Here is a 112,407-nt window from a genome sequence, read left to right as displayed (position 1 = left end):
CGAGTCCCTGGGCGTCGGGCAGGTGCAGATCCAGCAGGACGCACTGCGGCGGTTCGGATCCGATCAGCGCCAGGGCGTCGGACAGCGACCGGGCCCGGCCCAGCCGGACCTCGATCCCGCTGTCCTCCACCAGCTCCTCGACCAGGACCGCGTCCCCCTCGTCGTCCTCGATGAGCAGGACGTACGGGGGCTTGCCGTTCCAGAGGGCGACGGAGGGGTCCGGGTCCTCGGCGGCCCGCACGGGGGCGGTCGGCGGCGCCGGCCGGGCCGGGCCGCGGCTGCCCGGATGCGGTGCGTTCAGATCGAGAGCGGTCCCGGTGCCCATGGCGTGGTCTTCCCTTCTCGCCACGGGACGACGAGACCCCACGGAGGACGCACGGTTGCGCCTGGGGGCCAGCTTAGGAGGATCATTTGCCGTTGGGCAATGTTTGAAGAAGTCAATTACTCTGCTCTGTCCGAAAGCGACGGCGGCGGACCGTCAGGCGCAGTCCGGCAGTACCGCGGGGGCGGGCGGATCGGGCCCGTCCGGATCGTCCCGGCCGGGCGCGCCGGATTCCGGCCGGGCCGCGAAACCGTGCGCCGCGGCCTGCCGGAACGCCGTCAGCCCCACCACCAGGGCCTCCACGGCCGAGGCGGGCATCCGGTCCAGCACCGCGGCCAGCTCGCGCAGCCGGATGGCCCGGTGCTCGTCGAGCAGCGCCCGCCCGCGCGGGGTCAGCCGGAGCCCGACCTCGCGCCGGCTGACGGGACTGGGCTCGCGCAGCAGCAGCCCGATCGCCTCCAGCCGGTCGCACAGCCTCGTCACCGAGGGGGGTCTGGAGCCGAGCACCGAGCCCAGGGTCCGCAGATTGATCCCCTCGGAGCCCTCCACGGCCAGCAGCGCCCGCATCTGGGACGGTGACACGGCCGGTGTCGGGGCGTCCTGGCCCCGGGCGCGCAGCACCTCCAGGAGCTCCGCGGCCGCGCTGATCTCCTCCGCGGGGCCCCCGGACGGACCGGCCGCACCCGCCGGGCCGGTGAGACCTGAGAGACGGGACGGGCCGGAGGGGCCGGGTGGACCAGGTGGACCGCCGGTACGGGTCATGCAGCCACTGTGCCACCGTCCGCCCCGAGATGTCGTGTCCGGCTCAGCGGCGGTCCCCGTCTACCGCCCGTCCCCGTCTACCGCCCGTCCCCGTCTCCCGGCCCGTTCCCCTCCCCGGTCTCCCGGGTCTCCCCGGTTCCGGCCGGCCGGCCGTGCCAGTCGAGGCAGACCACCATGGCGTCATCGGCGGCCTGCGCCTCCCCCCGGTGGCCGGACAGCTCCTCCAGGACGGCCCGGGGCACCTGGGACGGCGGCAGCAGCCGGGTGTTCATCACGGCCCGGGCCAGGGCGTGCAGGCTGTAGAGCTCCCCGGACGGGGAGGCGACGTCGTAGACCCCGTCGCTGAGGAAGAACAGCCGGTCCCCGGGCTCCACCCGGAACCGCTGGCAGGTGTAGACGGTGTCCTCGAACATGCCCAGCGGCAGCTGCGGCTCCAGCTCCACCGGCTCCACGACCCCCTGCCGGAGCCGCCAGATGCGCGGGGACCCGGCGTCGATGGCATCGACCTCGCCGGTCTCCAGATCGAACCGGAGCAGCAGCATCGCCAGGTGCTGGTGCCCCCGGTAGTGCCCGTACACGGCCTGGTCCGCCAGCGAGGCCTGGTCGATCAGACCCAGCCCGGACCGGCGGGCGTTGCGCAGCGCACAGACCGCCAGATTGGTCAGCAGGGCCGCCTCGACGCCCTCGCCCATGCCGTTGTTGACCGTCAGGGTCAGGTGGTCGGGCGAGGCCGACCAGTCGAAGCTGTCCCCGTAGATGGCGTACGCCGGTTCCAGCTGGCCGCCGAGGTCGTACTCGGGCCGGGAGCAGGACCGGCCGGGCAGCAGCTGCCACTGCATCTCGGCCGCCAGGGTGAGCCGGGTCGCCCGGCGCGCCCGCAGGAAGAGATCGGTGTCCCGTTCGGCGACCAGGATCTCGTGGGCCAACGCGTCCGCGATGTCCTGGAGTTCACCGAGGCGCTCCGGCGCCCGGGCCGCGTCGGGGAAGACCGCGCTCAGCACACCGACCCGGTCACCGCGCACGCTCACCGGCAGGTGCACGGTCAGCTCGCCGCTCCCCGGCACCACGTACGGCTCCTGGGAACCGAAGGCCCGGCCCGCCGGGGTGCCGTGCACCGACACCGGATCGGCGGTGAGGGGCAGTGCGATGACGGGCTGGAGCCGGGTCATGGCGTAGTCCGCCATCAGCAGTGTGGCCGAGCTCGCCCCGTAGCGAAGTTCCAGCACCTCGCGGACCTTGTCGAACAGCTCGTGCGGAGCCGCGTTCCGCAGAACGCGCTCCACTCCCTCGGGTCGTGACACCGGTCTGGCTCCTGCCTTTCCCGCAACTGCGAAAATGGGGGTGCACCATGGAGCCGCGCCTCCTCGGGGGAGGGCGGCCCGTGCATTCGGTAGGGAGTGTCACATGACTCGGGGACCAGTGGTCACCTCCGGGGACGCCGCTCCGGCGGTGGCGGAGATGAGTGGGCTGATCGAGCTGCTGGAGACCGTGTGGGAACGCGGCCGGGACACGGTCTGCGCCCCGCCCGTCTCCTCGGCCCAGGCCCGTGTCCTGTTCCACATCGAGGCGGACGGGGAGATGAACCTGCGCACCCTGGGACGGCTGGTCGGCGCCGCCCCGCCCTCCGTCACCCGGCTCTGCGACCGCCTCCAGGCCGTCGGATTCCTCGAACGCCATCCCTGGCCCGACGACCGCCGGGAGAGCCGGCTGGTGCTGACAGCCGCCGGCCGGGAGTACCTGAGGGGCCTGCGGGCCCGCCGGGAGGAGGTCCTGACGGAGGCGATGGCGGCCATGTCGGCCTCGTCCAGGGCCGCCCTGGCGGTCGGACTGGCCGATTTCTGCGCCGCCGTCGAGGCCCCGCTGCGGCTGTCCGCCGAGGCCGGGGGCCACCCGGCCCGGACGGCCCGGACCGCCCGAACGGCCTGACGGGAGGGGCCTTCCGCCCCGGTCCCGATCTTGTGGTGGACACCCGTGCGGAACGTCACGAATAGGGGTGACGGGGCCGCGTACGGGCCTGAGCGGGATTGCGCGGGCACCGGCCGATGGTGGATGGTTGCCGAAGGGAAACTGTTTTGCTGTCGAACGTGAAGAGGTGAGGGATTCGCACAGCGGGTCCTCGACCATGACCACTGCCCCAGGGCAATCCGTACAGACGCACCCGGCTCTCATGGGAGCGGTCTGGGCCGCTGCGCCCAGCCCCGTCATCGTCGTCGATCCCTACGGCCGGCTCTCCCTGGTCAACCGCGCGGCCGCCAGACTCTTCCCGTCCGCTCACGAGGGTGCCGAGCTCACCACGGCCGTGCCACGCTGGGTGGGCCGCGCCCACGCACACCTGCCCGCCACCGAGCCCGTCGCCATCCCGTCCCAGGCCGAGCCCGTCGCGACACCGGGCCGGGCCGAGCCGCACACCGGCCGGGACCGGGCCGGAAAGGCCGCGGCACAGCCTGCCGCGCAGCCGGAGGCGCCGGCCGGCTCCGCGCCCGGCGAGGCGGTCCGCGGCACCGTCGGCGACCGCACCTTCGCCGCGTACCCCACCCGGCTCGACGGCGGGAACACCGCCTGGTGGTTCATCGACGACACCGAGCACCTGGCCACCGCGGAGGCCCTCGCCGTGGAACGACGCCGGACCGAGTTCCTCGGCAGGGCCTCCAACGCCCTGCTCTCCTCCCTCAACGTCGACCGCTGCATGGCCGTCACCGCCCAGCTCGCCGCCGAACACCTCGCCGACGGAGCCCTGGTCATCGGACCGGCCGTCGGCCGCACCTACCCGGTGGTGTTCTGCGCCCGAGGCGGCGAGCCCCGCGCCACCCGGCTCGCCCTGCGTCCCGCCGAACTGCCCGGCCTCGCCGAAGCCCTCCAGGGATTCCCGCCGGTCCCCTCCCGCTGGGTCGACCCGGCGGCGGCCCCCTCCTGGGTCTTCCCGGAAGGCTTCGGCAGCGTCGGATCCATCGCCGTCACCCCACTGCCCGGCCCCGGGGTCCCCGCCGGAGCACTGGTCCTGCTGCGCCGCGAGGACCAAGCCGTCTTCGACGACCACGAGGAGGCCTTCGCCCGGCTGTTCGCCGCCCGCGCCGGAGCCGCGATGTCCGCCGCCCGTCTCTACACCGAGCAGAGCTCGATCACCGAGACCCTGATGCGCGACCTGCTGCCCCCGGTGCTCCACCACATCGACGGCATCGAGTTCGCCGGCGGCTACCGGCCCTCCGGCGACGGGGAACGCATCGGCGGCGACTTCTACGACGTCCACCCCGCGACGGCCCCGGCCACCGCGACGGCCACCGCGACGACAGCGACCGGCACCGCCACCGCCAGGGCCGCCGCCCCGATCCGGGCCCCGGCGGACACCCAGCCCCCGGAGCCCCCCGCGGCCACAGTCCCGGGCCCGGCCCCGTCCGCGGGCAACGGCGGCCGGCCCGCCGAACCCGGCCCCGGCGAGGTCTTCGTCGTCCTCGGCGACGTGTGCGGCAAGGGCCTCGACGCCGCCGTCCTCACCGGCAAGATCCGCAACACCCTCCAGGCGCTGCTCCCGATGGCCGCCGACCACCAGCGCGTCCTGCGGCTCCTCAACGGCGCACTCCTCAACTCCCACCACGCCCGCTTCGCCACCCTGGTGCTCGCCTCGGTGGCCCGCCGGGACGGCAAGGTCCGGCTCCGCCTCACCAGCGCCGGCCATCCGCCGCCCCTGATCGTCCGGGCCGACGGCCGGGTCGAGGAAGTCTCCACCCGCGGCACCCTGGTGGGCGCCCTCCCGGACGTCGAGGCCACCACCGTCACGGCCGAACTCGGCCCCGGCGAGACCTGCGTCCTGTTCACCGACGGGTTCACCGAGGCCAAGGGCGGACCGCTCGGCGACGAGCTCTACGGCGAACAGCGCCTCAAGCGCGCCCTGTCCGAATGCGCGGGTCTGCCCGCCGAGGCGATCGTGGAACGCCTGCACATGCTCGCGGCCCACTGGATCGGCAGCGGCCGGCACGACGACATGGCGGTCGTCGCCGTCACCGCGCCGCGCACCCACCATCTCAGCGCCGTCGGCGGACACGGCCCCGGAAGGTACACCTCGTGACCCACCGCGCGCCCCGTCGGGAGTACGGCCACCAGGCGACGACTCCCGGCCCGGAACCCGCGACCCCGCCCGCCGGGTCCCCGCCCGCAGGGGCCACGGTGGACGCGCCCGCCGGAGCCCCGACGGCCGCCTCCGACACCCGCGCCCCCGGGGCCGGACCGGCCGGGGTATGGGTCGACCGGCTCTGGTCCGCCGCCCTCGCCCAGGACGACGTGGCCGCCGGCGCGGCCGTGCTGGCCGCCGCGGACGCGGGCACCGGAGCCGAGAGCGTCCTCCTCGACGTCATCGGCGCGGTACAGCGCCGGGTCGGCGAGGAATGGGCGGCCAACCGGCTGACCGTCGCCCAGGAACACGCCGCCACCGCCATCAACGAACGCGCCGTCACCGCCCTCCTCGCCCACCCGGCCGCCCGCCCCCCGGCCCCGCCACGGCCCGCCCCCCTCACCGTCGCCTGCGTGGACGGCGAATGGCACGGCCTGCCCGCCCGACTGCTCTCCGAGGTGCTGCGCCTGCGGGGATGGCGGGTGGACCACCTCGGCACCCAGGTCTCCGCCCCCCGGCTGGTCGCCCACATCCACCGCACCGGGCCCGAAGCGGTCGCCCTGTCCAGCTCGCTCCCCACCCGGCTGCCCGCCGCCCACGCGACCATCGCCGCCTGCCAGGCGGCCGGCGTCCCCGTCCTCGTCGGCGGGGCCGCCTTCGGCCCGGACGGCCGCTACGCCCGGCTGCTGGGCGCGGACGGCTGGGCCCCCGACGCCCGGGCCGCCGCCGACCGGATGGCCGCCGGCCGGCTGCCCCGGCCGCCCCTCGAACACGACCCCACCGAGGACCTGCCCCATCTCCGTGACCAGGAGTACACCCTGGTCACCCGGTCCGCCCCACAGCTCGTCAAAGCCGTCATGGCCGGCCTCGGCGACCGCATCCCGGCCATGCGCCACTACACCGAGTGGCAGCTCCACCAGACGGCCGTCGACATCGCCCACATCGTCGAGTTCCTGGGCGCCGCGCTGTACGTCGACGACACCGAGCTCTTCACGGGCTTCCTGCACTGGACCGCGGACATCCTCGCCGCCCGCCGGGTACCCGCCGCCGTCCTGCTCCCCGCCCTGCACCTCCTCGGGGCCGAACTGGGCGACTTCCCCCGGGCCACCCGGCTGATCCGGCAGGCCGCCGAAGGCCTGGAAGGACGGGCCGCGGCCCGGGCCGCCCCGCCGCCGGCCCGGTCGCGGACCGCCCCCGGCGGTCCCGTCCAGGCCCCGCCGGCCCCCGTCCGGCCGGCCCCCGCCCAGTCCGCCCCCGCCCCGGAAGCGTAGTCATGACCTGTCCACCGCCCCTCCCACTGACCCTGACGCCCTCCGCTCCGGACCCGGACCGCCGGAGCATCGGCATCGCCATCGCCGGAGACCTCGACCACGAGACCGCCGGCCAACTCCTCTCCCTGGTGGAGCGGCAGCTCGGCGACCACCCGGGCGCACGGCACCTGCGGCTCGACTGCACGGACCTGCTGGTGTGCGACTCCATGGGCCTGTCCGCGCTGCTGATGGTCAGACGGCGGACCAGCGCGGCCGGGATCCGGCTGCACCTCGACGGCAGGCAGGCACGGCTGGAGCGGCTGCTCACCCTCACCGGCACGCTCGCCCACCTGACCGGCCCGCCGCCCGCCGCCGCCCACGAGAAACGCTTCGGCGAACACCACTGACCACCACGGACCACCGCCGACCCGGCTCGGTCCGCCGGCCGGTCGCTACAGCACGGCCACGGTGAACGCGTTGTCGACGTAGTTGCCGTTCAGGCCGTAGGTGTAGACGGTGACGGAGTTGGCCCCGCAGCGGGTGTTCGGCTCGGTGCTGAAGCTGCGCCGGTTCGAGTTGGGCAGTTCCACCTGCACCAGACTGAACGCGACGTTCACCCGGTCGCTGACGTTCACGCAGTACCGGCCGGTGTCGATGCGGCGCACCCAGCCGATGTTCTTCGCCCGGAGCAGGGTCCCGGAGGCGGAGACCTCCGCGGCGGCCTGGACGTACGGGGAGGTGATGGGGGTCGGGGGCGCGACGGCCGCGGGCACGGCGACGGCGGGCACGGCGAAGGATCCGGCCAGGGCGGCGGTGGCGAGCAGGATGGTCCCGGAACGGCGCATGGACGCTCTCTCCCTGTGAAGGCGGCCCACGGACGGGCCGCGCACGGCCCGACCACCCTCGCCGAGCCGGACGCCCGGCCGGCGCAGCACCCGGCCCGCTGTCGGCCGACCGTGACCCGACATCACCCGCCTGGCCCGCGCACCGACCGGCAGCCCACCGGCGCACCGCCGCTCGGGCAGCGCCGCCGGCGGGCGTGCGGAACTGGCCGATCCGGATGATCCGCGCCGGGTGTCCCCGGCACCGTGCGCCGGACCTTCCCTCAGGTCGGACGGCGCGGGACGGGGGCGGGGGAGCGTGCCGGAGCACCCGGGTTCGGCCATGTGCGCCCGCGCGCCTCCCCCCGCCACGTTCCGACCTCCCCATGGCGGGGCACCCGCTCAGAGCTGATCGACTGTCGTCGGAGGGGAACAAGATGACCAAGGTCCTGGTCCTGCACAGTGCGAGCCTCGTCAGGTCCGCCCTGGCCGCACTGCTGAGATCGGAAGGAGGCTTCGAGGTCACCTCGGCCGGATGGCGGGCCGCGCCACGCCAGGCGGAGTGTTTACGCCCCGACGTGGTCGTGGGGGACCTCGACTGTCCGAGGCTGGCCGCCGGACTGCTCGCCGACTCCGGCCCCGGAGCGCTCTTACCCGGCTCGCCCGCCGCCCTGCTGGTCCTGGCCCGCACCGACGCGCCCGGACCCCTGCAACGGGCCTTCCGCACCGGAGCCCTCGGCTACGTGGACAAGGACGGCTCCCCGGGCCGGCTGATCCGGGCCGTCGGCAAGGTCGCGGCCGGGGAGCGGTTCATCGACGCCAGCCTCGCCTCGGCCTTCATGGAAGCGGACCCGGTGCCGCTCAGTCCCCGCGAACTGAGCGTGCTGGTCCGGGCCGCCGAGGGCGACTCGATAGCCGAGATCGCGCACACCCTCCATCTCGCGAGCGGAACCGTCCGCAACTACATGGCCGCCGCGACCCGCAAGACCGGCGCCCGCAACCTCATCGACGCGATACGGATATCGCGTTCGGCCGGCTGGGTCTGAGCCGCCGCCCCGGGGATCGCCCCCGCCGCCCCGAGGATCGCTCCCACCGTCCCGAGGATCACTCCCACCACCCCACCAGCTCCCGGTACAGCGGGGAGACGGCGGGGAGTTCCGCGTGTGTGCCGCACACGGCCCGAGTGCCGTCGAGGACCAGGACCCGGTCCGCCCTGGCCGCCGAGGAGATCCGGTGCGCGACGACCACGAGGGTGCCGGGCCGGGCGGCCAGCGCCCGCTCGGCGCGCTCCTCGGTCCGGGGGTCCAGATGGCAGGTGGCCTCGTCGAGCAGCAGCAGGGGGGCGGGGGAGAGGTAGGCGGCGGCCAGTGCCAGATGCTGCCGCTCGCCCCGGGAGAGGCGGGCCGGATCGATCACCGCGTCCGGTCCGCCGAGCCGGGCCACCAGCCCGTCCGCCCCGAGGGCGGCCGTGGCGGCGGCCACCTCCGCCGCCGGCACCGGCCCGGGGCACAGATGGGTGAGGTTCTCGCGGACCGTGCCGGTGAAGACGTAGGCCTCCTGCGGCAGCAGCGTCCGCAACGGCACGGCACCGGGTGCGCTGCCGGCCCCGGCCCCGGCCCCGCCCCCGGCTCCGGCTGAGGTCGGTGGGCGGGCCGGCGCCCCGGCCACCCGTACGGTCCCCCGGTCGGGCGGCAGCAGGCCCGCGATCAGGGCGGCGAGCGTGGACTTGCCGATGCCGCTCGGACCCACCACGGCGAGATGCTCGCCCGGCGCCACCAGCAGGTCGAGACCGTCGATCACCGGGTGCGCCCGGGGCCCGTACGCGAACCGCACCCCCCGCAGCTCCACGGCGGGACCGGGCCCGGCCGCCGGAGGGGGCACGGGAGCGGCGGCCGGAGCCGTCGCCCCCGGTAAGGCCGCCGGGGGCGGGGGCGGGGGTTCGCAGAAGCGGTCCAGTACGACCAGCAGCCGGGTGCCGGCCGCGCCCAGCGCGGTCATCAGGGCGTCCAGGGCGGGCAGCAGCGACTGGAGCAGATAGGTCAGGGCCCCGGCCACCGCCCCGGTGCTGACCCCGCGGCCGAGCAGCCAGGGCGTACCGGCCAGCAGCGCCACCACCGGCAGCCGTCCCGCGACCCCCAGGGCCAGCGTCCGCCAGGCGCTCCAGCCCGCCAGCCGCCGGGTCAGCCGCTCCTGCGCCGCGATCAGCCGTTCCGCGGGCGCGCCCGCCTCCGCCGCGCCGCCGCAGGCCACCACGTCCCGGATGCCCGCCGCGAGCTCACCGGCGCGCGCGGACAGCGCCTCGTCGGCGTCCAGGGAGGCCCGCTGCACGCGTGCCATCGGCCGCAGGGTGGCCAGGAACCCGGCCGTGCCCAGCAGCAGCGCGGGCACCACCAGCACCAGCAGCTCCGGGGCCAGCGCGGCCAGTCCCAGCAGGGCGCCCAGGGCCGTGAAGACGAACGAGCGGGCCACCAGCACCAGTCCGGCGAAGGAGTCCCGGGCCATCTCCGTCTGCTGGGTCAGCCGGGCCACCGACTCCGCGCCCGCCGCCCCGCGCGGATCGGCCACGGCCCGGTCCACCGCCTGCCGCACGGAGCGGCGCACCAGCCCGTCCCGCATCGGCTCGACCAGATCGGCCAGCCCGCCGAACACCCCGCGCAGCGCGAGGGCGCCCAGCAGCGCCCCGGCCGCCGCCACGGCGAGCCAGCCGAGACCGGTACCGGTGCGGCCGGCCAGGAAGCCGTCGTCCAGGGCGCGGGCGACGGCGTAGCCGCCGAGGAAGGTGTGCGCGGACTCCAGCAGCGACCAGAGTGCCAGCCGCCGCAGGGCGCCGGTCCGGCCGCGCAGATAGCGCAGCCCCTCGGAGCCGACCCGGCGCCAGGTCCCGTACTCCCCGTGCCCGGCCGGGGCGGCGGGCTCGGCCCGTTCGGCCCGTCCGGCCCGGGCGCTCATCGGGCCTCCTCCCGGGCGGGTGGCTGCGCGATCGGTGGCTCCGCGACCGGGGGCCGTCCGCCGGGCGGTTCCGGGGCTCCGGCGAACACCGCGCGGTAGGCGGGGTCCCGCCACAGCAGCCCGTGCGGGCCGGTGGCCCGGACACGGCCCTCCTCCAGCCAGACGACCAGGTCGGCGCGGGCCGCCGTGGAGACCCGGTGGGTGACGATCAGCCGGGTGCCCGGACGCACCTCCCGGTCCAGGGCCCGCTCCACCTGACGGGCGGTGGCGGTGTCCAGGCTCGACAGCGCGTCGTCCAGCACCAGCAGCCGCCCGGCATGACAGAACGCCCTTGCCAGACCCAGTCGTTGGAGTTCCCCGCCGGACAGCGGGGCGTCCGCCAGCGGGGTGTCGTGGCCCTCGGGGAGCCGTCGGACGAAGTCCTCCGCCCCGGCCCGACGCACCGCCGCGCGCACGGCCTCGCGACCGGCCTCGCGTGCGTCCTCGCGACCGGTCCGGCCCCGGGTCGCCGGCTCCTCGGCAGCGTCTGCGGGGCCGGCCGGGGTTCCGCCGAAGGCGACGGCCTCCGCCACCGTCCGCCCGAACAGCGCCGGCCGGTCGAAGGCGTGGCCGACCTCCCGACGCAGCTCCGGCCCGGACAGTTCGTCCAGCGGCACCCCGTCGAGCAGCACCCGGCCCGTGTCGCAGTCCGTCAGCCGCCCCGCGACGGCCGCCAGCGTCGACTTCCCGGACCCGGAGAGCCCCACCACGGCCGCCGTCCTGCCGCCGGGGATCCGCAGGCTCACCCCGCGAAGGACGGACCTCCCGTCGCGCACCACCCCGACCCCGCGCAGTTCCAGTGTGCCGTTCCCGTCCTTAGGCAACTCGGCCTCTCCCTGGCGGAGTTCGGGGAGTTCGAAGAGGGCGGCGGTGCGCCGGGCGGCGGCCCGGCCGCGGACCACGGCCGCCAGTCGGCCGGTGACGGAGCCGACCCCGGCGGCCAGGCCCGCGTAGCGGACCGCCGCCAGGAGCCCGCCCACGCCGAGTGCCCCGGCGGCCAGCCGGGCCCCGCCGACGGCGAGGACCACGTACAGCAGCAGGGGCAGCAGGGCGCTGGTGCGCGCCATGGTGCTGCCGTAGATCCGCCAGGTCCGACGGCCCTCCTCGGCCAGCTCCGGCAACCGGGCCAGGACGCGGGCCCGCTCCCGCTCGGCGGTGCCCGCCGCCGCGATCGTGCGGGCCCCGGCGAGGGCTTCCACCAGGCGCCCGGCGATGACGAGTTGGATCTCCTGGTAGCGGCCGACGCTGGCCCCGGAGGTGCGGGCGAACGCGGTGAGCAGCAGGAAGAGGAGCGGGAGCCCGGCGAGGAAGGCCAGGGCGGTCCACACGTCCAGCAGGAAGAGGGCCAGCAGGCCCCCGATCGGCGGCAGCAGGGCCGTCGCCGCGGCGACCACGGCACCCGGGACGGCCCCGGCCGCGGTGGCGTGGGCGGTCATACGGGCGGCGGTCTCGCCGGGGGAGTGGCGGCCGGCATGGTGCGGAGCGGTCCGCAGCAGCCTGGCCAGACCCAGGCGACGCAGCCAGGCGGTGGAGCGGGCGTCGACGGTGCCGGTGAGTCGGGCGGTGGCGGCGTCCAGCAGGACTTCGGCGGCGATCACCGCCGCGCACCACAGGGTCCAGGTCCGGCCGGCCGGGTCCTGGCGGAGCAGCAGGTCGAGGGTGTGGCCGAGGACGGCCGGTTCGGCCAGGGCTGCCGCGGCGGCGCCCACCGAACAGCCGGCGGCACCGGCGGCGCGTCCGGCGCTGTGCCGGGCGGCCGCGCGCAGCGCCCGGTCGGCGCCGGGGGCGGCCGGGGCCCCGCCTGCGGGTTCGGGCGCGGTCATGTACGGCGGCTCCCAGGAGGGTGCGGGAACGGGAAATGGCGCAGGTCCGGGCGGTGCACCGCCCGGACCCGCACGCACCCGCCTAGTTACAGGTGGTGATGCTCAGGCTGCTGTCGCCGCAGAGGAGCAGGCTGGCGCGGCTGCCGCCGCCGCCGAGCATCGCGGCCTCGGTGGTCTCTTCCTTGGGGGTTTCCATCGACTGCAGGTCGAGAAGCGTCATGTCCTGTTTCCTCTTCACTGGGTGTTCCGATGGGATGGGTCACGGTCCCGCGAGCGGGACCGGCTCTGGGGGCGTCGCCGCGGTGCGCGGCGGCGCGAGGAACGGCAGTCCCGCGCGCCCGCCGGGCGCCGCGCTGCCGAGGGCGAGGAGAGCGCCGGCCGTGCCCGTGGACAGGTCCATGGACAGGCGCATCATCTGCTCGCCGGGGAAGGCCAGATGGCCTCGGTAGGGGACCGCGTGCCGGGCCAGCGCGTCGATCTGCCGCGCGATGTCCTCGGGTGCGGTGCCCGGACCGGGAGTGGTGGTCCGGGCCAGGTGCAGGATCATTCCGGCGGCTCCGCGGAACAGGCCGGGCTGGGCGTAGAAGGTGGCCTGGGCGGCCCGGACGATCTCCGGGCGGGCCTTGGCGAAGCGTTCGTCGGGGGCGTGCGCCAGCCAGTCGTCGAGGACCATGCCGATACCGACGCTGCCCGCTCCGAGGTAGGGCATGGTGCGCCATCCCTCGTTGACCTGGAGGGTGCCGAAGGCGCTCGTCACACAGTGGTCGAGGTCCCGGCCGAGGGCTTGGCGGGCCAGTTCCAGCAGCTCGGCCTCGCCGGTGCGTTCGTAGAGCCGCAGATGGAGCAGGGCGACACCGCTGTGACCGTGCAGGAGTCCGGCCCGGCCCCGGTCGGGCGCGGTCCGGGAGCCGGCCCCGGTCCCGGTTCCGGCCTCTGCCAGGAGCTCGGCGCAGCGCAGGGCTCCGTCATGGAACCCGCCCTCCCCGGTGGCCGTGCCGAGCGCGTCCAGGGCCAGGCCGATTCCGGCGAGACCGCTGTGCAGATCGGGGCCGACGGACTGCCAGGGCTGGCCCAGCAGTTGTTCGGCGAGGCCGATGGCGCGGTCGCGCCTGCCGAGCCGTTCCAGGGTCCAGGCGAGCCCGGCGAGTCCGTCGTAGAAGCCGAGGGGGGTGCCGGAGGCAGGGTCCTTGACCCGGTCCAGCAGCCACTCCTCCGCCTCGGGCCACGGCCCGGCCCCGGTCTCGGCGAGCGCGTACAGCACCCCGGCGGCCCCGTAGCCGAAGCAGGTCCCGCCCGACGGGGACGCGAACTGGGCCATGTCGCCGGGGAAGAGCCGGTCCTCGCGGTCGAAGCTGGCCGAGGCGCGCAGCGCCGCCGCCATCGAGGCACGGGCGGCCTCCCAGTCCCCCGGCCGGACCGGCAGATAGGAGTCCTCGGCCGGGCGGCCGGGCCCGCGGCGGTCTGCCCGGGGCTCCCGGTACGCGGCCCCGGCGTCGGTCCGGGCCTCGGCATCCGTATGGCCATGGGCTTCGGCATCGGCATCGGCATCGGCATCGGCGAGGATCTCGCGCACCGCCTCGTCCAGGAAGGTGCGGGGGACGGGGAACTGCTCGGCGATGATGTCCGCCAGATGCCGGGCCTTGGCCCGGTCCATGACCAGCAGGCTGGTCAGCGGCAGGAACAGGGCCAGCCGCAGACAGGCCAGGGCGTACCGGTCCACGGAGAACCCGCGGCGGTGGGCGGGAGCGACGAACGCCGGATTGGCGACCGTCTGGCGCAGTCCTTCGTCCACATGCGCGGCGGCCTCGAAGTCCAGCAGCGCCACCGACGGCTCGCCTGTCGACTCGTCCTCCGACACCATGATGTTGAAGAGATGCAGGTCGTTGAAGACGACGCCCCGCCCGTGCACCGCCTCGACCGCCTCCGTCACCTTCCGGTGGATGTCCAGCGCCCATTCCGTGTAGGAGGCCAGCTCCGCAGGATCCGGATCGGCCTCGATCAGCGGGTGCTTGCGGGCGAAGTAGGTGTTGAGGGGTTTGCCGTCCAGATGCTGCATGACCAGGAAGTGGTGGTCGCCGACGGTGAAGGTGCCGTGCAGCCGGGGCACGCAGTCCAGTCCGGCCAGCAGCTCCAGCGCCCGGCGCTCCCGGTCCAGCCGGGCGACGGCGTCCGCCCCGTCGGCGGCCAGCCCGGCGAACGGCCGGCCTTCCTTGAGGACGACCCGCTCGCCGGTCCGCACGTCCTGGCCGGCGTACACGCCGCCGCCGTTGGAGAAGTGCAGGGCCCGCTGCACCGTGTAGGGCACCCCTTCGAGGGTGAGGGCCGCACGGCGTTCCAGATGCGGTCGCAGGAACTCGGGCGTCCCGAGCCACTCCGGCGGGCTGAACACCGGACCGCGCGGGTCCGGTACGAGCCGGCCGTCCGGGTCCTCGATGGCGGGCACCAGCTCGCCGCGCCCGTCGTAGCAGTGCCGCAGGGTGAAGCTCCCGTACCGCAGGTACACCGGTCCGTCGTTCCACCGCAGGTCGCTCAGCACGTACGGACCGGGTTCCCCCGCCAGCAGCCCGTCGAGGTCCGAGGCGAGGCGCCGGCAGGCGTCCTCGTCCGCCGGGTAGACGGTGATGAACTTGCCGCTGGCCGCACGGTCGGCGTACTTGGCGTTGCGGAGGTGGAGCAGATAGCGGTTCGGTACGAACTTGAACGCGATCCGTCGCTCCACGCAGTAGGCGTACACCCGGTCCAGCACGGACTCGGCGTTGTCCAGACCGGCCGAGAGATGGATCTTCCAGCCCTGGGAGGGGAGTTGCGTGTCGAGGGGGCGCAGCGCGAGCCAGTCGCCGCTGCGGTGCGTCCGCCATCCCTGCGGGACGGGGGCGAGCGCGGCCGGGTAGTCCTTCTCGACCCGCCGGTACGGCGCGTCGTAGAACCAGCGGTCGGCGTCGCAGAACGCGGCGTACCCCTTGTTCACTCCAGCTCCCTCGGTCGGTGACGGGCTCCACGCTGTCACGCGCCGGGAGACCCCCGGAAGTCACGCCTGTCACCGACGACTTGTGCAATACCCACGAGTCACAAGGGCCGCCACAGGCCCGTCCCCACCCGGGTCGCGGGCCACTTTCCGCAGGTGGCGACCGTGCGAGGGCCGCGAGCGGGCCCGCAGGCCGCGCGGCCGCCGGGCTCGGCACCCGTATCTCCCGTGCCGGTGCACGATCGGGCGGGCGCCCCGGTCCTCCAGCGGGAATCCGGCAGCGGCACCCGCACCGTACGTCTCGGCACCTGGACGCGGCCGGTGATCCTCAGGCTCCGCCCGTTCCTCCAGGCCGGGGTGTCGGCTGCGGCCATCGGCCGCCGACCGGTACAACCGGGCTGTGATCCAGACGATGAGCGCTGTGAGGGCCGTTACGGCTGTGAGGGCTGTGAGGTCGATGAGGGCGGGGAGCGCAGGGAGAGCTGGGAGGCGGACGGTGGCGCGTGGCCGGTGCGTGCTCGCCGCGACTCTGGCCGCCGTGTTCTGCGTGCCCCTGGCCTCCGGCCCCGCCCGCGCCTCCGACGGCGTACCCCGTACCGGGTTCGAGGCGGCGTACGGGGCCCGTTGGACCGGCGAGTCCCAGGAGCGGGACCTTCTGCGCGCACTCGCCCGGCACGCCGGCGGCCCCGGCCGCACCACGGTCGGGACCATCGGGAGGACCGCGCAGGGCCGCCCGCTGCACCTGGTGGGCGTGGGCCGGGGCCCCGCCCGCATCCTGCTGGTGTGCAGCCAGCACGGGGACGAGCCGGCCGGCCGCGAGGCCTGCCTCAGCACCGTACGGGACCTCGCCCACGCCAGGGACGCGGCCACCCGCCGCCTCCTGGAGGCCGTCACCTTGCTGGTGGTCCCGAACGCCAACCCCGACGGCCGGGCCGCCGGCACCCGCACCAACGCACACGGCACCGACATCAACCGCGACCACCTCGCCCTGACCTCCGCCGAGGCGCGGGCCATGGCCGCGGTCCTGCGGGACCACCGGCCGCACCTGGTCTACGACCTGCACGAGTACCGGGCGACCCCCGGCAGTTACGACAAGGACCTCTTCGACCTCTGGCCGCGCAACCTCAACACCCACCCGGGGGTGTACGCGCAGTCCCGCGTGCTCTCCGACGCCTACGTACGCCCGGCGGCCCGGGCTGCCGGGTACACCACCGGCACGTACGGCATCCGGACCGACCCGGTCACCGGTGCCCCCACCGGCCAGTCGGCGGGCGACGGCCAGGAGCGCATCCTGCGCAACACGGCCGGTCTCAAACATGCCGTGACCCTGCTGATCGAAAGCCGCCTCGAACCGCCCGCCGGCCCCGCCGGTGCCGCGGAGCGGACCGACCCCGCCGTCAACCACCGCCGCCGGGTCCACTCCCAACTCGCCGCCCTGCAAGGCCTTTTCGCCTACGTCACCGAGCGCGCCCGCCCCCTGACGGAAGCCTCCGACACCGCCCGCGGAGCCGCCGCGCACACCGATGACCCGGTCCTGCTGGGTGGCGCGGACAACGCCCCCGCGACCGCCGCCGAAACCCTCGCGGACCCGCCCTGCGGCTACCGGCTGACCCGCGCCCAGTACGCCGGGACCGCCGACCTGCTCGCCCTGCACGGCGTACGCGCGCTGCCCGGACCGGACGGCAGCGCCTACGTCCCGCTCCACCAGCCCCTGCGCGCCCTCGCGGTCCTCCTCCTCGACGGCCGCGCCCCCCACCGGCTCACCACCGGCCGACCCGTCTCGCTCACGGGGTGCGCCGCGCCGCGATCGGTGGACTCCGGGGGTGACCGGGCCGCCGGTCAGGCCTGGTGGCGTTCCAGGTAGATGGCGGTGAAGACGGTGACCTTGGCGCGGAGGGCCCAGGGGTCGAAGGGCTTGCTGATGTAGTCCACGGCGCCGGCGGCGTAGCCCCGGGCCGAGTGCTCGGAGTCCACGCCCATCGCGGTGAGGAAGATGATGGGGATGTCCCGGTTCTTGGGGCGGCGCTTGATGTGCGCGCAGGTTTCGTACCCGTCCATGTCCGGCATCTGCACGTCCATGATGATGACGGCGAAGTCCTCGTGGTCGAGAAGCGCCTTCAGCGCTTCCCGGCCGGAGGAGACGGTGACGAGCTCCTGGTCGAGGGTCGACAGCACCGCGGTCATCGCGAGGAGGTTGTTGGGCTGGTCGTCGACGATGAGGATCCGGGGCAGGGTCTGCCCCGTCGACGACGCGGCGGGCGTCTCGACCACCTCGACCACCTCCACCACCTCGCCCACCTCGACGGCTTCGCCCGCCTCCGCCACCGCGACGGCTTCGACGGCCTCGACCGCGTCCAGCTGGCGTTCGAGGAGGGTGCAGCGGTCCTCCGCGTCCGCCCGCCGGTCCTGCGCCTCCCGGAGCTCCACTCCGAGCCGTCGGACCTCCCGCTGGAGCGAGTCCCGTTCCTGGAGCAGGTCGGAGACATCGGGGTGGGCGGCCGCGAGGGCGTCGGCCCGCCGCTGCTCCGCCGCCCGGTCCGCCTCCAACTGGTTGAGCCGGGTCTGCAGGTCGGCGATCCTCTGGGTACGGTCCAGCAGCGCGTCGCCCAGCACGTCGCCGCGGACGCTGGAGCGCCGGGAGATCCGGTCGGCGGCGGCGAGCTGCTGCTCCAGGATCTCCACCGCGTGCTTGGGGGAGGAGGAGGCGTCCACGGCCGATCCGTACAGTCCGCGCACGAACTCGATGGCCTCCGTCGTCACCGCGGTGCCGCGGTGTTCGGCGACATCGGCGAACAGGTCGCTGATCACCTGCCACGGAGGTAACCGGGTGCCGTTGAGGTAGCGGGAGAAGGTGCCCGGGTCGCGCTGGCGCCGGGCGGCGTACCGCCGGACGGACACGTGCAGACCCTCGAACAGCTCCCGCAGCGCCACCGCGAGCGCCCGGGAGGCGTCGTTCAGATCGCTGCCCAGGGGCCGCAACTCACCCATGGTTCCCGCCCTCCACCCCCGTCCGCGTGGACGGGCTCGTCGCCGCCCGGCGGATGCCGGGGGAGGACCCAGCATGGACGAGCCCGCGCACGTTGCAGCCCGCGATCGCAGAACAGGGCAACACCCGTTCCCGTTGCGGCTCCCCGCCCCGACGGCCCGTCCGGACGTCACGGCAGGTCAGCGCCCGAGGAGTCGCGAACGTTGCCAGAACGTTGCTCCGCAACACCCGCCAGATGAAGCAACGGTGCGCACCGCAGCCCGCAGCCCACCGCCCGCCGGCCTCTCGGGCAACACGCTTGGTCGCCACGCGGATTTCCGCGACGCACGCGTATGCGATGCCCAGGGAGAAGGCGACCATTGCGGCGCCGAAGAACGCTGGACGGCTATGGCCCCCTCTCCCAGCGACACGACACTCAATTACGAGTAACAGGTGTTCTTGGCCTTGATCGAGGCATTCACCGTGCCGTCGAGCCTACGCACCGGGCCACGGCCCCCTGCTCGTCGCCCCGAACCGTCCGGGCCTTCTCCGCCGAGTCGGTGGGATTCGGGTTCGAGGGCGCTGTCGGTGGTGATGATGGTCTCTGCGATTGCGGACAACAGGGGGACGGCGATGGATAGTTCGGGGCTGGCGGCGGGTGCCGTCAGGGGGTTCTTAGCGGATCTGGCCGTCGGGGGTGGGGGTACGGCTCTCGCGGCGCTGGTCCGTGGCGGGTTGGAGCGGAGCGGGCGGGGGCAGGCTGCGCTCGCCGCGCTCGAAGCCGCCCGCGAGGACCCCGGGGCACGAGCCGAGGCGGAGGCGGTGCTGGCCTGGGAGCTCTCCGGCGACCCGGACCTGCGCGGCCGGATCGCCGCCCTGCTGGACTCCTCGGCGAGCTCCTCCTACCGGGACACGGTGGTGATCACGGGCAGCCGGGTCTCTCACAGTCCCATCTCGCTGGGTCCCCTGACCATCAACAACACTGCCGGGGGCCGCGCCCTGGTCGGGCTCGCCGCCCTGCTGGCCGTCGCCGTGCTGGCCCTGGCCGTCTACGGGACCCGTCAGCTGGTCGTGTCGGACGAGGGGTCATCCTCAAACGGCAGCTCCCAGGGGCCCGTAATCGGCAACCCTGACCCGGGAGACGGCAACACGGGCGGGGACGGGGAAGGATCCCAGCTCACGCCCGCGCAGATCGAACTCGTAGCGCCCCGGCCGGAGGACCTGCCCGACAACTGGACCCTGTTCTCGCGCACCGAAACCAGATACCAGTCGGACGGCTGCGGCACCCACGGCACCGAGTACGAGGTGGACGGGGGCGTGGAGGGCAAGGACACCAAGGTCGTACGGTTCCTCGTCTACGCCTGCGCGTCGGAAGCGGCGGCCGAGGCAGCGCTTCCCGGTCTGCCGGTGCCTCGCCAGTACAACCCCGTCGACGAGCTGGACGAGACGCCCACGGACCTGCGGGTCCCGAAGCTCGGCGACGCGAGCACCGCCCGCGCCTACGACCAGGGCGTGTCGAGGACGATCGTCATCGCGATCCGTGAGGGCAATGCCATCGTGCAGCTCACCTACGAGCGCCTGAGCGATTCCGCGGCCGACGAGGACGAAGCGCTCAGCCGGGCGCGTATGGCCCTCGACAGGATGAAATCGGTACAGTCCGGATCCCTGAGGGCCTGAGGGGTTACGTACCTCCTGTGGGTGGCCTACGCGACGGCGCTCAACGCCGCCGTCTGGTGGTCGAACACCTGAGCCCCGGCGTGGGACTGGTGGGCCTAATGGGTGGTGTGAGGCCGGTGTGGGCCGATTGCCGTGTCCGTCCGCCGTGCCGGCGAGTTGGAGGGGTGCCTGCCCGACGGGGGCGGTCGGCCCGACCGAGGGCCGGCGCAGAGGTCACCGTTCGGGCCCGATATGCGAGAAGGAGTTCCAGTGAAGAAGACCACGGCAGTTCTGGCCGCCACCGGTGCGGTGCTGATCGGCGGGGCCGGTGCCGCGGCCGCGGACGCCGGCGCGGAGGGCGCGGCCGTCGGCTCGCCCGGTGTCCTGTCCGGCAACCTCCTGCAGGTGCCCGTCCACGTCCCCGTGAACGTGTGCGGCAACACCGCCCAGCTGGTCGGACTCCTCAACCCGTCCTTCGGCAACACCTGCGTCAACGACTGACCGACGCCGCTCCACACGGGCTCACACCCGTACGCGCGGGCGCGGCCCCCGGAATCCTCCCCGGGCGGCCGCGCCCGCGTCCCCGTTCTCCGCGGAGGAGGCCGTGGAGCGGCACCGTGGTCACCTTCTCCAAGCTGTACCCCGTGCCGGGACTGGAGACGTTCACCGTGAGTCCCGCGCGTGCCGAGCAGACGGAGATCAAGGACGGCGGCAGAGCGCTCGCGCGGCCCGACCGGCAGAAGTGCGGAGCGGCCATTCCTGCCGGTAGTCCTTCCTGGTCCAGGCCCCGCACCCGGTGATGGACTGGCGGTGCACCGGGGGAGGAGCGCGGGAGACGGGGTCGAGCCGCCGGTGCCGCGGCTGACCCGTCCCCATGACGGGCGCAACCGCGGTGACGGCCACCCCTGGCTCCACCCACACCCGTCTTCCGCGTTCCTCCACCGTCGTGCAGACCGACCGGCACCGCCGGTACGGCAGCCTCCCGCTCAAGCCCGGCCCGGTACAGGAGATCCATGTCCCACCCCCACGCCCCCGGTTCCCGCCCCGAACCGGGTCCGAGACCACGACGGCGCCTCCGCCTGCCGGCCACACTGGCCGCCGGCTGCATCGCCGCGGGCTCCCTGGTCTCCGCGACGGCCCCCGCCACCGCGGCCGGGTCCGTCAACGCCGACGCCTTCTACTCCCTGAAGAACGCCCCGCTCCAGCAGGACTGGATGAAGGGCCTCGACGGCGGCACCTCGCTGGCCCGGGTGTCCATGCCCGGCACCCACGACACGCTGTCCATCCACGGCGGCTACTTCGCGCAGACCCAGGAGGACCTCGGCGACAGCGCGGACACCCTGACCGCACAGCTGAACAAGGGCATCCGCGCCCTGGACCTGCGGGTCCGGGTCACCGAGAACGAGTTCTTCACGATCCACCACGGTGCGATCTACCAGAACGCCAACTTCGACGACGTACTGGGCAAGGCCAGGACCTTCCTCACCCAGCACCCGGGCGAGACGCTCGTGATGCGACTGAAGGCCGAGTGCCCGATCGGCGGCGGAGGCGCAGCCACCGACTGCAAGAACGACCCGTCCAACGTGTCCGCCGGACTGATCGCGGCGATCTTCGACCGGTACGCGAAGAAGTACGACGGCCTGTTCTACAAGCCGTCGATCACCCGCAACAGCCTGACCCAGACGCCCACCCTCGGCCAGGCCCGCGGCAAGATCGTCCTCGGTACCTTCGGCGTCTCGGACAGCACCTCCAGCGCCTCGTACGGCACGCTCGGCTTCCACGACCGGCTGGCGGACGACTGGAAGCCGCGGGACGCCGACAGCAAGTGGAACGGCGTCAAGGCGAACATCGACCGGGCCGCCGCGGACGCGGGCAACTCCTGGTACGTCACGTACACCTCCGCCACCTCCAACCTGGCCGAACCCAGCCCCGAGGACTACGCGGGCGGGTACATGGACAACTCCGGGGGCGTGGTCAGCTACGTCGCCGGCCAGAACCAGCTGCTCATGAACTACCTGAACAGCAACGCGACCCGGGGCCGCATCGGCATCGTGATGTCGGACTTCCCGGGCTGGGCCCTGATCCAGAACATCATCGACCGGAACAAGGACGTCGTGGTCAAGGGCAGCCACCCGGCTCTGTGGCTGGTGAACGACGCCAACAAGACCTATGTGAACACCAAGTACAGCAGCCGGTGCATGGTGCGCGGTCCCGAGTTCGACAGCTCCAAGACCGGCGGTCTGGTCACCCAGCGCGAATGCCAGTCGACCCCGCCGAGCAGCCACCAGTGGTCGGCCGAGATGCCGGCGAACAGCCAGGGCCACTTCTGGGTCAAGGCCGCCAACGGCAAGTGCCTGACCGTCCCGTACAACGACGGGAACCGGCCCGCCGCCGGTACCCAGCTGTTCTGGTGGGAGTGCGAGACCCGCTGGTTCTCGGGCAACCAGATGTGGAACATCGTCCCCACCAAGGTGGAGGTCTCCGGGGGCTCCCGCACGGCCTACGCCTTCATCAACAACTGGACCGGCCAGTGCCTGGCCGTCGACCCGGCCACCGCCTCCGTCGCGGGCGGCAAGGTCACCCAGGACGCCTGCCCGAAGTAGCGGGCGGGCCGTCCCGCTCCGACCGTCTCCGTCAGGCGGGTCCGTCCCTGGACGGGCCCGCCCGCCGGTTCCTGGTCCCCGGTCCGTGGGGCTGGTTCGGGGGGTCGCGGGTCTTGCGCTCCGGCGGTGGCGGTGGGTACACAGTGGAGGCATGTGACTGGCCGGTAGTTCAGGTGGGTAACCCAGGCGGGCCGCCGGGGGATTCCCGGATCGGCTGTTATGGCACAGATGGGGTCAATGGCGGCGTACTCACGCTATGGTCCCACGCATGTCAAACATGGACATGTCATTTCGGGGAGCCGGTCTCGGTGCGGCCCGGCGGTCCCTCTTCGTGCTGCTCCTTCTGCTGAGCCTCGTGGGGGCACCTGCCCTGGCGAGCGCCGCACCGCCCCCCACTCCCACCCCGACTCCCGCCACCATCACCGCCGCTGCTCGTGCCGCCGCAGCCGTGAACGCCTCCGCCGCCGCCCAGGCGCGCGCACGCTGGGGCGACCGGCGGCTCGACGAGGTGTCCTTCCTGGGCACCCACAACGCGTTCACCAACTACGAGGACTCCCGCTGGACTTCGGTCGCCCAGTCCGAGTCCCTGCGCCACCAGCTCGACAACGGGGTGCGCGGGCTGAGCCTGGACGCCCACTGGTACGAGAAGAGCAGGTGGCTCTGCGTCATCAGCTTCGGCAGCGACTGCTACCCGAGCGACGCCTACCTCTGCCACGGCGAGTGCAAGACCTTCGCCGGGGTCACGTACGCGCTGCCCCGACAGTCCCTGCACGGCAGTCTGCAGACCGTGGTCGACTTCCTCGCCGCCAACCCCCAGGAAGTCGTGACCCTCTTCCTGGAGGACTACCTCAGCGCCCAGCAGCTGGGCAGCTCGCTCGGCCGGGTACGCGGCCTCGACGCCATGCTCTTCCGGCCCGACGCGTGGAACGTACGCGGGCAGGGGTGGCCGAAGATGAACGACCTCGTCGCCTCCGGCAAGCGCCTGCTGATCTTCAGCGACGAGGGCGACCGCGAGCACCTGGGCGTCATGTACGACCGGGCCTGGACCGTCAGCAACTACTGGAGCCTCGGCGACCTCGGCAACGACGTCTCCTGTGTCACCCGGTGGCCCGACGTACCGCTGGACCGTCAGGAGCCGGGCTTCCGGCGGCTGTTCACCATGAGCCACCACCGCAACGTGCCCACCCTCATCAACGCCGCCCTCGACAACGGGAGCAAGCTGCGGGACCGGGTCAACCAGCAGTGCCGGCCCGCCGCGGGCGGTCGCGACCCGAACTTCGTCTCGGTCGACTTCCACCGGACCTCCGACAGCAGCGGCCACACTCCGGCCTCGATCGTCGCCGAGCTGAACGCCCGCGACTGACCGCCGGCGACCGACCGCCACCGCCCCGACGCCCGGGCTTCCCGGGAGTACGGGCTTGCCCCGCGTCCGGGCGCGGCCCGAGAATCGGCCGGGTGAGCCAGCCGTTTCCGGACGGTCGGGAGCGGGGGAGGGGAGGGAAGGGGCGCGGTGGGTGCGGAAGGGCTCGTACCGGCGGGTGGCGCGTTCGTCATGGTGGCCCTGGTGACGCTGTGGTGGGGTGCCGCCCGGTACCGCCTCCTGCGGGCCGGGACCGCGACCGCGGACCTTCGCCGATCGGTCCCGCCCACCGGCGATCCGACCGCGCTGTCCCTCTACGAGGTGGCGTACCTGTACGGCCGGCGGGTCCGGGTGGTGGAGACGGGCATGGCCGCGCTGTGGCTGTCGGGCCGTCTGTCGGTGACCGGACGGCACGGGGTGGCGATCGCCGAGGGAACCCGCCCCCGGGACCCGGTCCAGGCCGCCGTGGTCGCGGCCCGCGGCGGCGCGCGGGGTCGGGACGCCAGGCAGGTACGGGACGCGGCGATGCGGGCCGAGACCCTCCGCTGGACGGGCTCCAGGCTCCACCGGGAGGGGCTGTACCGGGGCGCGCCCCTGGGCGGCAGGGACTACCCAACCTGGGCGCGGGTCCACCTCGGCGCCCAGGTGCTGACCGGTCTGCTGGGGATCGTGTGGATCGTGGGGTCCGCCCGGCTGGGAGGCGTCTGGACGGCCGTCTCGGCGGCGGTGGTCGCGGCCGTCCTGGCCGCCGGGGTGATCATGGCCCGCCTGACGCCGGTGACCTCGTCGGCGTACGAGGTCACGGAGGAGGGGAGGCGTCTGCTGGCCGCCTTCGACCCGGCCGGACCGGAGACCCGCCGGGCCCTGGGGCGGGGCGCGGGGTTGTCCGGGGAGGATCTGCGGCTGTTGGCGGCGGTCGCGCGGCAGGGGCTGAGCGCACTGCCGGAATCGGCCGGCCTGGACCGTGCCGTGAACGGCGTGCGCCGGTAGATGGGCTCGTGGGCGCCCGCCCGCCCGGCGGCGGCCTTCGGTCGCGGGCCCGGGCCGCTCCGATACGGGGACCGTGCGCGCGGTGGACGCGCGTGCATCGCGATCCGGCTGCGGGTGCGGTCGCTGCGCGAACATGCTGATGCGCGCCGGTAGTTCGGGAGGGCCGCCACCGGTATCGGGTGCCGCGCCCTCCGCATCGGGCGTACGTGACCGGCGGCGGCCCCGGCCGGGCCGCGGTGAACGTGTGCCGGTCCCGCCTCAGGCCCGGGTGGGTCAGTAGGTCAGGCCCGCGCCGTGGGTGGCCGCGATGGTTCCGGAGGCGTATCCGTCGTGGATGTGGAGCGGGTTGCCGGAGAGGTTGCGGACCTTCAGGGTGGTGCGGACCTGGGTGCAGCCGCCGAGCTGGGCCGTCGTCAGACGGAGCGTGTTGGTGGCCGTCTGGTGGTGCTTGGCGTCGGTGATGTCCCACACCGCCACCGGGCCGCGGACCGGGGCCCCGCACACGGCTCCGTCCGCGTTCCGGGGCTGCGCCTCCACCCAGGTCTCGGCCTTCGAACCGCTGTGCGCCGAGGTGCCGCCCGGGCAGATCGAGGAGCCGGCCGCGCAGGTGGACAGGGCCGCGTCCTGGGTCAGGACGATCTCGCTGCCGCCCGACGGGGTGTAGGTGTAGCCGAGGGTGGTGGCGGTGGTGCCGGCCGGCACGTCGGTGCCGCTGCCGGCCTGGAGCGTCCAGCGGGCCGTCGAGGGGTAGACGGCCCGGGCCAGTTCCGCCCCGGCCGGCACCCGCATGGTGACCGTGCGGCCGCCGGTGATGACGGAGGAGTACGAGACGATCGACAGGCGGCAGGTGTAGCTGCCGTCCGCCGGGGCGGTGAACACCCAGCGCAGCCCGGCGGTCAGCGAGCGCTCACGCGGCGGGACCAGGTTCGCCGCCCAGTAGGAGCCGCCCTCGGTACCCTCCGGGAGGGCGGCTCCGCCCGCCGTGCGGCAGCGGATCGCGAAGGTGTTGCCGATGTTGTCCCCGGCGCCCAGGGTGTCGACCGGCTCGGCGGTGAAGTTGCGGGACCACAGGTAGGAGCGGTCCCCGGCGGACGCGTCGAAGGTGGTCTCGGTACCGGGCACGTCCTGGTAGGTGACGGCCTTGCGGGTCACCTCGTACGTGAAGTCCCCCGGCGCGGTGGCGGCGCCGGCCGGGGCCGCCGCGAGCAGCGAGCCCCCGAGGACCAGGGCGGCGACGGCCGCGACGGTCCCGGCCGCCCGGCCCGGCCTGCGGGCGGTGAATCGTTCGAGTATCCGGTGGTGCATGGCATCCCCCATGTGGTTCGGGCGCCGGCTCCACGGCACGGAGCGACGCGGCGCGGCGCGACCATGATCGTATCCGGGGGTTCGCGGGCGCACGGGTGGCCGGTCCGGCCCGCCGCGCACCCCTGGCCCGGCCGCCGGCCCGACCCTTGGTCGGGCCGGCGGTCAGCGGAGTTCGACGGTCACGCCGACACGGGCGAGGAGCCGGAGGACATCGTCGACGTACGGGGTCTCGCCCGCCGTGTCGACCGTCACCCCGGCGAGCGCGCGCCGCGAGACCTCGGAGTGGTGCCAGACCAGGGTGAACGGCTCGGGCGGCGTGTCCCCTCCGCACGGGCAGCCGCGCAAGGTCTGCCAGCACTGCCAGTAGTGGCCGCCGGGGCCGGCGACCGCCTCCCCGATCGCGCACACCAGCCCCGGCACGTCGGTGACCTGCCGGCCGTCGAGATGCCGCACCGGATCCGGCAGGCCCCGGCCGTCGCCGTCCCGGCGGGCGCGGGTGAAGGCGGCCCACTCGGCCCGCCCCTTCGACCCGAACGCGGCCCACCCGCCCGCCTCGGCAGGCGGCCCCTCGAACCAGGCCTCCCACACCGGCCGGACCGCCGGCACGGGACGGACGGCCGGACCCTCGCCCAGCCAGAGGTCCACCAGCGCACCGCCGAGCACGGACGGCCGGGAAGCCGTGACCCGCAACGTCATGTGGTGGAGGTGGCGCATCACGCGCCCGGTCCTGTCCACGGCGAGCCCTCCGGGTCGCGCCCGGGCACGGGGGAGTCCACGGTGAGCCCGAGCTCCCCGGGCCCGACCGGCTCGCCGGCCCGACGGGACACCGGCCCCCTCGGCCTCCGCGCGCCTGGTTCCCCCTCGTTCGTACGTCGCATCCGTCGTGTCCGCCCCCTTAGCCTGCCAGTTCGGGGCCCAGGGGAGGACGGCGGCCCCGCCTTGTGCCCGCCGGTCGCCGCTGGCCCCCGGCGTCACCACCGAAGGTGGGGGGAGTCGAGGTTGCGTTCGGGGGCCTCGGCGTCGATACCGGCCTCCCGCAGCGCCCGGGACAGGGCCGCGCCCCTTCCGATGTCCGGGTCGGTGGCTGCGGCGAGCAGGCCGTCGGCGAGGGCGGAGCAGCGGTGCTGTCCGAAGCTGAGACCGTGCTTTCCGGTGCGGGCATCGGCCGGTTCCCAGGCGTAGGAGACGCCCGGGACGAGGCGGGCGGCGAGCACGGAGGTGGCGCCGCCCGTGCCGGGCAGTCGGCCGAGGGCGGCACCCAGCGCGGGCACCGACCCCCAGGCGTCGTGGCCCAGGTACACGACGAGGGCGTCCATACGCGGATACAGCCAGGGAGCCGAGGCGATCTTCGCGCGGTACCGTACGCCGAATCCGGCGAGCAGCAGCAGGCACTCCCGCCATACCTCGGCCGCCGCGTCCGGGTCCGTCAGGTGGAGGTACAGGCGCAGCAGCGGGCCGGCCGGCGGACGCCCGCCGGGGCCGTCGGCGAGGTAGAAGCCGGGCGACAGGGCGGGCCGCGCCGCCGGCAGGCGGACCGTCACCGGATCACCGACCCGGGGGAGCGGCGGGAGGTCGACCTGCTCGGCGGCCAGCCTGATCCGCGGGGAGGGGAGATCCACCAGGATCTCGCCGGAACGGCCGTGAACCCCCGCGTACCGTCCGGTGCCCGTCGTGTGCCGGTGCGGGGTGGCCGCGGCGAGCCGCTCCTCGAAGGCCTGGTCGCGGAGGTGCCTGGCCCGCGGCTGCTGGGAGTCCCGGCCGCTGTGCAGCCGGTCGTACAGGGAGGCGCTGAGCTTGCCGCGGAACTGGTTGAGGTTCTCCGACCGGAATTCCGTGTCGCCGATACGAAACGCGAGAGAAGTTCCGGGGCCGCTCCAGGTGCCTGTGCCTGTGCCTGTGCCTGTGCGGGCTACTTCTACGTCGGTGAGCGCACGCCACACACGTTCCGCGATCGGAAGGGTTTCCACGGTCATGTCACCGGCTCCTTGCTGGAGAGGTCGGTTCCGAATCCGGCGAGCCGGAGGAACCGCCGGGGATCCAGGACGATGGTCCGGGCTACTCCTGCCTGGGCCTTCTGGAGGGCGGTGAGCCGATGGCGTTCCGAGCAGCCGGCCATCACCCGGTCGAGCAAGTGCCACCCGGCGAATCCTGCGGTCCGCAGCCTCAGCCCGGCATCGTCGGTGATCGGCGGCCGCTCGCAGACGTATCCGTTCCAGAAGGCGCGGATACAGGGCAGCACGCGGTCCAGTTCCCGTCCCCACGCCTGCATGAACATGAATCCGTCAGCGCCCGGTGTAGAACCGGCCGTCCCCGCGACCATGGCGCGGTGGATCCACTCCCCGATGAAGGATCCGAGGTCCTGGGCCGGGTCGGCGCAGCGGAACTCCTCCCAGTCGATCATGTGAAGTCCGTTTGGCGTGCACAGGAACTGGTCGAGCCGCAGGTCACCGTGCACGGGCGTACGTGGTGCCCGCCCCGAGCGGCGGCCCAGCAGTCCGACCGCCGTGGCCATGGCCGCATCGCGCTGGAGGATGCCCCAGAGCTCCAGCAGGGCCCCGCTGGCCCCGGCGTAGTCGGCGGCGCCGACCGCCTCCCAGCCACCGAACGGGTCCCATGCGCGCTGACCCGGTCCCGGACGCGGGTGCGGCTCGGCACCATCGGCCGGCGGGATGCTGTGCAGCCGCCCGACGACGGCTCCGGCCTCATTCGCCAGCTGCTCGGAGACGGCCCCCTCCTCGGCCAGCTCCGCCGCGCTGCGGCCTGCGGCGAGCAGCTCGTAGACGACAATCGCCGACGGCTCGTCCCAGCCGAGGCAGACGGGAGCGGGCACGGGCACCCGGCCCGTCCGGCGCACCCTCTCGAACGACACGGTGCGGTGGAAACGCTCCTGCGCCTTCGGGCCCTGGATCTTCTTGACGAACACCTGCGCACCGCTGGTGGTCCGACCCGACCAGTTGTCGTTCCGCCCGTGGAAGGAACGGACCGTTTCGGCGCGCAGGGCTCCCAGCCCGCACCGGGTGATGGCGCGTCCGACCTCAGGGACGCTGCCGAGATCGACCGGCCGTGGTGTCTGTCGTATGGCCATGGCGCCTTCCCTCCGCTCGCCCCTTCCCCCAGAGTGCCGCCCACTCCGGCCGTGCCGCCGTCCCCTGACCGGTGGACCGGAGGTCAGAGGTCCGGCTCCCCCGGGCGTTCCGTCGATCGTCGGATCACCCCCTGCGCGCCGGCGGGAGATACTGGGACCGCAGCGGTACCGCACTCCTGAGGACGGGAGGGGGATCGACTCATGGCCGCGCAGCTCCCCGCAGCCCCCGACCCGGCCCTCGCGGCCCGGGCGGAGAAGACCGTGGAGGAGCTCGCCTCGCGCCTGGCCCGCCCTGAGCACATCGAGTCCCTGGCCGCCCAGGCCGAAACCCGGATCGAAGCGGACCGAGGCTTCACGGCCTGGCACCCACTGAGCCTGGCCACGGGCCTTCCCGGCCCCGCACTCCTCTACGGCGAGCTGGCGCGCCGGGACCCGGCGTACCGGTCGCTCGCGCACCGCCACATCTCCCGTGCCGCGCTTGCCCTGCCCCGGTCGCCCGGCACGGGTCTCTGGCAGGGGCAGGCCCCGCTGCTCGCCGCCGCGCAGACCTGCGCCGGCCCGCAGGGCGACTACTCCTCCCTGCGTGCCGCACTGGCACAGCGCCTCGCCACGGCCCAGCTCCGCCGACTGGACTCCCTGCACGGCACGCCCGGCAACCCCGGCAACCCCGGCAACCCCGGCACCCTCGCATCGGCATCCGTCTACGACCTGGTCAGCGGGCTGTCGGGGACCACCCGGCTGCTGCTGGACAGCAGGGCGGATCCGGCCGAGAACACCCCCGAGGTCACCCGCTCGGTGACCCGGTCCCTCGCCTACCTGGTGGGCCTCACCCACCCGGTCACGGTGCAGGGCCGGCAGGTTCCCGGCTGGTGGCTTCCCACCGCCGACCTCTTCACCGAGCGGGACCGCGACCGCTACCCCGAGGGTTTCTTCGACCCGGGCATGGCCCACGGCATCACGGCGGTACTCGCCGTGCTGTGCACCGCACTCCGGTACGGCCGTGAGGTGCCCGGCCAACGCTCCGCCATCACCCGCGTCGCCGAGTGGCTCTCCCACTGGCTGCCGCAAGGCCCAGAGGACCGCTGGCCCGAACGCGTCGCCTTCCACGAGCAGGCCGGCGGCACCCTCGACGCCCGCACCGCCGTCCAGTCGGCCTGGTGCTACGGAACCCCCGCCGTGGCGGCGGCCCTGTACCGGGCCGGCGGCCTGCTCGGCGAACTCCGCTGGCGCGAAAGGGCGTTGGGCGCCCTGCGCCTCGACCTCGCACGCGAACAGTCCCAGTGGGGACTGGACGGGCCCACCCTGTGCCACGGGTACGCCGGGTTCCTCCAGTCGACCGCCCGGGTGGCCGCCGACTGCGGGGACCCCGAGCTACTGGACGGGTGCCGGCGCATCGCCGCCGCCGTACTGGCCGAAGCGGACGAAGAGGCACCCTTCCTGTTCCGCCATACCGTCCGCTGCGGGGATCCCGACCGGCCGACGAGGGAACAGGCCGACCGGGCGGGCCTGATGGAAGGCGCCGCAGGCGTGGCCTGTGCCCTTCTCGACTTCATCGGAAACCCCCTCTCCGATCCCGCACTCCGTCCCTGGGACCGCTGCGCCGGCCTCGCGTGAGCCGCTCGAACCCACCCAGCGGCAAAGGGGGGTTCACGCGGTGACGTTCACGCGGTGACGGCGGCCTGACGGGCCTGGAGCCGCGCCCGGACCCGTATGTCCACGAGCTGCGCCAGGGCGGCCGGCGCGCCCAGACCGGGGTGGGCTTCGAAGGAGCGGTCCGCGAGCTCGTAGCCCTTGCGCCAGACGGGATCGGGCACTTCGTGCCCGTCGGCCCGGAGCTGGCTGACGTTGCGCTGCAGGGCGGGCTTCCCCCACATCACGCGGTGCATGCTCGGAAGGAAGATCACCGGCTGGGGCGAGGCGAGGACGATGGCGGGGATCAGGTCGTGCGCGAGGCCGTGCGCGGAGGCGGAAAGGGTGGCGGCGGTGCACGGGAGCACCAGGATCAGATCCGCGTCCATGGCGAGCCGCATGTGTCCGGCGGCGAAGGCCTCGTCCGGGTTCGAGGCGTCGACGAGGTCGTCGGCGATGTGGCGCACGGCCTGAGGGGTGACGAAGCGGGCCGCGCCCGCACTCATGACCACGGTCAGATGGCATTCCGAGCGCTCCCGGATCGCGATGAGCACGTGCGGCAGGGAGAGGACGGAAGCGGCGCCGGTCGCACAGACGAGGATCCGCGGAGCCGGACCGGGACCGGGACCGGGTGTTTCGGGGGAGCTGGCGGTGATCGTCACGAGGGGCTCCTCGGGCGGTGGACGGCGGCGGAGCCGCGGTGTGCGGCTCCGCCGCCGGGGGCTCAGCAGATCTCTCGGGTCGCGAAGAGCGCGAAGTCGGCGTTCAGGTCCGCGTCTTCGACGTTCGCCTCGGCGTCGAGCTCTTCCTCACTCACGTGAATGTCGTATCCGGCGAAGATGTCGGCGGTGTTCATGGGCTTCTTCTTTCGTCGAGTGGTGCGTTGCGACGGGCGGGCCCTCCGGTGGTTCGGCCTGCGGCCCGACACATTCAGACTGGCCGAGGCGGCCCGCTCCGGCTGTCCGCCGGTCGGTGGACCGATCGGTGGACGCGCTCGCCCCCGGTCGTCCCTCCGCCGAACAGCCCGGCCCTTGCGGCTCCGGCCGCCGGTCGGCGAAAATCGCCCTTTCGGCAGTCGGGGGGCGTCGATGGGCGGGACCATCATGGTGTTGGTCGTCGGATTCTTCGTGTTCGCGTCCTCGGCGGGCTACTACTTCCATTCCAGACCACTGCTGAAGCGCGGTGTGCGGACGTCCGCGGTGTGCGTGGACATCGGTCAGGTGGCGCAGGGTTCCGTGCTCCTGCTGGAGTACACCCCGCAGGGCGGGCCGGCCCGCCGCCACAGCGTGGGCCCGTTCACGTTCGCTCCGGTCGCGGTCGGGGGGCGCCTCGATGTGATCTACGATCCCGAGCGCCCCCAGGAGGTCACGCTCCCCGAGCGCCTTCCCCGGGGCACACGCGGGGTGTTGATCACCATGCTCGTCTCCGGCGCGGTCGTGGTGGCGTGCGTGGGGCTCGTGGTGACCGCCGTCAGCTGAGAGCCGGGCCGGCGGAGGGCCGCCCCCGTCCCCCGATGCCCCGTGCTTCGGTCTCGGTGGTCGACATCGCCGCCGGTACGGTCACCGACCGCATCCCGGTCGGTGATCACCACCAGCCCCCGGACGGTCACGGACACTCTCGCCGTCGGCGAGCGGCCCTGTGCCGTCGCCGTCGACCCGGACGGATCACGCGTGTACCTCAGCGAGTTCGACTCGGACACGCTGTCCGTCATCAAGGTCCCGACCGGGCGGGCGGTCGGGACCGTGCTCGTCGCCGTCCAGGGCCTCCAGGCCCGACGGCCGCGATGCCGCCCCGCGTCTTCGTGTTCATTCGCCAGTGCTCCGCTTCAGAGGTCGTGGACCGTGTGCGTCCTCGGGACCCGGGACGATCCGATGCTGGGACACGGTGCCGGGGCCCGTCACCGGCAGCCTTCGGCGACTCGGCCGTTCGGCGGCACCCGGGTCCCGTCGGCCGCGCCGTCGGCGCCCCGCCCGCACCGCTCCTGGCACCCTGTCAGCATGTCCGAGCCGGCCGCCGCGACGCCCCGGGACGGGCTGGCCCCCCGCGATGTCACCGTCATGGTGGTCGGCATCGTCCTGGGCATCGGCATCTTCAGGACGCCCTCGCTCGTCGCCCAGTACTCCGCCGACGAGACCGTCTTCGTGTCGCTGTGGCTGCTCGGCGGCCTGATCACCCTGGCCGGGGCCCTCTGCTACGCGGAACTCGGCAGCGCGCACCCCGACTCCGGCGGCGAGTACGCCTTCCTGCGCGCGGCCTACGGGCCCCGGCTGGCCCTGCTGTTCGCCTGGGCCCGGTGCACGGTCATCCAGCCGGGCGCCATCGCCGCCGCGGCCTTCGTCGCGGGCGACTACGCGAACGTGCTCCTGCCGCTGGGCCGGCACGGCCCCGGCGTCTACGCCCTCGCCTCGATCCTCCTGTTCACCCTGGTCAACCGGGTGGGAACGGGGCCGGGGAAGACCACCCAGAACATCATCGGGGTGGCCGTGGTCCTCGCCGTCCTCGCCATCGTCGTCTCCGCGTTCCTCGCCACCGGCCCGACACCCCGTCACGGCACCCCGCAGGACACCACCTGGGCCGGGGTCGGCCTGGCCATGATGTTCATCCTGCTGACCTACGGGGGCTGGAACGAGGCCGCCTACCTCTCGGGCGAGCTCCAGGACGCCCGCCGCACCATGGCCCGCGCCCTGATCGCCGGGGTCCTCGTCGTCATCGCGGTGTCCCTCGCGATCAACTTCGCCTATCTGCGCGTGCTGGGCCTCGACGGCATCCGCGACACCGACGCCGTGGGCGCCGCGATGATGCGCGCCGTCGCCGGCGGCACCGGCGAGACCGTGACGAGCGTCATCGTCGTCCTGGGCGTGGCGGTCCTGCTGGCGGGCACCCCGCTGCTCCTCGTCCGGACCACCCGCTCGGACTAGGGTCGGACCAGGGTCCCGGGTCCGGGGCCGGGGGCGTGCCCGGGCCCAGCCGGTGCCGCCCGCCTCCGCCTACTACTCCGCCTCCTCCTCCGCGTCGGCGAACGCCTCCCTGCCGGGCAGGAAGGCCACCGCGACCGCCGCCGTGACCAGTACCGCCGCGCCCACGTAGAACGCGGCGGACACGGCCGTGGTGACCACGCCCTTGATGGCCGGCAGCAGCTCCGGCGGCAGCCCGGCGGGCAGCCGGGACCCTTCGGCCGTCGCGGCCACCGCCTTCCCGATCGACCGCTCGACCTCCTCGAAACGGGCGGCCGGGACCCGCTCGTCCCGGCTCAGCAACTCCGCCAGCCGTACCGCCTGAAGATGCGACACGACCGCGCCCATCACCGCCAGGCCCAATGCCGCGCCGACCTCCCGGGCGGTCTGCACCACTCCGGCCGCGTAGCCGCGCATCCGGGGTGCGGTGCCGCTGAGCGCGGCGACCCAGGCGGGGCTGACGGACAGGCCCATGCCGATGCCCATGGCGCAGTAGAAGGCGACCAGCCAGGCGTAGTCCCGCCGGTACAGCGCCGCGGCCGAGCCCAGCAGGGCCGCCACGCACAGCACCATGCCGATGCCCAGGGGCACCCGGGGTCCCAGCCGGTCGCAGAGCCTGCCGCCCAGCGGTGCGAACACCACGGTGGGAAGGGTGAGCGGCAGGACCGCCAGGCCGGCCTGGAAGGGGGACAGCCCGATCACGTCCTGGAGCCAGACCACGCCGAACACGGCGAACCCGACGAACGCGAACCGCACCGTCGAGATCACGGCCGTGCCCACCGCGAACTCCCGGCCGGCGAACAGTTCGAGGTGGAGCAGGGGTTCGGCGGTCCGCCGTTCCCGTACGACCAGCAGGGTCAGCAGCACGGCGCCGGTGGCGAGCAGCGAGATCACGGCGGCCGAGGACCACCCCCAGTGCCGGGCCTGCATGAGCGGCAGCACCACCGCGACCAGCCCGCCGATGAGGAGGGGCGCACCCGCCCAGTCGATCTTCTCCCGATGCCCCGGCTCGTTGGTCAGCAGGAGGCGGGCCAGCAGCACGGTGGCGATGCCCAGCGGCGGGTTGACGAAGAAGATGGCCCGCCAGGAGAACTCCGAGGTCAGCAGCCCGCCGAGGAAGGGCGCCATACCGTAGAAGAGGGTGGACACGCTGGACGAGATGCCCATGGCCTGGCCCCGCTGCCGGCTGCCGAACTCCTTGAAGATCAGCACCTGGGAGGCGGGCCGCAGGACGGCCGCGCCGACCCCCTGCACCGCGCGGGCGGCGATCAGCCAGGCCTCGGACTGGGCGAGGCCCGCCGCCATCGAGGCCGCGATGAACAGCAGGGTCCCGTAGCGGAAGGCGCGCTCGTGTCCCAGGACGTCCCCGAGACGGCCGCCGAGCGCGCTCATACAGGCGAAACCCAGCAGATAGGCCCCGATGATCCACTGGAGTCCGGTGGTGGACGCCCCCAGGTCCCGCTGGATGGTCGGGAGGGCGACCAGGACCACCAGGGCGTCGACGGCGATCATCGAGGAGGCGCAGGTCATCACGCCGAGGACGGACCAGCGGTGGTGCCTGCTCATGGGTCGCCGCCGTCTCGCGCGCTGTTCCGGGGGGCGGCACACGCTAGCAAGGCGGGCCGGTCGGGTAGGTGCGGACACTCGGGCGTGCGTCCGTACGGGTGCGAGGGCGCGAGCGCGCGATGTCGGGAGAGGGGGAGGCCGGGGGAGGGGGAGGCCGGGAGGCGGCGGTCTCAGTCCGCGGTCACGCCGTGCGGTACCCGCAAGGGGTAGGTGTCGACGGTCGAGGTGAGGGAGGGGTAGCGGACGTGGGCCGCGTCCGGGTCGCTGTGGTGCGCGGCCAGCGCGAGGAGGACGAAGGCGGCCAGGGCGACGAGGGTGACGAGGAAGCTGCTGAGGACGCGGTGCGTGGACATGGTCCGTCCCTCCGGGAGGCTGGGGGTCCGTCGGTGCCCTGCCCGGTGTCGGGCGGGCCCCTCGGCAAGCAGTCAACCCGTGATCGCCGCGACGGGGTGTCCCCTCGTCGGTGGACGCGTCGGGGGACCCTGCCTTGGACCGGAAGGCGCCTGGCGTCCGGCGCCTGGCGCCCGGGTCCAGAAACGCATCCAGGCCCTGCCGGAGGAGAGCAGGGCCTGGTCATGCGACGGCCGAGGTTCATGTGGGAGGCGTCACAGGAGAAAGTGTTGCACCGGGCGGAGAGCATCCGGTAGATGGCGTCAGGTATAGGTTCTGCCAAGCGCTGCCATCGAACGGCTTTGCCGGGCGCGGCTCGTGGACGCCGCTCAACGGCCGTGGAACCGGGCCCGTGCCACCTGTTCGCCGTCGTCCATGGCCCGGCCGGCCTCGGCGAACGCGCCGAGATCGGGGAACTCGCCCTCAGGGGTGAACACTTCGACCCGGGTCCCGGTGGATCGGAGCGCCTCCAGTTCCTCGCGCATCAGGGCCGGGACGGTCTCCGGGGTGAAGGCCCCCAGCCCGGCCGGGGCCAGCACCCACACGGTTCCGGCGCCACGGGCGAGATCCGAGTTGAGGAGGGATCCGTAGCCGCCGTCGATGAACTGCCGTCCGCCGACGGCGACGGGGCCGGTGCGTCCGGCGGACGCCGAGGACCCGGCCACGGCGAGGTGCAGCGGCACCCCGCCACGGAAGACCTCCCTGACTCCCGTCTCCACTTCCCGCGCCACCACGGTCAGTTCGCCCGCCGGCCATACCTCGCCCACCATCTGACGGACCTGCTCCACATGTGCGCCGCCGTCGGAGTGCCCGCCCATCAGCCTCCCCAGGACGCTGACGGCGCCCGGGCCGCCGGTGTACGAGTCGGCCGCCGCCCGTCGCAGTCCGGGATCCGGAACCGGGGCCGGCCCGGCCGCCGGACCGCCGCCCGGGGGCGGCGGGGCGGCGGCCTGCCGGGCGGCTGCGCGCAGCGCGCCCGTGACGGCCTGCCTGCGCTCGGGGCCGAGCAGCAGCAGGGCCCCCGCCATGGCGCCGGCCGAAGTCCCGATCACCGGCACCTTCCCGGTCTCCAGCGGCACCGCCGCCCTCGTGGCCTCGGCCAGCCAGCCCAGCTGCCAGGCCAGACCCACCGGCCCTCCGGCGCCGAGAACCAGCAGGTCGGGAGGCGAAGCCCGTTCGGGTGCGGCGGGTGAGGACTGGGCGTCGGGCGCGGTTTCCACGCGGGTACTCCACATTGCGGGGCGGTGGGCTGCGGGCTGCGGGCTGCGGGACGGCAGGGCCGGGGGGCAATGGGGGATCGGGGATTACGGCGCTGAGCCCCCGTGACCGGGCAGTGGGGGACCGCTCAGCCGGGCCAGCAGGCTGGACAGTTCGCCGATGTCCTCGGCGCTCCACCGGGGGGCCTGGAAGATCTCCGCGGCCACCTGCTCGGCCGTGGCGAGCAGGTCCGCGAGGCGTTCGCGGCCGGTCTCGGTGAGGGCCGCGTACGCCACCCGGGCGTCCCTGGCGTCCGTCTCCCGCGTGACGAGACCGATCCGCTCCAGCGGCGCCAGCCCCCGGGTCACGCCCGATGCGGTCAGGCCCAGTGCCTCCGCCAGATCCACTCGCCGCATCCGCCCGCCGGGCGCCTGCCCGAGCCGCAGCAGTGCCGTGAAATCGGACAGGCTGACACCGTGCAGTCCGCCCAGGGCGGAGTCGAAACGCTTCACCAGGGCCAGCTGCGCCCGGCTGAGCCGCAGCACGGCGTCCAGCGGGCTCTGTGGGTGTGCGGGATCGTTCATTGCGACCTCCTTGACTCCTCAAGTATCCAGATCGATGCTTGAGGAGTCAAGGATTCTGATCAGGCTGAGGCTCAGGCTCCCGAGCCCGCGCCCGTGCCCGCGAGGACCGGGGCCTCGGCCGGGGCGGTGGCGCACAGCTCGGTCACCGGGGCGTACGGGTCCTCGGCCAGGGCGGCCATCACCCGGGCGGCGCCTGCCACCTCCTCCTCGGTGACGTCGTCGACGAACACGGTCCGGCCGATGGCGCGCAGCAGCGTCAGGTACTGGTGCCCGTCGCGGTGCCGCATGGTGTCGGCCAGGGCGCGCAGCATGGTGGCGGGGTCGCCGAACATCGGGTGGGAGGGGGCGAGGCCGATCCGGTTGACCGTGTCGACGATGCGTACGAGGTCGGCCGCGGGCAGCAGCCCCCGGCGGGTCGCCAGGACGGCGCTGAAGACGCAGTCCATGGCCACGGCCTCGCCGTGGTGCAGTTCGGGCAGCGCGCCCATCTCCACGATGGGGGAGAAGGTGTGCCCGTAGTCCACGATCCGGCGCAGATCGGTCTCCCAGAGGTTCTTCCGGAGCTCCTCGGCCATCCCGGAGATGGCACGGTGGATCACCGTCTCGCCGGGCCCTTCCTCCCCGGGGTGGCCGCCGGTGTCCTGAAGCCGCTCGGCCACGAGCCGGTCCCCGTGGGCCTCCAGCACCTCGAACAGTGCGGGGTCCTTGATCAGGGCCATCTTGAGGGCCTCGCCGAGCCCGCTGCGGACCTGGCGGGCGGGCAGCGTGGCCAGCAGCGAGGGGTCTATCAGGGTGCGGGGCGGCGGGGCGAAGGTGCCCAGCCGGTTGCGGCAGCCCTCGTAGTTGACGCCCGTCTTGGCGGACACGCTGCCGTCGATCTGGCCGAGCAGGGTGGTGGGCACGCGGACGTAGGGGATGCCGCGCCGGTAGAGGCTGGCGGCCATGCCCACGATGTCCTGGACCACTCCGCCGCCGATCACGATGGGCGGGGTGCCGACCCGGTCGGTGCCGATCTCGGTCAGCCGGGAGGCCACCCGCAGCATCTGGTCGAAGGTCTTGTGGTCGTCACCGCCCTGGAGGGTCAGGTACTCGACGGAGGTGTTCGTCCGGTCGAAATAGGCGCGGATGCGCTCGCCGAAGATCTCCTCCACCGTCTCGTCCATGACCACCAGCCGGGTGCCGTGGCACCGGCGGCCGTCCGGGAGGCGGCTCAGCTCCGGGTTCGAGGGGTCGAAGAGGTCGGTCGTCTCGACGATCTCGTACGTGATCTCCTTGACGGCGTTCATGGTCCACTGGGTGGTCGTGGTCATGGTTCCAGTCGCCTTCCCTGCTGATGGGTCTGCTCGGAGGGGTGCGGGCCGTGGGGGCCGTGTCTCCACTGTGTTCCGGGCCCGCCGTGCCGGGGTGTCCACCGACCGGGCCACGGACCGGTGGATACGGCCTCCGCCGTTCCCCGTGCCGGGCCCCGGAGGGTCGGCTCCCGGGCCGCCGGGGCGCGCTTCCCGCGCGGGAGCGGGATCCTGGATGCGTGGACGAGACGGACGGCAGGTACCGCGTGCTGGTGGCGGACGACCACCCGGTCTACCGGGACGGCATCGTCCGGGCCCTCACCCTGAGCGGCCGCGTCGAGGTGGTCGCCGAGGCGGAGAACGGCGAGCAGGCCCTGGAGCTGATCCGCTCGCAAGAGCCCGACGTCGCCCTCATGGACTACCACCTCGGCGGCGGTCTGGACGGCATCGGGGTGGTGCACGCCGTCGTCCGCGACCACCTCCCCACCCGGGTGCTGATGCTCTCCGCCACCACCGACAGCGCGGTGGTGTTCAAGGCGCTGGAGGAGGGCGCGGCCGGCTACCTGCCGAAGGACGCCGACCGGGCCACGGTCGTCGACGCCGTCCTGGCCGTGGCCCGCGGGCGCACCGTGGTCCCCTCCGAGCTGGCCGGGGAACTGGTCGGCGAGATCCGGATGCGGGCCGACCGGGACGCCCCGGTGCTCTCCGAGCGGGAGACCCAGGTCCTCCAGGCCTTCGCCCGCGGCCTGAGCATCCCGCAGATCGCCGGGGAGCTGTTCATCGGGGCCAGTACGGTCAAGACCCACACCCAGCGCCTGTACGAGAAGCTCGGGGTCTCCGACCGGGCCGCGGCGGTCGCCGAGGCGATGCGCCGCGGACTGCTGGAATGACCTGCTGGAATGTCCTGCCTGAACGTTCCTGCCCCGCTGCCCGCGCGGTCAGCTGTCCGGCTCGCCGCCCCGGGGCAGGGTGACCCGTACCGCCGTACCGCACCGGACCGGCAGGTAGACCAGCAGGCCGCCGGCCGCCTCCACCCGGGCGCGCAGCGAGGCCACGCCGATGTGGCCCTCGGCCAGTCGGGCGGGCAGCACGGAGGGGTCGAAGCCGCTCCCGTCGTCCGTGACCTCCAGGACCACCTCCGCCGATGAGACCACCAGCCCCAGGTGCAGGTGTGCGGCGCCGGAGTGCTTGACGGCGTTGGCCACCAGCTCCCGAGCCACGGTGAACAGCAGCCTGTCGTGTCCGGTCGGGCGCTCGTCGCGGTCCCAGGCCACGGCTATCCCGTCGCGTTCCCGTACCGAACGCAGCAGCCGGTCCAGGGCGGTGGCGAGCCCGGCGGACTCCAGGACGTCCGGATGCATCTCGGAGGTCATCCGGCGCAGTGCCTTCGTGACGTCCTGGAGGGTCCGGTCGGTGCGCCGGAAGTCCTCCTCGGCGCCCGAGAGGCCGTACTCCTGGAGGTCCTGCCGGGCCGCGAGGAGGGTCTGGAGGGCCTCGTCGTGCAGTCTCTCGGCCAGCGTCCGGCGCTGGTCGTCCTCGGCCGTCATCACCTGGCGCAGCAGCAGCGAGCGGCTGTCGAGGAGTTCGCCGATCCGGTAGGTACGGGACCGCTGCATGGCCGTGATGGCGAGCACCAGCAGGCACAGCGCGAGATGGGACAGGACCAGCACCACGCGGTTGGCGACCGGCACGGTCAGGGTGAGGGCCGGATCGGTCACCACGGCGATGGTGAAGGCCACGGCGTTGGAGGCCAGGGGCACGACCGTGTTCGGGCGGCGCAGGTTGAAGGCGGCGAACACCGGGAGGATGAACAGGAGCAGCAGCAGGAGGTAGGCGCCGTCGGTGAACTGGAGCAGCAGGAAGGTGGCCAGGACGTCGATGACCCCGCCCAGGGTGGCCACGAGCACCGAGTGGCGCACCGGCGGCCGCCGGACCCACAGCAGCAGACCGCCCGCGCCGATCAGCACGTACGCGCCGACCACGCCCAGCAGGGGCGGCCACTGGGCCCGGGGGACGTCCACGCACACGGCCACCGCCAGGAGGCCCGCGTAGACCAGCCGCAGGATGTTTCGCAGCCGCTGGATCCGGTCGGAATAGCCGGTCAGGACCTTTTCGGTGATGGAGAGCGCCATGGGTGACCTCCCGTCCATTGTCCGGTCCGCCCCGGGACCCGGCAAGCAGGCCCGGACGGGGCCGTCGGCCGGGAGGAGGAGCGGGACGGGGGACGACCGGAGGGCACGGTCGGAGGACATCGGGGTCCGCCCGCGGCTCCCGCGTCCGGTGGATGCCCTGCGGTGCCGGCGACCGGCAGTGTGGACATCACCCGCCAGGTACCGGCGGACAACCGAAGACGAACGCGGACCGTCCCTCACAGGAGGAGCCTGGAGGGCCGGCAAGCTTCCAGGCGCGCTCCGGTCATGGCCGGCGGTAACCAATCCGAGCGCCGGCCTTGCCGGCAACAGCCGCAGCCGGAACCGGTGACCCACCCGCCTCGGGCCCACGGACCCAGGACTCGGCTCACAGCCCGAGGACGGTGGTGGTGAAGCGGTTGGCGAACTTGTGGGAGGGATCGTAGGAGTCCAGCAGCTCCAGGAACTCCCGTCGGCGCGGATGGAGGTCGCGCAGCTCGGCGGGGCTCGTACCGAACACCTTGCCCCAGTGCGGGCGGGCGGCGAAGGGCCCGAGGGCCTCCTCCACCCGTCGTACGGCGGGGAGGACGGCCCGGGTGTCGTCGGTCCAGGTGAAGTGGACGGCGAGGCTGGGGCGCCGGTGGGCCGGGCTGAGCCAGCAGTCGTCGGCGGCCACCGTGCGGAGTTCGGAGACCTGGAGGGCGTCCCGGATCGCCGGCCGGATCCGCTGGACGGCCGCCACGGCCTCCGCCCCCCGGGCCCGGTCCACGAAGTACTCGGACTGCAGCTCCGCCCCCGTGCTCGGTCGGAACTCGCGGCGGAAGTGCGGGAGCCGCTCGTTCCAGCTGCCGGCCGCGCCCAGCTGGGGGGTGCAGTGGGCGGCGGGCATGCCGTGGGCCGGGTGCAGGTCCTCGGTGGCGGGGCGCACGCCCAGGTGCCGGAGGTCGTGGAAGGGCTCGCCGAGGTGCCGCTTGGCCCAGATCCGGTTGTCGTCCGCCCAGTCGGTGAAGACGCTGACGCTGTAGGCGCTCGCGAAGACCTCGTCCAGGCCGGTGACCAGCCCGGTGCGGTCCAGGCCCAGGAGGACGTGCTGGGCCATGTCGTAGCTGGGGAGCAGGTCCAGGGTCAGCTCGGTGAGGATCCCGAGGCTGCCCAGGGACAGGACGGCGCCGGGGAAGGCGGGATCCCCGCGCGAGAGCGTCTCGGTCCGGCCGTCGGCGGTGACGAGCTCCACCGACCGGACGGCGGCCGCCAGGACCGGGTTGCGGTCGCCGGAGCCGTGGGTGCCGGTGGCGCAGGCGCCGGCGACCGAGATGTGCGGCAGCGAGCCCAGGTTCCCCAGCGCGAGACCCTGCTCCTGGACGGCCCCGGCGAGGTCCCCGTACGGGGTCGCTGCGCTCACCCGCACCACCGCCCGGCGAGTGTCGACCTCCAGGACGCGCGGCATCCGCTCCAGTGAGACGAGGACTCCGGGGGTGTCGGCGATGTCGTTGAAGGAGTGCCGGGTGCCGAGCGCGCGGACCTGTCCGCTGCCGGCGACGATCGCGGCCAGCTCCTCGACGGAGGCGGGGGCGGCCAGCCGGGCGGGCCGGAAGGTGATGTTTCCCGCCCAGTTCCTCAGGAGGTCCACGGGTGCGGGTCTCCCATGCCGGGGATCGGGGACCCGCCGTTCAGGACCCTGACCATCGCGGCGGCGGCGCCGGCGATCTCCTCGGCCGTCACGTCGTCCACGAAGGTGGTGACCCCGATGTCCTTCAGCAGGGTGAGGTACTGGTGGTTGTCTCGGTGGCGCACGGTGTCCGCCAGCGCGGTGTTCAGGAACTCAGGGTCGCCGAAGAGGGGGTGGGAGGGCTGGAGGCCGATGCTCCGGGTGGTTCTGATGATCCGGTCGAGCTGCCCGTAGCGCAGCAGTCCGCGGCGTGCGGAGAGGACCGCGCAGAAGGTGCAGCCCATGGCGACGGCCTCGCCGTGCAGGATCTCCGGCAGGGCGTGCATCTCGACGGCGGGGGAGAAGGTGTGCCCGTAGTCCACGATCCGTTTCAGGTCGGTCTCCCACAGGTTCTTCCTCAGTTCCTCCGCCATGCCCGCGATGGCCCGGTGCATGCACTCGCGGCCGATCCGCCGCTCCTTCGTGGACGGTCCGGTGTCCTGGAGGTTCTCGGCCAGCATCGCGGGACCGTGGGCCTCCAGCAGCTCGAACAGCCGGGGGTCCTTGATGAGGGCCATCTTCAGCATCTCGCCCATACCGCTGCTGATCTGCCGCTTGGGCAGGGTGGCGATCAGCGTCCGGTCGATCAGGGTGCGGGGCGGCGGCGCGAAGGTGCCCAGCCGGTTGCGGCAGCCCTCGAAGTTCACGCCGTTCTTCGCGGAGACGCTCCCGTCGACCTGGCCGAGCAGGGTGGTCGGGACGCGGACGTACGGGATGCCCCGGCGGTAGAGGGAGGCGGCCATGCCCACCACGTCCTGGACCACCCCGCCGCCGAACGCGATCGGCGGGGTGCCGACCCGCCGGGTGCCGATCGCGTTGAGGCGGGAGGCCACCCGCACCACCTGGTCCAGGGTCTTGTGCTCGTCCCCGCCCGGCACTGTCAGGAAGTCCATCGGGACGTCCCGGCGGGCGAAGTAGTTCCGGATCCCCGCACCCAGGATCCCCTCCACGCCCTCGTCGACGACGACCAGGCGCTTCCCGCCGCCCGGCTCCGATCCCCTCGGCAGAGCGGCCAGATCCGGATTCGCGGGGTCCAGGATGTCGAAGGACTCGACGATCTCGTATTCGACCTGCCGCGTCGCGGTCATGTTCCAGCGGGCGGCGATCAGCTTGTCCATGACGGCCTCGCGTCATCTCGGAGTCATCCCGGAGCGCCCCGACGGGCGCACGGCCCGGGCCGGCGGCCGCAGCATCCGCCGTTCGATCCTATGACCGGTGGACGGCCCGTGCGAGCCGGGCCCCGGGACGGTCCGGCGGGCGGCATCCGTCCCGCACCGCCTAGCATGGGGAGAGCCCGACCGACCGTCCGCGAGGGATCGGGGCCCGGCGGCCCGACGAAGGCGACGCCGACGTGGAGACCTACCGAGCCGATGTGCTGATCGTGGGATCCGGCCCGCTGGGCGCGGTGTTCGCCCGCAAGGCCGTCGCCGCCGGCCGGCGGGTGCTGATGGTCGAAGCCGGGGAGCAGTTGTCCGCCCGCCCCGGCGAGAACCTCAAGAACGCCTACATCTACCAGCGCGACCCCAACCTGTTCGCCCCGGTGATCCGCGGCCACCTCCACCTGCTGTCGGTGCCCTCCAGCGCCCGGCCCGAGCTGGCCGTGGACCCGTCGGCGGTCCCCGAGTACGGCACGAACCGCAGCAGCGCCCGCAACGCCGAGAACCCCGACCAGGACCCCTACCGCAACATCCCGGCGGCGGCGGCCTGTTACGCGGTCGGCGGGATGGCCACCCACTGGACGTGCGCCTGCCCCCGGCACCATCCGACGGTGGAACGCTACCGGGGGATCGGCGAAGCGGACTGGGACCGCTACTACGGGGAGGGCGAGGAGATCCTCGGGGTCAGCCGGCACGAGTTCGACGCCTCCGTCCGCCAGCGCCTCATCGTCGACACCCTCCGACGGGAGTTCTCCGAACTCCCCGAGGGGTACGGGGTCCAGGGCCTGCCGCTGGCGGTGAGACGGCGTACGGACAATCCGCGGATGGTGCGCTGGGCGGGCGCCGACACCGTCTTCGGAGATCTCGCCGACGGCGCCCACGAGGACCTGTTCACCCTGCTCCCGCACCACCTGTGCGTCCGTCTGCTCCAGGACTCCACCGGCTCGCGCGTCGAAGGGGCCCTGGTGCGCGACCTGGCACGGACCAGGGAGGTCCGGGTGGAAGCCGGGACGTACGTGGTCGCGGCCGGGGCGGTGCTCACCCCGCAACTGCTGTGGGCCTCCGGGATCCGCCCCCCGGCCCTGGGCCGCTACCTCACCGAACACCCCACCACCTTCTGCCAGGTGACGCTCCTTCAGGAACTGATCGACCTGGCCGGCAACGGAATGATGTTCCGCGACGCGGTCGCCGCCCACCGGGATCGCTACCCCGAGGACGAGCTGCCCATCCCGGTGGACGATCCGGATCCGAACGTGTGGATCCCCGTCACCGAGGGACGGCCCTGGCACGCCCAGATCAACCGGGACTCCTTCCACTACGGGGACATCCCGCCGCACGTGGACGGCCGGCTGATCGTGGACCTGAGGTGGTTCGGGCTGGTCGACCCCCGGCCGGAGAACCGGGTGCTCTTCTCGGACACCCACACCGATGTGCACGACATGCCGCAGCCGACGTTCGAGTTCGCGTACGGGGCCGCCGACGACGCCCGGCTCCACCTGATGATGGCCGAGATGATCCGCGGCGCACTGGCCATCGGCGGCTTCCTGCCGGGCGCGGAGCCGCGGTTCCCGACCCCCGGGCTGCCCCTGCACATCTCGGGCACGGTGCGGATGGGGGAGGACCCGGAGACCAGCGTGGTCGACACCGGCTCCCGGGTGTGGGGGTTCGAGAACCTCTACCTCGCGGGCAACGGCGTCATCCCGACCGCCACGGCCAGCAACCCCACCCTCACCAGCCTGGCACTGGCCCTCAAGGCGGCCGACGGGCTGCTGGGCGGCGGGTAGCGGCCCCACCCCACGAGGAGAGCCATGTCCCGTACCAGCGCGAGCACGGTCCGCCGCGTCCTGATCACCGGATCGACCTCCGGCATCGGCGAGGCCACCGCCGAGGCCTTCGCCGCCGACGGCCACACCGTCTACGTCAACGGCCGCGACGAGCGGCGCACCGCCGCCGCCGCGGAACGGGTCCGCGAGGCCGCCGGCCCGGCCGCCGGCCAGGTGCTGCCCGCCGTCGGGGACGTGGCCACCGAGGAAGGGGCCGCGGCCCTCTTCGAGGCCGTCCCCGAGGCGGACGTCCTGGTCAACAACGCCGGCATCTACGGCGAGGCCCCGGCCTTCGAGATCAGCGACGAGGAATGGCGCCGGCTGTTCGAGGTCAACGTCCTCAGCGGAATCCGGCTCACCCGGCACTACGCCCCGGCGATGATGGAGCGCCGATGGGGCCGGGTGGTGTTCATCAGCAGCGAATCCGCCCTCTTCATCCCCAAGGAGATGATCCACTACGGGATGACCAAGGCGGCCCAGCTGGCCGTCTCCCGGGGCTTCGCCCTCTGGACGGCCGGCAGCCCCGTCACCGTCAACACCGTCCTCCCCGGGCCCACGCGCACCGCCGGAGCCGAGGAGTTCATCGCGAACTCCTACCCCGGGCTCTCCTTCGAGCAGGCCGAACGCGAGTTCTTCGCCGCCTACCGGCCGACCTCCCTCATCCAGCGCCTCGCCCTGCCCTCCGAGGTCGCCGCCATGATCCGCTACGTCTGCTCCGACGAGGCCTCCGCGACTACCGGGGCGGCCCTGCGGGTCGACGGCGGGGTCGTCCCGACGATCCCCTGACCCGCAGCTCCTCCTGTACCTCGGCCAGCGGACGGTCCTTCGTCTCCGGCACGAACCGCCGCAGCAGCACCAGGAACACCACACTGACCACGGCGAAGAACAGGAACACCGCACCCACCCGCTCCGGAACCCCCGGCGTGCCCACCACCAGCGGGAACAACAGCGCGACCAGCAGGTTCGCCGCCCAGTTCAACGCCAGCGCCGAACCCGCCACCCGGGCCCCGGCCTCCTCCGGCAGCACCTCCGCCATCAGCACCCACGCCAGCGGGCCCGCAGAGAACGCGAAGCACGACACGTACACCAGCATCGCCGCGACCGTCACCCAGCCCGCCCCCGAACCGCCGACCCCCATCAGACTCCAGGCCGCCACGCACAACGCCACCGCCATCCCCGCCAGACCCGCGCCGAGCAGCGGCCGGCGCCCGTACCGGCGGATCAGACCGAGGGCGGCCACCGTCACCGCCATGTTCGTCAACCCCACCGACAGGCTCGCCGCCTCCGCCCCCGAGGACCCGCCCACCCCCGCCGAGGCGAACACCAGCGTGGAGTAGTACACCACCGCACCGATCCCGACCATGGCGTTCCCCAGCGCCGCCGCCAGCGCGATCGCCGTCGCCAGCCGGCGCCCCGGATCCCGCAGACTGCGCACCACCCCCACCCGGGGCAGCCCGCGGGCCCGCACCAGCCGCGCGTACTCCACCCCGGCCTCCGGCTCCTCCCGGGTGGCCGACAGCACCGCACGCGCCTCCCCGTCCCGGCCCCGCACCAGCAGGTCCTCCGGGGCCTGCGGGACCAGGCAGGCGGCCACCGCCAGCAGCAGCGCCGGGATCCCGTTGGCGGCCAGGGACCACCGCCACTCACCGGCCCCCCGGGTCACCAGCCCGCAGGCCAGCGCAGCCACCACACCCACGGTGATCGCCAGCTGGTACGAAGTGATCACCGGGCCCCGGAAACGCGCCGAGGACAGCTCGGCCAGCAGCACCGGAGCCACCGCCGAGGTGGCACCCACACACATGCCGGTCAGGAACCGCCCCACCACCAGCGTCAGCTCGTCGGGCGCCAGAGCGCAGACCGCCACCGCGGCCGTCGCCACCGCACCGCACCCGGCCAGGACGCTCCGCCGGCCCACCCGGTCGGTGACCCGGCCCACCAGCAGACAGCCGGCCAGCGCACCCACCACCAGCGCGCTCACCACGATCCCCTGGTGCAGCCCGGTCAACGAGAACTCCCGCCCCACCTCGTCGATGACCTGGTTCATGGCGGAGATCGAGAACCCGAAGAACGCGCCGCAGGCCGCCGCCAGCAGCACCAGCCGCGCCCTGGCCCCCCGGCCGACCGGACCCGCGCCCGGGCCCGCGCTCGTACCCGCTCGTCCCCTCACGCGCCGCTACCCGACAGCACGACCTTCACCACGTCCCCGCCCAGGTCCTCCAGCGCCGCACCGGCCTCCTCCAGCGGCCGGCTCCGGGAGATCAGCGACTCGAACGGCATCGTCCCGGCGGACAGCATGGCCATCCCCTCCGTGTAGGACCGGGGCGGATTGAAACTCACCCCCAGCACGCGCAGCCCCCGCTGGCACAGGTCCCCGGCCGGATCCAGCGGCACCGTACTGCCGTCGGAGACGATGTTCCCGACCTCCACCACCGTGCCCAGCCGCCGGGCCATCCCCAGCGCCTCCGCGAACGCGGCCGGCCGGTTCGTCGCGTCCACCACCAGGTCCGCACCACGCCCGCGCGTCAGATCCAGCACCCTGCGACGTCGGTCCCCGACACCGTGCTCCGCCGTGTCCAGCACCACGTCCACACCCAGCGCCCGGGCCGCCGCCAGCCGCGAGGGGCGCGAACCCGTCCCCACCACCGTCCCGACCCCGCACCGCCGCAGGATCCCGGCGGTCAGCAGACCCACCGTTCCCAGACCCAGGACCACGGCCGTCGAATCCGCGGTGAGCACCTCGTCCCACACCCCGGTGGCCGTACGCGTCACGTCCACCGTCCGCACCGCCACCGCCAGCGGATCCAGCAGCGAGGCGACCTCATCCGGCAGGGACTCCGGAACCCGCCACAGATAGGTGCCGGGACGGACCTCCACATGCCCGCCGAACCCGCCCGTCAGACCGGGACCGGAGCCCCCGTCCGCGGCCGGCGCCGGCGGATCCAGCCCGATGGCCTCCGGCGGGATGCCGTACACGAAGGCGTCGGAACAGGTGGTGGCACCCGGCCCGAACCGGTGGCAGCCCCAGCAGCGGCGACACGGCAGCCACGGGAACAGGGCGACACGGTCGCCCTCCGCCAGCGGCACCCCGTCGGCGTCATGACGCTCATGGCCGGGACCGAACCCGACGATCCGGCCCACGATCTCGTGCCCCAGCACGAACGGCGTCGAAGGCTCACCCGACAGGAAGTGCAGGTCCGTACCGCAGATGCCGTTCGCCGTCATCGCCAGCAGCAGACCACCGCCGGACGGCTCCGGCACCGCCAGGGACATCGGCTCCAGCCGGTTCGCCCCCACCCACACCTGCGCCCGGGTCCGCCCCTGCGCTCGCGTCGACTCCACGGAGATCACCGCCCGGTACTCCCGGCCCGCCGCCCGAATGCGGCGGGCGGACCTTCACCCCCGCCCCTCCGGCGGCCACAGGCCGGGGAAACCGCGCTCGTCACGGTAGGCGGGACGCCCGTCGTCCATCACGATCGGCTGCGGCACCGGGCTGACGAACTCCAGCCGGATGCCGTACAGATCCTGCTTCTCGGTGAACCACAGCAGGATCCTCCCGTCCTCGTCCAGGGCCATGCCGTCACAGTGCATGCCCTGCGCGGCGAGCTCCTCCTTGCGCCCCTCGACGGCGGGATGGTCCATGAAACCGAGGTGGTGGATCCCCTCGCCCTGCCGCGCCGAATGCGTGCCCTCCCCGTGGAACTCCATCAGCTCGATGAACGGCGGGCCCTCCTTCGAGAAGCAGATCCGCGCGTCGTGATGGTGCGGCCGCTCGTCGCTGTGGTCCACGTAGTGGTCGGTCACATAGCGGCCGACCTCGCTGAACGTGTAACCGGTGGCCAGGGACCAGCGCGCCACCGCCTCGTCCAGATCGGCGACGAGGAGACCGATGTGATGGATCCGTTCGGTGCCAGACATGCGCCCTTACCTGCGCCCTTCCAGCTCGGCCCGGGACCGCGACCGGTCCCCGTCATCCCACGCTACGCCGCGCCCCGGCACCCCGCCCGGCACGCCCCGGCCACCCGCGGCGCCCCCGCTCCGGTGGCCCGGCCGCCGACTCCTCCTTAGGCTGAACGGGTCGTGCCGCGCGAGGCCGGCACCCCCGGGCAGGCCCCGGCGGGTGCCCGTGGATCCCCCGGCACCTCCCACCCGTCTGCTCTCCCCCTGCGACCGGAGGTCGCGCCATGAACCCCCTCACCCCCCTCACCCGCCGACGCGGCGGTGGTCTCGGCTTCGCCGCGCTCATGGCCACCGGCCTGCTCCTGGGCGGCGGCACCCTCGCCCCCGCCGCCACGGCCGCCGCGGCGCCCGCCGCGATCAGCCCGAGCGAGCAGCAGTCCATGCTCGCCGAGACCAACTCGGTCCGTCAGCAGGCCGGCCAGTCGCCCCTCACCTGGGACGGCGGCCTCGCGACCGAGTCCCAGGCCTGGGCCGACAACCCGGCATCCACCGCCGGCGGACTCCAGCACGAGGACATCAACCACGCCGCCGAGAACATCTCCAGCGCCGGTCCGAGCGCGGCCGTGGGCCAGTGGGCATCGGAGCAGGGCGCCTACGACGCCGACCCCAACCACAGCACCGACAGCCCCGGTTACGACACCTGGGGCCACTACTACAACATGATCCAGCCCAACTACACCAAGATGGGCTGCGGAGCGCGCACGGACGGGGGCACGATCACCGTCTGCCGCTACATGTGACCGGGCCACGGGTGACCGACCGGACGTACGGCACCGGCGGGCGCGGTGGCGCCCGCCGGTGGAGCGGGGGCTCAGGCGCCGGTGGTGTCCGCGGCCCCGGCGCCCTTCTCCGGCTGCGCCTCCGCCACCGGGGCGGAAGCCGCCGCGGCCGACGACCAGGTGTAGAACACCGTGCCCTGCCGGCTGTCCTTCTCCAGTTCGCCCTTGGTCGCGAGCCTGAGCAGCGCGTTGCGGACGGCGGTGTCGGAGACACTGCCGCGCCCGGGGTGGGCCTCGTTCAGCTCGGCCCTGATCTCGCTGAACTTCTTCGGCTCACCGGGCTGCCGGCGAAGCAGCTCCGCCAGCAGCACCCCGAGAGTGGGGGTCGGGGCTGCGGTCGGGGCCGGAGCCGTGGCCGGAGTCGCGGCCGGGGTGGGCTCCGCGGGCTGCTCGGACGCGGCGGTCTTCTTCGCCGACTTCGGGGCCTTCAGGGTCTTCGGAGCCTTGGGGGCCTTGGCGGACGGGGCCGTCCCGGCCCCCGAAGCCCTCTTGCGAGGAACCGGGGACTTGCGGACCGGGGTCCGGCGCGCCGGGGTCCGCTCGACCGGGGCGGTGCCACTCCCGGAACCCGCGCGCGGCTTCGGAACGGCCTTGTCCTCCACCTCACCGCGCGGGGCGGTGACGGGCGCCGCCGTGGCAGGAACCGGAGCCGGGGCGAATCGCGGGCCGGCGGGCACCAGTTCGGCCTCGGCCGACGGCATGGTTTCCAGGGTGGCCGCGAGCCACTTCTCCTCCGTCCGCAACTGGTCGAGGCGTGCGCTCAGGGTTGCCTGTTCGGCTTGGTTGGCGGCCAGGTCGGCGGCCAGCTGCTCCGCGTACTTGGTGTGGATGGGGGGTGTGACCGATTCGGGGCTCACGGGAAGTCCACGCTCCTTCATGGTTCGTGCGTTGCTGCGGGATGCTACTCGCCGCAGGCCGCGGGCGGTTGGGATGCGCCAGACCGGGTCCACACCGACGGCCCGCTCCGGAACCTCCGGACGCCCTGTTCAGCCCGGGCCGGCGGTCTCGGCGCCCTCGCACAGGTCCGTCAGGGTGGCCGCCAGCACCTCCCGCGCCAGCACGATCCGGTACGCGGCGCAGGGCCCGGCGCGGGCCGCCGACAACTCCTCCGCCGCGGCCGCCGCGCACCGGTCGGCGGTGGCCGGCCCGCCGAGCAGGGCCGCCTCCGCCCGGCGCGCCCGCCACGGGGTGGTCGCCACACCGCCCAGGGCGACCCGTACGTCCCGGATCCGGCCGCCGTCCTCCAGGTCCAGGGCGGCGGCGACCGACACGAGCGCGAAGGAGAAGGAGGCCCGGTCCCCGACCTTGCGGAACACCGAACGGGCCGCCGCCGGCAGCGGTGGCAACTCCACCGCGGTCACGAGTTCGCCGTGGTCGAGCACCGTGTCCCGCTCCGGACTGGCCCCGGGCGCACGGTAGAACGAGCCGACGCCGATCCGGCGACCACCGGAGGGACCCTCGACGCACACCACCGCGTCCACGGCGCACAGCGCGACCGCCGGATCCGAGGGATGCACCGCCGCACACCGCTCCGAGGCACCCAGAACCGCCCGGCGTTCGCCCCCGCCCTCCAGGAGCGAGCAACCCGAGCCCGGCTCCCGCTTGTTGCACCGGGTGCCGGGGTCCTGGAACGAGGCGCACCGGGTGCGTTGCAGCAGGCTGCCACCGAGCACGGCCATGTTCCGCAGCTGCGGAGAACCGCCCGCCAGCAGCGCCTGCGCCACCAGCGGCCAGCGCGCCCGCAGGAGGGGATGCGCGGCCAGCTCGGCCACCCGGACCACCGCACCCACCCGCAGCCCGCCACCGGGCAGTTCCTCGATGCCGTCCAACGGCAGACCGGTCACGTCCACGAGCAGCGTCGGCCGCACGATCCCCAGCTTGAGGTGGTCGAAGACATTGGTCCCGCCCGCCACGAACAGCGCCCCCGGGTCCCCCGACACCAGGGCGACGGCCTCGGCGACGGTGGCGGGACGCAGATAGCGGAACGGCCTCATCCCGCCGCTCCCCGGGCCGCGGCCTCGCGCAGCCGGCGGGGGCCCAGCGGCAGGTCGCGGACCCGGATCCCGGTCGCGTGCCGGACCGCGTTGGCCACCGCCGCCGCCGTGCCCACGATCCCGATCTCGCCGACCCCCTTGGCACCCATCGGGCTCGCGTCGAAGTCGGCCTCCTCGACCCACAGGGCCTCGATGTCCTCCGGCAGGTCCGCGAAGGTCGCGATCCGGTAGCTGCCCAGGTCCCGGGTGGTGAACTGCCCGTACGTCCCGTCGATCAGGCCCTCCTCCGACAGGGCCATGGACACGCCCATGGTCATACCGCCGAGCAGCTGCGACCGCACGGTCACCGGATTGATCACCCGACCCACCGCGAACACCCCGAGCAGCCGTGTCACCCGCACCTCCCAGCTGACCGTGTCCACACTGACCTGCGCGAACTGCGCGCCGAAGGCGTGCTGCGAATGCGGGCGCGGCGGGGCCAGCTCCGCCGCGGTGTCCGCGAAGGCCTCCAGCCCGCCGGCCGGCACCCGCCCGCCCCGCCGTACGATCTCGGCCCGCAGCGCCTCGCAGGCGCGCACCACCGCCGTTCCCCAGGAGGTCGTGCCGCTGGACCGGCCGGCCCAGCTGGCCGCCGGCTGACCGCTGTCCCCGACCTCCACGGCCACCCGCTCCAGCGGGACCCCGAGGGTGTCCGCGGCGATCTGCGCCAGGACGGTCCGCGCCCCCGTCCCGATGTCGGCGGCGGCGATCCGCACCGTACGGCGGCCGTCCGCCTCGGCCCGCGCGCTCGCCCGCGACGGGAACCGGTACTGCGGGATCGTGCACGCGGCCACCCCCGCCCCCACCCTCAGACGCCCTCCCGCGTGCTCCGCGCGCAGCCGGTCCCGGTCGGCCCAGCCGAACCGGCGGGCGCCCACGCGCAGACAGGCCGCCAGGTTGCGGGTGCTGAACGGCAGCCCGCTGTGCGGGTCGTGGGCGGTGTCGTTCCGCAGCCGCAGCTCGACCGGGTCGATGCCGCAGGCCAGGGCCAGCTCGTCCATGGCCGACTCCACCGCGAACATCCCCGGGCACTCACCCGGCGCCCGCATCCAGGTCGGCGAGGGCACGTGCAGCCTCATCCGCCAGTGCCGGGTCTCGCGGTTCGGCGCCGCGTACATGGTGCGGGTGGGGGCGGCCGCGTACTCGGTGTGCTCGCCGGACATCGACGTCTGCTCGTACGACACGTGGGAGACGGCCCGGAGACGGCCGTCGGTCCCCGCGCCCAGCCGGATCCGCTGCACGGTCGGCGACCGGTACCCGACCACGGCCGTCAGCTCCTCACGGGAGAGGGCCGTCCGGACCGGCCGCCCCACCACCAGGGCCGCCATACAGGCGAGCACGAGCTGGGCCCGGGGCGCCGCCTTCGAACCGAACCCGCCGCCCACGTGCGGGGAGAGGACCCGGACCCGGTCCGGGGCGATGCCGAACAGCTGGGCCAGGATGTCCCGCGTCCCGGAGGGCCCCTGGGTCGCGTCGTGGACCGTCAGCCGGCCCTCCTCGTCCCAGTACGCGAGGGAGGTGTGCGGTTCCAGCGGATGGTGGTGGTGGACGGGGGTGGTGTAGACGGCGTCGATCCGGACGGGCGAGCCGGCGAGGGCCCCCTCCACGTCCCCGTGCGAGCAGTCGGCGGGGAAGTACGGCACATGCCCGGGCGGCCGGTGCAGCCCCTCACCGGCCGGATCCAGGGCGACCCGGTGGGGAGCGGCCGCGTACTCGACCCGGACCGCCCGGGCCGCCTCCCGGGCGCTGCGCGGGGTGTCGGCGACGGCCGCGGCGACGAACTGGCCCCGGAAGCCGATGTGCGCGGACTGGAGGACGGCGAGGTCGTCGTCCCCGGTTCGCCGGAGGGCCGGCCGGTCGCCGGGATGGAGCACGGCCAGGACGCCGGGCACGGCGAGGGCGGGCCCGGTACGGACCGCCGTGACGCTGCCGTGGGCGATCGCGGCCGGAACCACCGCGACGTACACGGTGTCCGGGAGCCTCATGTCCCCGGTGTAGCGGGCGGCACCGGTGACCTTCTCCTCGGCCTCACGGCGGGGGACGGGGGCGCCGATCGCGGGAGGGGCGGGGGAGGCCCGGACCTCGCCGGGAGTGCGGGGACGCGTGCGGGTGCCGGTCATGGGCCCACGGCCAGGATGGCCTCCACGATGCCCCGGTAGGCCCCGCAGCGGCACAGGTTCCCGCTCATCCGCTCCCGCACCTCCGCAGCGGTCAGCCCGGGCGGGGCCCGCAACCCTCCGCCGGCGGGGCTGGGCCAGCCCCGGCCGAACTCGTCGAGCATCCCGACGGCGGAACACAGCTGGCCGGGGGTGCAGAACCCGCACTGGAGCCCGTCGTGCTCGACGAACGCCCGCTGGAGCGGATGAAGCCGCCCCGCCGGACCGGGACCAGAATCCGGGAGTCCCGCCAGTCCTTCCACGGTGGTGATCCGGGCCCCGTCGCAGGCCGCGGCGAACACCAGACAGCCGTACACCCGCCGCCCGTCCAGAAGCACGGTGCAGCACCCGCACTGACCGCGCCCGCACCCCTCCTTGGCCCCGGTGAGGCCGAGCAGGTCCCGCAGGAGGTCCAGGAGCGACATCCGGGTGTCGACGGTGAGCCGGTGGTCCCGCCCGTTCACGCACACGGACACGTCCACGTCGAACGGGGCCCCCGAGACCGGCGCCGCTGCTCCCGTCATGGGGCGGACCCCCGTTCACATGAGTCGGTGCCCCCGGATCCCAGTCTAGTTGCGCTCAGCGCAGTTGCTCGGCGAGCCCGACGATGATGCCCTCCGGGCCCCGGAGGTAACACAGCAGATGGCTGTCCCCGAACCGGGCGATCCCGCCGAGGAGTTCCGCACCGTGCGGACGCAGCCGGGAGACCGTGTCCTCGATGTCGTCCACGGCGAACATGACCCGGTGCGTGCCCAGGATGTTGTGCGGCCGGTCGCGCGCCCCGGGGTCGACGGCCTCGGGGCTGCGGTACCTCGCCAGTTCGAGCCGGCTCAGGCCGTCCGGCGTCCGCACCATCGCGATGTCGCAGCGGACCCCGTCGAGACCGGTGCACCGGTCCGCGAACTCGCCCTCGACCGTCGCCGTGCCCTCCAGCTCCAGACCGAGTTCCTGGAAGAACGCGATGGCGGCCTCCAGGTCCTCGACGACGATCCCGACATTGTCCAACCGCTGAACCGCCATGCGGACCTCTCCCTCTGCACCGTGCCGCCCCACCGCCCGGCCGGGCGGCTCCTGGAGAAGGGTCCTACCATGAAAGGCATACGGTGACGTGCGCGTGCACGCGTGCCGTCGTCGCACGTTCGAGACCGAGGAATGGTCATGGGCCTCAGCGACATCATCCGCACGCCCCTGGGTTTCGGCACCGGTCCTCTGGGAAATCTGTTCCGCGCGATATCGGACGAAGAAGCCCAGGACACCCTGCGGACCGCATGGGACTCGGGAATCCGCTACTACGACACGGCCCCCTTCTACGGAGCCGGGCTCGCCGAGCTCCGCCTCGGTGAAGCGCTCGCGAACCGCCCCCGCGAGGCCTTCGTGCTGTCCACCAAGGTCGGACGGGTCGTCCTGGACGAAGAGGTACCGGCGGAACTCCGCCGAGGACGCCCCTACGAGCACGGCCATCCCAACAAGGTCGTCGACGACTGCACGGCCGACGCCACGAGACGCTCGCTGGAGGACAGCCTCCGGCGGCTGGGCGTCGACCGCGTCGACGTGGTCTGGGTCCACGACATCGCCCGGGACGCCCACGGCGACCTGTGGCTCCAGCGACTGGAAGAGGCCCGCACCGGAGCCTTCCGGGTCCTCGACGGGATGCGCGACGAGGGCGTGATCGGGGCGTGGGGGCTCGGCGTCAACCTCACCGAACCCATCGAGATCGTCCTCGGACTGGACGAGCCCCGCCCCGACGGTTTCCTCCTGGGCGGCTGCTACACCCTCCTCGACCACACCCACGCCCTCCAGCGGCTGCTCCCCATGGCCGAGGAACGAGGGCTGGGCATGGTGGTCGGCGCCCCCTACAACTCGGGGATCCTCGCGGGCGGCACCAACTTCCAGTACCGGGAGGCCACGGCGGAGGTCCTCGCCAGGGTGGAGCGGATCCGGGCGGTTACGGACCGGTACGGAGTGAGCCTGAAGGCGGTGGCCCTCCAGTTCCCGCTCGCCCACCCGGCGGCCGTCACCGCGATCCCCGGAGCCTCCCGCCCCGAACGCATCACCGAGGACACAGCGGCCCTCCACGAACGGATCCCCCCACAACTCTGGCAGGACCTCAGGTCCACCGGCCTCATCGACCCGTCCGCCCCCACCCCCAGCGGCCCCGACACCGCCCCCTGACCCCGCACCCCCGTCACCGGGTGGCGGCGGGGATGCCGGTGGAGGCTGCCCTGCGGGCCGGCCAGAGGGAGGCGAGGAGGGCGGCGGCCAGGGCGAGCAGGACGCCCAGGGCGAGCCGGCCCCAGGGGATGACCAGGGCGTATCCGGCGACGCTCTCCTGAAGGGTGTTGCCGAGGGCCCAGCCGGTGAAGACGCCCATCACGGTGCCGACGGTCGCGCCGAGGGCGCCGACGAGCAGGGCCTCGATGCGGATCATGCGGGCGACTCCGGCCCGGTCCAGGCCGAGGGCGCGCAGAGTGCCGATCTCCTTGCGGCGTTCGAGAACGGACATGGCGAGGGTGTTGGCGATGCCGAGGGCGGCGATCACCAGGGCCATGCTGAGCATGGCGTAGAACATGTCGAGCTGGTCGCCGATGCCGCTGGTGTCCTCGGCGCGGACGGCCTCCTTGTCGAGGACCGACAGGGCGGGGTTGTCGCCGAGCGCCCGGACGATGCCCGCCCGTTGGGCGCGGCCGGGCCCGCCCGCGGTGGCCACGACGATCGAGTCGGTGTACGGGGCGGGGTCGAAGCGGGCGACCAGGGAGTCGGGTGCGGTGATGCTGGGCAGCACCTTGCTCTGCTCGTCCGCGTGGTAGATCGCCCCGATGGTGATCTCGCCCTGCTTGCCCAGCCGCTTCACGGGCAGCCTCTGGCCGACCTTCCAGCCGTTGGCCGCGGCCTTGTAGTCGGCGACGGCGACCTGGCCCCGGCCGAGGCGGTCCAGGGAGCCCGCGGTCACCTCGTAGCGCAGCAGACGGCCGATGGTGGCGGGGTCGACGCCGGTCAGGACGGAGCGGACACCGCCGATCTCGTATTCGGTGGACTGGTTGAGCGGGCTGTACGTGGCTCCGGCCAGCTTCCCGAGGGGTTCGGCGGTGGCGGGGGTCATCCGCGGTCCGCCCGAGGGGGCCTGCACCAGGTAGTCGGCGGTGATGTCCCGGGTGGTCGCGCCGTCCAGGTACTGGGCGGCGGAGGCGCCGAGGACCGAGAGGCCCGAGGCGAGCGTGAGGGCGATGGCGAGCGCCGAGGCGGTGGCACCGGTACGCCGGGGATCGCGCACGGTGTTGCGGGCGGCGAGGTCGCCGTGCACCGGGCTGAAGCGGATCAGCAGCGGCCGGAGCAGGGCGGTGAACGGCTGGGACAGCAGCGGGATGAGGGTCATGGCGCCGGTCAGGGTGAGGGCCGCGCCGAGGCCGATGACCGGCCTGGCGTCGCCGTCGGCGGCCAGCGCCCCGTACAGGGTCGCGGCCGCCCCGGTGAGCAGCAGCGCGGAGCCGAGCCCGGTGCGCGGGGAGCCGGCGCGCGCCGGGGCGGCGGGCTCGGCGGCGCCGAGTGCGGCGACCGGCGGGATGGCCATGGCCCGGCGGACCGGCAGCCAGGCGGCGGCCACCGGCAGGGCGGTGCCGACCAGCAGCGCGATCAGCACCGTGGAGGGCAGCAGGGTCAGCGGGGCGTCCGGGCTGCCGGCGGATGTGAAGAGGCCCTGGAGCAGGGCGGCGACCCCGGTGCCGGCCAGCAGCCCGGCCACGGAGGCCAGTACGCCGACGAGCGCGGACTCGGTGAGCAGGATCCGCCGGACCTGCCTGCGGGTGGCGCCGACGGCCCGCATCAGGGCCAGTTCCCGGGTGCGGCGGGAGATGAGCATGGTGAAGGTGTTGGAGATCAGGAAGGTGGCCACGAACAGGGCGACCGCGGCGAAACCCACCATGATCTGACTCATGGTGTCGCTGTCACTGGAGGCCGTGTTCGCCTGGAGGCGGGCGAGTTGGGCGCCGGTGACGGCCGTGGAGTTCTTGGGGACGACCGCTTCGACCCGGCTGAGGAGCTCGATTGCGTCGGTGCCCGGTGTGGCCGTGATCTCGATGTCGGTGTACTGCCCCGGCCGGAGGAACAGCTTCTGGGCGGTGGTGTCGGCGAACAGCACCAGACTGCCGCCGGGGGACAGCTTGGAGGCGTCGGTCCGGAAGGTGCCGCTGAGCCGGTAGGAGCGGGCGCCGGTGCCCGTGCCGACGCGGACGGTGTCGCCGACGCGGTACCCGCCCCTGGCGGCGGAGGCCTCGTCGAGGGCCACGGACGTGCCGTCGACCGGACCGGATCCCGCCGTGAAGGAGTAGGCGGGGTCCCTGCCATCCTCGGCCGGGGCGAAGTTGCCGCCCCGACGGAAGTCGGCGCTGCCCAGCAGCCGGCCCTCGGGGTCGGCGATCGCGGCGAAGCCGTTGACCCGGCCCGCCGCGGCGGCGACCCCGGGAACCCGGGCCAGGGAGGCCGCGGTTCGGGCGTCCAGGGTGCCGGGCGGGCCGCCGGGCACGGTGTCGGGCGCGACGTTCAGGCAGACGCGGTCGTAGCCGGCGCTCGCCCGGTCGACGGCGGCCTGCTTCTGGCTGTCGCCGTAGACGAGGCTGCCGGTGACGAAGGTGACCCCGAGCATGACCGCGAACACGGTCATCAGCAGACGGGCCTTGTGCGCGAGTACGTTGCGCAGGGCGGTACGGAACATGGGATGCGGATCCTGGAGGAGCGGGCCCGGGGGAGCGGGCGGGGGAGTGGAGGGGAGGGACGGCAGGGGCTCGGCTCGTGCGGGTGTCAGCTCGTGCGGGCGTGCGCGTCGAAGGCCTTCATCCGGTCCAGGACCCGGTCCGCGGTGGGCTGCCGCATCTCGTCGACGAGACGGCCGTCGGAGAGGAAGACCACGCGGTCGGCGTAGCCGGCGGCGACCGGGTCGTGGGTGACCATGACCACGGTCTGACCCAGCTCGCGCACCGAGTCGCGGAGGAACCCGAGGACCTCGGCCCCCGCCCGGGAGTCGAGGTTTCCGGTGGGTTCGTCGCCGAAGATGATCGAGGGCCGGCCGACCAGGGCCCGGGCCACCGCCACGCGCTGCTGCTGCCCGCCGGAGAGCTGCCCGGGACGGTGGCCGAGGCGGTCGGAGAGCCCGGTCATCGTCACCACGTGGTCCAGCCACCGGGGGTCGGGCTTCCGGCCCGCGATGGTCAGCGGCAGCGTGATGTTCTCCAGCGCGGTCAGCGTCGGCATCAGGTTGAAGGCCTGGAAGACGAAGCCGATCCGGTCGCGGCGCAGCCGGGTGAGCTGCTCGTCGTCGAGGGAGCCCAGCTCGGTGGTGCCGATGCGGACGGAGCCGGAGGTGAAGGAGTCGAGTCCGGCGGCGCAGTGCATCAGGGTGGACTTGCCGCAGCCCGAGGGGCCCATGATCGCGGTGAACTCGCCCTCGGCGAAGGAGATGTCGACCCCGTCGAGGGCGACGACCCGGGTGTCGCCGCTGCCGTAGACCTTCGTGAGGCCGGTGGTGGAGGCCGCGGCACCGGTCGGCGCGTACGCCGGGCGCGGATGCGGTTGCGGTTGCGGTTGCGGGGCAAGGGGGGTGGTCACGGGGACTCCTCTTCGAGAGCGGGAAGCTGCGCTTCGAAGGGTGTCGGGGGGAGGTATCGGAGCCTGGACTGCGGTGTAGCGGCGGCCACTCCGCTGTGTATCGGTTGCGTAGGTGACGGGTGCGGCTGTGTCAGTCCGGCAGGCGCAGGGTGGCGACGGCGCCGCCGTCCGGGGCGTTGGTGAAGCGGAGTTCGGCGCCGAGCACCCGGGCCTGGCCCACGGCGATGGTCAGGCCCAGGCCGTGGCCGGTACCCCGCTCGCTCGCACCCGTCCGGAACCGGTGCGGGCCGTTGGCCAGCAGGTCGGCGGGGAACCCGGGCCCGTGGTCGCGTACGACGACGGTGGAGCCCTGGACGGTGACCCGGACCGGGCTCCGCCCGTGCCGGTGGGCGTTGACCACGAGGTTGCCGACGATCCGTTCGAGGCGGCGCGGGTCGGTCTCCACGCCGCGGGCGGCCCCGGCCCCGGCGCCATCCCCGGTACTGGCGCCGTCGAGCTCGATCTCGGTGGCGAGGCCGGTGCGCGCCACGGCCTCGGCGACGACCTCGCCGAGCGGGACCCGGGCGTGGACCGCCCGTTCGGCGCCCGCGTCGAGCCGGGAGATCTCCAGCAGGTCCTCGACGAGGCCGCGCAGATCGCGGACGCGGGCGCGGAGCAGGTCCTCGGTCTCCCCGGGCGGCAGCAGGTCCGCGGTGGCCAGCAGGCCGCCGACGGGCGTCCGCAGCTCGTGGGCCACGTCCGCGGTGAACCGGCGCTCGTCGCGCAGCCGCCGGCCGAGGGTGTCGGCCATGCGGTCGACGGTGGCGGCGATGTCGTCCAGCTCGTCGCGGCTCCCGGTGATCCCGGTCCGGGCGTCGAGGTCCCCGGCGGAGATCCGGCTCGCGGTCTCCGAGACCCGCCGGAGCCGGCGGGAGAGCAGCCCGGCCCCGTACGCCGCCACGGGTGTGGCCACCGCGAGGACGAGCAGCGAGGCGACCACCATGGTCGTGTCGAGCCGGCGCAGTCCGTAGAGCCCCGCGTTCATGCTGACCCGCAGGGCGAGCACGGGGCTGCCCGGGCCGCTGACCCGCTGGGCGCCCCAGACGCCCGGCGGCATCGACCCGTCGATGCCGTCGTAGTACGCCGTGTGCCGGGAGCCGTCCGCGAGGTTCCGCAGGGAGGCGGGCAGCTCCGGGGGATCGAGCTCGGCGCCGTCCGAGAGCGTTCCGGTGCGCCGGTAGGTCTCCATGGCCGAGTAGATGTTGTTGGAGGCGTGCATCTCCGCCTGTGACCGGATGTCCGCGGCGGTCCAGACGTGCACCAGGACTCCGACGGAGACGGCGACCAGGCATCCGGTGGCCGCGGCCAGCGCGGCGATCTTCCAGCGCAGGGGCACGCGGCGCGGCCCGGGACGGCGGAACGTACGCATCGCGCTCAGCGCCTGAGCTTGTAGCCGAAACCGCGGACCGTCTCGATCCGGTCCCGGCCGAGCTTGCCGCGCAGCCGCTGCACACACAGGTCCACGACCCGGCTGTCGCCGTCCCAGCCGTAGTCCCAGACGTTCCGCAGCAGGGTGTGGCGCTCCAGCACGATCCCCGGATGCGCGGCGAACTCCAGCAGCAGCTTCAGCTCGGTCGGGGTCAGCGCCACCGGGGTGCCGGCGACGGCCACGTCCAGGCCGCCGGTGTGGATGGTCAGGTCGCCGAAGGCCAGCAGATCGCCCTCGTCCGGTCCGGTGTCCCGGTCGGGGACCGGCCCGGCCGCCGGGGCGGGGGAGGGGGCAGGCGAGGGGGCGTACGTGGCGCGCCGCAGCAGGGAGCGGATCCGGGCCACGAGCACGTTGGTGTCCACGGGCTTGACCACGTAGTCGTCCGCCCCGGCCTCCAGACCGGCGACGATGTCCAGCCCGTCGCCGCGCGCCGACATCATCAGGACCGGGACCAGGCTGGTCTCCCGGACCTTGCGGCACAGGCTGATCCCGTCCAGGCCGGGGAGCATCACGTCGAGGATCAGCAGGTCGAATTCCTCCTCGCGGAAGGTTTCGAGGCCGCCGAGTCCGTCGGCGGCGGCCCGCACGGTGTACCCGTAGCGCTCCAGGGAGACGGCGAACGAGCGGCGCATCAGCTCGTCGTCCTCCACCAGCAGCACACGAACGGGTCGCGGCGCGGCGGGAGCCGGGGTGGGGGAGGACACGGGGGGACGGCTCCTGTTCGGTGGCGGGCGGGTACCCATCAGGAACGATAGGCCCCCGGAAGCTCTGGTTCCGCCTGCCACGGCCCCGCAGGCCGATCAGATGAAGAACCGAGCGCCCGCTGATACCCGCCCGATACGAAGAGCGGTCGCGTCGGACGGCCTGCGGGCGGCGTCGGGCCTGTGGCAAGGTGGCAGCCAGCGCACGATCTGGGGGGATCGCCACACATGATCATCAGCATCGCCGGGACCGGGGCGACCACCACCGACCTCGCGCCCGCGGCCACCGAGGGTGAACTGCGCTCGCTCGGCCAGTGGCTGCGGGACGACAGCCGGGTGCGACGCCACGCCGAGATCACCCTGGGCGGCGCCGAACCCGCCCCCGGCTCGATGGGATCGCCGCTCGAATACGTCCAGCTCGCCCTCGACACCGGATTCGACCTCGCCAATCTGGCCGTCGCCTGGTTCACCTGGCGCGCCACCCGGCCGCACCCCCCGGCCGTCACCTTCGAGCACGAGGGGGTCACGGTGACCCTGTCCGGCGAGCACCCGGAAACGGCCGCCCGGCTGCTCGAAGCCCTCGCCCGCCGCGACGGATGACCGACCCCTCCGCCTCCGCCGTCCCCGCCAGATCCAGCGCGGTCCTCATCGGCGTCAGCGCCTACACCCACCTCCCCGACCTCCCCGCCGTCCGGGCCAACCTCACCGATCTCGCACGGTAGTTGCAGGACCCCGGCGTATGGGGCCTGCCCGCCGACCGCTGTCATGTCGCGGCCGAACCCGCCACCTCCACGGCAGCCCTCGCCCCCCTGCGGACCGCGGTGGAAGAGGCCCGCGACACCCTGGTCGTCTACTACGCGGGCCACGGACTGATCGACCCCGACGGCGGCGGCCTCTGGCTGACCCTGCCCAGCTCCCGCGCGGGCGAAGCCGACACCGCCATGCCCTACGACTGGCTGCGCCGACTGCTGCTCCGCAGCCGCGCCGAGCGCACCATCGTCATCCTCGACTGCTGCTACAGCGGCCGGGCCCTGGGCATGATGGGGGCCGCCGAGGGCACCGACGCGCTGGCCAGCGGGGCGGTGGTCGAAGGCACGTACCTCATCGCCTCCGCCAGCGAGTCCAGCCAGGCACTCGCACCGCCCGACGCCCGGCACACCGCCTTCACCGGCGAACTCGTCAGGCTCCTGGAACGCGGTCTGCCCGACGGACCCGAACTGTTCCGCCTCGACGCCCTCCACGGCCTGCTCGCCACCGGACTGCGGGCACGCGCCTGCCCCGAGCCGCAAACCAGGGTGCGCAACACGGCGGGCGAGCTCCCGCTGTTCCGCAACCGGGCCTACGTACCGCCGAGTTCACGCACCACGCTGCTGGACGGACGCTACGAACTGACCGGTTTCGCGGCGGTGCCGACGGACGAGGAGACGGACAACTACCGGGGCCGCGACACCCTCCTCGAACGCGAGGTCGGCATCCGGGTCATGCGCCCGGCCGCGGCCGGCGACCACCACCAGCGGCAGGCCTTCGCCCAGCGGATGCGCGCCCGCGCCCGACTCGGGCACCCGGGACTCGCCGTCGTGCTCGACCTCGGCGAAGTCCCGCGCGACGGGATCCGCTGCCCGTACGTCGTCACCGAGGACTTCGCCGGCGGCAGCACCCTCGCCGACCGCCTCGGCCACCCGCCGGACCTCCCGTGGCTGCTGCGCGCGGCCGACGAGATCCTCGACGCCCTCGACCACGCCCACCAGCACCAGGTGACGGGCTGGCACCTCGACCCCGCACGGGTCCGGGTCACCGTCACCGGCCGCGTCAAGCTCGCCGACAGCAAGGGCGGCCCTTGGGGGACCGCGCAGAGCAACGACCTGCTGGCTCTGGGCGACCTGCTGCTCCGCCTGCTGGGCCTCGACCGGGTGGACCCCCAGGGACGCCCGCACTTCCCGCCGGAGGTCCCGCACGAGCTCGCGGAGGCCGTCCACAGGATCCGCGTGGCGCGATACCGGAACGCGGGCGAGGTGCGGACGTTGCTGCGGGAATTCGGGAGCCGCGCCCCGACCGCGGTGGCGCGGTACTCCGCGGTACCGCGGTACGAGGCGCCCCTCGTCATCCCGCCGCAGCCGACCGAGCCGCCGGGCCCCTCGCTCACCCTGCGGTTCCTCGCCGGATCGCACAAGGGCATGATCCCCGAGCGGAACGAGGACTCCGGATTCGCCGGCCCGCGCCTCCTCGCCGTCGCCGACGGCATGGGCAGCCAGGTCTTCGGCGAGGTCGCCAGCTCCGAGGTGATCTCCACCATCGTCCCGCTCGACGAGGACGTCCCCGGTCCCGACCTCCTCACCGTCCTCGCGACGGCCGTGCAGCGGGCCGACGAGAACCTGCGCGTGATGGCCGCGGAGGCCCCCGAGCTGGCCGGCATGGGCAGCACCTGCACAGCGCTGCTGTGGACGGGCCGGCGCCTCGGTATGGTGCACGTCGGCGACAGCCGCGCGTACCTGCTGCGGGACGGCGTGCTCACGCAGTTCACCGAGGACCACACCGTGGCGCGACGCCTCCTCTCCGAGGGCCGGATCACCGAGGAGGAAGCGGCCACCCACCCGCAGCGGGGTGTCCTGACGCGCGCCCTGGGGCAAGGCCCGCCCGTCGAACCCGATCTCTCGATCCGCGAGGTCCGGGCCGGCGACCGCTATCTGCTCTGCACCGACGGACTCTCCGACCTGGTCTCCCACCAGACCCTGGAAAAGGTGCTGGTCGCCAACCCGGAACGGCAGCGCGCCGTGCACGAACTGATCGAACGGGCCCTGCGCGGCGGCGGCACGGGCAACATCACCTGCATCGTCGCCGATGTCCAGGATGCCGCCGCCGACGGCACCCCGCACGCACACTCCGAGGACATCCCGATCGTGGTCGGCGCCGTCGCCGAGAACCAGCAGCAGCACCTTCCCCCGCCAGGCCGCCCGCCAGGCAGGTGCATGCTGGGGGCGGCCGTGGCAGCAGGTGCCGCGGGCTCGGCGTCGGGGGAGTCATGAAACAGCGATCACTCGGACGGGCAACAGCGGCTCTGGTGCTCGTGCTCGGTATCGGGATCACGGTGGGGGACGGCCCGCCCCCGGGGCTTCGGCCGCAGAGCGGCCCGTTGGAGATGCGGCAGCTGATGGCGGTCCTGCCCAGGGGCGGGGACATCCCCGGCTACCGGGCCGCCTTCGAGAGGGCCTCCGTGCACGACGTCTACCGCGAGGTCGAACTGTGCATGCCGGTCGCCCGAGCACTGTGGAACGAACGGCGGGACCCGGTCGCAGCCACCACCGTCCTTCTGGTGCCCCGCTCGCGCGAGCCCCGCATCGTGGCCTCCTCCTACAGCTACCCGCCCCGGGAAGCGGCACGGGTGATGGCCGAACTCCGCACGGCGATACCGCGCTGCGCCCACTACACCGTCCCCACCTGGTCCTCCGAAGAATCCCGCCACCAGGGCCTGCGCCCCGTGCCGACGGCGGCGTTCCCGGGCGACGAGTCGGTGACCTACCAGGTGATGCGCGCCCCGGAAAGCGAAGTGGGGCCCACGGAGCCGCACTCCCTTCCCCTTGCGGATGAGATGATCACCTACGTGCGCGCCGGCGGCGTCGTCACCCAGTTCATCGCGCTCGGCGGCGACACAGCCGTCCACGAGGACGTCGTCGCCGAGTTCCACCGCCGTCTGACGAGGGCACGGCAACGACCGGCATAGTGGGAGCGCCCGGCACCGCGGGTGCGACCCGTCAGTCCGCCGACAGGCCGACCGCCAGGGTCAGTTCCAGGACCCGCTGCGGCGATGCCAGATCCGGGAACAGCTCCCGCAGCTGCGCCATCCGGTAGCGGACGGTCTGCGGGTGGACGAACAGCGCGGCCGCCACCTCGTCCCGCCGGCCCTGGTGCAGCAACCAGGCCCGCAAGGTCCCCTCCAGGCGGTGCGCGGTCGCGGGCGGCAGGGCGCTCAGCGGTGCCAGGGCCCTGGCCCGCAGGTCCGCGAAGGCGTCCGGATCGGCGCTCAGCACCAGCTCGGGCAGATGGTCCTCGGTGTCGCGGATCCCGGAGGACAGCGTGCGCGCGCGGACCGCCCGCAGATACGAGGCGGAGGCCCGCGTCCACGGCCGGGCCGGGCCGACCACCGCGATCCCCTCCGGCAGCTGCCTCAGCAGGTGCGCACGGTCGGCGTCGGGCACCAGCAGCACCCCGCAGTCCTCCGGCAGGTCGTCGAGGACCAGGGTGCCCGGATCCAGGGACCGGTACGCGGGCCGGGCCTGGGCGGCCGGGAGCAGCACCGCGGTCAGCGTGGCCGGCGGCTGCCACATGGCCCGGCCGGCGGCGTCGAGGAGCGCGTCCGGGCCCGCACCGGCGAGGAGGTCCCGGGCCAGCTGCTCCAGGTGCCGCTCGTGCGCCCGGCCCCGCGCCGCCAGCTCGTCGGCGTGGCCCGCGGCGCTCGCGGCGGACAGCTCGTCGATGTACGCGAAGGTCAACTCGGCGAACTTGGCGACCTCGGCGGCGGGCAGCCCGGCCGGGACGGCTCCGGCGGCCAGCCCCCGCCAGGCCACCCGGGCGCCGACCCGGTAGGCGCTGAGCAGGGCGTCCATCGACCGCCCGTCGCGGACCTCGCCGCGGCCCAGCTCGTAGGCCGCGGCCCCGGCGTCACCGCCCGTGCCGTGGCCGCTCGCCAGGTCCAGATAGAGGCCCAGGGCGGTGCGGACGGCCCGGCGGATGGTGACGCCCATGCGCCCCGACAGCGCGTGGGAGTAGGGCGGGACCTCGTCGATGATCGCCTGGACGACCTCGTCGGCGGTGGTCCCCAGCGCGGCCCGAAGGGCCGTGACCGTCGTCTCGTCCAGGACCAGCTCCTTGGCCCTCCGCACTGAATGACTCATGTTTTTTGTTCCCTGCGCACAACCGGACTGATCAGATTCACATCCTGCGGACAGGACTTTACCCTTCGGGGCGCATCAAGCTGGGGTCATGACGAGTACAGCGCTCCGCAGCAGGGCGTGGAAACTGCTGGAGATGGTCACGACACCGCTGCTGCCGTCGGACTACCTCGACCTGGTCAGCCCGCTGCGCGCGGGCGCCGACCTGCGGGGGCGCATCGAGGCCGTCCATCCGGAGACGGACGACGCCGCGACCGTCGTGATCAGACCGGGGCGGGGCTGGCTCGGCCACACCGCCGGCCAGTACGTGCGGATCGGCGTCGACGTGGACGGGGTGCGCCTGTGGCGCGCCTACTCGGTCACCTCGCCGACCGACCGCCGGGACGGCCGTATCGCGATCACCGTGAAGGCGATCCCGGACGGCAAGGTCAGCAACCACCTGGTCCGCAGGGCCCGGCCGGGCACGCTGATCCAGCTGGACCAGGCCACCGGGGACTTCGTCCTTCCGGCGGCCAAGCCCGCCAAGGTGCTGTTCCTGTCGGCCGGCAGCGGCATCACCCCGGTGATGGGCATGCTGCGCGACACCGCCCTCGACGACGCCGTGATGATCCACTCCGCGCCCCGGCCCGAGGACGTGATCTTCCGCGAGGAGCTGCACGCCCTGGTCGTGGCCGGGAAGCTGCGGCTCGTCGAGGTGCACACCGACACGGACGGCCTGCTCGGCCTCGACCGTCTGAAGGAGCTCGTACCGGACTGGGACGAGCGCGAGACCTGGGCCTGCGGACCCGCCGGCCTGCTCGACGCGGCCGAGGACCACTGGAGCGGGCACGGCCTCGCCGAGCGTCTGCACACCGAACGCTTCCGGGCCGGGGTGGTCGTCACCGGTGACGGTGGCGAGGTCACCTTCGCCACCACCGCCAGGACCGTCGAGGCGGACGGTGCCACACCGCTGCTGGACGTCGGCGAGGCGGCCGGCGTGCTCATGCCGTCCGGCTGTCGGATGGGCATCTGCTTCGGCTGCGTCTCGCCGCTCACCTCGGGAGCCGTCCGCGACCTGCGCACTGGCGAGATCACCGAAGCCGGGCCGGGCGTCCTCATCCAGACCTGTGTGTCCGCCGCGGCGGGCCCCTGCGACATCGAACGGTAGGAGCACCTTGACCGCCATCGACCCCACCGCCCACCTCACCGCGGAGCAGATCGAGGAGCTCGGCCGCGAGCTGGACGCGATCCGCGACGAGGTGATCGCCGGCCGCGGCGAGAAGGACGCCGCCTACATCCGGAAGGTCATCTCGGCGCAGCGCAAGCTGGAGCTGGCCAGCCGGGGCGTCCTGCTGTTCTCCCTGTTCCCGCCCGCGTGGCTGATCGGCACCGCCGGCCTGTCCGTGGCCAAGATCATGGAGAACATGGAGATCGGCCACAACGTGCTGCACGGCCAGTGGGACTGGATGCGGGACCCGAAGATCCACTCCACCACCTGGGACTGGGACCACGTCTCGCCGGCCGACCAGTGGAAGCACTCCCACAACGAGCTGCACCACACGTACACCAACGTGCTCGGCAAGGACAACGACCTCGGCTACGGCATCATGCGGGTCGACGAGGACCAGAAGTGGCACCCGTTCCACCTCGGGCAGCCGCTGTGGAACTTCCTCAACGCCTGCTTCTTCGAGTACGGCATCGCCGCCTACGACCTGGAACTCGGCCGGAACCTGAGCAAGCACCGCCGCAAGAACCCGGAGTTCCGGGCCCGGGCCAAGGCCGTGGGACGCAAGATCCGCAAGCAGGTGCTCAAGGACTACGTGGTCCACCCGCTCCTGTCGGGCCCCTCCTTCCTCCCCACGCTCGCCGCCACCTTCACCGCGAACATGGTCCGCAACCTGTGGACCCACTCGGTGATCATGTGCGGGCACTTCCCCGAGGGCGTCCAGGTCTTCGAGCGCCGCTCGATCGTCGGCGAGACGCGCGGCCAGTGGTACCTGCGCCAGATGATGGGCTCCGCGAACATCAGCGGCGGCAAGGCCATGCACTTCATGACCGGCAACCTGTCGCACCAGATCGAGCACCACCTCTTCCCGGACCTGCCCAGCAACCGCTACGCCGAGGTCGCGGTGAAGGTGCGCGCCCTGTTCGAGAAGTACGAGCTCGACTACGTCACCGGCCCGCTCCCCAAGCAGGTGTTCTCGGCCTGGCGCAAGGTCTTCCGGCTCTCCCTGCCGAACAGCAAGCCCAGGCCGAAGCCGAAGTCCAAGACCCCGGACCGCGAGCCGGACCTCGTGGCGGCCTGACCCGACGGGTAGCCCGTCAGTCGCTGTCGGCGGACGCGGACGTGTAGCGCGCCCGCGTCCACAGGGGCAGGACGAACCAGCAGGTCAGGTACCAGACCAGCACTCCGGCGACCAGCCACGGAACGAGGTGGTTGTGGGTCGCCACCCGCAGGACGAGGAACAGCGCGGTCGTGCAGGTGGCCAGCAGCAGGCACAGCCCGGTGAAGGTCAGCCGCGAGGCCCACACCACCGCCTGGTGCTTGATCCGGCGGCCGGAGACGATCCGGTGGAAGGACACCGGCCCTATCAGCGCTCCCGCCGCCAGAGCCCCCAGCACCACGGTGACGATGTAGAGGTTCTTGTCGGCCTGCTCCAGACCGTGGAACAGCGGGGTGAACACCACCGTCAGCAGGAACCCGAAGAGGATCTGCACGCCCGTCTGGGCCACCCGGATCTCCTGGATGAGCTCCTGCCACTGCCGGTCGGCCCGCTCGGCCTCGCTCTCACCACGTCCGTCGCCGGCTCTCTCCACCGCCATCGGTACCCCCCTGTTCGACGTTGTTCGACTCCGTCGCTGACGCATGCCCGCTCATCGCCGTGTCACGCACGGCCCGGTGGGGGAGCTGGTGCGGCTCAGAGGGTGATGTGGGCGCAGGCCTCCGTGGAGGAGTCGCCCAGTGCGCCGGGGTAGGTGCAGGTACGGACGGCGAGGTCGACCTCGTACCGGGCGACACCGGCGCTCCAGCCCGCAACCTCGATCCGGGCGAATAGGGTCGCGAAGCCCGGGCATCGGCGTTTCGAGCGGGCAAGGAAAACTCACGTCTGGAGGAATTTCGCATGACGGAGAACATGTGGGTCTATCAGCCGAACACCAGCCGTCTGCCGACCACCGATATCACCGGTTTCAAGGTCGAAGCACTCGACGGCAGCATCGGCAAGGTCGACAAGCACTCCGACGAGGTCGACGCCTCCTACCTGGTGGTCGACACCGGAGTGTGGATCTTCGGCAAGGAGGTCCTGCTGCCGGCGCGCACCGTGACCCGGATCGACGAGGCCGAGCAGAAGATCTACGTCGACCGGACCAAGGACCAGATCAAGGACGCGCCCGAGTTCCACCGCGAAAAGCACCTTGAGGACCCCAGCTACCGCAGTGAACTGGGCGCCTACTACGGCGCCGACGGCCGCGGCCACATCTGATACCCGGACCACCGCGAGGTCCCCGGTCCCACCCCAAGGGGCGGCACCGGGGACCGCCTCATGCCCGACCCCCGAGCAGCGAGCCCGATAATCCGTTGGGCCCCTGCACGACGTCCTGTTAGCCTCGGCGCGTTCGTTCCGCATCGTTCCGGGCCCGTGCGCCCCGGGGAGAAGAAGGGGTGTTTCATGACCCGGCCCGCGCCGAGTGCGCCTCGCCACACCGTGTGATCTGACGAGGCCATTCGGCCTGCTCTTGCTGCTTCGACCATTCCCCAGCAAGGAGCACCCGGGTGTCCAACCCCACCACCGGCATCACCAGCACCACCGACACTCTCCGCCCCGCCGTCTTCGCCTGCGCGTGGTGCGGTCTGACCGCGTCCGCGTACGCCGCCGACGGCGCGCCGCGCAACCACTGCCCGTCCTGTCTGCACTCCCGGCACGTCCTCGACCATGTGGAGGGCGGCCCGAGCGACTGCGAGAGCCGGATGTCGCCGATCGCCGTCGCCGTGCTCCGTAGCGGTGACTGGACGGTGATCCACCGCTGTACCCGTTGCGACGAGCTGACCTCCAGCCCGGTCTGCGAGGACGACAACCAGCTCGTCCTGATGCGCATGGCCGTCCGCCCACTGGCCCAACCACCTTTCCCCCTCGAAGCGTTCGGAACCCTCTGACCGCGCGAAGGAAAGGAGCCACAGCCATGTCACGCAACAACCGCGGCAACAGCGGTTTCGGCGGCAAGGGCGGTAACGGCGGTAAGGGCGGCAACCGCGGGCGACGCCGTCCGCAACGGCACAAGGGCGTCCTGCACACCCGGGGCGGCCACCGGGCGGAGGACTTCCGGTGCGTCTCCTGCCGGCTGGACGTCTCCGTGCTCGCACCGGGCACCGCACACCGCAACCACTGCCCCAACTGCCTGGCCAGCCTGCACGTCGACCGCAAGATCCCCGGCGACCGCGCCGCGGACTGCCGCGGCCGGATGGAGGCCCTGGGCATGGCCGTCCGTGCCGACGGCGAGTGGATGATCATCCACCAGTGCGCCACCTGCGGCGAGCTCTCCGCCAACCGGATCGCAGGCGACGACAACCCCCTCGCCCTGATCCGCCTGGCCCTCAGACCCCTCACCGACCCCAGGGCCGCCCGCCGGGCCCTGCTCACCCTGTGACGGGCAGCCCCTCCCCAGGACGCCGGATCCCCGCCCCCGCATCGCGCGGGAGCGGGAATCGGCGTGCTGGTCCGCCCCGGTTCAGCAGGCGCCGGAGATCGGGGTGTGGCCGACGTATGTGACCCCATTGCCGTTGATGTCGACGGTCTCACCGGGGTGATCCTTGGTGTGGCTGGCCCAGGCGACCTGGCCGGAGGGGGTGTAGACGACGAAGTTGCCGTCGTGCTGGTAGACCGCCCAGTTGCCGGAGGACCCGGTGTAGGTGTTGGACGCCCAGCAGACACGGCTGCCGTAGCGGTTCATCTTGTACTCCACCAGGTTGCCGTCCGTCTGCATGATCAGACGCCAGACGATGTAGTTGCCGAGGACATCCATGCCGCTGCGCTGGATGGACTCGCCCGGCGAGAGGCTCTCGCCCCGCTGGAGCCGGTCGCCGAACTGGTGCTGGGCGGATGCGGCCCCGGCGCCGGAGAGCAGCAGACCCGCGACGAGGGTGGCCAGAGCCACGGCTCCCGTGGTGGTGCGACGCAGTGTGGTGAACAAGTCGATTCCCTCCCGATTCCGGTGAGGCCCCTTCGGCCTCCGGGAGTGATGTTCGTCCAGGTCACGACACCGGCGCGATGCTTTCGGCCCTCGCCGAAAGGTGCCTCGGCCGGGTCGACGGGCCCGGCTGGGGTGCGGGTGGCGATGGTTCGCGGACCAGGGTGGCGAGCGACTGGGGCCCGCACCGGAGGGGGAAGCCGGCGTCGGGGGTGGGGGCTCCGGAGGCGAAGCCTTCGTGGACCTGTTGGGGGGGTCCGTTGGCGGGGCGGGAGGCCTGGTGGATTCCGTACGGGCCGCCGGGCTGCCGGCGCGGACCGGCCCGGTGGGGCTGATCCCGCAGCCGGCGGCGCTGAGGACGAGTGCCAGCGCCGTGACCGCCGTGACCGCCGCGACGCACGCGGAGCCCGCCCCCGGGACGACCCGGGGGCGGGCTCCGTGTGCGGCCGTCCGATCAGCAGTGCTTGGTGGCCCCGCGGGTGCCGTCGGCGTTCTGGGTGAGGTTGGCGTCGGAGATCCAGCCCTCGGTGCTGGTGCCGGAGATCCGCGCCCACGTCCAGGTGTTGCCGTAGTCGTTGCTGACGTAGCAGTGGTAGTAGAGGTAGGTCCCGTTGTACGTCTGCCCGTTGTTCGAGCAGGCGGCGTACGGGCCGGCCTTCAGTGCGTAGGTGCCGGTGGAGTAGCCGGACCCGCTGTCCTTGTTGCTGTGGCCCCAGCCGCTGCAACTCACGGCCGCCGCGGCGCTGCCGGGAGTCGCCGCTCCGAGGGTCGCGGCCGCCGACAGGCCGATCGCGGCGAGGGAGACGCCCAGGGTCCGACGTGCCTTGAGGGAAAGGGGCGAGACTGTCATCAGGGATTCTCCTGAGAAGGCCGGGGAGCCGATCTCCCCGCTCGTCGGCCATCCTGTACGGCAGGACGCTGCGGGTCGTTAGCACTCAGTGCCAACTGCTGCGCCCTGAGCGCCCGTTGTCGCCGTGAGGAGAGCGACGGCCCGGTATTCGCTCGGCGGAATCCCGTAGACCGAGCGGAAGGAGCGGGTGAAGTCGGCGGGCCGCCGGAACCCCCATCGTGCGGCTATCGAGTGGATGGTGCGGGAGGCGAGTGCCGGGTCCCGTAACTCCTGACAACAGCGCTCCAGGCGCCGGAGCCGGACGAAGGCGGCGACGGAGAGGTTCTGTTGGGCGAAGAGGCGGTGCAGCTGGCGCAGCGAGATCTGGTGGGCGGCGGCGATGACGGCGGGGCTGAGATCCGGGAGGGCCAGGTTCGCCTCGATGAAGGCCCGGATGCCGAGAAGCAGGGTTTGCTGTCGGTCCTCCGGTGGAATGGCGGAGGCTTCGTCCAGATGGTGCGCCAGGAAGCTCGTGACCAGTTCCCGGGTGACCGATTCGAGGCGGATCCCTTCGCGCGGCTGCAGTACGGAAGCCTGCGCGGCCAACTGCACCAGGAATCCGGAGAGGAGCGCCCCGGTGCCGGTCGCGGCCGGCAACGGGGTCGCCAGGAGCCCTTCCAGCTTGCGCGGGGACAGGTGCAGGGCCGAGCGGGGCAGGTCGATGGTGATCGCCCTCATCGCCGCCCGCCGTTCCGGGAACTGCACGTCGAAACTGTGCGAGGAGTCGTAGAGCATCAGATTTCCGGCGGTCAGCACGGTGTCGCGACCGCAGTGCGACAGCCGGCGGCTTCCTCCCAGGCTCAGTGTCAGATGGAAGAAGTCCGGATCGGAGCGCCGGACCAGCCTCTGCGAGCGACGCACCCGCATGGAAGGGTGGGTGAGGACGGAGACCCGGGTGGCGCCCATGTGCAGTTGCCTGACCGTGGTGCGGAAGTCGCGTGTGTGGTCGCTGGTGACGACCGCCGGCTCCGAGGAGTCCGAGATCATCGCGGACCACCACTCGAACCGTTCCCCTGCCGGCAGATCCTCACTGCGAAGCAATGTCTCCATCAGCTGTTCATATCCCGCCCAGCCTGTCGTTAGTCATGCCCCTGCCAAGGTGTCGATGTGGATGCCTTCCGCATCGCACGGGAGCGCGTCGAACGACAGCGCTGGTCGGATTCGGCCAGGGCGCCGTGTTGCCGCCAAACCCCGGTGAACCGGTCACAGCGCCTCTGACCGGCGGCTACACAGGACGTGGGGGTGGTCGTCCGCTGCCCCCGGCAGTTCGGACGACGGGGGGGGGCTGGGCAGCGTGCTCACGATCAATGTGGCGGTACTCCTGGCGGTCATCGTGTTCGTGCGGCTACGCCGACGAACCCAGGCGCGGAGCCGGTTCGACGAGAAGATGACCGTGGTCATCGTCCTGGCCCTCGGAATCGTGCTCGCGCCCACCGAGGTCGGCCAGGGCCTCGCCGACTTCATCGGGCAGCTGGTCACCAGTGCCTCCGAGGCCGGTCAGTGACCGGGCGGCGGTCCGGCCGCCGGCCCGGCCGGCCCACGCCGAGGCCCCGGCGGCGGAGGTCCGGCCGCGGCAAGGGCCCGTACGCGGAGCAGGGGGTTCTCGCCGTTCTCGCGGCCATCGCGGGACTCAGCCTGGCGGCCGCGGTGCTCCGGTGGCTCGCCGACAACCCCTGGGTGGTGGCCGCCGTCCTTGCCATCGCCGCCGGCGCACTGGGCCTGTGGGTACGGCAGCGCCGCGAAGCGGCACGGTGGGAGCAGGCGCGGGCCGGCGCACTGCGGTACGCGCTCGGCCATCTGGACGCCCTCCAGCACCGGGCGTTCGAGTTCGCGGTCCGGGACCTGATGCGCCGCGACGGCTGCCGGGACGCCCAGCAGGTCGGCGGCCGGGGCGACAACGGCGCAGACGTCAAGGCGACCGACCCCTTCGGGCGGCGCTGGGTCATCCAGTGCAAGCACCGCCGGGACGGCTGGTCCGGAAAGCCCGTCGGCACTCCCGACCTCCAGGTCCTCAACGGCACCGGCCGCCAGATCCACGACGGTGACGTCCTCGTCATGCTCACCAACGGCCGGATCACCGCCAACGCCGCCGACTTCGCGAAGTCCCAGCGCCTCCACCTGGTCGACCGCCATCTCCTCGCCGAATGGGCCGGCGGATCCCGCCCCTTGTGGGAGCTCCTGCGAGCCCTGCCCCCGGCCGGCCCCGCCCGGTGACCTCCCTACCCCGTCCGGCCACCATCCGGCCCCGGCCGCTGGCCAGCTGCCCCCGACCGGTCAGCGGGCGGGTGGGCGCATCCAGTGGCCCGTCGTGGTCCAGCCCTGGAAGCGGCGGGCCAGCCCGCCCAGGGCGGTGCCGTCCGCGTCGAAGGTGCCGCCGCCCGCGACCAGGCGCAGACCGGCGATCACCGGGGCGAGGCGGGCCGCCGTGTGCCAGGGCTGCCCGGCGGCCTCCGCCGCCATCCGCCGGACCAGTTCGGCCTGCCGGGCGGGCGGGCACAGCGACAGGAAGAACAGCGTCTGCCGCCAGGCGTACGCCGCGTCCTTGATGGTGCCCAGCGGGCGCGGGTTGCCGTGGACGCGGGCCACGAGTCGGCACACCGTGCCGAAACCCGCCTCGGCCAGCGCCTCCCAGCCCGCCTCCGGGGCGATGCCCGCGTGCCGCACCAGCACGGCCAGGTTGTGGGTGGTGAGGATCTGCGCCTGCTCGATGACCGTGCCGTTGGCGGCAGGGGACCAGGAGCGGCCGGTGCCCGTACCGGACCGGTCCCCGCAGAGCCCGTCGAACGCGGGCGCCGTGCGCGCCGGACGCGTCCGGCCGAGGCCTTCGGCCGCGTGCACCACCGCCATGTTGCGCACCGCCGCGCAGTCGATCCCGTAGTAGCGGGCGTAGAGGCTGTCCTCCAGGAGGTCGGCCGCGATGCGCGCGGCGGTCAGGAACTTCGGGCTGAACGTGCCCATGAAGATGTCGGCCGCCAGCTCCTCGGTGAACGGCGCCGACAGGTCGGCCTGCCGGGCCAGGTGCGACATCTCGCGCACCAGAGGATTCGGCAGCAGCGTTCCGGGGAAAGCGCCGACGGCCAGATCGCCGAGGCGGCGCAGCGCGGCCGACGCGGCAGCCCGCGCCCGTTCCTCCGTACCGGCGTCGCTGCCGTGTCCGGCGACCGCACGCACCCAGGGCAGCTCGTCCACCCGCACCTGGTGCGCCAGATGGAGCAGCAGCAGCGAACGCCGGTTGCGGAACGCCCGGTAGGTGGCCGCCTCCAGGGTGCGCAGGGCGGGATCGGCATGGCGCTGGGCGGTGGCGTTGGACACGAGCTGCGGTACGAGCTCGGCCAGCACCTCCGCGGACGGCACCAGGCCGCGCGCGACGAGTTCCTCCGGGGGAGCGCTGAGCGCGGCGCGGACCACCTGCCGCAGACGCGGCGGCACCACGGTTCCGGCGGGCAGGCCGGTCCCGGGCGCCTCCGGCTCCGTCACCGGTACGAGCAGCCCGTCCACGTCCGGCGTTCCGGCCCGCTGGTCCAGCGGTACGAGGCGGTCCGCCACGGCGGCGGCGATCCGGTGGTGTGCGGGCAGGGCCGCCTGGCGCGCCTGCTCGGCGCGCAGCCGGGTGTGCCGCTCCGAACCGGGCAGACCCCGCTTGGCGACCACCGAGGCCACCGCATGGCGCAGCAGCCCGGCGAGCCGGGGCTCCGGCGGGCGCCCGGCGGCGGCCTCCTCCAGCGCCCGCAGCATGATGCCCGTGTTGGACTTCGGGTCGCGGTGCTTGCGGCACCGGGTGTGGACGGCGGCCAGATCGCGATACCGCTCCAACAGGGCCGCTGCCTGGGCCTGGGCCCCGGCACGGGGGTGCGCGTCGGCACCTCCGCCATGGCCGCGGCCGGTCCGCGCGGTGGCCGGGCCGGTCGCTTCGCCGCCGTGCCGCGCCAGCCAGTAGCCGAGGAGCTCGTCGTCGAAGGGGCGCCACACGCCCAGGGCTTCGCGCTGCACCTCGATGGCGGTCTTGGGTCCGCGGGCCCGCAGCGCGTCCGAGACCTCGCCGACGCTGCGACGGTGCACCGCGTCCGCTTCCGGGGCGGGCCGGTCGGCCGGGCGGGGCAGGAAGCGCAGCCGGTCGGCGAACGGCGAGAGCTCGCCCACCAGGGCGGCGGCCACCTCGAAATCGCCGGCCCGCACCAGCCAGGCGACGGTCAGCAGGGCCGCCTCCTCCGGCAGGGACACCTCGTATCGACCGCTGTCCAGCAGCTCCCACAGTTCGGCGAGACCCCGCTCGGTCAGCGCGTGCGCGAAGAGCGCCGCACGGTCGGCCGGTACGCCGGCCCGGCGGGCGGCTTCGGCTTCGTACGGGGCGAGGGGCCCGCCCGCACCGGGCGTACCGGTGGCGAATCCGCCGCGGACGACCTCGGGGGTGACCCAGACCGGCAGTCCGACGACCGGGGTGCGCGTACCGACCTTGAGGCTGCCGTCCGACATGCCCGCGAGCACCGCACGCCACTTCCGCATCCGGTCGGCGGCGCGGTCGCGGGCGGCCGGATCGGCGTGCGAGACGGAGGTGCGCAGCGCGCGGGCCAACTGGCCTGCGGCGTACGCGGACGAGGCGGTCGGGGGCTGCTGGTCAGCGTTCGCGTTCATAGCCGGCGTGGCAGGATCCGCCCCTGCGCCCCCCGGGTAGGAAGCCCGGTGCTCTGACTGACTGAGCTACACGCCGTTCGATTCCCCGACCCTAGAACGATCATCCGGTCCGGGCAATCGAATTGCGGGTCACTCCGTGACGGGCAGGCACTCGGCGAGCAGGGCGACGATGTCGTCCCAGGCCCGCTGCGCGTGCCGTGGGTGGTGGCCGACGCCGGGCGGCGTCGGGTGGTCGACCGTCGGGTGGTGGAAGGCGTGGAGGGCTCCGCCATAGACCACCAGCCGCCAGTCGACGCCCGCGGCCCGCATCTCCTCGGTGAACGCCTCCCGTTGGGCGGGCGACATGATCGGGTCTTCCGACCCGACACCGGCCCAGACGGGGCAGCGGATGCGTGCCGTCTCGCCCGGCCGGCCCGTCATCAGCGCGTTGACCGTCCCGATCGCCCGCAGGTCGACGCCGTCGCGACCGAGTTCCAGGGCGATCGCGCCCCCGGTGCCGTAGCCGATGGCGGCGATCCGGCCGGGGTCGACCCGCGGTTCGGACCGGAGCACGTCGAGCGCGGCGTGTCCGATTCCCCGCATACGGTCGGGATCGGCGAGCAGCGGCATGCAACGGGCCAACATCTCCTCCGGGTCCGCCAGATAGCGTCCGCCGTGGAGGTCGAAGGCCAGTGCCACGTAGCCGAGTTCGGCCAGGGCATCGGCTCTCCGGCGCTCGACATCGCTGAGCCCGACCCCTTCGGGCCCGATCAGCACAGCGGGCCGGGGCCCGGTCCCGGCCGGGAGCGAGAGGTGTCCGATCATCGTCAGGTCGTCGGCCGGGTATTCGACCGTCCGCGTGGTGGCCGTCGTCGTCATACGGCTCGACGCTAGCTGCCGACAAGGCGGCGCGGGGCGGTGTTCACCGATGGCAGACAGCCGTCGAACTGGGCGTCCAGCTGATCGACACCGCCTACCTGTACGGCGGGGGCACCAACGAGGAACTCCTCGCCTGGGGCCAGTCGGGGGCGCGGGCCGAGGTGCCCGTCGCCGTCGCGGCCGAGGTCGAGGCACCCCCACAACCCCGTACGAGGCCTGTGGCTCCCCGGTCACCGGGAGTCCTACCGGGAGTGCTCCGGGTTCGGATGGGCCGGGGACTCGTCGTGTCGCGGGGCGACCGTGGTGTGTGAGGTGTGCGGCGGCGGGCTGAGGTCGGGCCCGACGGCCGCACCGACGCCGTAGGCGGAGCCGAAGGCGGCCGCGAGTGCCACGACGAACGCGGTGATCTTGGCGGCTGTGGGCATGGCGGATCCTTTCGATGCCGGGTCCCGGAGCGGGCTTCCCGGATTCACCATATACCCCCTAGGGGTATCGATCCAGCGTCGGGTGAGGGCTTGCCTCGATTACCGGGAGGGGGTATACCTGAAAGGGCTTCCAGATACCCCCCTAGGGTATCTGGGAGGGGTGGTGAAGAGATCGACGGGCAGCTCGCTCGCCGGTCGCCTCCACCACGGACGTCCCTATCTGTTCGAGGAGTAGTGATGACTACCAAGGCCCCCTCCGCCGCCGAGGTCGAACTCGCCATCGGCGGTATGACCTGCGCCTCGTGTGCGGCTCGCATCGAGAAGAAGCTCAACCGCATGGACGGGGTCGAGGCGACGGTCAACTACGCGACCGAGAAGGCCAAGGTCACCTACCGGGGCGACGAGGTGTCCGTCGCCGACCTGATCGCCACCGTGGAGGCCACCGGATACACCGCCGCCGAGCCGGCTCCCGCCCGCTCCGCCGGCGATGGCGGCGGCACCGGACCGGCGGACCCGCGGGACGCAGACGCGGACGCCGCCGCGGACGCGGCGCTGCGGCCCCTGCGGCAGCGGCTGATCACGGCCGTCGTCCTGGCCGTACCGGTGATCGCGATGGCGATGGTGCCGGCCCTCCAGTTCCAGTACTGGCAGTGGCTGTCCCTGACGCTGGCCGCGCCGGTGGTCACGTACGCCGCCTGGCCCTTCCACCGGGCCGCCTTCACCAACGCCCGGCACGGCGCCGCCACGATGGACACCCTGGTCTCGGTCGGTACGGGCGCCGCGTTCCTGTGGTCGCTGTGGGCGCTGTTCTTCGGCACCGCCGGCACCCCCGGCATGACCCACCCCTTCGAGTTCACCCTCGCCCGTTCCGACGGCGCCGGGAACATCTACCTGGAGGCCGCGGCCGGTGTCACCGCGTTCATCCTGGCCGGCCGCTACTTCGAGGCCCGCTCCAAGCGGAAGGCGGGCGCGGCCCTGAAGGCGCTGCTGGAACTGGGCGCCAAGGAGGTCACGGTGCTCCGCGAGGGACGCGAGGAGCGCATCCCGACCGCCGAGCTGCGCATCGGGGACCGGTTCCTGGTCCGCCCCGGCGAGAAGATCGCCACCGACGGCACCGTGGTCGAGGGCTCCTCCGCGGTGGACGCCTCGATGCTCACCGGAGAGTCCGTACCCGTCGAGGTCGTGGTCGGGGACACGGTCACCGGCGCCACCCTCAACGCGGGCGGACGCCTCGTCGTGGAAGCCACCAGGATCGGCTCCGACACCCAGCTGGCCCGGATGGCCAAGCTGGTCGAGGACGCGCAGAACGGCAAGGCCGCGGCCCAGCGCCTCGCCGACCGGATCTCCGCGGTCTTCGTGCCCGTGGTGATCGTCCTCGCCCTGGCCACCCTCGGCTTCTGGCTCGGCTCCGGCGCCGGCCTGCCCGCCGCGTTCACGGCCGCCGTGGCCGTACTGATCATCGCCTGCCCGTGCGCCCTGGGACTGGCCACCCCCACCGCCCTGATGGTCGGCACCGGCCGCGGCGCACAGCTCGGCATCCTCATCAAGGGGCCCGAGGTGCTGGAGTCCACCCGCAAGGTCGACACCATCGTCCTGGACAAGACCGGCACCGTCACCACCGGCAAGATGACCCTGCTGGCCGTCCACACGGCCGCCGACACCGACCGGGCCGAGGTCCTGCGCCTGGCCGGGGCACTGGAGCACGCCTCCGAACACCCCGTCGCCCGGGCCGTGGCCAACGGCGCCACCGCCGAGGTCGGCTCCCTGCCCGACCCCGAGGACTTCACGAACCTCCCCGGGCTCGGCGTCCAGGGCATCGTGGAGGGCCATGCCGTCCTCGTCGGCCGGGAAACCCTCCTCACCGAGTGGGCCATCGAGCTGCCCGCGGCCCTGAAGCACGCCAAGACCGACGCCGAAGCGGCCGGCCGCACCGCGATCGCGGTCGCCTGGGACGGCGAGGCCCGCGCCGTACTGGAGGTCGCCGACGCGGTGAAGGACACCAGTGCCGAAGCCATCCGACGCCTCAAGGGCCTCGGCCTGACCCCGATCCTGCTCACCGGCGACAACCAGGCCGTCGCGGACAGCGTGGCGCACGAGGTCGGCATCGAGGAGGTCATCGCCGAGGTGATGCCGGAGGACAAGGTCACCGTGGTCAAGCGGCTCCAGGAGGAGGGCCGCAGCGTGGCCATGGTCGGCGACGGCGTCAACGACGCCGCGGCCCTCGCCCAGGCCGACCTCGGCCTGGCCATGGGCACCGGCACCGACGCCGCCATCGAGGCGGGCGACCTCACGCTCGTCCGCGGCGACCTGCGGGCCGCGGCCGACGCGATCCGCCTGGCCCGCAGGACCCTCGGCACCATCCGCTCGAACCTCTTCTGGGCCTTCGCCTACAACGTGGCCGCCCTGCCGCTGGCCGCCGCGGGACTGCTGAACCCCATGATCGCGGGAGCGGCGATGGCCTTCTCCTCGGTCTTCGTCGTAGGCAACAGCCTGCGCCTGCGCTCCTTCCGGGCCGGCAGCTGACCCGGGCGGCCACCGCCCCGCCCGCAGAACGCCCCCGCCGCGCGGTACCGGCGAGGGCGTTCCGCGTACGCCGGCCGATACCCAGCTGAAACGCAACCGTGCGACCCCCGAAGAGCGCTCCTGACGCCCCGGAAGTGCGCCTCCCCGAGGCTCTGGGAGTACCGGATCCGGATCACACCGGAGCACACCGGATCAACGGCGTACGCGATCGGAAGGCAGCTGCCGTGCTGAGCACCCCGTACCGTCCCCAGGCCACCGGCGAGCCGGAGCCGCCCGGCCCGACTCCACCGACCCCGCCAACCCGGTCTACTCCCCCCGGCCCCGGCCCCGGCCCCAGCCCCGGCCCCTCCCGCACCCCCGTGCCCGCATGGCTCCGCCGCCGCGGCATGCTGATCGCCGCCGGAGCGATGTGCGCGGCCCTGACGATGGCCCTGCACTCCTGGATCCCGAACGGCTTCGGCAACCTCGGCAGCCTGTTCCAGACCTTCCTGCCCTGGGCCGGGCTGAGCGTCCCCGCCCTCCTCCTGGCCGCGGCGGTACGCCGCTCCCGGCTCGCTGCCGTCACCGTCCTCGCCCCCGCGATCGTCTGGGCCGCCCTCTTCGGCAGCACCCTCACCGACAAGCGCTCCGGTCACCCGGGCGCCGGGAACCTCACCGTGGTCAGCCACAACGTCGACGAGGAGAACCCCGATCCGGCGCGCACCGCGCGAGCGCTCGCCGCCTCGGGCGCGGACGTGCTGGCCCTGGAGGAGATGTCCGCGAAGGGCACGCCCGTCTATGAGCGCGAGCTGGCCGCCGCCTATCCGTACCACTCCGACTCCCTCGGCGTCAGGCTGTGGAGCAAGCACCCGCTGACCGGCGTGGAAGCGGTCCCGATCATGCCCTGGACCCGTGCCGTACGGGCCACCGTCGAGACCCCGGGCGGCCCCGTCGCCGTCTACGCCGCCCATCTGGCCTCGGTGCGCGTCACCCCGGCCGGAGGGTTCACCACCGCCCGCCGCAACGACGCGGCCCGGAGACTGGCCGAGGCCGTACGGGCGGAGCCGCTGGCCCGGGTCGTGGTCATGGGCGACCTCAACGGGACGACGGACGACACGGCCCTCCGCCCGGTGACCTCCCTGCTGAGCTCCGCGCAGCGCGAGGCCGGCGCCGGTTTCGGCTTCACCTGGCCCGCCCGGCTCCCCGTGGTCCGTATCGACCAGATCCTGGCGAAGGGCATGAGCGCGACCTCCGCGTGGACCCTCCCCGCCACCGGAAGCGACCACCTTCCCGTCGCGGCCTCCTTCCGGCTGTGACCGCTCCCGGGTGTGACCGCTCCCGGCAGTGACCGCTTCCGGGTGCGACCGAGGCGCGATCCCCGTTGACTACGATGGGCTGCACAAATGTCCGTTTCTGAGCAGGTAGGTGGCGTGTCGGTATCCCGGGGCCCGGACCCCGTCAGCGTCCTCGTCGTCGAGGACGACGCCGTCATCCGCCGCGCGGTCCAGCTGTCCCTGGAGCGGTACGGCTACCAGGTCGCGGTGGCCGCCGACGGACTCGACGGCCTGGAGGCCTTCCGGGCCGGCGGCCACGACCTGCTGATCCTGGACGTGATGCTGCCCGAGCTGGACGGCATCGGACTGTGCCGCCGGATCCGCGAGGAGAGCCTGGTCCCGGTCCTGATGATGTCCGCGCGCGGGGACGCCCTCGACGTGGTGTCCGGACTGGAGGCGGGAGCCGACGACTACGTCGTCAAACCCGTCGACACCCCCGTCCTCGTCGCCCGCATCCGTACCCTGCTGCGCCGCGCCACCTTCCGGCCCGCCGAACCGGAGCCGGCCCCGGCCCGGACGCCCGCCCCCGGTAGGCAGACCCCCGGGGAACTGGTCTTCGGGGACCTCACCGTGAACACCCTCGGCTTGGAAGTCCACCGTGCCGGCCGGCCCGTGCCGCTGACCCCCACCGAGCTGCGGCTGCTGCTGGAGTTCGCGGCGGCTCCCGGCGCCGTACTCGACCGCCGCCGGCTCCTGCGCGAGGTCTGGGACTACGGCTGGGAGGGCGACACACGGGTCGTGGACCTGTGCGTGCTGCGGCTGCGCAAGAAGATCGGAGCCCATCGGATCGAGACCGTCCGGGGCTTCGGCTACAAACTCGTCCGTGACTGAGGGCCGTACACAGCCATGCCATTCCTCAACCCGCGCGCCCTGCGCTGGAAGATCGCCGCACTGACCGCCGCCGCCTGCTGCGCGGTGTCCGCGGTGATCGGCGTCCTCGTCCACCAGGCGATGGCCGAACGCGGCGACCGCATCGGCGAGGAACGCCTCTCCGTCCGGCTGGACGCCGCGGAACGCGAGTACACCCGTACGGGCAGCGCGCCCCTCGACGTGGAACTCCGCACACCGGATGAACTCGAAGCACCCCTCGCCCGGGCGCTGGCCGCCAAGGACCCGGGCGCCCTGTACGCGACCTGGTACGACCGCAAACCCCCCAACTGGTACTGGAAATGGGCGGTCATGCCCGTCGAAGGCGGCCGGGTGCTCGTCGCCCGGACGGACATGAGCTTCGAGGTGCGCGGCCTCCAGCTCCTGGACCGCAGCATCGTCAAGGCCGTGCTCGCCGCACTCCTGGTCGTCGTACCGCTCGCCGCCCTGGCCACCGAGCCGATGAACCGCAGACTGCGCCGCGGGTCCCGGACGGCCCGCGCCATCGCCGACGGAGACCTCGACGCCCGGATCGGAGCGGGCGGCCGGGCACGGGACGAGATCACCGAGATGTCGGCGGCCGTGGACGCCATGGCCGGGGCGCTGCAACGGAAACTGGAGGGCGAACGCCGCTTCACCGCGGACGTGGCGCACGAACTGCGCACCCCGCTGATGGGGTTGTCCACCGCCGCCGGGCTCCTCCCGGAGGACGACGAGGTGGCCGAGCTCGTACGGGACCGGGCCCGCGCCCTGAACGGCCTGGTCGAGGATCTCCTGGAGATCTCCCGGCTCGACGCGGGGGCCGAACAGGCCCGCACCGACACGGTCCCGCTGGGCGAACTGGTCACGGACATCATCCGCCGCACGGGAACGCCGGCCACCGTGACGGTCGGTGCCGATGTCGGGACCGTGGAGACCGACCCGCGCCGAGTGGAACGGATCGTGGTCAACCTCGTGACCAACGCCCATCGGCACGGTGCCGCCCCCGTGGAGATCACCGTGGAGACCACCGCCACCGCCACCGGCGCGCGGATCCTGGTACGCGACCACGGGCCCGGCTATCCCGCCGACCTGCTCACGGAGGGCCCGCAGCGCTTCCGTACGGGAACCCCGGAGCGCGGGCGCGGGCACGGACTCGGGCTCACCATCGCCCAGGGCCAGGCGGAAGTCCTCGGCGCCATGCTGACCTTCGCGAACGCCCCGGAGGGCGGCGCGCTCGCCACCCTGGAACTGGACGCCGCCCCGGCCGGCCCGTCCGACGGCTGAACCAACCCGGAACGGCGGTCCGGCGTCTTGTCAGGGTCCGGGCGGGGTCAGATCGTGACGGTCCCGTTGGCCGTGGCGAACTCGACGGAGACCAGCCCCGGTTCCTCGTCCTCGACCCAGGTGACGTCGATCTGCTCCAGGGGGTGGGAGGCCGGTTCGCCGAGGAACTCGGCGATGGAGGCGGCGTCACCGGCGATGGAGAGCCCGTGGATGGTGGTGGAGGTGCGCGGCGCGGCGCTCGGGCACTCCTCCTGGGGGACCAGCCACTGGAGGAAGTACGGCAGTTGCGGGTCGTCCATCAGTTCCAGCAGGCCGATCTGCTTCCACCGCAGGTCGAAGCCGTCCGGGCGGACCCGGTGGCCCTCGGCCGCGGTACGGCCGAGACGGGCCTCCACCGGGGCCATGTCGCGCACGGAGACCACCCAGCCGAGCCAGCCCCCGCCCTCGGCGGCACGCCGCGCGACCGCCTGGCCGAAGGGTGCGCGGTCGGCCGCCGGATGGTCGAGGGTGGTCACGACCTCGACATAGGTGCCGCCGCTCAGTGGGAGGATGAAGTTGCGGGTGCCGAACCGCGGGTGCACGCCCCCGTCGACGAATCCGGCGCCGAGGGCGGAACCGATCCACTGGACGGTCGAGACGAAGCTGCCGCGGTCCACCGCATAGGACACATGATCAAGTCGCACGGCGCCATCATGACCCGGCAACCCGCGACGCGTCCCGACGCCACGCCCACCACCCCGGCCGCACCCGCGTGGACGGCCGCCCCGATCACGGTACGGACACAGAAATGAACATGTTCAGAATATTGGCTGAACATGTTCAGAAAGCTGTCTAGGCTGCACACCATGATCGAGAGAAACGCCCTCGAACGGCGGATCCGTGGCTGGCTCGCCGTGTTCACCGTCTGCCTGGTCCTCAGCGGCCTGACCGCCTTCCCGCTGGTCACCGAACTGCGCTGGCTGAACTCCCTGGTGGAACACGAGTGGCTGGCCCGGGTCGGCTCCGGGCTCGAACGGGCCGACGCCGAGTACCCCTTCCTCCTCTACGGCACGGACTGGCTGGCCTTCGCCCACCTCGTCATCGCCGTCTTCTTCCACGGCGTGTACCGCGACCCCGTGCGCAACATCTGGATCGTCGAAGCCGGGATGATCGCCTGCGCCGGAGTGATCCCGCTGGCCCTGATCTGCGGACCCATCCGGGGCGTCCCCTTCTGGTGGTCGGTCATCGACATGTCCTTCGGGGTCTTCGGCGTGATCCCCCTCCTGATCCTCCGCCGCATGATCAAACGCCTGGAGGCCGCGACCACCACGGCCTGACCGCAGGCCATCGTCATGCCGGTCCTCGAATGACCCGATGCCGCGCCTTTGCGGAGGTGGGCCCCGATTCGCCCCGCGCCCCCCCCGGCCGAGACGGTCGGCGCGCCGCAGACGGCGGCCGTGCCGGCCGCTCCGCGAAGAGGGCATGGTGAAGGCATGACGACCGACCTGCCGGCCCGGATGCTGCGCCTGCTGTCCCTCCTGCAGACCCGCCGTGAGTGGTCCGGCAGCGAGCTCGCCGACCGCCTCGGCGTCACCACCCGCACCGTCCGGCGTGACGTCGACCGCCTGCGCGCTCTCGACTACCCGGTGGAGGGCACCACCGGCTACGCCGGCGGCTACCGCCTGGCCGCCGGCGCCGCGATGCCCCCGCTGATCCTCGACGACGAGGAGGCCACCGCCACCGCGGTCGCCCTGCGCACCGCCGCCGGTCAGCTCACCGGCATGGAGGAGGCCGCCCTGCGTGCCCTCGCCAAACTTGAGCAGGTCCTCCCTGCCCGCCTGCGCTCCCAGGTCGCCGCCCTGCAACAGGCGACCGCCACCATCGAGTGGGAGCGCCGGGGCCCGCGTACGGATCCCGCGGTACTGACCGTCCTTGCCGCCGCCTGCCGCGACCGGGAGACCGTCACCTTCGCCTACACCACCCGCACCGGCCGCGACGGCGACCGCCGGGTCGACCCGCACCACCTGGTCGCCTCCGGTGGCCTGTGGTACCTCCTCGCCCACGACCACGCCCGGGACGACGCCAAGACGGCGGCCCGCGAGCTCCTCAACGCCTACGGCTGGACCGACGTCATCGACCTCGGCCCCCTCGCCGCCGCCCGCGGCCTGGAAATGTACGCCCACTTCCACACCGCCCTCGGCCTCGCCCTCGGCAGCCGCTTCGGCGTCAAGATCGTCCGCTGACCTCAACGCCCCTCCGCGAGGCCTTCGGCACGACACAGCCCGACCCGCCACCCCGCACGCCGGAGCGAGTCGACCGCTCTCTACACGACGTGCGGTGGTGCGCAAGGTCGAAGCGCCACGGCCGGCCGGACGGCCGTACGTACGTACTTCAGCCCAACTGGTCGGAGTACGCCGGGAGGACGGTGCCGGGAGCCGTCAGAGCCGCGAGCTCCAGCGACCGCAGCATCGCTCCCCGGTCCTCCGGCACGTACTCCACATCGGCGGCGGCCGCGTCCAGCACCTCCTGGACCTCGGCCGCCGTGAGGCACCGCGCCTCGGCCGCGGCCAGCAGGCCGTCCGCCCGCGGCCGGGGCAGTCCCCGCTCCGAGGCGATCAGGTCCCCTACCGCCTCCTCACGCACGGCGAAACGGCTCATCCCGCAGTCGAGACCGTCGTCGTCCAGTTCCTCCGGGTACGGCGCGCGGGCCCAGGCGCCGTTCTCGTACCAGTACACGCACCCCAGCTCCCAGCCCTCCAGCAGCCCCCGCAGACGCTCGAACGGCAGCCAGTCCGGCCCCTGCGCCAGCATGTCGATCGCCGGTTCGTGCCATTTCACCGCACTGGACTCGTCCTCGCCGTACAGCAGGAAGCGGCCCTCGCCCAGATCCTGGAACGTCCACCAGGTGCAGCCGCGGTCGTCGAGATGCAGACCCCGGCCGTCGATCCACGTGCCGCCCCGCCGCTCGCCCCGGGCCTCCGCCTTCACCGAGGCCTGCAGCACGGCGACCAAGGCCCAGCGCGCCCACAGCACTTCGGCCGCCGGCAGGTCCTCCGGCCGTCCAGGCCTGTCGATCGCCCTTGTGTCCCCCATGTGCGTGCCCCATTCCTTCCGCGGAATCCCAGCCGGTCCGGTCCGGCCCGGCCCGGTCCGGCCCAGCGCGATCCAGTCCGGTCGAGTGCGTGTACGGCGTCCGATTGATCGCCGAACCGCGATCGTAGAACAACGCCGGCCGGCTGCCTGTCAGACCGTCCTGCCACACTGCGGCACATGTCCCTCGCCGAACTCACTCTCGACCAGTGGCGGTCCTTCGACCTGCCGACCGCACGCCGCTTCGCCCACGAGGCCGCCGCCCTCGTCGGGGGCCGGGTGACCGCCGTCGAGACGGCCGAGCACCTCGGCGGCCCGCTGCACCGGGTCCGGATCGAGCGGCACGCCCAGGAGTTCGCCCTCGTACCCGGCGGCCGGGTGGCGCTCGGCTTCGACCTCGATGCCTGGCGGCCGACACCCGAGCAGACCGCCGACTACGCGGAGAGCCTGGAGCAGGGCTTCGGCTACGGCCCCGACCTCCAGGCCCACCTCGCCCAGGTCCTCAGCCCGCCCCGCACCGCCATGCTGGCCGCCGTACTGATGGCCGTGGACGACGAGGACCTGACCGAACCACCCACCGACATGCCGGCCGTACTCGCGGCCCGCGGTCTGCGGATGCCCAGCCCGGACGAGTGGGAGCACGCCTGCGGGGCCGGCGCCACCACCCTCTTCCGCTGGGGCGACGGCTGCCCCCTCGACCACATCCCCCACGAAGGCTCCGACGGGCCGCACAACCGGCCGAACGCCTTCGGCCTGCGCATCGCCTACGACACCTACCGCACGGAACTGACCAGCGACATCACCGCGGTCCACGGAGGGGACGGCGGCGAATCGGTGTGCGGCGGCTACGGGGGCCTGCTGGGCTGGCTGCCCCTGGCCACGGCGAACCGAAACCCCGCCATGGCCGAGTTCGTGTACGGCTCCGACGGCGAAGACCTCTGCGAGGACTACTCCACCCGTCCGGTGCTCACCCTGGAACCCCACGACTCACGATGACCCCCACCCCGTCCCGATGTTCGACCGGACCGGTACAGGGCTGATGGCAGGGGTGACAGGATTCGAACCTGCGGCGCGCGGGTTTGGAGTCCGCTGCTCTGGCCAACTGAGCTACACCCCTTGGTGCTCCAGAGCTTGGCAGACGCATGGCCGGACCTCCACGGGATTTCCGCGCGGCAGCGCGCATACCCGCCCGGACGAGGTTGCCCTGACCACGCTCACCGGGCGGAGGTCGTCACCAGGCCCGCCTCGTAGGCCATGATCACCAGGTGCACCCGGTCGCGGGCGTCGAGCTTGGCCAGCAGTCGGGTCAGATAGGTCTTGGCGGTGGCGATGCTGATGCTCAGCTCGCCCGCGATCTCCGTGTTGGACAGGCCCCTGCCGACAAGCGTCAGCACCTCGCGCTCCCGGGCGGTGATGGCGTCGAGCTCCGCAGGCCGTGGCGGTGTCCCCGCAGGACGGGCGGTGAACTCCTTGATCAGTCGGCGGGTGACGGCCGGAGCGATCAGGGCGTCCCCGGCGGCGACGATCCGGATCGCGGCGAGGATGTCGTCCAGGGCCATGTCCTTGACGAGGAACCCGGACGCGCCGGCGTGCAGCGCCCCGTAGACGTAGTCGTCGTCATCGAAGGTGGTGAGGACGAGGACGCGTGCGGAGCCGGACGTGCAACCGGAACCGGAACCGGAATCGGAGCCGGCACCGGCACCGGCACCGGATACCGAGCTCCCCGTGATCTGCCGGGTGGCCTCGATGCCGTCCATGCCGGGCATGCGGAGGTCCATCACGACCACGTCGGGGGCGAGTTCCGCCGTCAGCCGCACCGCTTCCGCCCCGTCCCCGGCCTCACCCACCACCTCGATGTCCGCCGTATCGGTGATGACCATCTGGAGGGCGGTACGGATCAGGGGCTGGTCGTCGGTGAGCAGGACGCGGATGGTCATCGGGTTCTTGCCCTCTCTTCCACCGTGGCCGTGGCCGTGGTCGCGGTCGTCGTGGGTATGGCCGTGGCCGGGATCGGCAGGCGGGCCAGCACCCGGAAGCCGCCCCCGGGACGGGGGCCGGCCGTGAACTCGCCGTGCAGGAGGGCGACCCGCTCGCGCATGCCGATCAGGCCGAACCCGGCACCCGGGCCCGATCCCGATCCCGATCCCGTGCCCGATCCTGAGCCCTCGCCCGCGTCCCTGCCCCGGTCCGAGACCTCGATGGTGACCTCGTCCGCGCGGTACTCGACGCGTACGCGGCAGGAGGCGGCCCCCGAGTGCCGTACGGCGTTGGTCACCGACTCCTGGACGATCCGGAACGCCGCGAGGTCCACATCGGAGGGCAGCGGACGAACCGCGCCCTCCCGGAGCACCTCGACGCGGACACCGGCGGCCGTGGCCGTCTCGGCGAGCCGCTCCAGGTCCGCCAGCCCGGCGGCCGGGCGCAGGGACGCCGACAGGCGCTCCCGCCCCTGGTCCTCGTCGGCCTGGCGCAGGGCGCCCAGTGTCCGGCGCAGCCCCGACAGGGCCTCGCGCCCCGCCTTCTCCACCGTGAGCATCGCCTCCCGCGCCCGCTCCGGCTGGGTCTCGACGACGCGGGCCGCCGCGCCCGCCTGCAAGGCGATGATGCCGATGCTGTGCGCGACCGTGTCGTGCATCTCGCGGGCGATGCGCAGCCGTTCGGCGGTGACGGCCTGTTCGGCGGCCCGTGCGTACAACTCCTCGGTGTGGGCGCGGGCCTGGTGCACCGAGTTGCCGATCAGCCAGGCGATGACCACGGTCAGGGCCAGGAACGGCTCGGGCGCGATCCCCGAGTCCTCGCCCACGGCCAGCCGCAGGACGTAGTAGCAGGTGAGCACGGAGAGCGCCGCGGCCCCGGCGGTGAGCGACCACCTTCTGGGCCGTACGGCCGCGAGGTAGCAGAGGGCCGCGTCCACGGTCAGGAACTGCAAGGGCGGGATCTCGTCCTGCCGCCAGGCCGCCGTCCCGGCGACGATCCCGGCGATCACGAGCGCGTACGCCGCCGCACCATGCCGCCGCAACAGCGCGCTGCCGGCCAGGACCATCACGAAGGCCAGCGCCAACAGCAGCCGGGAGAGGGGCGAATCGAGGCCGTCCCGGGGGAAGTTGAGCGAATGCGTCGGGCCCGGCGGCATCACGACGTACTCGACGATGGGCTGCACCGCCGTCGCGAGCCACGCCAGTGCCGTGCACAGGCCCGGAGGTATCCGCTTGAGCAGCGGCAGGGACACGGAGGCTGACATCCGGTGATCGTAACCGGGCGCCGAGCGGCGGCCATCGGCCCCCGGACGTACAACCCTGGTCGACATCGGCGCACCCCGTTTGTCGGCCACGGTCCGACGACGGGAGGGGGCGGCCCCCGGCACCGTTGTCCTCGTGATCGAAGTCAACGAGCTGACGAAGCGGTACGGCAACACGACGGCCGTCAAAGACCTGACCTTCACCGTGAGACCCGGCCAGGTGACCGGGTTCCTCGGCCCCAACGGCGCGGGCAAGAGCACCACCCTGCGGATGATCCTCGGACTGCACGAACCCACCGCCGGCAGCGTGCACGTCGGCGGCCGGCCGTTCCGCGACCACTCCCGCGGCCTGCGCCATGTCGGCGCGCTCCTCGACGCGCACGACGTGCACGGCGGACGCAGCGCGCTGGCGCAGCTGTCCGCCCTCGCCCGCAGCAACCGCATCCCGCGGTCCCGGGTGGAGGAGGTGCTGCGGGAGGTCGGCCTCGCCGAGGTCGCCCGGCGGCGCATCGGCGGATTCTCGCTCGGGATGAAGCAGCGCCTGGGCATCGCGTCCGCCCTCCTCGGCGACCCGCCGGTGCTGCTCTTCGACGAACCGCTCAACGGCCTTGACCCGGAAGGCGTGAAGTGGGTGCGCGACCTGTTCAGGCGGCTCGCCGCCGAAGGCCGCACGGTGTTCGTCTCCAGCCACCTGATGTCCGAGATGGAACACACCGCCGACCGGCTGATCGTCATCGGCCGCGGCGAACTCATCGCGGCGGAGAGCCTCGCGGAGTTCTCCGCGCGGGGCACCCGGCACGGCGTCACGGTGGGCACCCCCGCCGCGACCGCCCTCGCGGGCCTGCTGACCGCCGACGGAGCGGCCGTACGCACGACGGGCGGCGACGGCCTCGCCGTGACCGGACTGACGGCGGCCCGGATCGGCGAGATCGCCCTGGAGCACCGCATCCCCCTGCACCACCTCAGTGCCCGACCGGCCTCCCTGGAGGAGGCGTTCATGGAACTCACCGCCGACAGCGTGCAGTACCTCGCAGGAGACCCCTCATGACCACGGACAGCACCGCGACGACCACCGCCTACAAGGCAGCCGCGCCTGCCGCGGCCGAACCGCACACCCCCGACCCCCGCGCCCGCTTCCACGACCTGCTGGCCGCCGAGTGGATCAAACTGAGCTCGCTGCGCTCCACCTGGATCGCGTACGGGTCCACCGCCCTGGCCGTCATCGCCTTCAACGCGGGCACCGCCTACGACACCTACAGCTACTGGGGGGCGCGCAGCGCGGCCGACCGGGCCGAGTTCGTCCGGGCCGGCATCCCGCTCCAGGAGGCGTTCACGGCGAACGCCGCCATGGTCATGATGCTGGCCCTGGCCGCGATCGGCGCCGTGGCGATCACCTCCGAGTACGGCACGGGCACCCTCCGCACCACGTTCGCGGCCGTTCCGGCCCGCCGCTCGGTGATGGCCGCCAAGACGGCCGTCGTCGCGGGCGTCGCCGCCGTCTTCGGCGCGATCGTCGCCGGGACCTCGTTCGGGATCACCCAGGTGATCCTCGACGGACGGGGCGCCGGCGTGCCGCTCGACCACCCGGGCGCACTCCGCCTCGTCCTGGCCTCCGCCCTGCTCGCACCCGCGTCCGCACTCGCCGGCATGGCCATCGGCTCCGTCCTCAGGCACACCGCCGGCACCATGGTCACGGCCGCGGTGCTGGTCCTCGTCCTGCCCATCGCCCTCACCGACGGCCGTCACTGGTCGGCGGTGGCCGGCCACACCACCCTCTTCCAGGCCTGGTCCCGTCTCGTGGAAGCCGGCGCGCCCCCCACGGACTACCCGTGGACCACGGGCGGGGCCTGGACGGTCTACGCCCTGTGGCTCCTCGCGGCGGCCGCGCTCACGGTGCTCAGCACCCACCGGCGCGATCAGTGACCCGCCGCCGCCTCGCCCTTCCCCCTCGCCCTCGCCCTCGCCCTCGTCCTCGTCCTCGCCTCTCAGACGGATCCGTGGCCGATCAGGCCGCGGGCGCAGTCCAGCACGCTCTCGCGGGCCGGCCGGGCCTGCCGGCCGAGGACGGGGTGCGCCTTGGCCGTGCTGTGCCGGTTGCGGCGCCCGAGGGCCGGGGCGATCTCGGTCATCGCCGGGTTGCCCCGGACGATCTCGTCGGGAATCTCCTCCACGGAGACCCGCTCGCCGTCAGTCGGTGAGCCCGTCCTCGCGGGCTCGCCGGGCCAGGTCGATCTTCGTGCAGGCGGGCCGTCCCACCTGTCGGTACTTCTCCTTCACCTGGTCCAGATAGTGCTTGGCGGTGTTCACGGTGATCCCCGCCCGCCGGGCCGTCGCCTTGAGGGTCAGCCCCGACGCGTAGTCGCGCAGGACCTGCCGCTCCCGCGGCGCGAGCCGCGGCCGCTCGGGGCCGGTGTCGCCGACCCAGGCGAAGGCCAGCTCCGGCGAGTGCGCCGTACCGCCCGCGGCCACCGTTTCCACGGCCTCGACCAGGGTTTCAAGGGCGTGGTCCTTGGTGAGGTAGCCGTCGGCCCCGGCGGCCACCGCCGCGATGACCCGGGACCGGTCGGCGACCGTGCTGATCACCAGGACCCGGCTGCCGCTCTCGCACACCCGCCGCACGTTCGCCTCCGGCGTCGACCCGTCCCGCAGCACCAGGTCGAGCAGTACGACCGGGACCCCCCGCCCCGGTCCGGCGAGCAGCTCGTCGACGGTCGCCGCGGTGGCGACCAGGCGGAGCCGGTCCTGGTCCGCCAGCCAGGACCGCAGCCCTTCCCGCAGCATCCGGTCGTCGTCGACCACGGCGATCTCGATCACGCCGGCCACCGCAGCTCGACCACGGTCCCTTCCCCGGGACTGCTGTCCACCCGCGACCAGCCGCCGATCCCGGCCAGCCGGCCGTGCACGGATCTCCGCAGTCCGGTGCCGGGGCCGGAGCGGTCGGCGCCACCGCTGTCGAAGCCCGCACCCCGGTCGGCCACGGTCACCTCCACAACACCGGAGGCGGTGCCGGTGACGGTGACGAAGGCCGTACCCGTACCGGCGTGCCTGCGCACATTGTTGAGCGCCTCGCCCACGGCCGCCGCCAGGGCCTCCGCGACATGCCGCGGCACCTCGGGCACGGCGTGCTGGTACCGGGCCTCCACCCGCAGCCCGAGACCTTCCGCCGCCCGGACGGCCTCCTCCAGCGCCGCGCCCACGTGCACGGCCCCGCCCGGCGCACCCCCGGCCCCGGCCGGCCGCGCCTCCTCCTCGAACTGCACCAGGCGCCGTACGTACGCGGCCTCGCGCGCACAGCGCTCGCGGAGGGCGGGCGCGGTGGCGTCCACCCGCCCGGCGGCGATCGCCGTCAGCGTGGCCAGGACCGTGTCGTGCAGAGCGGCGTGGTGGGCCGTACGTTCGGCCCGCCGCGCCCGGGCGGCCTCGGCGAGGACGGCCCGCCCCTGCGCGGCGTCGAGCCTCCGGCCCTGCCACCGCAGATACCACCATCCCGCCGTGGTGAGGACCACGCACTCCACGACGGCCCGGAAGTGTTCCGCCAGTTCCGCCATCTCGGGCCCGGGGGCCGCCTGGTAGAGCGCCAGGGAGGTGAGCAGCAGGAGCAGTACGGACAGGACGGCGCCCCGCGAGCCGAGCGCCACGATGGCGACGGCCGCGGCCGACAGGGCCTGCACCATCAGCCAGCCGTGCGGCTCCACGGCCGGCCCCTCGCCGACGGTGGCCAGCGCCACCCACGGCAGCAGGCACCCGGTCCAGAGCACGTCGCACCATACCCACCAGGGCCGGAACCAACCACGTAACAGCGCCGAGGAATAGAGGAGGACGGTGACGGCCACCACCCCGCCCCACAGGGCCACCGACCACCCGTCCACCGGGTCCGACGCCACCGCCTCGGCACCGACCACGAGATGCGCGACCCGGAACAGCCCCGCGGCCTTCACGGCGGTTCTGCGCGCACGCTGAAGCCCCACCCCGTACCCCCCCATGTACCCACCGCTTGCGCTGCTGCGGCTAACCCCCCGTAAGGGAGGAATCCAGTGGATCTCGCCGCGATTCCCGGAGTCAAGGCCACCCCCGGCCGCTCTGGGGCGGGTTCCCGCCGGGCCCGCCGAGGAGGGACCCCCCCCCGAACAGGCGGGTACCGCGCGGCCGGACCGCCTCGTTAGCTTCGACGGGTCAGGAACGTACTCGGAACAGGAGAGAACGCGTGGCCCGAAAGTCGATCCGCTTAGGCCGGCACGCCCTCGCGGCCGCCCTCATGGCGCTGCTGGCCCTGCTGCTGCCGACATCTTCGGCGCAGGCGGCGGAGAACCCCGGCATCATCCACACCACGAACTTCCGCAACGCGGCGATCTACGAACTGCGCGCCGCCGTCAGCTGGAAGTGCCTGGACATCCGCGGCGGCGGTGCGCCCCAGGAAGGCGCGATCATCCAGACCTTCGACTGCAAGAACGCGCTCCACCAGCGCTTCACCTTCCAGCGCACGGGCGGCGACACCTTCACCGTCGGCGCCTTCGGGACCTACTGCCTGGGCACCCAGGGAGGCACCGCCCCCGGCACCCCGCTGATCCTCAGCAACGGCTGGGGCTGCGCCACGTTCACCTGGAACTACCGCGGCACGGAGGCCTACCCCAACCGCTGGGAACTCGTCGAAGCCTCCACCGGCCAGTGCATCCGGGACACCGGCCGACGATCCCCCGTGGTCCTGGGCGCCTGCGGCAGCACCACCACCCCCTGGCCCGAGGTCTGGGCCCCGCTCTACGACCGCCAGTTCAACTACGACCAGTTGGGATGAGCCGATGACCGCACTGCGCAGGGCCCTTACCGCACTCGCCCTCACCGTCCTCGTCGCCATGGGGTCGGCGGGCACCAGTCACGCCTGCGACGGAACGCCGCCCACCGGCGCCGGCGACTTCTACTGCCAACCCGCCTGACACCCCTCGCACCGTACGGCCCCGCCCGAGCACCACCTACCGGGCGGGGCCGTGCCGGAGGCAGCACCACCACCCCCTGGCCCGAGGCTCAGGCGCGCTGGGTGAACCAGGACCGGGATTCGGGCTGTTTCGTACGGACCACGGTCAGGATCGAGGGCACGAGCCAGACGAGCGCCAGGAAGAGGATGGGAATCAGCAGGTAGATCACCAGGGTGAACCCCACCGCGGTCCAGCCGTAGGCGGTGGCCGACATGCGCAGAACGGCCTGGCGGGTGGGGAACTTGAGGGCCGTGACAATGCCCCATGCGGCGACCGCCAGCACGAGCAACGCGACGAAGACGACGATCCCCGCGCGGTCCTCACTCGCCGTCGAGGCCTCGCCTTCGTCCCAGAGGGCACGGGTGACAGCGGGGCCGTTGGTCAACAGGCCGAGTCCGACGACGGCCTGTACCCCGCCGAGGACCATCAGCAGCACGCGAAGGCTCTTGACCGGCGGCGGCATCACCGCACCGAAACCGCTCGGAGGGATCCCGGGCGGCCTCGGGGGGATCGCACCGCCGCCGTAACCCCGTGGCCGCCATGGCCGGGTCCTGGGTTGCCGCTCGCCCTGGAGCGGGCCTCTCGCGCCCGGCCGTCCGGATCTCCCGCACCGCTCATGCTCTACCGCCCCCCGGACACAGCCCGCGCGTATGCATGAATGCTCCGCCGCTTCGCGCTCGCTGTCGAGACCTGATTCCGGCCGGGGGCTCCTGAGCATGGCGCAAGACGGGGCGGAGCCAAGGGGATCCTCGTGGTGTGGCGCATCAGGTGCGGCTCCGGCGGAGATCGTGCGGTGCGAGGTGAGGTGAGGGTCGGGCGGGGGTGAAGCGGATCGGCGACTACGCGGTCGTCCGCCTGCTGGGCAGTGGGGGAATGGGCTCCGTCCATCTGGCGCACTCGCGGTCCGGACGGCTCGTGGCCATCAAGGTGATCCGGCCCGAGTACGCCGCCGATCCGGACCCCCGCAGCCGTGGATGGCCAGCGCGTACATCGAGGGACCGACCCTGCAGGCGGAACTCGCCCGGCGCGGGGTGGACGGACCCGGCAGTGGTGCCGGGCGATCGCCGTGGTGTCCATCCAGCTGGCACCCCTTCCGATCGGGGCGGACGCCGGATGGCCGGCCACCGGCGCCGTTCCTAGCCTGAGTTCATGATCATTCGTCGTCTGTGGATATCAGCCGCGCTGCTGGGGCTGGCCGTGTCCTCCCTGCCGTCCGTCACGGCTTCGGCCGTGGAACGCCCAACCGGCCCCGCCCGGTCCGTGCAGCGGGACGCCGACGCGCTGCGGGACACCGGGATCACCGGGGTGGCCGTCCGTCTGGAAACCCCGGACGGGACGGTCACGGCCCGCTCCGGGGTGGCGGACCTGGCCACGCGCCGCCCCGTTCCGAAGGACGCCCATCTGCGTCTGGGCAGCACCACCAAGACGTTCGTCGCCACCGTCATGCTGCAACTGGTGGGCGAGAAACGCATATCCCTCGACCAGACGGTGGAGCAGTTGCTGCCCGGGGTCGTGTCCGGCGCGGGCAACGACGGCCGCACCATCACCGTCCGCAACCTGCTGCAGCACACCAGCGGCCTCTCCGACTACATCCACGACGTCTTCCCCGACCCCAGTGCCCGGACCTACCTCACAAACCGGTGGCGTGCCTACACGCCCGAACAGCTGGTGGACCTTGCCGTCCGCCATGAACCCGCCTTCCCGGCCGGCTCCGGCTGGGCGTACTCCAACACGAACTACCTCCTCGCCGGAATGATCATCGAGAAGATCACCGGCCGCAGCTGGGAACAGCAGGTCCACCACCGCATCCTGCGCCCGCTCGGCCTCCAGGACACCGAAACTCCCGGCACCTCCCCCTTCCTGCCGGCTCCGCACACGACCAACTACCAGCAGTTCACCGCGAACGGCCCGCTGGTCGACACCACCATCCCCTACCGTCCCTTCGACAGCGGGGCCGACGGATCGATGACCGGCACGGCCCGCGACCTCAACCGCTTCTTCGCCGCACTGGCAAGCGGAAAGCTGCTGAAGCCCGCCGAACTCGCCGCCATGCGGAACACCGTGCCGGTACCGCAGAACACCGGCCACCCGGGCGGCACCCGGGACGGCCTGGGCCTGTTCGCCACCCCCCTGTCCTGCGGCGGCAGCTACCTCGGCCACGGCGGAAGCGGCTTCGGATACGTCATCCGAGCGGCGACAACCACGGACGGCCGCCGCACCGTCACCGTCTCCACCCACAGCCGCTCCGCCGACCCGCAGACCACGGCCCGTCAGGAAGACGCACTGAACGACCTCATCGACCACGCCCTGTGCCGCACCACCTGAAGCCACCCCGGCGAGGCGCACACCCTCCGGCTTCATCGCGAGGTCAACGGGGCACGACGACGATCGCGTTGCCGACCTCGCGCTCGGCGGGGGCGGCGGCTTCGTGGAGGGTGACGCCGATGCTGGTGTCGGGCCTGCGTCCGTCCACCGTGACGAGGAGGAGTTCGCCGGTCGCGGTGACGCCCGCGAGGGTGCGCGGGTGGCGCTGGACGATGGCGTTGGTGGCGACGCCCGAGTCGGGGTTGAGAAGGCCGTTGACATCGGCATTGATCTTGATCTCGCCGTTGCGGAGGAGGGCGGGCCCGCCGCCCGCCACGGCGGAGAAGGTGGGGCTGGTGACGGGCGCCCCCTGGGAGTCGGTGATGCTCGTGCCCGGCTTGAAGGCCTTCCCGACCGCGCCGTGCGCTCGCAGCCACTGGGCGCCGGTGCCGATTCCCTGCACCACACGGCCGCCGGGCGGGACGGGGCGACCGCCTCCGGGGGAGTGGACCGCCTGGACGACCCAGTTCCCGTCCATGAGGACGTCCACGCTGTCGGCCGTACCGGCGGGAGGCGGGGGAGTCGTGGTGCCCCATTCCGGGCGGAAGACGACGACCTCGTCGGCATCGGTGCACAGGATGTCGCGCAGCGGCCGGAGTTCGGGGACGAAGGTGTCCTTGCCGATCTGGCGGACGTCGTCGCCGACCCCTCCGCAGCCGACGCTGCGTCCGGTGGCGCGGTTGATGCCGTCCACGACCCGTCGCCCTGAAGGTCACCCCCGTACCCGGAGAAGGCCGGGTTGTTCGTCGAGTCGATGTCGAAGTCGGAGCCGTTCACGGCGGCCAGCGCGCCGGCGGCCTGACCCATCTCCCGTACCGTCTGCGGGGTCGCGACGTCGTTCCCGTGGACCGCCTTGAAGGTGACGGCGGCCGACGGGTCCACCCGCACCACCCGCACCTCCCACGGGCCGGTGCTCTCGTTCCCGTCCTGCGCCGTGTACACGGTCCGCCCGGTGAAGCCCTTGCCCGTCAGTTCCGTCAGTTCCGTCAGTTCCGTCAGTTTCGTCAGTTTCGCCCTCGCCTCGGCGAGCCCGCCCGGGCCGAACTCACCCACGCGCACCATGTGCTGGCGCGGCAGACCCGCGCCGACGCCGGGACCGGCCGGCAGCTCCCGCACGTCCACCCGTCCGGTGACCATCGCGCCGTGCCGTCTTGCGACCAGGGCGTCGGCGTGCACCCTGTTGCCGACCGACCAGGCGGTGCCGGCGGGGCGGGTGCTGGTGGCGGGATACGGCACCGGCTCCGAGGCCTTCGCCGTGACCTGGAGGGTCTCAGGGCCCAGAGGCATGCGTCCGGCCACGGGCTGGACCGCGCCGCCGGTCGCCGTGGCACTGGCGGGGGAGAGGGCGGCTATCGCGCCCAGTGCGACGGCGCGTGCCGTGATGCGGCGGATGCGGGTGGCTTGCGCGGCACGATCCGGCAGCCGGAACGCGAGCACTGGCCACGGCCCTCAGCGACCGCTCGACCTTCCACGTCGCCGCCCGCGAGTTCGGTCCCGCGCGCGACGACCTCCGGCAAGCCCTGAACCGCCTGGGGAACCTCGGCCGGATAGCGCCCTGCGTAGTCGTCGCCGCTGTCCACCCTGAGGGCGTACGGGCCCCCACTGCCCGGCCGGCCACGGTCTGCGCGAACGCACCCCTCCGCGGCTCCCGCGAGGGTCGTCCCCCGGTGTCGTCCGTTCGTAGGAAGGGGCCGACAAGGAAGGCTGGTGAGATGGAGGAGCCCGACTTCCCCTCCCTCTGTCCGTTCCGAGGAGATCCCCATGCCCACTACCACCTCTCCCACCGCCCTTCGCGAGTCGGACCCCGACTTCCTGGGGCTGCTTCGGATCCCTGTGATGTCCAGCAGGTATGCACAGGAGCAGGAACTCTGTGTCGCCGCCTGCGGCGCCTTCTGCCTCCAGAGCGGAAGTGGGCGGCGAGCGCCGAGGGTCCGAGCCCGAGGCGGGACAGCGGCCACGAGCTGACCGCCCTTCGGTCCTGAGGGCTCGGGGTGGTTCCCCGGCCTCGGCCCGTCCGGACCGAAACGCCCCGTCCCCGTGGTCGGCCGTGCCGGGCGGGCCCGCACCCTCACCTGGCATGACGTGGCGCCACTGGGTGTGGTGGTGGCGCGGTGATCCGGCACCCCGGCACATGGCCTTCCTCGGCGAGCTGAGCTCCCTGATCGCCCAGGGCAGGGAGACGGCCGTCCGCGCCGCGCACTCGAACGGCCGGCACGACCCGGGCCTGCTGACCGAGCTCGAAAAGCTCATCGCCGAGGCCGAGCAGTCCCATGACGGCCGCTACGGGCTGCTCCAGCTTGCCCGCCTGGCCTACGCGACCCATCTGCTGACCTTCGAGAGGCCGATCGAGGCTGGCGATCGCGCACGCGCACCTGCCCCGAGACGAGAAGGCGGAGGACGTGCGCCGCCGCCCTCCGGCGCCGGCCGACTGGCGGCCCACCGGGCCGCTGCCCTGTACGGTCCGGGCCGCCCGGGCCGACTAGCTGATCTGCGTGTACTTGCTCCAGCCCTTGTCCAGGAAGGAGCGGCCGGTGAAGGCCTTGATGCCGGGCAGGCCGGTGGCCTTGAACAGCCACACCTGGCCCTGGGCGTCGCGGGCGATCAGGTCCGCCCGCCCGTCGCCGTTGAGGTCGCCGGGCGCGGCAAGGGTGTTGTAGGTGTTCCAGCCGGTGCCGGCGAGTTCCCGGGCGGCGAAGGGGGCGGTGGCCTTGCCGGTGCCCTTGTAGTAGTACAGGTTGCCGTCGGGGGACTTGGCCAGGAGGTCGGCGCGACCGTCGGCGTCGAGGTCGTTGGCGCCGAGGACCTGGTCGTAAATGCCCTAGGGAGTGGGAGCGGGAGCGGGAACACGGACAGGTCAACCACGAAGAACCAGCCTTTCGGACAGAGCGCCCCCGACCCGGGAGCAAGAAGCGGCCAAAGCCCCATCTTTCCCTCTGCCTCCGACAGGAACGTCACCCGTCGGGCACCGACGACCCCTCCTCCTCGGGGATGACCTGCCGCACCTACACCCGGGTCCGGGTCAGCGGCCCGGCCCCTCGCTGATCGGCGGCGGCGTGTCGGGCAGTGCGAAGTGGGGGTTCTCGATCAGTCCGAGGATCGAGCCGGAGGGCTCGATGACGGAAGCGACGCGGATCGAGCCGCCGACGTCGCGGGCGTCCTCGCGCGGCGTCGCGCCGGCCGCGACGAGTTCCGCCAGGGCCTTGTCGACGTCCGGGACGCCCCAGTAGGTCACCGGACCGTCGGAGGGGCTGGCGTGCGGACCGAGGGCCAGCTCGTAGCCTCCGACGTTGAACCCGACGTAGAACGGCTCGTCGAAGTACGGTTCCACGCCGAGTACCGAGGTCCACCACGCCTTGGCGGCGGGGAGGTCGGGGGCGGGATACACCACTGTCCGAAGACCGAGAAACATGTGACGCCTTCCCATGCGAACAGCGGTTCAATCGGTGCGGGCGGCTGCCGTCATCCATGCGACCGGGGCCGCCTCCTGTTGGATCTTGCCGCTTCGGCACGGGCCCGGCAAGATCCGGGAGAAGACAGCCCGAGGGGGCCGGGGAGTCGCCGGGATGCGTTTCAACGCCGTGCGGCCCGGGTCCAGTAGTCGGCCCATTGCCGGGAGGCACGGAGCATGGGTTCCACCTCGGCGTCGTGCTCGTCGATCTCGGCTTGCCAGGCGGCGGCTTCGGCTCGGGTGAGTGCGGCGATCGCTTCCCGGGGGGCGGTGGCGAAGGCGGGGATCGTCGCGGTCCAGGCGGCCGCGGCCTCGGGGCTCTGCGGGCCCTCGTAGACGATGCGGAACCCCCACAGGGCGGCGGACACCCATCCGGGGCCGCAGGCCGACCACCCCCAGTCCACCAGCCGCATGCGGCCGTCCGCCTCCATCATCCAGTTGGCGCCGCCCGGGTCGCAGTGGACGAGACGGTCCCCGGTCAGGAGGTCTCGGTGGGCGGGTTCGCAGAATCTGCCCCAGCGGTCCCAGACGGTGGGGAGTCCGGCCCCACGGGGGGCGGCCACCCCGCTCAGTTCGCGCAGGACCGCGGCGGCCGGCTCCAGGTGCTCGCTGCCGGTGTCGAACCAGGCGTAGGGCGGATCCGCCACCACGGGCTCGAACCCCAGAAGGGTCCAGCCGCCGGCCCGCTCGGTCCACAGCAGGCGGGGCGCGAACGCGGGCAGATGGGGGCCCAGGCGGGCCTCGGCCTCCAGGTCCGGCAGCCGCTCCGCGCTGTCCGGGAGGCCCTTGACGAAGGCCCGTCGGCCGTCGGGTCCGGTCAGTACGGCCGCGACTCCGGAGCTGAGGCCGGTCACCTGCTCCTCCGCGGTGAACGGGCCGCCCAGCCTTCCCGCGAGCGCCTCACGAGCGGCCGCCGGGAGGCCGGCCGCCCCGACCCTGGGTTCGATCCCGCCGCTCACGACTTCGGGGGCCGTGGCGGTGGGGGCAGCGGGGTCGGCTTCTGCGGATCCGGCCGGGCCGGCGGCTTGGCCGTCTGCGGTCGGCGCGTATCACTGACGGGACTCCCCATGCCGGTCACCGTACCGCCACACCCCGAACACGGTCCGGGAGACGGACACACTGCCCCCGCTCACACCGCTCACACCGCTCACACCGCTCACACCGCTCACACCTGCACACGAGCCCGGAGGCGCGTGCCGTTCCCGGCACCGCAGGATACGGGTCGCGAATGAGCTGCCGGCCGGGGAAAGGTGCCGGGCCGCGGGGTGGGGCGTAGAAATGTGCCTCACCCCGGGGCCCGTTCAGCCGGTCAGACGCAGCGTCCGTCCATCCAGTCGGTCATGCCCTTGGTCCACGAGGTGGCCAGCCGGGTCGCATCGGCGTCCAGGGCCCGCTGCCAGGACGCGTAGTTCCCGGAGGCCGGCGGGGGCGGCTCCTTCCAGTCGACGACGTCGTACCAGTCGGGGGCGCCGTCCAGGGCCGCGGAGAGGCCCGCGGCGGTGATGCGGCTCTTGAGCACCGGAGCCAGGTCCTTGTCGTGCGTGTAGACCATGATCTCCTGGGAGGCGATGCGCTCCGTGATCGGTGCGAGCACCTCGTTCCAGGCCGTCTCCCGGATGGTCGGGTCGCTGTGACGGAGGAACTCCGAGGTCTCCCCCTTCACCTCCACCAGCACGGGCATGCCGAGGGACTTGGCGCTGTCGAGCCACTCGCGGAACGTGTACACGGTCTCGCCCTGGTAAGGGCCGCGGGTGATGGTGCGCCCCTTGAGCGGGTTCGTCCCGCTGGCCCACGTCAGCTCCGAGATGGTGCCGGACGGGCCGCTGAGCCCGTTGGTGCTGGCGTTGTGCCACATCACGGCCTTGGTGCCGTTCTTGGTCAGCCGCAGATCGGCCTCCACCCCGGCCGCGCCCCAGCTCTTCTCCTGGGCGAGGCCCCTGGGGGTGTTCGGTGCGCGGATCTGGTCGACCTTCCAGCCTTCCGCCTGCGTGAGGGGGTACCCGCCGTGTGCGAACACCGCGGGGCAGTAGGGCAGCAACGTGGGGCTGGTGTAGCCCTCCAGCATGTGGACCTGGCTGAAGGTCCAGTTGCCGGGCTCGGACTCCCAGCTGTGCAGTGCGGTGTTGAGGGCGCCGTCGGGCTTGGCGGTGAAGGTGATCGTCTTCACCCGTCCGTCGGTGTAGCCGTAGAGGGTGGCCAGGTCGTCGCGGCCGTCTCCGTTGAAGTCGCCGGTGACGATCTTCATGCGCGAGCGGTCGTAGGAGCCTGTCGGGATCTCCAGCATGTCCTGCCGGCCGCCGAACTTCCCGTCCGCACCGAGATGGAAGCCGATCACCGCGTCGTGCCCGTCGGCGTAGTCGTACCAGGCCGCCAGTTCGTCACGGCCGTCACCGTCGAAGTCTCCGGCGTGCAGACTCGCCTGCCGGAACGTCCAGCTGGGGGACTCCCAGCCGTGCACGGGCTCGGCGAAGCCGCCGTTGGTCTGCCCGGCCCAGTACAGCAGTTTCACACTGCCGTCCCGGTAGCCGTACAGGGCCGCGAGGTCGTCGCGGCCGTCCCCGTTGAAGTCGCCGGTGGCGAACTTCATCCGGTTGACGCTCCAGCCGTCGGCGGCGGCCCGCTCGAAGGAGTAGAAGTGCCCGCCGAAGCCGCCGTCCGGGCCGGCCAGCATGGTGAAGAGCCTGTCGCGGCCGTCCCCGTAGGCGTACCAGACGGCGACGTCGTCACGGCCGTCTCCGTTGAAGTCGCCGGCCTGGGCGGTCATCGCGTCGAAGTTCCATGTGCCCGGCTCCGCGGTCCAGGTGTGGAGGGGGTCCGCGAAGGTGCCGTTTCCGCGGCCGATCCAGGTCAGCAGGGTGACCCGGCCGTTCTCGTAGCCGTAGAAGGCCGCGAGGTCGCCCACGCCGTCCCCGTTGAAGTCGCCGGTGAGGCGCTTCATGTTCTCGACCCAGTAGTTGCCCGGGGCGGTCTCCCAGCCCACGCCGGGCGTGGCGAAGGCGCCGTTCGGCTCCGTGAGGAAGGTGCGTACGGCGTCGTGACCGTCCGCGTAGTCGTACCAGGCGGCCATATCGCTGCGGCCGTCATCGTTGTAGTCGTGGCGGGCACCCCTGCCCGGTCCGGCCGCTCTACTGGTCGGGGCGTCTGCCGTGCCGTCGAACGCCTTGGCCGCGACCGCCGGTTGCCCGGCGACCGCCGGTTGCCCGGGCGTACCGGTCGCACTCCCGGTGCCCGTGGACAGGCCGAGCAGGGCCAGGCACAGCACGGCCGAGCCCATGGCTATGGAAGGTCTCTTCATCCAGCTCTTCACATCCCTTGCCGTCGAACGAGAAAACGCACCCCTCGGCGGGGGTGCGGAGGAACGGGCCCTCGCCGACCGGATCGTCCATCGCGGCACACCTCTGGCGCGGGTGACGGCCGACCGCTGCGGGGCCGTCGATCATTAGAACATTCAAGATCCTTGGCAGCAGCCACCTCCGCCGCGCCGGGGTCGGCGATCATGGGTCGGGACGGACGGCAGACGGCGGGGGTGCGGGATGCAGCGGATAGGGCAGGGTCGCGAGGCCGAGGTGTTCGCCTTGGACGGAGCCCGGGTGCTGCGCAGGTTCCGGGACGGACGGGAGCCGGCGGGGGAGGAGGCACGGCTGCTGGCCTGGCTGGCCGGACAGGGTTACCCGGTGCCCCAGGTGTACGAGGCGCACGGCGCGGACCTGGTCATGGAACGGCTGCACGGACCGACCATGAGCCAGGCGCTGCGCCACCGGCCGTGGCGGGCACCGGCCTACGGAGCGATGCTCGGCCGCCTCCACGACGACCTGCACGCCCTCCCGGACCCCGGCTGGCTCCCCGAACTCCCAGGCGCCGGGGACAACCCCCGGGTCCTGCACCTGGACCTCCATCCGGAAAACGTGATCCTCACCGACCGCGGGCCACGGGTCATCGACTGGACCACCTGCCGCACCGGCCCACCCGAACTCGACCCCGCCATGACCACCGTCATCCTCCGCGGCCTCGTGCTACGCCCCCACGAGCGCGGCCTGATCAGGGTCTTCCTGCGTGCGATGGCCCGCACCTGCGGGAGCGACCGGCATGCCGGCATGCCGGCCGCCATACGGCGGCGACTGGCGGACCCGCACCTGACGGAGGAGGAGAAGGGCCTGGTGTCCGCCCTCCGGCGACGCCACACCTGAGGCACGGTCGGGGGCGGGCCCCCTCGGGGACCGACACCGACCGGGGCCGGGTCGGGAACGTCATGCGGCGTCGGCGGGTAGGGAAGCCTCGGATGCCGTGCAACAGTCGGGTCACCGGCTGCGCCGCCGCCACGGGACGCAACCGGTAGGAGGTGGAGACGGTCTTCATCGCCGCGGCCAAGCCTTCCCCTGCATGAAATGAGGTGTGCGGATCCGTGAGAATGGTCCGTCCCGTGGCTCTCGGAGTCGTGCTCTCCCTTGCCCTCCTCGGCTGCGACAGCGCCGGCGAGGGCCCCTCGGGGGGCGAGCCCGCGGCCCGGCTCGCCGCGCTGCCCTCTTTGGCTGTCGAGGGGGATCCCCTGGCAGACCTGGGTGACTCGCTGGCGGGCAGCTCGCCCAAGATCGTGGGCGAGGCGACCAGCGGTGGGACCCGGCTGCTCGTGTACACCGGCGAGGGCGCCTGCGGCCTGGCGACCGTCAGCGGCACCGGGTCCCGGAAGTCCCCGAGCCATCTCCTCGCCCAGTGGCCCAAGAAGGGCGAGGGACACGAGGAATTCCCCGCCGGCCCCTACAACACGGCGTCCGGCTCCGGCGGTTCCGGGAGTTGGGCCTCGGTGGCCTGCAGTCCCCACGCCATGGTGATCGAGTACAGCGCCGACCGCGACGGGTCGGCGCAGTTGCCGCAGGTCCGCGGTCAGCTCTCGGTGGTACCCAAGGCAGGAGCCCGAGCTGCTTGGACCTTCGTCGTCGGAGACGAGAAGACCCGTGCGGAGATCACCCCGGCACTCAAGGCCGACTGACAACCGCCACACGGCCCGCCTGGTCAGGTATTCCGCTGGTGGGCCCCGGCGCCCCGGCAGCACCACGGGGTGTCACCGCGCCACCGCCCCGGGAGGGAACCCGTACGACCGCCGCACCGCCCGCACCGCCCGCACCGCCCGCACCGCCCGTGCCGTTCGTCCGACGTGCGCTCGGAGGCCGGCCGTTCACCGAGATCGGGGAACCGGAGCTGGCCGTCGACGACGACCGCTCAGGGCTGCTCGCGGTCGGCGGGGACCTGGGGCGGATGCAGTGGAGCGGCAGCGGTACCGCGGACAGCGGCTGGTCGGGGTACCGGATCGGCGTCTACACCCGGGACGGGCTGCGGTGCCGCCGGCTGGTGCGGTCCCGGTACCCGGTGCGCGCGCTGGCCTTCCACCCCGTGCTGCCCCTGCTGGCGGTGGGGACGGGCCGCTACGACGGCGGCTACGCCTTCGAGGGCGAACTCCTGCTGGTCCAGCTGGATTCGGGCGCGGTGGTCTCCGCCCTGGAGTACCCGCGCGAGGTGCTCGGCGTGGAGTGGCTCGGCGAGAACGGCCTGCGCCTGGTCCTGGCTCCGCACAACGACTTCGTGGACCCGCTGGCCCACCGGCAGGGACATGCCGTCGTGGTGACGCGCGCGGACTGGGCGGCGGTGGGGCACCGGGCGGTCCGCTCCGGGGAGACGGACGTGCCCGCGGAGCCCTTCGAGCGGTCGGACCGCTCGGCGCGGGCCCGCCGGATCCCGGCGGAGCTCGCGGAGGCGGCCGGCGGGCCGCCGTGGGCGGTGCGCCGCCGGGTGTGGGCCGTCGAAGGCCTGCCGGACGGGCGCGTGCTGGCCGCCCTGGACGGAGTGCTCGCGGAGTCGTGGCTGCCGTCCGGGGAACGGCAGTGGGCGGTGACCGACGAGGAGGGCGGCCGCCAACTGCTGTCGGCCTCCGACGGGACGTCCGTATGGGCCAACGCCGAACGCCGCGGCCGCGGTGGCCCGTCGGCGCCCCGGGTGGCCCGGATCGCGCTCGACACGGGGGAGGTACGGGAGAGGGTGAGCCCCGACACGGTCCCGGTGCTCGTCGCCGGGGGCGGCGACCGGATGATCCTGCGGCCGCTGACCGGCCGTGGCGGTGGCCCGCAGCAGCTCACGACGTACGACCTGACCGCCCTGGACGCGGCGACCGGCGCGATGCGATGGCACACCGAGCTCGCCGTCGACGGCGTCGCCGTCACCGCGCTGTCCCTGGCGGTGGCGCCCGGAGGGCGGTTGCTCCCCGGGCCCGTCTCGCGGTGTTTCGAATACGGCGGGCCCGTCCCCGGGGGTATGCAGCGGGGCGGTCGGCCGTGGGGCGGAACCGGGCCGCACGGCGGAGAAGGCCGGGGTGCGCCGTACGGCATGCCGTACGGCGGCGGACTGCGGGTCCAGGTGTTCGTCGATCTCCGCGCATTCCTTGCCGTTGTGGACGGCGCGGGCGATGTCCTCGCGCAGCTGCCGGGCGCTCTCGGTGTCGACCTCGGCGAGGGCGGGCGCGTCGAGGGCGCGGCCGGCCGACGACCGGGTGGTCGACCACCTCCCGGACCTCCGCTTCGGCGGCCCCGACCATGGCGGCCGGGTCACGGTCCGCCACCTGCTCCAGCAGACCTCGGGCATACCGCAGTCGGCGACCTTCGAGGTCACCGACTGCGTCGACGCCGACTGCCCGGACGTGACCGGCCGGACCGCCGCACTGGACGACATGCGTCCACTGGGGCAGGCCGGCGGCGCCTCACCCTCACCCTCACCCTCACCGTCCTGTGGTGCCTGCTCGGTGCCGTGCCCTCGGTGCCGTGTCCTCGGTGGCCCTGGTGGGGGCCCTCGCCCTCGTAGGCCCCGCAGCACTCTGGACCTGGACCCCCGACGCGTTCACGGCCAACGTTTCGGGCAGCGGTGACCCCGCGTCCGTCATCGTCACTGGCACGGATGCTGTGGCGCGGCCGTTGGCTCAGGGGGTGCCGGTGGGGTCTGGGGCGGAGGTTCTTGCGGCGTCGGGGTGGACGGAGGCCCGCAGTGTCCGCAGGTGGGCTTCCAGGTCGGCGAGCTGCGGCGGGGTGAAGAGGCCGGTGAACCAGCGTTCGATGCCGGCGATGTGGTCGGGCAGGACCGTGCGCAGCCGTTGCCTGCCTTCGGGGGTGATGACGGCGTAGGTGCTGCGCCGGTCCTGGGGGCTTGCTTCGCGGTGTACGAGCCCTCCGCGCTGGAGGCGGTCCACGACGCGGGTGACTCCGCTGGTGGACAGAAGGAGCTGGGCGGCCAGGTCGCTCATCCGCAGCCGGCCGTCGGGGGAGTGGTTCAGCCGCATCAGGGTGCTGAAGTCGAGGGAGGAGAGGCCGGACTTCTCCAGGGTGGGGGCCAGGCGGGCGGCCAGCCCGTCATGGGTCTCGAAGAAGAGGCCGGTCAGGGTCAGGCGGGGGTCGTCGTGGGCGTCGGGGCTCATGGGGCCATCCTAGCCACAGATGGTTGCTGTGCGGATAGTTGACGTGAGGAATAAACCTGGATAGAAAGTGTCTGTCGTGAGGATATTCCTCATGGCAAGTAAATTGGTCGCTGCCCGCCCGGGCCGGCCGCGCCGTCCGCGAACTGACGAGGAGTCCGCTCATGACCACCACCTGGGTCGCAGCCTTCCGTTCCGCAGTCCTCAGCCCCTACGAGGACATCCAGCTGAAGCCCTCCCGGGGGTTCCATGACCAGACACTGCGACAGATCCTCCACCTGGACGGGTCGGGAGAGGCGCTGCGCGTCATCCTCAGCAACGAGTACGGCAAGGAGCCCCTGTCCGTCGCCGCCGCCACCATCGCCCTCCGCGGCCACGGCACCGCCATCGACACCGCCACCGAACACGTGCTGCGGTTCGATGGGGCGAGCGAGACGGTCATCCCCGTCGGCGAGCGGATCCACAGCGACCCCGTCCCCCTGGCCGTGACCGCCGGGAGCGACCTGGCGCTCACCCTGCACCTGCCGGGAGACACCGGCCCGGCGACCTACGCCCACACCCCCTCGCAGAACGCCTACCTCCTGCCCGGGCCCGCGCTCTCGGAGGACTTCTCCCAAGCCGAGGAGATCGACGGCCGCTACTACGTCACCGGCGTCGATGTGCTGGCACCCCAAGGCACCGCGATCGCCGTCGCCTTCGGTGACTCCTGGTTCGAAGGTGTGGGAACCACGCCCGGAGCCAACCTGCGGTTCCCCGACCAGCTGAACCGGCGCCTGGACCGCGGCTGGGTCGTCAACCAGGGGATCGGCGGCAACCGCCTGCTGACCGACGAGGTCGGTCCGCGCGGCCTGGACCGCTTCGAGCGGGACGTCCTCCAGGTGCCGGGCGCGACCCATGTGCTCATCCACTTCGGCCTCAACGACATCGGACTGCCCGGGATGAGCGGCCGCCCCCCGGCCGGCGCGGCAGAACTCATCGCCGGCTTCACCGAGCTCGCAGGACGCGCACGATCCGCCGGACTCGCGACGATCGGCATGACGATGGGCCCCTACGCCGGCACGATCTACCCCGGCATCGACACCCCCGAGGGCCGTGTGGTGCGCCGCGAAGTCAACGACTGGATCCGCACCTCCACCGTCTTCGACGCCGTGGCCGACATCGCCGAGGCCGTCCAGGACCCCCACGCCCCCGAACACATCCGCGCCGACCTCGACAGCGGGGACCACCTCCACCTCAACGACGCGGGCGCGCAGGCCATGGCCGCCGCCATCGACCTCGCCACCCTGCGCCTGTGACCGCCACACCCGGACCCCCGCTGCGGCGCCAGGGCGCCGCGGTCAACAACAGCGAGGGGAGCGGCCGCGGTGCGCGACCCAGGTGTTCGGTCCGCGCCTCCGGGCCCGATGGCACCATCCCTCGGATCATCAGCGCAACAGGAGTCATGCGGACCCGGCGGCCGGGACCCGTGGCGCGACGCCCGCTTCGCGGGTTGCGGCGCGCAGTGCCACGGCCTCCGGGCCGCCCTGTCGCGCGATTTCGATGCCGGCGTTGACCAGCGCGTTGCGCAGGTCAACGTGGCGGTAGGTGGTGCGCTTGGGTTGGCTGGTGGCCGGTGTCGTCACGCCCCCAATGCAGACGGCGTCCACTTATCCCGCCTAAGCTGCTGCAAGATCAACCCGGGGGTGCGGATGGCCGTGCCGCCCGAATGTGGACACCGTACACAAGGGGCACGGTGTGCCCCGCATCAAGGGGGATTCATCTCATGCGCGAAATCATCAGCTCCGCCTTCATCTCCCTCGACGGTGTCGTGGAGGCCCCCGGCGGAGAGCCCGGCTACCGGAACTCCGGCTGGACCTTCAAGGACATCGAGTTCCTGCCCGAGGCCTTCGAGATCAAGGGCCGGGAGCAGAAGGGAGTCTCCTCGATGCTGCTCGGCCGGACCAGCTACGAGGCCTTCAGCCCCGTATGGCCCGGCATGGAGGACTTCGCCGACTACAAGGCGATGCCCAAGTACGTCGTCTCCACCACCCTCACCGAGGACGACCTCGTGTCGGACTGGGGCGACACCACCATCCTGCGCACCCTTGACGAGGTCGCCGCGCTCAAGGAGACCGAGGGCGGGCCGATCATCATGCACGGCAGCGCCGCTCTGAACCGGGCGCTCTCCGACGCCGGCCTGATCGACCGGTACCACCTGCTCGTCTTCCCGCTGCTGCTCGGTGCGGGCAAGCGTCTCTTCAGCGCCACGGACAAGGACGCACAGAAGCTGAAGCTCGTCGAGCACGCGGCGTACGACAACGGCCTGCAGCTGAACGTCTTCGAGGTCATCCACTAGTACTCCAGCCGGACTTTGATGCTTTGCCTGGTCAACGGCTTGGGTGTGGGGAGTGTAGCGGGGTGGTGCCGGGTGCGGGACGGGTTCGCGAGGCCCGTCCCGCGAACGAGTGCCCGCGCCGTGTGTAATGACATCGGCGTGCTCTGGCTTGGTGTCGGCGGCGCCATCGTGACCAGTTCATCGAGTGGTCGCCCCGTGCAGCAGGATGTCGGTGGGCAGCTGCCAGCAGACGGCGAATCTCGGCTGGTGTGAGGTCCACGAGGTCGGGTGTGTCCCGCTCTCGTCCCCCTTTTCCCTCGCGTGGGCGGCGGTGACGGCCAGGAACGCGTGGGCCAGCATGGCAAGGGTGACGTGCCGGTGCCAGCCGGTGTAGCGGCGGACTTCGTACTGGTCGAGGCCGCAGTCGTTCTTCGCGCTCTGGAAGCACTGCTCGATCTTCCAGCGGCAGCCAGCGACCAGCACGAGGTCGGCGAGGGTGGCCTGCAGGGGTGCCGAAGGCAGGAAGTAGGCGAGCTCGTCCGGCTTGGTGATGCTGCGGCGGGCAAGCATCCATCGCTGGCGGGTGGGCTCGTCACCGTCGAACTCCCAGACAG

The 112,407-nt window shown here is 73.2% G+C and carries 103 protein-coding genes, 2 tRNA genes and 3 pseudogenes (1 of these 108 only partly in view); 47 read left to right on the top strand and 61 right to left on the bottom strand.

Annotated features, from left to right (window positions below; genetic code table 11):
* The 3 genes from ACZ50K_RS28125 to ACZ50K_RS28115 all read right to left on the bottom strand — a co-directional run.
* Positions 1-325, bottom strand: the 5' portion of a protein-coding gene (locus ACZ50K_RS28125) for a PP2C family protein-serine/threonine phosphatase (RefSeq protein ID WP_468908104.1). Its footprint begins 968 nt before the window's first position; the window shows 325 of its 1,293 coding nt (coding positions 1-325); its start codon is at positions 323-325; its stop codon lies off the left edge, out of view.
* A gap of 153 nt (positions 326-478) precedes the next feature.
* Positions 479-1,084 (bottom strand): MarR family winged helix-turn-helix transcriptional regulator, encoded by a 606-nt coding sequence (locus ACZ50K_RS28120; RefSeq protein WP_468908019.1) that lies wholly within the window; start codon positions 1,082-1,084, stop codon positions 479-481.
* 77 nt (positions 1,085-1,161) lie between these two features.
* The gene (locus tag ACZ50K_RS28115) at positions 1,162-2,385 is read right to left on the bottom strand and encodes a PP2C family protein-serine/threonine phosphatase (protein WP_468908017.1); all 1,224 of its coding nucleotides are present in this window, start codon (positions 2,383-2,385) and stop codon (positions 1,162-1,164) included.
* 103 nt (positions 2,386-2,488) lie between these two features.
* Between ACZ50K_RS28115 and ACZ50K_RS28110 the strand changes: the two genes are divergently transcribed.
* The 4 genes from ACZ50K_RS28110 to ACZ50K_RS28095 all read left to right on the top strand — a co-directional run bounded on the left by ACZ50K_RS28110 (position 2,489) and on the right by ACZ50K_RS28095 (position 6,846).
* The gene (locus ACZ50K_RS28110; protein WP_468908016.1) at positions 2,489-3,010 is read left to right on the top strand and encodes a MarR family winged helix-turn-helix transcriptional regulator; all 522 of its coding nucleotides are present in this window, start codon (positions 2,489-2,491) and stop codon (positions 3,008-3,010) included.
* A 241-nt stretch (positions 3,011-3,251) separates the two neighbouring features.
* Positions 3,252-5,147, top strand: a complete 1,896-nt coding sequence (locus tag ACZ50K_RS28105; protein ID WP_468908015.1) for a PP2C family protein-serine/threonine phosphatase — start codon at positions 3,252-3,254, stop codon at positions 5,145-5,147.
* A gap of 98 nt (positions 5,148-5,245) precedes the next feature.
* Positions 5,246-6,460 (top strand): cobalamin B12-binding domain-containing protein, encoded by a 1,215-nt coding sequence (locus ACZ50K_RS28100; protein WP_468908102.1) that lies wholly within the window; start codon positions 5,246-5,248, stop codon positions 6,458-6,460.
* 2 nt (positions 6,461-6,462) lie between these two features.
* A complete protein-coding gene (locus tag ACZ50K_RS28095) occupies positions 6,463-6,846 on the top strand; it encodes an STAS domain-containing protein (protein ID WP_468908014.1) in 384 nt (127 codons plus the stop codon).
* 45 nt (positions 6,847-6,891) lie between these two features.
* On the opposite strand, the gene ACZ50K_RS28090 is transcribed toward ACZ50K_RS28095, so the two are convergent.
* On the bottom strand, positions 6,892-7,284 hold the full coding sequence (locus ACZ50K_RS28090) for a hypothetical protein (RefSeq protein ID WP_468908012.1): 393 nt from the start codon (positions 7,282-7,284) through the stop codon (positions 6,892-6,894).
* 413 nt (positions 7,285-7,697) lie between these two features.
* On the opposite strand from ACZ50K_RS28090, the gene ACZ50K_RS28085 reads away from it, so the two are divergent.
* The gene (locus tag ACZ50K_RS28085) at positions 7,698-8,306 is read left to right on the top strand and encodes a response regulator transcription factor (protein WP_468908010.1); all 609 of its coding nucleotides are present in this window, start codon (positions 7,698-7,700) and stop codon (positions 8,304-8,306) included.
* A gap of 58 nt (positions 8,307-8,364) precedes the next feature.
* Here ACZ50K_RS28085 and ACZ50K_RS28080 read toward each other — a convergent pair whose 3' ends face one another.
* The 4 genes from ACZ50K_RS28080 to lanKC all read right to left on the bottom strand — a co-directional run bounded on the left by ACZ50K_RS28080 (position 8,365) and on the right by lanKC (position 15,039).
* Complete coding sequence (locus ACZ50K_RS28080) at positions 8,365-10,209, bottom strand: ATP-binding cassette domain-containing protein (protein ID WP_468908009.1); 1,845 nt, start codon at positions 10,207-10,209, stop codon at positions 8,365-8,367.
* Entirely contained in the window at positions 10,206-12,071 is a 1,866-nt protein-coding gene (locus ACZ50K_RS28075; RefSeq protein WP_468908007.1) for an ATP-binding cassette domain-containing protein, read from the bottom strand. Before ACZ50K_RS28075 ends, ACZ50K_RS28080 begins: the two co-directional genes overlap by 4 nt.
* An 82-nt stretch (positions 12,072-12,153) precedes the next feature.
* Positions 12,154-12,291 (bottom strand): SapB/AmfS family lanthipeptide, encoded by a 138-nt coding sequence (locus ACZ50K_RS28070; protein WP_468908005.1) that lies wholly within the window; start codon positions 12,289-12,291, stop codon positions 12,154-12,156.
* Positions 12,292-12,330: 39 nt separating this feature from the next.
* Positions 12,331-15,039: a class III lanthionine synthetase LanKC gene (gene lanKC / locus ACZ50K_RS28065; protein WP_468908003.1), complete on the bottom strand. Its 2,709-nt coding sequence runs from the start codon at positions 15,037-15,039 to the stop codon at positions 12,331-12,333.
* Between the two features lie 454 nt (positions 15,040-15,493).
* Between lanKC and ACZ50K_RS28060 the strand changes: the two genes are divergently transcribed.
* Positions 15,494-16,900, top strand: coding sequence for a M14 family metallopeptidase (locus tag ACZ50K_RS28060; RefSeq protein WP_468908001.1), 1,407 nt, complete (start codon positions 15,494-15,496; stop codon positions 16,898-16,900).
* On the opposite strand, the gene ACZ50K_RS28055 is transcribed toward ACZ50K_RS28060, so the two are convergent.
* The gene (locus ACZ50K_RS28055) at positions 16,876-18,024 is read right to left on the bottom strand and encodes a response regulator (protein WP_468908000.1); all 1,149 of its coding nucleotides are present in this window, start codon (positions 18,022-18,024) and stop codon (positions 16,876-16,878) included. The two genes, ACZ50K_RS28060 and ACZ50K_RS28055, sit on opposite strands and share 25 nt — an antisense overlap.
* Before the next feature lie 712 nt (positions 18,025-18,736).
* Between ACZ50K_RS28055 and ACZ50K_RS28050 the strand changes: the two genes are divergently transcribed.
* The 5 genes from ACZ50K_RS28050 (at position 18,737) to ACZ50K_RS28030 (ending at position 24,610) form a co-directional block, all read left to right on the top strand.
* Positions 18,737-19,678, top strand: coding sequence for a hypothetical protein (locus ACZ50K_RS28050; RefSeq protein WP_468907999.1), 942 nt, complete (start codon positions 18,737-18,739; stop codon positions 19,676-19,678).
* A gap of 249 nt (positions 19,679-19,927) precedes the next feature.
* A complete protein-coding gene (locus ACZ50K_RS28045; protein ID WP_468907997.1) occupies positions 19,928-20,158 on the top strand; it encodes a chaplin in 231 nt (76 codons plus the stop codon).
* A 512-nt stretch (positions 20,159-20,670) separates the two neighbouring features.
* Entirely contained in the window at positions 20,671-22,260 is a 1,590-nt protein-coding gene (locus tag ACZ50K_RS28040) for a phosphatidylinositol-specific phospholipase C domain-containing protein (protein ID WP_468907995.1), read from the top strand.
* Between the two features lie 268 nt (positions 22,261-22,528).
* Positions 22,529-23,623 carry a PI-PLC domain-containing protein gene (locus ACZ50K_RS28035; RefSeq protein WP_468907994.1) on the top strand — a complete coding sequence of 365 codons (1,095 nt, stop codon included), beginning with the start codon at positions 22,529-22,531 and terminating at the stop codon, positions 23,621-23,623.
* Positions 23,624-23,770: 147 nt separating this feature from the next.
* Positions 23,771-24,610: a TIGR04222 domain-containing membrane protein gene (locus ACZ50K_RS28030; RefSeq protein WP_468907992.1), complete on the top strand. Its 840-nt coding sequence runs from the start codon at positions 23,771-23,773 to the stop codon at positions 24,608-24,610.
* 273 nt (positions 24,611-24,883) lie between these two features.
* On the opposite strand, the gene ACZ50K_RS28025 is transcribed toward ACZ50K_RS28030, so the two are convergent.
* The 4 genes from ACZ50K_RS28025 to lxmK form a co-directional block, all read right to left on the bottom strand.
* A complete protein-coding gene (locus ACZ50K_RS28025) occupies positions 24,884-25,915 on the bottom strand; it encodes a hypothetical protein (protein ID WP_468907991.1) in 1,032 nt (343 codons plus the stop codon).
* A gap of 162 nt (positions 25,916-26,077) precedes the next feature.
* Positions 26,078-26,632 (bottom strand): barstar family protein, encoded by a 555-nt coding sequence (locus ACZ50K_RS28020; protein ID WP_468907989.1) that lies wholly within the window; start codon positions 26,630-26,632, stop codon positions 26,078-26,080.
* A 254-nt stretch (positions 26,633-26,886) separates the two neighbouring features.
* Complete coding sequence (locus tag ACZ50K_RS28015) at positions 26,887-27,888, bottom strand: T3SS effector HopA1 family protein (RefSeq protein ID WP_468907988.1); 1,002 nt, start codon at positions 27,886-27,888, stop codon at positions 26,887-26,889.
* Complete coding sequence (gene lxmK, locus ACZ50K_RS28010; protein ID WP_468907986.1) at positions 27,885-29,000, bottom strand: class V lanthionine synthetase subunit LxmK; 1,116 nt, start codon at positions 28,998-29,000, stop codon at positions 27,885-27,887. The genes ACZ50K_RS28015 and lxmK overlap by 4 nt, the downstream gene beginning before the upstream one ends.
* A 201-nt stretch (positions 29,001-29,201) precedes the next feature.
* On the opposite strand from lxmK, the gene ACZ50K_RS28005 reads away from it, so the two are divergent.
* Entirely contained in the window at positions 29,202-30,614 is a 1,413-nt protein-coding gene (locus ACZ50K_RS28005) for a lanthionine synthetase C family protein (RefSeq protein WP_468907985.1), read from the top strand.
* 47 nt (positions 30,615-30,661) lie between these two features.
* On the opposite strand, the gene ACZ50K_RS28000 is transcribed toward ACZ50K_RS28005, so the two are convergent.
* Both ACZ50K_RS28000 and ACZ50K_RS27995 read right to left on the bottom strand, forming a co-directional pair.
* Positions 30,662-31,291: a flavoprotein gene (locus ACZ50K_RS28000; RefSeq protein ID WP_468907984.1), complete on the bottom strand. Its 630-nt coding sequence runs from the start codon at positions 31,289-31,291 to the stop codon at positions 30,662-30,664.
* A gap of 62 nt (positions 31,292-31,353) precedes the next feature.
* Positions 31,354-31,485, bottom strand: a complete 132-nt coding sequence (locus ACZ50K_RS27995) for a hypothetical protein (RefSeq protein ID WP_468907983.1) — start codon at positions 31,483-31,485, stop codon at positions 31,354-31,356.
* A gap of 232 nt (positions 31,486-31,717) precedes the next feature.
* On the opposite strand from ACZ50K_RS27995, the gene ACZ50K_RS27990 reads away from it, so the two are divergent.
* A complete protein-coding gene (locus ACZ50K_RS27990) occupies positions 31,718-32,107 on the top strand; it encodes a DUF3592 domain-containing protein (RefSeq protein ID WP_468907981.1) in 390 nt (129 codons plus the stop codon).
* Positions 32,108-32,626: 519 nt separating this feature from the next.
* The gene (locus ACZ50K_RS27985) at positions 32,627-33,547 is read left to right on the top strand and encodes an APC family permease (RefSeq protein WP_468907979.1); all 921 of its coding nucleotides are present in this window, start codon (positions 32,627-32,629) and stop codon (positions 33,545-33,547) included.
* A gap of 72 nt (positions 33,548-33,619) precedes the next feature.
* On the opposite strand, the gene ACZ50K_RS27980 is transcribed toward ACZ50K_RS27985, so the two are convergent.
* From ACZ50K_RS27980 to ACZ50K_RS27960, 5 genes are all read right to left on the bottom strand, one after another.
* Complete coding sequence (locus ACZ50K_RS27980) at positions 33,620-35,149, bottom strand: DHA2 family efflux MFS transporter permease subunit (protein ID WP_468907978.1); 1,530 nt, start codon at positions 35,147-35,149, stop codon at positions 33,620-33,622.
* Positions 35,150-35,319: 170 nt separating this feature from the next.
* Positions 35,320-35,502, bottom strand: a complete 183-nt coding sequence (locus ACZ50K_RS27975; protein ID WP_468907976.1) for a hypothetical protein — start codon at positions 35,500-35,502, stop codon at positions 35,320-35,322.
* A 366-nt stretch (positions 35,503-35,868) separates the two neighbouring features.
* Positions 35,869-36,759: a patatin-like phospholipase family protein gene (locus ACZ50K_RS27970; protein WP_468907975.1), complete on the bottom strand. Its 891-nt coding sequence runs from the start codon at positions 36,757-36,759 to the stop codon at positions 35,869-35,871.
* A gap of 84 nt (positions 36,760-36,843) precedes the next feature.
* Positions 36,844-37,320 carry a MarR family winged helix-turn-helix transcriptional regulator gene (locus ACZ50K_RS27965; RefSeq protein WP_468907973.1) on the bottom strand — a complete coding sequence of 159 codons (477 nt, stop codon included), beginning with the start codon at positions 37,318-37,320 and terminating at the stop codon, positions 36,844-36,846.
* A gap of 71 nt (positions 37,321-37,391) precedes the next feature.
* The gene (locus tag ACZ50K_RS27960; protein ID WP_468907971.1) at positions 37,392-38,630 is read right to left on the bottom strand and encodes a sedoheptulose 7-phosphate cyclase; all 1,239 of its coding nucleotides are present in this window, start codon (positions 38,628-38,630) and stop codon (positions 37,392-37,394) included.
* A 218-nt stretch (positions 38,631-38,848) separates the two neighbouring features.
* On the opposite strand from ACZ50K_RS27960, the gene ACZ50K_RS27955 reads away from it, so the two are divergent.
* On the top strand, positions 38,849-39,499 hold the full coding sequence (locus tag ACZ50K_RS27955) for a response regulator (protein ID WP_468907969.1): 651 nt from the start codon (positions 38,849-38,851) through the stop codon (positions 39,497-39,499).
* 48 nt (positions 39,500-39,547) lie between these two features.
* On the opposite strand, the gene ACZ50K_RS27950 is transcribed toward ACZ50K_RS27955, so the two are convergent.
* The 3 genes from ACZ50K_RS27950 to ACZ50K_RS27940 all read right to left on the bottom strand — a co-directional run bounded on the left by ACZ50K_RS27950 (position 39,548) and on the right by ACZ50K_RS27940 (position 43,564).
* Positions 39,548-40,741, bottom strand: coding sequence for a sensor histidine kinase (locus ACZ50K_RS27950; protein ID WP_468907968.1), 1,194 nt, complete (start codon positions 40,739-40,741; stop codon positions 39,548-39,550).
* A gap of 385 nt (positions 40,742-41,126) precedes the next feature.
* Positions 41,127-42,368, bottom strand: a complete 1,242-nt coding sequence (locus ACZ50K_RS27945; protein ID WP_468907966.1) for an FAD-binding protein — start codon at positions 42,366-42,368, stop codon at positions 41,127-41,129.
* Positions 42,356-43,564 carry a sedoheptulose 7-phosphate cyclase gene (locus ACZ50K_RS27940; RefSeq protein WP_468907964.1) on the bottom strand — a complete coding sequence of 403 codons (1,209 nt, stop codon included), beginning with the start codon at positions 43,562-43,564 and terminating at the stop codon, positions 42,356-42,358. Before ACZ50K_RS27940 ends, ACZ50K_RS27945 begins: the two co-directional genes overlap by 13 nt.
* 233 nt (positions 43,565-43,797) lie before the next feature.
* Here ACZ50K_RS27940 and ACZ50K_RS27935 point away from each other — a divergent pair, with 233 nt between their 5' ends.
* Complete coding sequence (locus tag ACZ50K_RS27935; RefSeq protein ID WP_468907962.1) at positions 43,798-45,387, top strand: GMC oxidoreductase; 1,590 nt, start codon at positions 43,798-43,800, stop codon at positions 45,385-45,387.
* A gap of 24 nt (positions 45,388-45,411) precedes the next feature.
* Entirely contained in the window at positions 45,412-46,212 is an 801-nt protein-coding gene (locus tag ACZ50K_RS27930) for an SDR family NAD(P)-dependent oxidoreductase (protein ID WP_468907961.1), read from the top strand.
* On the opposite strand, the gene ACZ50K_RS27925 is transcribed toward ACZ50K_RS27930, so the two are convergent.
* From ACZ50K_RS27925 to ACZ50K_RS27915, 3 genes are read right to left on the bottom strand one after another with little or no spacing between them, the layout of a single operon-like run.
* Entirely contained in the window at positions 46,160-47,593 is a 1,434-nt protein-coding gene (locus ACZ50K_RS27925; protein ID WP_468907959.1) for a sugar porter family MFS transporter, read from the bottom strand. The two genes, ACZ50K_RS27930 and ACZ50K_RS27925, sit on opposite strands and share 53 nt — an antisense overlap.
* Positions 47,590-48,765, bottom strand: a complete 1,176-nt coding sequence (locus ACZ50K_RS27920) for a zinc-dependent alcohol dehydrogenase (RefSeq protein ID WP_468907957.1) — start codon at positions 48,763-48,765, stop codon at positions 47,590-47,592. Before ACZ50K_RS27920 ends, ACZ50K_RS27925 begins: the two co-directional genes overlap by 4 nt.
* A 54-nt stretch (positions 48,766-48,819) precedes the next feature.
* The gene (locus tag ACZ50K_RS27915; protein ID WP_468907956.1) at positions 48,820-49,341 is read right to left on the bottom strand and encodes a VOC family protein; all 522 of its coding nucleotides are present in this window, start codon (positions 49,339-49,341) and stop codon (positions 48,820-48,822) included.
* Positions 49,342-49,607: 266 nt separating this feature from the next.
* Between ACZ50K_RS27915 and ACZ50K_RS27910 the strand changes: the two genes are divergently transcribed.
* Positions 49,608-50,123, top strand: a complete 516-nt coding sequence (locus ACZ50K_RS27910) for a CAP domain-containing protein (RefSeq protein ID WP_468907955.1) — start codon at positions 49,608-49,610, stop codon at positions 50,121-50,123.
* A gap of 71 nt (positions 50,124-50,194) precedes the next feature.
* Here the strand turns inward: ACZ50K_RS27910 and ACZ50K_RS27905 are convergent, their stop codons facing one another.
* The 5 genes from ACZ50K_RS27905 to ACZ50K_RS27885 all read right to left on the bottom strand — a co-directional run bounded on the left by ACZ50K_RS27905 (position 50,195) and on the right by ACZ50K_RS27885 (position 55,371).
* Positions 50,195-51,019, bottom strand: a complete 825-nt coding sequence (locus tag ACZ50K_RS27905; RefSeq protein WP_468907953.1) for a hypothetical protein — start codon at positions 51,017-51,019, stop codon at positions 50,195-50,197.
* A 129-nt stretch (positions 51,020-51,148) separates the two neighbouring features.
* A complete protein-coding gene (locus tag ACZ50K_RS27900; protein WP_468907951.1) occupies positions 51,149-52,156 on the bottom strand; it encodes an FAD binding domain-containing protein in 1,008 nt (335 codons plus the stop codon).
* On the bottom strand, positions 52,153-54,315 hold the full coding sequence (locus tag ACZ50K_RS27895; protein ID WP_468907949.1) for a xanthine dehydrogenase family protein molybdopterin-binding subunit: 2,163 nt from the start codon (positions 54,313-54,315) through the stop codon (positions 52,153-52,155). The genes ACZ50K_RS27900 and ACZ50K_RS27895 overlap by 4 nt, the downstream gene beginning before the upstream one ends.
* A complete protein-coding gene (locus tag ACZ50K_RS27890) occupies positions 54,312-54,875 on the bottom strand; it encodes a 2Fe-2S iron-sulfur cluster-binding protein (RefSeq protein WP_468907947.1) in 564 nt (187 codons plus the stop codon). Before ACZ50K_RS27890 ends, ACZ50K_RS27895 begins: the two co-directional genes overlap by 4 nt.
* A gap of 55 nt (positions 54,876-54,930) precedes the next feature.
* Positions 54,931-55,371 carry a VOC family protein gene (locus tag ACZ50K_RS27885; protein WP_468907946.1) on the bottom strand — a complete coding sequence of 147 codons (441 nt, stop codon included), beginning with the start codon at positions 55,369-55,371 and terminating at the stop codon, positions 54,931-54,933.
* A 138-nt stretch (positions 55,372-55,509) separates the two neighbouring features.
* On the opposite strand from ACZ50K_RS27885, the gene ACZ50K_RS27880 reads away from it, so the two are divergent.
* A complete protein-coding gene (locus ACZ50K_RS27880; protein WP_468907944.1) occupies positions 55,510-56,523 on the top strand; it encodes an aldo/keto reductase in 1,014 nt (337 codons plus the stop codon).
* Between the two features lie 13 nt (positions 56,524-56,536).
* On the opposite strand, the gene ACZ50K_RS27875 is transcribed toward ACZ50K_RS27880, so the two are convergent.
* The 4 genes from ACZ50K_RS27875 to cseB (ACZ50K_RS27860) form a co-directional block, all read right to left on the bottom strand.
* A complete protein-coding gene (locus ACZ50K_RS27875) occupies positions 56,537-59,059 on the bottom strand; it encodes an ABC transporter permease (protein ID WP_468907942.1) in 2,523 nt (840 codons plus the stop codon).
* Between the two features lie 86 nt (positions 59,060-59,145).
* Entirely contained in the window at positions 59,146-59,949 is an 804-nt protein-coding gene (locus ACZ50K_RS27870) for an ABC transporter ATP-binding protein (RefSeq protein ID WP_468907941.1), read from the bottom strand.
* 130 nt (positions 59,950-60,079) lie between these two features.
* The gene (locus ACZ50K_RS27865) at positions 60,080-61,357 is read right to left on the bottom strand and encodes an ATP-binding protein (RefSeq protein WP_468907939.1); all 1,278 of its coding nucleotides are present in this window, start codon (positions 61,355-61,357) and stop codon (positions 60,080-60,082) included.
* A 5-nt stretch (positions 61,358-61,362) separates the two neighbouring features.
* Positions 61,363-62,160, bottom strand: coding sequence for a two-component system response regulator CseB (gene cseB / locus ACZ50K_RS27860; protein WP_468907937.1), 798 nt, complete (start codon positions 62,158-62,160; stop codon positions 61,363-61,365).
* A 186-nt stretch (positions 62,161-62,346) separates the two neighbouring features.
* Here cseB (ACZ50K_RS27860) and ACZ50K_RS27855 point away from each other — a divergent pair, with 186 nt between their 5' ends.
* From ACZ50K_RS27855 to ACZ50K_RS27840, 4 genes are read left to right on the top strand one after another with little or no spacing between them, the layout of a single operon-like run.
* A complete protein-coding gene (locus ACZ50K_RS27855) occupies positions 62,347-62,718 on the top strand; it encodes an effector-associated constant component EACC1 (RefSeq protein ID WP_468907935.1) in 372 nt (123 codons plus the stop codon).
* On the top strand, positions 62,715-62,840 hold the full coding sequence (locus ACZ50K_RS27850; protein WP_468907934.1) for a hypothetical protein: 126 nt from the start codon (positions 62,715-62,717) through the stop codon (positions 62,838-62,840). The genes ACZ50K_RS27855 and ACZ50K_RS27850 overlap by 4 nt, the downstream gene beginning before the upstream one ends.
* The gene (locus ACZ50K_RS27845) at positions 62,841-65,141 is read left to right on the top strand and encodes a caspase, EACC1-associated type (RefSeq protein WP_468907932.1); all 2,301 of its coding nucleotides are present in this window, start codon (positions 62,841-62,843) and stop codon (positions 65,139-65,141) included.
* Positions 65,138-65,836, top strand: coding sequence for a hypothetical protein (locus tag ACZ50K_RS27840; RefSeq protein WP_468907931.1), 699 nt, complete (start codon positions 65,138-65,140; stop codon positions 65,834-65,836). Before ACZ50K_RS27845 ends, ACZ50K_RS27840 begins: the two co-directional genes overlap by 4 nt.
* A 31-nt stretch (positions 65,837-65,867) precedes the next feature.
* Here ACZ50K_RS27840 and ACZ50K_RS27835 read toward each other — a convergent pair whose 3' ends face one another.
* Entirely contained in the window at positions 65,868-67,007 is a 1,140-nt protein-coding gene (locus tag ACZ50K_RS27835; protein WP_468907930.1) for a PucR family transcriptional regulator, read from the bottom strand.
* Between the two features lie 88 nt (positions 67,008-67,095).
* Between ACZ50K_RS27835 and ACZ50K_RS27830 the strand changes: the two genes are divergently transcribed.
* Together ACZ50K_RS27830 and ACZ50K_RS27825 are read left to right on the top strand one after the other, a co-directional pair.
* Complete coding sequence (locus ACZ50K_RS27830; RefSeq protein WP_468907928.1) at positions 67,096-68,151, top strand: ferredoxin reductase; 1,056 nt, start codon at positions 67,096-67,098, stop codon at positions 68,149-68,151.
* 7 nt (positions 68,152-68,158) lie between these two features.
* A complete protein-coding gene (locus ACZ50K_RS27825) occupies positions 68,159-69,289 on the top strand; it encodes a fatty acid desaturase family protein (protein WP_468907926.1) in 1,131 nt (376 codons plus the stop codon).
* A gap of 16 nt (positions 69,290-69,305) precedes the next feature.
* Here ACZ50K_RS27825 and ACZ50K_RS27820 read toward each other — a convergent pair whose 3' ends face one another.
* The gene (locus tag ACZ50K_RS27820) at positions 69,306-69,806 is read right to left on the bottom strand and encodes a DUF6328 family protein (protein ID WP_468907924.1); all 501 of its coding nucleotides are present in this window, start codon (positions 69,804-69,806) and stop codon (positions 69,306-69,308) included.
* 299 nt (positions 69,807-70,105) lie between these two features.
* On the opposite strand from ACZ50K_RS27820, the gene ACZ50K_RS27815 reads away from it, so the two are divergent.
* The 3 genes from ACZ50K_RS27815 to ACZ50K_RS27805 all read left to right on the top strand — a co-directional run bounded on the left by ACZ50K_RS27815 (position 70,106) and on the right by ACZ50K_RS27805 (position 71,627).
* A complete protein-coding gene (locus ACZ50K_RS27815) occupies positions 70,106-70,465 on the top strand; it encodes a PRC-barrel domain-containing protein (RefSeq protein WP_468907922.1) in 360 nt (119 codons plus the stop codon).
* A gap of 290 nt (positions 70,466-70,755) precedes the next feature.
* A complete protein-coding gene (locus tag ACZ50K_RS27810; protein WP_468907920.1) occupies positions 70,756-71,136 on the top strand; it encodes an RNHCP domain-containing protein in 381 nt (126 codons plus the stop codon).
* Positions 71,137-71,162: 26 nt separating this feature from the next.
* The gene (locus tag ACZ50K_RS27805) at positions 71,163-71,627 is read left to right on the top strand and encodes an RNHCP domain-containing protein (RefSeq protein ID WP_468907918.1); all 465 of its coding nucleotides are present in this window, start codon (positions 71,163-71,165) and stop codon (positions 71,625-71,627) included.
* Between the two features lie 81 nt (positions 71,628-71,708).
* On the opposite strand, the gene ACZ50K_RS27800 is transcribed toward ACZ50K_RS27805, so the two are convergent.
* The 3 genes from ACZ50K_RS27800 to ACZ50K_RS27790 all read right to left on the bottom strand — a co-directional run bounded on the left by ACZ50K_RS27800 (position 71,709) and on the right by ACZ50K_RS27790 (position 74,106).
* Positions 71,709-72,170, bottom strand: coding sequence for a hypothetical protein (locus ACZ50K_RS27800; RefSeq protein ID WP_468907916.1), 462 nt, complete (start codon positions 72,168-72,170; stop codon positions 71,709-71,711).
* A 451-nt stretch (positions 72,171-72,621) separates the two neighbouring features.
* A complete protein-coding gene (locus ACZ50K_RS27795) occupies positions 72,622-73,017 on the bottom strand; it encodes an SH3 domain-containing protein (protein WP_468907914.1) in 396 nt (131 codons plus the stop codon).
* Between the two features lie 78 nt (positions 73,018-73,095).
* A complete protein-coding gene (locus ACZ50K_RS27790; protein WP_468907913.1) occupies positions 73,096-74,106 on the bottom strand; it encodes an AraC-like ligand-binding domain-containing protein in 1,011 nt (336 codons plus the stop codon).
* 244 nt (positions 74,107-74,350) lie between these two features.
* Here ACZ50K_RS27790 and ACZ50K_RS27785 point away from each other — a divergent pair, with 244 nt between their 5' ends.
* Entirely contained in the window at positions 74,351-74,560 is a 210-nt protein-coding gene (locus ACZ50K_RS27785) for a hypothetical protein (protein WP_468907912.1), read from the top strand.
* Positions 74,557-75,270, top strand: a complete 714-nt coding sequence (locus ACZ50K_RS27780) for a restriction endonuclease (RefSeq protein WP_468907910.1) — start codon at positions 74,557-74,559, stop codon at positions 75,268-75,270. The genes ACZ50K_RS27785 and ACZ50K_RS27780 overlap by 4 nt, the downstream gene beginning before the upstream one ends.
* Positions 75,271-75,330: 60 nt before the next feature.
* On the opposite strand, the gene ACZ50K_RS27775 is transcribed toward ACZ50K_RS27780, so the two are convergent.
* The 4 genes from ACZ50K_RS27775 to ACZ50K_RS27760 form a co-directional block, all read right to left on the bottom strand.
* Positions 75,331-77,688 (bottom strand): hypothetical protein, encoded by a 2,358-nt coding sequence (locus tag ACZ50K_RS27775; protein ID WP_468907908.1) that lies wholly within the window; start codon positions 77,686-77,688, stop codon positions 75,331-75,333.
* A gap of 2 nt (positions 77,689-77,690) precedes the next feature.
* Positions 77,691-77,764: transfer RNA gene (locus ACZ50K_RS27770), tRNA-Gly, on the bottom strand.
* A 53-nt stretch (positions 77,765-77,817) separates the two neighbouring features.
* Entirely contained in the window at positions 77,818-78,546 is a 729-nt protein-coding gene (locus ACZ50K_RS27765; protein ID WP_468907906.1) for a dienelactone hydrolase family protein, read from the bottom strand.
* A 242-nt stretch (positions 78,547-78,788) separates the two neighbouring features.
* Positions 78,789-78,971, bottom strand: a complete 183-nt coding sequence (locus tag ACZ50K_RS27760) for a hypothetical protein (protein WP_468907905.1) — start codon at positions 78,969-78,971, stop codon at positions 78,789-78,791.
* Between the two features lie 237 nt (positions 78,972-79,208).
* Here ACZ50K_RS27760 and ACZ50K_RS27755 point away from each other — a divergent pair, with 237 nt between their 5' ends.
* From ACZ50K_RS27755 to ACZ50K_RS27740, 4 genes are all read left to right on the top strand, one after another.
* On the top strand, positions 79,209-81,494 hold the full coding sequence (locus ACZ50K_RS27755; RefSeq protein WP_468907903.1) for a heavy metal translocating P-type ATPase: 2,286 nt from the start codon (positions 79,209-79,211) through the stop codon (positions 81,492-81,494).
* A 386-nt stretch (positions 81,495-81,880) separates the two neighbouring features.
* Entirely contained in the window at positions 81,881-82,789 is a 909-nt protein-coding gene (locus ACZ50K_RS27750) for an endonuclease/exonuclease/phosphatase family protein (RefSeq protein WP_468908101.1), read from the top strand.
* A gap of 87 nt (positions 82,790-82,876) precedes the next feature.
* Positions 82,877-83,638 (top strand): two-component system response regulator CseB, encoded by a 762-nt coding sequence (gene cseB / locus ACZ50K_RS27745; RefSeq protein ID WP_468907901.1) that lies wholly within the window; start codon positions 82,877-82,879, stop codon positions 83,636-83,638.
* Positions 83,639-83,653: 15 nt separating this feature from the next.
* The gene (locus tag ACZ50K_RS27740; RefSeq protein WP_468907899.1) at positions 83,654-84,940 is read left to right on the top strand and encodes a sensor histidine kinase; all 1,287 of its coding nucleotides are present in this window, start codon (positions 83,654-83,656) and stop codon (positions 84,938-84,940) included.
* 47 nt (positions 84,941-84,987) lie between these two features.
* Here the strand turns inward: ACZ50K_RS27740 and ACZ50K_RS27735 are convergent, their stop codons facing one another.
* The gene (locus tag ACZ50K_RS27735) at positions 84,988-85,623 is read right to left on the bottom strand and encodes a VOC family protein (RefSeq protein ID WP_468907897.1); all 636 of its coding nucleotides are present in this window, start codon (positions 85,621-85,623) and stop codon (positions 84,988-84,990) included.
* A 162-nt stretch (positions 85,624-85,785) separates the two neighbouring features.
* On the opposite strand from ACZ50K_RS27735, the gene ACZ50K_RS27730 reads away from it, so the two are divergent.
* Both ACZ50K_RS27730 and ACZ50K_RS27725 read left to right on the top strand, forming a co-directional pair.
* On the top strand, positions 85,786-86,256 hold the full coding sequence (locus ACZ50K_RS27730; RefSeq protein WP_468907896.1) for a hypothetical protein: 471 nt from the start codon (positions 85,786-85,788) through the stop codon (positions 86,254-86,256).
* A 156-nt stretch (positions 86,257-86,412) separates the two neighbouring features.
* Positions 86,413-87,007 (top strand): annotated as a pseudogene (locus ACZ50K_RS27725) (helix-turn-helix transcriptional regulator); the annotation flags it as partial.
* 303 nt (positions 87,008-87,310) lie between these two features.
* Here ACZ50K_RS27725 and ACZ50K_RS27720 read toward each other — a convergent pair.
* Entirely contained in the window at positions 87,311-88,012 is a 702-nt protein-coding gene (locus ACZ50K_RS27720; RefSeq protein WP_468907894.1) for a hypothetical protein, read from the bottom strand.
* Positions 88,013-88,189: 177 nt separating this feature from the next.
* Between ACZ50K_RS27720 and ACZ50K_RS27715 the strand changes: the two genes are divergently transcribed.
* Positions 88,190-89,005, top strand: coding sequence for a hypothetical protein (locus ACZ50K_RS27715; RefSeq protein ID WP_468907893.1), 816 nt, complete (start codon positions 88,190-88,192; stop codon positions 89,003-89,005).
* Positions 89,006-89,049: 44 nt separating this feature from the next.
* On the opposite strand, the gene ACZ50K_RS27710 is transcribed toward ACZ50K_RS27715, so the two are convergent.
* The 3 genes from ACZ50K_RS27710 to ACZ50K_RS27700 form a co-directional block, all read right to left on the bottom strand.
* Positions 89,050-89,126 (bottom strand) — tRNA-Trp (locus tag ACZ50K_RS27710).
* Between the two features lie 97 nt (positions 89,127-89,223).
* Positions 89,224-89,946: a response regulator gene (locus ACZ50K_RS27705; RefSeq protein ID WP_468907892.1), complete on the bottom strand. Its 723-nt coding sequence runs from the start codon at positions 89,944-89,946 to the stop codon at positions 89,224-89,226.
* Positions 89,943-91,250 (bottom strand): sensor histidine kinase, encoded by a 1,308-nt coding sequence (locus ACZ50K_RS27700; protein WP_468907890.1) that lies wholly within the window; start codon positions 91,248-91,250, stop codon positions 89,943-89,945. Before ACZ50K_RS27700 ends, ACZ50K_RS27705 begins: the two co-directional genes overlap by 4 nt.
* A gap of 133 nt (positions 91,251-91,383) precedes the next feature.
* Here ACZ50K_RS27700 and ACZ50K_RS27695 point away from each other — a divergent pair, with 133 nt between their 5' ends.
* A complete protein-coding gene (locus tag ACZ50K_RS27695) occupies positions 91,384-92,295 on the top strand; it encodes an ABC transporter ATP-binding protein (RefSeq protein ID WP_468907889.1) in 912 nt (303 codons plus the stop codon).
* Positions 92,292-93,170, top strand: coding sequence for an ABC transporter permease (locus tag ACZ50K_RS27690; protein WP_468907887.1), 879 nt, complete (start codon positions 92,292-92,294; stop codon positions 93,168-93,170). Before ACZ50K_RS27695 ends, ACZ50K_RS27690 begins: the two co-directional genes overlap by 4 nt.
* 62 nt (positions 93,171-93,232) lie before the next feature.
* Here ACZ50K_RS27690 and ACZ50K_RS27685 read toward each other — a convergent pair whose 3' ends face one another.
* The 3 genes from ACZ50K_RS27685 to ACZ50K_RS27675 are packed head-to-tail and all read right to left on the bottom strand — an operon-like array spanning position 93,233 to position 95,215.
* The gene (locus ACZ50K_RS27685; protein ID WP_468907886.1) at positions 93,233-93,418 is read right to left on the bottom strand and encodes a hypothetical protein; all 186 of its coding nucleotides are present in this window, start codon (positions 93,416-93,418) and stop codon (positions 93,233-93,235) included.
* A 16-nt stretch (positions 93,419-93,434) separates the two neighbouring features.
* The gene (locus tag ACZ50K_RS27680) at positions 93,435-94,061 is read right to left on the bottom strand and encodes a response regulator (RefSeq protein ID WP_468907884.1); all 627 of its coding nucleotides are present in this window, start codon (positions 94,059-94,061) and stop codon (positions 93,435-93,437) included.
* Complete coding sequence (locus tag ACZ50K_RS27675; protein ID WP_468907883.1) at positions 94,058-95,215, bottom strand: sensor histidine kinase; 1,158 nt, start codon at positions 95,213-95,215, stop codon at positions 94,058-94,060. Before ACZ50K_RS27675 ends, ACZ50K_RS27680 begins: the two co-directional genes overlap by 4 nt.
* 287 nt (positions 95,216-95,502) lie before the next feature.
* Between ACZ50K_RS27675 and ACZ50K_RS27670 the strand changes: the two genes are divergently transcribed.
* Complete coding sequence (locus ACZ50K_RS27670; RefSeq protein ID WP_468907881.1) at positions 95,503-96,039, top strand: RICIN domain-containing protein; 537 nt, start codon at positions 95,503-95,505, stop codon at positions 96,037-96,039.
* Between the two features lie 4 nt (positions 96,040-96,043).
* Positions 96,044-96,178, top strand: coding sequence for a hypothetical protein (locus ACZ50K_RS27665; protein ID WP_468907879.1), 135 nt, complete (start codon positions 96,044-96,046; stop codon positions 96,176-96,178).
* Between the two features lie 88 nt (positions 96,179-96,266).
* On the opposite strand, the gene ACZ50K_RS27660 is transcribed toward ACZ50K_RS27665, so the two are convergent.
* Positions 96,267-96,653 (bottom strand): hypothetical protein, encoded by a 387-nt coding sequence (locus ACZ50K_RS27660; RefSeq protein ID WP_468907877.1) that lies wholly within the window; start codon positions 96,651-96,653, stop codon positions 96,267-96,269.
* Positions 96,654-97,366: 713 nt separating this feature from the next.
* On the opposite strand from ACZ50K_RS27660, the gene ACZ50K_RS27655 reads away from it, so the two are divergent.
* The gene (locus ACZ50K_RS27655) at positions 97,367-98,542 is read left to right on the top strand and encodes a serine hydrolase domain-containing protein (RefSeq protein ID WP_468907875.1); all 1,176 of its coding nucleotides are present in this window, start codon (positions 97,367-97,369) and stop codon (positions 98,540-98,542) included.
* 43 nt (positions 98,543-98,585) lie between these two features.
* Here the strand turns inward: ACZ50K_RS27655 and ACZ50K_RS27650 are convergent, their stop codons facing one another.
* The 5 genes and pseudogenes from ACZ50K_RS27650 to ACZ50K_RS27630 all read right to left on the bottom strand — a co-directional run bounded on the left by ACZ50K_RS27650 (position 98,586) and on the right by ACZ50K_RS27630 (position 105,324).
* Complete coding sequence (locus ACZ50K_RS27650) at positions 98,586-99,275, bottom strand: phosphodiester glycosidase family protein (protein WP_468907874.1); 690 nt, start codon at positions 99,273-99,275, stop codon at positions 98,586-98,588.
* Between the two features lie 1,908 nt (positions 99,276-101,183).
* Positions 101,184-101,315: pseudogene (locus ACZ50K_RS27645) on the bottom strand (hypothetical protein); the annotation flags it as partial.
* A gap of 285 nt (positions 101,316-101,600) precedes the next feature.
* Positions 101,601-101,990, bottom strand: a complete 390-nt coding sequence (locus tag ACZ50K_RS27640) for a VOC family protein (RefSeq protein WP_468907873.1) — start codon at positions 101,988-101,990, stop codon at positions 101,601-101,603.
* A gap of 161 nt (positions 101,991-102,151) precedes the next feature.
* Positions 102,152-102,988: a hypothetical protein gene (locus ACZ50K_RS27635; RefSeq protein ID WP_468907872.1), complete on the bottom strand. Its 837-nt coding sequence runs from the start codon at positions 102,986-102,988 to the stop codon at positions 102,152-102,154.
* Positions 102,989-103,338: 350 nt separating this feature from the next.
* Positions 103,339-105,324 carry an FG-GAP-like repeat-containing protein gene (locus ACZ50K_RS27630; RefSeq protein WP_468907871.1) on the bottom strand — a complete coding sequence of 662 codons (1,986 nt, stop codon included), beginning with the start codon at positions 105,322-105,324 and terminating at the stop codon, positions 103,339-103,341.
* 238 nt (positions 105,325-105,562) lie between these two features.
* On the opposite strand from ACZ50K_RS27630, the gene ACZ50K_RS27625 reads away from it, so the two are divergent.
* The 3 genes from ACZ50K_RS27625 (at position 105,563) to ACZ50K_RS27615 (ending at position 108,875) form a co-directional block, all read left to right on the top strand.
* Positions 105,563-106,216: a phosphotransferase gene (locus ACZ50K_RS27625; protein ID WP_468907870.1), complete on the top strand. Its 654-nt coding sequence runs from the start codon at positions 105,563-105,565 to the stop codon at positions 106,214-106,216.
* Between the two features lie 233 nt (positions 106,217-106,449).
* Positions 106,450-107,016: a hypothetical protein gene (locus ACZ50K_RS27620; RefSeq protein WP_468907868.1), complete on the top strand. Its 567-nt coding sequence runs from the start codon at positions 106,450-106,452 to the stop codon at positions 107,014-107,016.
* A gap of 149 nt (positions 107,017-107,165) precedes the next feature.
* Positions 107,166-108,875, top strand: a complete 1,710-nt coding sequence (locus tag ACZ50K_RS27615; RefSeq protein ID WP_468907866.1) for a hypothetical protein — start codon at positions 107,166-107,168, stop codon at positions 108,873-108,875.
* Between the two features lie 115 nt (positions 108,876-108,990).
* On the opposite strand, the gene ACZ50K_RS27610 is transcribed toward ACZ50K_RS27615, so the two are convergent.
* A complete protein-coding gene (locus tag ACZ50K_RS27610; protein WP_468907864.1) occupies positions 108,991-109,482 on the bottom strand; it encodes a MarR family winged helix-turn-helix transcriptional regulator in 492 nt (163 codons plus the stop codon).
* Between the two features lie 161 nt (positions 109,483-109,643).
* Here ACZ50K_RS27610 and ACZ50K_RS27605 point away from each other — a divergent pair, with 161 nt between their 5' ends.
* Entirely contained in the window at positions 109,644-110,774 is a 1,131-nt protein-coding gene (locus ACZ50K_RS27605) for a GDSL-type esterase/lipase family protein (RefSeq protein ID WP_468907862.1), read from the top strand.
* Positions 110,775-110,918: 144 nt separating this feature from the next.
* Here the strand turns inward: ACZ50K_RS27605 and ACZ50K_RS27600 are convergent, their stop codons facing one another.
* Entirely contained in the window at positions 110,919-111,101 is a 183-nt protein-coding gene (locus tag ACZ50K_RS27600; RefSeq protein WP_468907861.1) for a hypothetical protein, read from the bottom strand.
* Between the two features lie 140 nt (positions 111,102-111,241).
* Between ACZ50K_RS27600 and ACZ50K_RS27595 the strand changes: the two genes are divergently transcribed.
* Entirely contained in the window at positions 111,242-111,814 is a 573-nt protein-coding gene (locus ACZ50K_RS27595) for a dihydrofolate reductase family protein (RefSeq protein ID WP_468907859.1), read from the top strand.
* A 177-nt stretch (positions 111,815-111,991) separates the two neighbouring features.
* On the opposite strand, the pseudogene ACZ50K_RS27590 reads toward ACZ50K_RS27595, so the two are convergent.
* Positions 111,992-112,407: pseudogene (locus ACZ50K_RS27590) on the bottom strand (IS701 family transposase); the annotation flags it as partial.

Source organism: Streptomyces sp. NPDC033845, from assembly GCF_055576225.1.
Note: the sequence above shows the minus strand (reverse complement) of the source record. Positions and strands in the feature narration are given on the sequence as shown.

Excerpts from the sequence above, each read along its gene's own strand:
- ACZ50K_RS28040 (WP_468907995.1), top strand. The coding sequence starts at position 20,671 with ATGTCCCACCCCCACGCCCCCGGTTCCCGCCCCGAACCGGGTCCGAGA.
- ACZ50K_RS27755 (WP_468907903.1), top strand. The coding sequence starts at position 79,209 with ATGACTACCAAGGCCCCCTCCGCCGCCGAGGTCGAACTCGCCATCGGC.
- ACZ50K_RS27790 (WP_468907913.1), bottom strand. The coding sequence starts at position 74,106 with ATGGAGACATTGCTTCGCAGTGAGGATCTGCCGGCAGGGGAACGGTTC.
- ACZ50K_RS27885 (WP_468907946.1), bottom strand. The coding sequence starts at position 55,371 with ATGGCGGTTCAGCGGTTGGACAATGTCGGGATCGTCGTCGAGGACCTG.
- ACZ50K_RS27850 (WP_468907934.1), top strand. The coding sequence starts at position 62,715 with ATGACCGACCCCTCCGCCTCCGCCGTCCCCGCCAGATCCAGCGCGGTC.
- ACZ50K_RS27715 (WP_468907893.1), top strand. The coding sequence starts at position 88,190 with ATGTCCCTCGCCGAACTCACTCTCGACCAGTGGCGGTCCTTCGACCTG.
- ACZ50K_RS27630 (WP_468907871.1), bottom strand. The coding sequence starts at position 105,324 with ATGAAGAGACCTTCCATAGCCATGGGCTCGGCCGTGCTGTGCCTGGCC.
- ACZ50K_RS27720 (WP_468907894.1), bottom strand. The coding sequence starts at position 88,012 with ATGGGGGACACAAGGGCGATCGACAGGCCTGGACGGCCGGAGGACCTG.
- ACZ50K_RS28070 (WP_468908005.1), bottom strand. The coding sequence starts at position 12,291 with ATGACGCTTCTCGACCTGCAGTCGATGGAAACCCCCAAGGAAGAGACC.
- ACZ50K_RS28005 (WP_468907985.1), top strand. The coding sequence starts at position 29,202 with ATGGCCGCGCAGCTCCCCGCAGCCCCCGACCCGGCCCTCGCGGCCCGG.
- ACZ50K_RS28075 (WP_468908007.1), bottom strand. The coding sequence starts at position 12,071 with ATGACCGCGCCCGAACCCGCAGGCGGGGCCCCGGCCGCCCCCGGCGCC.
- ACZ50K_RS28090 (WP_468908012.1), bottom strand. The coding sequence starts at position 7,284 with ATGCGCCGTTCCGGGACCATCCTGCTCGCCACCGCCGCCCTGGCCGGA.
- ACZ50K_RS27765 (WP_468907906.1), bottom strand. The coding sequence starts at position 78,546 with ATGACGACGACGGCCACCACGCGGACGGTCGAATACCCGGCCGACGAC.
- ACZ50K_RS28120 (WP_468908019.1), bottom strand. The coding sequence starts at position 1,084 with ATGACCCGTACCGGCGGTCCACCTGGTCCACCCGGCCCCTCCGGCCCG.
- ACZ50K_RS27990 (WP_468907981.1), top strand. The coding sequence starts at position 31,718 with ATGGGCGGGACCATCATGGTGTTGGTCGTCGGATTCTTCGTGTTCGCG.
- ACZ50K_RS28095 (WP_468908014.1), top strand. The coding sequence starts at position 6,463 with ATGACCTGTCCACCGCCCCTCCCACTGACCCTGACGCCCTCCGCTCCG.
- ACZ50K_RS27815 (WP_468907922.1), top strand. The coding sequence starts at position 70,106 with ATGACGGAGAACATGTGGGTCTATCAGCCGAACACCAGCCGTCTGCCG.
- ACZ50K_RS28055 (WP_468908000.1), bottom strand. The coding sequence starts at position 18,024 with ATGGGTGAGTTGCGGCCCCTGGGCAGCGATCTGAACGACGCCTCCCGG.
- ACZ50K_RS27960 (WP_468907971.1), bottom strand. The coding sequence starts at position 38,630 with ATGACCACGACCACCCAGTGGACCATGAACGCCGTCAAGGAGATCACG.
- ACZ50K_RS27890 (WP_468907947.1), bottom strand. The coding sequence starts at position 54,875 with ATGACGGGAGCAGCGGCGCCGGTCTCGGGGGCCCCGTTCGACGTGGAC.
- ACZ50K_RS27880 (WP_468907944.1), top strand. The coding sequence starts at position 55,510 with ATGGGCCTCAGCGACATCATCCGCACGCCCCTGGGTTTCGGCACCGGT.
- cseB (WP_468907901.1), top strand. The coding sequence starts at position 82,877 with ATGTCCGTTTCTGAGCAGGTAGGTGGCGTGTCGGTATCCCGGGGCCCG.
- lxmK (WP_468907986.1), bottom strand. The coding sequence starts at position 29,000 with ATGGCCATACGACAGACACCACGGCCGGTCGATCTCGGCAGCGTCCCT.
- ACZ50K_RS27775 (WP_468907908.1), bottom strand. The coding sequence starts at position 77,688 with ATGAACGCGAACGCTGACCAGCAGCCCCCGACCGCCTCGTCCGCGTAC.
- ACZ50K_RS27950 (WP_468907968.1), bottom strand. The coding sequence starts at position 40,741 with ATGGCGCTCTCCATCACCGAAAAGGTCCTGACCGGCTATTCCGACCGG.
- ACZ50K_RS27930 (WP_468907961.1), top strand. The coding sequence starts at position 45,412 with ATGTCCCGTACCAGCGCGAGCACGGTCCGCCGCGTCCTGATCACCGGA.
- ACZ50K_RS27670 (WP_468907881.1), top strand. The coding sequence starts at position 95,503 with ATGGCGCTGCTGGCCCTGCTGCTGCCGACATCTTCGGCGCAGGCGGCG.
- ACZ50K_RS27595 (WP_468907859.1), top strand. The coding sequence starts at position 111,242 with ATGCGCGAAATCATCAGCTCCGCCTTCATCTCCCTCGACGGTGTCGTG.
- ACZ50K_RS27835 (WP_468907930.1), bottom strand. The coding sequence starts at position 67,007 with ATGAGTCATTCAGTGCGGAGGGCCAAGGAGCTGGTCCTGGACGAGACG.
- ACZ50K_RS27700 (WP_468907890.1), bottom strand. The coding sequence starts at position 91,250 with ATGTCAGCCTCCGTGTCCCTGCCGCTGCTCAAGCGGATACCTCCGGGC.
- ACZ50K_RS28110 (WP_468908016.1), top strand. The coding sequence starts at position 2,489 with ATGACTCGGGGACCAGTGGTCACCTCCGGGGACGCCGCTCCGGCGGTG.
- ACZ50K_RS27865 (WP_468907939.1), bottom strand. The coding sequence starts at position 61,357 with ATGCGTACGTTCCGCCGTCCCGGGCCGCGCCGCGTGCCCCTGCGCTGG.
- ACZ50K_RS28080 (WP_468908009.1), bottom strand. The coding sequence starts at position 10,209 with ATGAGCGCCCGGGCCGGACGGGCCGAACGGGCCGAGCCCGCCGCCCCG.
- ACZ50K_RS27760 (WP_468907905.1), bottom strand. The coding sequence starts at position 78,971 with ATGCCCACAGCCGCCAAGATCACCGCGTTCGTCGTGGCACTCGCGGCC.
- ACZ50K_RS27690 (WP_468907887.1), top strand. The coding sequence starts at position 92,292 with ATGACCACGGACAGCACCGCGACGACCACCGCCTACAAGGCAGCCGCG.
- ACZ50K_RS27665 (WP_468907879.1), top strand. The coding sequence starts at position 96,044 with ATGACCGCACTGCGCAGGGCCCTTACCGCACTCGCCCTCACCGTCCTC.
- ACZ50K_RS28035 (WP_468907994.1), top strand. The coding sequence starts at position 22,529 with ATGTCAAACATGGACATGTCATTTCGGGGAGCCGGTCTCGGTGCGGCC.
- ACZ50K_RS27820 (WP_468907924.1), bottom strand. The coding sequence starts at position 69,806 with ATGGCGGTGGAGAGAGCCGGCGACGGACGTGGTGAGAGCGAGGCCGAG.
- ACZ50K_RS27965 (WP_468907973.1), bottom strand. The coding sequence starts at position 37,320 with ATGAACGATCCCGCACACCCACAGAGCCCGCTGGACGCCGTGCTGCGG.
- ACZ50K_RS27940 (WP_468907964.1), bottom strand. The coding sequence starts at position 43,564 with ATGGACAAGCTGATCGCCGCCCGCTGGAACATGACCGCGACGCGGCAG.
- ACZ50K_RS27625 (WP_468907870.1), top strand. The coding sequence starts at position 105,563 with ATGCAGCGGATAGGGCAGGGTCGCGAGGCCGAGGTGTTCGCCTTGGAC.
- cseB (WP_468907937.1), bottom strand. The coding sequence starts at position 62,160 with ATGGGTACCCGCCCGCCACCGAACAGGAGCCGTCCCCCCGTGTCCTCC.
- ACZ50K_RS27900 (WP_468907951.1), bottom strand. The coding sequence starts at position 52,156 with ATGAGGCCGTTCCGCTATCTGCGTCCCGCCACCGTCGCCGAGGCCGTC.
- ACZ50K_RS27640 (WP_468907873.1), bottom strand. The coding sequence starts at position 101,990 with ATGTTTCTCGGTCTTCGGACAGTGGTGTATCCCGCCCCCGACCTCCCC.
- ACZ50K_RS27740 (WP_468907899.1), top strand. The coding sequence starts at position 83,654 with ATGCCATTCCTCAACCCGCGCGCCCTGCGCTGGAAGATCGCCGCACTG.
- ACZ50K_RS27875 (WP_468907942.1), bottom strand. The coding sequence starts at position 59,059 with ATGTTCCGTACCGCCCTGCGCAACGTACTCGCGCACAAGGCCCGTCTG.
- ACZ50K_RS28060 (WP_468908001.1), top strand. The coding sequence starts at position 15,494 with ATGAGGGCGGGGAGCGCAGGGAGAGCTGGGAGGCGGACGGTGGCGCGT.
- ACZ50K_RS27995 (WP_468907983.1), bottom strand. The coding sequence starts at position 31,485 with ATGAACACCGCCGACATCTTCGCCGGATACGACATTCACGTGAGTGAG.
- ACZ50K_RS27855 (WP_468907935.1), top strand. The coding sequence starts at position 62,347 with ATGATCATCAGCATCGCCGGGACCGGGGCGACCACCACCGACCTCGCG.
- ACZ50K_RS27915 (WP_468907956.1), bottom strand. The coding sequence starts at position 49,341 with ATGTCTGGCACCGAACGGATCCATCACATCGGTCTCCTCGTCGCCGAT.
- ACZ50K_RS27605 (WP_468907862.1), top strand. The coding sequence starts at position 109,644 with ATGACCACCACCTGGGTCGCAGCCTTCCGTTCCGCAGTCCTCAGCCCC.
- ACZ50K_RS27805 (WP_468907918.1), top strand. The coding sequence starts at position 71,163 with ATGTCACGCAACAACCGCGGCAACAGCGGTTTCGGCGGCAAGGGCGGT.
- ACZ50K_RS27830 (WP_468907928.1), top strand. The coding sequence starts at position 67,096 with ATGACGAGTACAGCGCTCCGCAGCAGGGCGTGGAAACTGCTGGAGATG.
- ACZ50K_RS27975 (WP_468907976.1), bottom strand. The coding sequence starts at position 35,502 with ATGTCCACGCACCGCGTCCTCAGCAGCTTCCTCGTCACCCTCGTCGCC.
- ACZ50K_RS27910 (WP_468907955.1), top strand. The coding sequence starts at position 49,608 with ATGAACCCCCTCACCCCCCTCACCCGCCGACGCGGCGGTGGTCTCGGC.
- ACZ50K_RS27655 (WP_468907875.1), top strand. The coding sequence starts at position 97,367 with ATGATCATTCGTCGTCTGTGGATATCAGCCGCGCTGCTGGGGCTGGCC.
- ACZ50K_RS27795 (WP_468907914.1), bottom strand. The coding sequence starts at position 73,017 with ATGACAGTCTCGCCCCTTTCCCTCAAGGCACGTCGGACCCTGGGCGTC.
- ACZ50K_RS28085 (WP_468908010.1), top strand. The coding sequence starts at position 7,698 with ATGACCAAGGTCCTGGTCCTGCACAGTGCGAGCCTCGTCAGGTCCGCC.
- ACZ50K_RS28015 (WP_468907988.1), bottom strand. The coding sequence starts at position 27,888 with ATGACCGTGGAAACCCTTCCGATCGCGGAACGTGTGTGGCGTGCGCTC.
- ACZ50K_RS27840 (WP_468907931.1), top strand. The coding sequence starts at position 65,138 with ATGAAACAGCGATCACTCGGACGGGCAACAGCGGCTCTGGTGCTCGTG.
- ACZ50K_RS27980 (WP_468907978.1), bottom strand. The coding sequence starts at position 35,149 with ATGAGCAGGCACCACCGCTGGTCCGTCCTCGGCGTGATGACCTGCGCC.
- ACZ50K_RS27985 (WP_468907979.1), top strand. The coding sequence starts at position 32,627 with ATGTCCGAGCCGGCCGCCGCGACGCCCCGGGACGGGCTGGCCCCCCGC.
- ACZ50K_RS27750 (WP_468908101.1), top strand. The coding sequence starts at position 81,881 with ATGCTGATCGCCGCCGGAGCGATGTGCGCGGCCCTGACGATGGCCCTG.
- ACZ50K_RS27895 (WP_468907949.1), bottom strand. The coding sequence starts at position 54,315 with ATGACCGGCACCCGCACGCGTCCCCGCACTCCCGGCGAGGTCCGGGCC.
- ACZ50K_RS27730 (WP_468907896.1), top strand. The coding sequence starts at position 85,786 with ATGATCGAGAGAAACGCCCTCGAACGGCGGATCCGTGGCTGGCTCGCC.
- ACZ50K_RS28025 (WP_468907991.1), bottom strand. The coding sequence starts at position 25,915 with ATGCACCACCGGATACTCGAACGATTCACCGCCCGCAGGCCGGGCCGG.
- ACZ50K_RS27610 (WP_468907864.1), bottom strand. The coding sequence starts at position 109,482 with ATGAGCCCCGACGCCCACGACGACCCCCGCCTGACCCTGACCGGCCTC.
- ACZ50K_RS27705 (WP_468907892.1), bottom strand. The coding sequence starts at position 89,946 with ATGACCATCCGCGTCCTGCTCACCGACGACCAGCCCCTGATCCGTACC.
- ACZ50K_RS28105 (WP_468908015.1), top strand. The coding sequence starts at position 3,252 with ATGGGAGCGGTCTGGGCCGCTGCGCCCAGCCCCGTCATCGTCGTCGAT.